At 39.3% G+C, this 109,803-nt stretch carries 124 protein-coding genes, 2 pseudogenes and 2 other annotated features; of the genes and pseudogenes, 15 read left to right on the top strand and 111 right to left on the bottom strand.

What is annotated here, in order from left to right; genetic code table 11:
* Window positions 1-189 precede the first annotated feature (189 nt).
* Window positions 190-840: a hypothetical protein gene (locus V4T18_RS10690; RefSeq protein ID WP_332649212.1), complete on the top strand. Its 651-nt coding sequence runs from the start codon at window positions 190-192 to the stop codon at window positions 838-840.
* 173 nt (window positions 841-1,013) lie between these two features.
* Here the strand turns inward: V4T18_RS10690 and V4T18_RS10685 are convergent, their stop codons facing one another.
* Window positions 1,014-1,688 (bottom strand): KinB-signaling pathway activation protein, encoded by a 675-nt coding sequence (locus V4T18_RS10685; RefSeq protein WP_332649210.1) that lies wholly within the window; start codon window positions 1,686-1,688, stop codon window positions 1,014-1,016.
* A 149-nt stretch (window positions 1,689-1,837) separates the two neighbouring features.
* Between V4T18_RS10685 and gerD the strand changes: the two genes are divergently transcribed.
* Entirely contained in the window at window positions 1,838-2,425 is a 588-nt protein-coding gene (gene gerD / locus V4T18_RS10680; RefSeq protein WP_332649208.1) for a spore germination lipoprotein GerD, read from the top strand.
* Window positions 2,426-2,495: 70 nt separating this feature from the next.
* Here gerD and V4T18_RS10675 read toward each other — a convergent pair whose 3' ends face one another.
* The 5 genes from V4T18_RS10675 to V4T18_RS10655 form a co-directional block, all read right to left on the bottom strand.
* Window positions 2,496-3,554 (bottom strand): P-loop NTPase, encoded by a 1,059-nt coding sequence (locus tag V4T18_RS10675; protein WP_332649206.1) that lies wholly within the window; start codon window positions 3,552-3,554, stop codon window positions 2,496-2,498.
* Between the two features lie 74 nt (window positions 3,555-3,628).
* The gene (locus V4T18_RS10670; protein ID WP_332649203.1) at window positions 3,629-4,342 is read right to left on the bottom strand and encodes an N-acetylmuramoyl-L-alanine amidase; all 714 of its coding nucleotides are present in this window, start codon (window positions 4,340-4,342) and stop codon (window positions 3,629-3,631) included.
* Between the two features lie 60 nt (window positions 4,343-4,402).
* Window positions 4,403-6,217, bottom strand: a complete 1,815-nt coding sequence (locus V4T18_RS10665) for an ABC transporter ATP-binding protein (protein ID WP_442916926.1) — start codon at window positions 6,215-6,217, stop codon at window positions 4,403-4,405.
* Complete coding sequence (locus tag V4T18_RS10660; RefSeq protein WP_332649202.1) at window positions 6,210-7,949, bottom strand: ABC transporter ATP-binding protein; 1,740 nt, start codon at window positions 7,947-7,949, stop codon at window positions 6,210-6,212. Before V4T18_RS10660 ends, V4T18_RS10665 begins: the two co-directional genes overlap by 8 nt.
* Before the next feature lie 22 nt (window positions 7,950-7,971).
* The gene (locus tag V4T18_RS10655) at window positions 7,972-8,217 is read right to left on the bottom strand and encodes a 2-keto-3-deoxygluconate kinase (protein ID WP_332649200.1); all 246 of its coding nucleotides are present in this window, start codon (window positions 8,215-8,217) and stop codon (window positions 7,972-7,974) included.
* Window positions 8,218-8,410: 193 nt separating this feature from the next.
* Here V4T18_RS10655 and V4T18_RS10650 point away from each other — a divergent pair, with 193 nt between their 5' ends.
* Window positions 8,411-9,232 (top strand): methyl-accepting chemotaxis protein, encoded by an 822-nt coding sequence (locus V4T18_RS10650; RefSeq protein WP_332649198.1) that lies wholly within the window; start codon window positions 8,411-8,413, stop codon window positions 9,230-9,232.
* A gap of 209 nt (window positions 9,233-9,441) precedes the next feature.
* Here the strand turns inward: V4T18_RS10650 and rpsI are convergent, their stop codons facing one another.
* The 43 genes and pseudogenes from rpsI to V4T18_RS10435 all read right to left on the bottom strand — a co-directional run bounded on the left by rpsI (window position 9,442) and on the right by V4T18_RS10435 (window position 36,240).
* Window positions 9,442-9,834 carry a 30S ribosomal protein S9 gene (rpsI, locus tag V4T18_RS10645; RefSeq protein ID WP_332649195.1) on the bottom strand — a complete coding sequence of 131 codons (393 nt, stop codon included), beginning with the start codon at window positions 9,832-9,834 and terminating at the stop codon, window positions 9,442-9,444.
* 25 nt (window positions 9,835-9,859) lie between these two features.
* On the bottom strand, window positions 9,860-10,297 hold the full coding sequence (gene rplM, locus V4T18_RS10640; RefSeq protein WP_332649193.1) for a 50S ribosomal protein L13: 438 nt from the start codon (window positions 10,295-10,297) through the stop codon (window positions 9,860-9,862).
* A 224-nt stretch (window positions 10,298-10,521) separates the two neighbouring features.
* A complete protein-coding gene (gene truA / locus V4T18_RS10635) occupies window positions 10,522-11,262 on the bottom strand; it encodes a tRNA pseudouridine(38-40) synthase TruA (protein WP_332649192.1) in 741 nt (246 codons plus the stop codon).
* 9 nt (window positions 11,263-11,271) lie between these two features.
* On the bottom strand, window positions 11,272-12,069 hold the full coding sequence (locus tag V4T18_RS10630; protein WP_332649191.1) for an energy-coupling factor transporter transmembrane component T family protein: 798 nt from the start codon (window positions 12,067-12,069) through the stop codon (window positions 11,272-11,274).
* Window positions 12,066-12,935, bottom strand: coding sequence for an energy-coupling factor ABC transporter ATP-binding protein (locus tag V4T18_RS10625; RefSeq protein WP_332649190.1), 870 nt, complete (start codon window positions 12,933-12,935; stop codon window positions 12,066-12,068). The genes V4T18_RS10630 and V4T18_RS10625 overlap by 4 nt, the downstream gene beginning before the upstream one ends.
* Window positions 12,911-13,756 carry an energy-coupling factor ABC transporter ATP-binding protein gene (locus V4T18_RS10620; RefSeq protein ID WP_332649189.1) on the bottom strand — a complete coding sequence of 282 codons (846 nt, stop codon included), beginning with the start codon at window positions 13,754-13,756 and terminating at the stop codon, window positions 12,911-12,913. Before V4T18_RS10620 ends, V4T18_RS10625 begins: the two co-directional genes overlap by 25 nt.
* A 563-nt stretch (window positions 13,757-14,319) precedes the next feature.
* Complete coding sequence (gene rplQ, locus V4T18_RS10615) at window positions 14,320-14,700, bottom strand: 50S ribosomal protein L17 (protein WP_332649187.1); 381 nt, start codon at window positions 14,698-14,700, stop codon at window positions 14,320-14,322.
* A 53-nt stretch (window positions 14,701-14,753) separates the two neighbouring features.
* A complete protein-coding gene (locus V4T18_RS10610) occupies window positions 14,754-15,698 on the bottom strand; it encodes a DNA-directed RNA polymerase subunit alpha (protein ID WP_042478667.1) in 945 nt (314 codons plus the stop codon).
* A 142-nt stretch (window positions 15,699-15,840) separates the two neighbouring features.
* Window positions 15,841-16,230 (bottom strand): 30S ribosomal protein S11, encoded by a 390-nt coding sequence (gene rpsK / locus V4T18_RS10605; RefSeq protein WP_332649184.1) that lies wholly within the window; start codon window positions 16,228-16,230, stop codon window positions 15,841-15,843.
* Between the two features lie 26 nt (window positions 16,231-16,256).
* Window positions 16,257-16,622 (bottom strand): 30S ribosomal protein S13, encoded by a 366-nt coding sequence (gene rpsM, locus V4T18_RS10600; protein ID WP_332649183.1) that lies wholly within the window; start codon window positions 16,620-16,622, stop codon window positions 16,257-16,259.
* A 24-nt stretch (window positions 16,623-16,646) separates the two neighbouring features.
* Window positions 16,647-16,760, bottom strand: a complete 114-nt coding sequence (gene rpmJ / locus V4T18_RS10595) for a 50S ribosomal protein L36 (RefSeq protein ID WP_000868344.1) — start codon at window positions 16,758-16,760, stop codon at window positions 16,647-16,649.
* 37 nt (window positions 16,761-16,797) lie between these two features.
* Window positions 16,798-17,016: a translation initiation factor IF-1 gene (gene infA, locus V4T18_RS10590; protein ID WP_016429904.1), complete on the bottom strand. Its 219-nt coding sequence runs from the start codon at window positions 17,014-17,016 to the stop codon at window positions 16,798-16,800.
* A gap of 59 nt (window positions 17,017-17,075) precedes the next feature.
* Window positions 17,076-17,180: pseudogene (locus V4T18_RS10585) on the bottom strand (type I methionyl aminopeptidase); the annotation flags it as partial.
* Window positions 17,181-17,452: 272 nt separating this feature from the next.
* A complete protein-coding gene (locus V4T18_RS10580) occupies window positions 17,453-18,106 on the bottom strand; it encodes an adenylate kinase (RefSeq protein ID WP_332649181.1) in 654 nt (217 codons plus the stop codon).
* A 79-nt stretch (window positions 18,107-18,185) separates the two neighbouring features.
* A complete protein-coding gene (gene secY / locus V4T18_RS10575; RefSeq protein ID WP_332649180.1) occupies window positions 18,186-19,481 on the bottom strand; it encodes a preprotein translocase subunit SecY in 1,296 nt (431 codons plus the stop codon).
* Window positions 19,481-19,921 (bottom strand): 50S ribosomal protein L15, encoded by a 441-nt coding sequence (gene rplO, locus V4T18_RS10570; RefSeq protein ID WP_332649178.1) that lies wholly within the window; start codon window positions 19,919-19,921, stop codon window positions 19,481-19,483. The genes secY and rplO overlap by 1 nt, the downstream gene beginning before the upstream one ends.
* Before the next feature lie 33 nt (window positions 19,922-19,954).
* Entirely contained in the window at window positions 19,955-20,137 is a 183-nt protein-coding gene (rpmD, locus tag V4T18_RS10565; protein ID WP_332649215.1) for a 50S ribosomal protein L30, read from the bottom strand.
* Window positions 20,138-20,148: 11 nt separating this feature from the next.
* The gene (gene rpsE / locus V4T18_RS10560; RefSeq protein WP_099425582.1) at window positions 20,149-20,649 is read right to left on the bottom strand and encodes a 30S ribosomal protein S5; all 501 of its coding nucleotides are present in this window, start codon (window positions 20,647-20,649) and stop codon (window positions 20,149-20,151) included.
* Between the two features lie 21 nt (window positions 20,650-20,670).
* The gene (gene rplR, locus V4T18_RS10555; protein WP_332649170.1) at window positions 20,671-21,030 is read right to left on the bottom strand and encodes a 50S ribosomal protein L18; all 360 of its coding nucleotides are present in this window, start codon (window positions 21,028-21,030) and stop codon (window positions 20,671-20,673) included.
* Window positions 21,031-21,063: 33 nt separating this feature from the next.
* The gene (rplF, locus tag V4T18_RS10550; protein WP_332649168.1) at window positions 21,064-21,603 is read right to left on the bottom strand and encodes a 50S ribosomal protein L6; all 540 of its coding nucleotides are present in this window, start codon (window positions 21,601-21,603) and stop codon (window positions 21,064-21,066) included.
* A 31-nt stretch (window positions 21,604-21,634) separates the two neighbouring features.
* Window positions 21,635-22,033, bottom strand: coding sequence for a 30S ribosomal protein S8 (gene rpsH / locus V4T18_RS10545; RefSeq protein WP_293924216.1), 399 nt, complete (start codon window positions 22,031-22,033; stop codon window positions 21,635-21,637).
* A 30-nt stretch (window positions 22,034-22,063) separates the two neighbouring features.
* Window positions 22,064-22,249 (bottom strand): type Z 30S ribosomal protein S14, encoded by a 186-nt coding sequence (locus V4T18_RS10540; protein WP_004233656.1) that lies wholly within the window; start codon window positions 22,247-22,249, stop codon window positions 22,064-22,066.
* Window positions 22,250-22,270: 21 nt separating this feature from the next.
* Window positions 22,271-22,810, bottom strand: a complete 540-nt coding sequence (rplE, locus tag V4T18_RS10535; protein ID WP_332649166.1) for a 50S ribosomal protein L5 — start codon at window positions 22,808-22,810, stop codon at window positions 22,271-22,273.
* 28 nt (window positions 22,811-22,838) lie between these two features.
* Window positions 22,839-23,147 (bottom strand): 50S ribosomal protein L24, encoded by a 309-nt coding sequence (rplX, locus tag V4T18_RS10530; RefSeq protein ID WP_332649165.1) that lies wholly within the window; start codon window positions 23,145-23,147, stop codon window positions 22,839-22,841.
* A 37-nt stretch (window positions 23,148-23,184) separates the two neighbouring features.
* A complete protein-coding gene (gene rplN / locus V4T18_RS10525) occupies window positions 23,185-23,553 on the bottom strand; it encodes a 50S ribosomal protein L14 (protein WP_036151943.1) in 369 nt (122 codons plus the stop codon).
* A 44-nt stretch (window positions 23,554-23,597) separates the two neighbouring features.
* Entirely contained in the window at window positions 23,598-23,861 is a 264-nt protein-coding gene (rpsQ, locus tag V4T18_RS10520) for a 30S ribosomal protein S17 (RefSeq protein WP_004233648.1), read from the bottom strand.
* A 24-nt stretch (window positions 23,862-23,885) separates the two neighbouring features.
* Window positions 23,886-24,083: a 50S ribosomal protein L29 gene (gene rpmC, locus V4T18_RS10515; RefSeq protein ID WP_042478642.1), complete on the bottom strand. Its 198-nt coding sequence runs from the start codon at window positions 24,081-24,083 to the stop codon at window positions 23,886-23,888.
* Entirely contained in the window at window positions 24,073-24,507 is a 435-nt protein-coding gene (gene rplP, locus V4T18_RS10510) for a 50S ribosomal protein L16 (RefSeq protein WP_332649164.1), read from the bottom strand. The genes rpmC and rplP overlap by 11 nt, the downstream gene beginning before the upstream one ends.
* A gap of 2 nt (window positions 24,508-24,509) precedes the next feature.
* The gene (gene rpsC / locus V4T18_RS10505; protein WP_332649163.1) at window positions 24,510-25,166 is read right to left on the bottom strand and encodes a 30S ribosomal protein S3; all 657 of its coding nucleotides are present in this window, start codon (window positions 25,164-25,166) and stop codon (window positions 24,510-24,512) included.
* Between the two features lie 3 nt (window positions 25,167-25,169).
* On the bottom strand, window positions 25,170-25,514 hold the full coding sequence (gene rplV / locus V4T18_RS10500) for a 50S ribosomal protein L22 (RefSeq protein WP_332649162.1): 345 nt from the start codon (window positions 25,512-25,514) through the stop codon (window positions 25,170-25,172).
* 22 nt (window positions 25,515-25,536) lie between these two features.
* Window positions 25,537-25,815, bottom strand: a complete 279-nt coding sequence (gene rpsS / locus V4T18_RS10495) for a 30S ribosomal protein S19 (RefSeq protein WP_004233637.1) — start codon at window positions 25,813-25,815, stop codon at window positions 25,537-25,539.
* A 60-nt stretch (window positions 25,816-25,875) separates the two neighbouring features.
* Window positions 25,876-26,706, bottom strand: coding sequence for a 50S ribosomal protein L2 (gene rplB, locus V4T18_RS10490; protein ID WP_332649161.1), 831 nt, complete (start codon window positions 26,704-26,706; stop codon window positions 25,876-25,878).
* 45 nt (window positions 26,707-26,751) lie between these two features.
* A complete protein-coding gene (gene rplW / locus V4T18_RS10485; RefSeq protein ID WP_332649160.1) occupies window positions 26,752-27,036 on the bottom strand; it encodes a 50S ribosomal protein L23 in 285 nt (94 codons plus the stop codon).
* Window positions 27,036-27,659, bottom strand: coding sequence for a 50S ribosomal protein L4 (gene rplD / locus V4T18_RS10480; protein WP_332649159.1), 624 nt, complete (start codon window positions 27,657-27,659; stop codon window positions 27,036-27,038). The genes rplW and rplD overlap by 1 nt, the downstream gene beginning before the upstream one ends.
* Before the next feature lie 26 nt (window positions 27,660-27,685).
* Window positions 27,686-28,315: a 50S ribosomal protein L3 gene (rplC, locus tag V4T18_RS10475; protein ID WP_332649158.1), complete on the bottom strand. Its 630-nt coding sequence runs from the start codon at window positions 28,313-28,315 to the stop codon at window positions 27,686-27,688.
* 48 nt (window positions 28,316-28,363) lie between these two features.
* A complete protein-coding gene (gene rpsJ, locus V4T18_RS10470; protein ID WP_004233624.1) occupies window positions 28,364-28,672 on the bottom strand; it encodes a 30S ribosomal protein S10 in 309 nt (102 codons plus the stop codon).
* Window positions 28,673-29,080: 408 nt separating this feature from the next.
* Complete coding sequence (locus V4T18_RS10465) at window positions 29,081-29,827, bottom strand: amino acid ABC transporter ATP-binding protein (protein ID WP_332649157.1); 747 nt, start codon at window positions 29,825-29,827, stop codon at window positions 29,081-29,083.
* 14 nt (window positions 29,828-29,841) lie between these two features.
* Complete coding sequence (locus V4T18_RS10460; protein ID WP_332649156.1) at window positions 29,842-30,495, bottom strand: amino acid ABC transporter permease; 654 nt, start codon at window positions 30,493-30,495, stop codon at window positions 29,842-29,844.
* A 75-nt stretch (window positions 30,496-30,570) separates the two neighbouring features.
* A complete protein-coding gene (locus V4T18_RS10455; RefSeq protein ID WP_332649155.1) occupies window positions 30,571-31,362 on the bottom strand; it encodes an amino acid ABC transporter substrate-binding protein in 792 nt (263 codons plus the stop codon).
* Window positions 31,363-31,736: 374 nt separating this feature from the next.
* On the bottom strand, window positions 31,737-33,719 hold the full coding sequence (locus tag V4T18_RS10450) for an ABC transporter permease (protein WP_332649154.1): 1,983 nt from the start codon (window positions 33,717-33,719) through the stop codon (window positions 31,737-31,739).
* The gene (locus V4T18_RS10445) at window positions 33,709-34,470 is read right to left on the bottom strand and encodes an ABC transporter ATP-binding protein (RefSeq protein ID WP_332649153.1); all 762 of its coding nucleotides are present in this window, start codon (window positions 34,468-34,470) and stop codon (window positions 33,709-33,711) included. The genes V4T18_RS10450 and V4T18_RS10445 overlap by 11 nt, the downstream gene beginning before the upstream one ends.
* Before the next feature lie 103 nt (window positions 34,471-34,573).
* Window positions 34,574-35,566, bottom strand: coding sequence for a sensor histidine kinase (locus V4T18_RS10440; protein ID WP_332649152.1), 993 nt, complete (start codon window positions 35,564-35,566; stop codon window positions 34,574-34,576).
* Window positions 35,563-36,240, bottom strand: a complete 678-nt coding sequence (locus V4T18_RS10435) for a response regulator transcription factor (protein ID WP_332649151.1) — start codon at window positions 36,238-36,240, stop codon at window positions 35,563-35,565. Before V4T18_RS10435 ends, V4T18_RS10440 begins: the two co-directional genes overlap by 4 nt.
* Window positions 36,241-36,484: 244 nt before the next feature.
* Between V4T18_RS10435 and V4T18_RS10430 the strand changes: the two genes are divergently transcribed.
* Entirely contained in the window at window positions 36,485-37,372 is an 888-nt protein-coding gene (locus V4T18_RS10430; protein ID WP_332649150.1) for a LysR family transcriptional regulator, read from the top strand.
* 54 nt (window positions 37,373-37,426) lie between these two features.
* Here the strand turns inward: V4T18_RS10430 and V4T18_RS10425 are convergent, their stop codons facing one another.
* From V4T18_RS10425 to V4T18_RS10265, 33 genes are all read right to left on the bottom strand, one after another.
* Entirely contained in the window at window positions 37,427-39,613 is a 2,187-nt protein-coding gene (locus tag V4T18_RS10425) for a malate synthase G (RefSeq protein ID WP_332649149.1), read from the bottom strand.
* A gap of 209 nt (window positions 39,614-39,822) precedes the next feature.
* A complete protein-coding gene (gene tuf, locus V4T18_RS10420; RefSeq protein ID WP_332649147.1) occupies window positions 39,823-41,010 on the bottom strand; it encodes an elongation factor Tu in 1,188 nt (395 codons plus the stop codon).
* A 129-nt stretch (window positions 41,011-41,139) separates the two neighbouring features.
* Window positions 41,140-43,218, bottom strand: a complete 2,079-nt coding sequence (gene fusA / locus V4T18_RS10415) for an elongation factor G (RefSeq protein ID WP_332649146.1) — start codon at window positions 43,216-43,218, stop codon at window positions 41,140-41,142.
* 77 nt (window positions 43,219-43,295) lie between these two features.
* Window positions 43,296-43,766 carry a 30S ribosomal protein S7 gene (rpsG, locus tag V4T18_RS10410; RefSeq protein ID WP_332649144.1) on the bottom strand — a complete coding sequence of 157 codons (471 nt, stop codon included), beginning with the start codon at window positions 43,764-43,766 and terminating at the stop codon, window positions 43,296-43,298.
* A 41-nt stretch (window positions 43,767-43,807) separates the two neighbouring features.
* The gene (gene rpsL, locus V4T18_RS10405) at window positions 43,808-44,227 is read right to left on the bottom strand and encodes a 30S ribosomal protein S12 (protein ID WP_332649143.1); all 420 of its coding nucleotides are present in this window, start codon (window positions 44,225-44,227) and stop codon (window positions 43,808-43,810) included.
* Between the two features lie 97 nt (window positions 44,228-44,324).
* Window positions 44,325-44,576: a ribosomal L7Ae/L30e/S12e/Gadd45 family protein gene (locus V4T18_RS10400; RefSeq protein WP_332649142.1), complete on the bottom strand. Its 252-nt coding sequence runs from the start codon at window positions 44,574-44,576 to the stop codon at window positions 44,325-44,327.
* A 133-nt stretch (window positions 44,577-44,709) separates the two neighbouring features.
* On the bottom strand, window positions 44,710-48,399 hold the full coding sequence (gene rpoC / locus V4T18_RS10395; protein WP_332649141.1) for a DNA-directed RNA polymerase subunit beta': 3,690 nt from the start codon (window positions 48,397-48,399) through the stop codon (window positions 44,710-44,712).
* Window positions 48,400-48,568: 169 nt separating this feature from the next.
* Window positions 48,569-52,132 carry a DNA-directed RNA polymerase subunit beta gene (gene rpoB / locus V4T18_RS10390; RefSeq protein WP_332649140.1) on the bottom strand — a complete coding sequence of 1,188 codons (3,564 nt, stop codon included), beginning with the start codon at window positions 52,130-52,132 and terminating at the stop codon, window positions 48,569-48,571.
* A 244-nt stretch (window positions 52,133-52,376) separates the two neighbouring features.
* Complete coding sequence (locus V4T18_RS10385; RefSeq protein ID WP_332649139.1) at window positions 52,377-52,976, bottom strand: class I SAM-dependent methyltransferase; 600 nt, start codon at window positions 52,974-52,976, stop codon at window positions 52,377-52,379.
* Between the two features lie 130 nt (window positions 52,977-53,106).
* Window positions 53,107-53,469, bottom strand: coding sequence for a 50S ribosomal protein L7/L12 (rplL, locus tag V4T18_RS10380; protein WP_332649138.1), 363 nt, complete (start codon window positions 53,467-53,469; stop codon window positions 53,107-53,109).
* 76 nt (window positions 53,470-53,545) lie between these two features.
* On the bottom strand, window positions 53,546-54,046 hold the full coding sequence (rplJ, locus tag V4T18_RS10375; protein ID WP_332649137.1) for a 50S ribosomal protein L10: 501 nt from the start codon (window positions 54,044-54,046) through the stop codon (window positions 53,546-53,548).
* 35 nt (window positions 54,047-54,081) lie between these two features.
* Window positions 54,082-54,225 (bottom strand) — a sequence feature (ribosomal protein L10 leader region).
* 54 nt (window positions 54,226-54,279) lie between these two features.
* A complete protein-coding gene (gene rplA / locus V4T18_RS10370; protein WP_332649136.1) occupies window positions 54,280-54,978 on the bottom strand; it encodes a 50S ribosomal protein L1 in 699 nt (232 codons plus the stop codon).
* 125 nt (window positions 54,979-55,103) lie between these two features.
* On the bottom strand, window positions 55,104-55,529 hold the full coding sequence (gene rplK, locus V4T18_RS10365) for a 50S ribosomal protein L11 (protein ID WP_042478596.1): 426 nt from the start codon (window positions 55,527-55,529) through the stop codon (window positions 55,104-55,106).
* Window positions 55,530-55,722: 193 nt separating this feature from the next.
* A complete protein-coding gene (gene nusG, locus V4T18_RS10360; protein WP_332649135.1) occupies window positions 55,723-56,262 on the bottom strand; it encodes a transcription termination/antitermination protein NusG in 540 nt (179 codons plus the stop codon).
* A 124-nt stretch (window positions 56,263-56,386) separates the two neighbouring features.
* Entirely contained in the window at window positions 56,387-56,572 is a 186-nt protein-coding gene (gene secE / locus V4T18_RS10355; protein ID WP_332649134.1) for a preprotein translocase subunit SecE, read from the bottom strand.
* Window positions 56,573-56,613: 41 nt separating this feature from the next.
* A complete protein-coding gene (gene rpmG / locus V4T18_RS10350) occupies window positions 56,614-56,760 on the bottom strand; it encodes a 50S ribosomal protein L33 (RefSeq protein WP_332649133.1) in 147 nt (48 codons plus the stop codon).
* Window positions 56,761-56,839: 79 nt separating this feature from the next.
* Window positions 56,840-57,487, bottom strand: coding sequence for an RNA polymerase sporulation sigma factor SigH (gene sigH / locus V4T18_RS10345; RefSeq protein ID WP_332649132.1), 648 nt, complete (start codon window positions 57,485-57,487; stop codon window positions 56,840-56,842).
* Window positions 57,488-57,557: 70 nt separating this feature from the next.
* Window positions 57,558-58,070 carry an NYN domain-containing protein gene (locus V4T18_RS10340; RefSeq protein ID WP_332649131.1) on the bottom strand — a complete coding sequence of 171 codons (513 nt, stop codon included), beginning with the start codon at window positions 58,068-58,070 and terminating at the stop codon, window positions 57,558-57,560.
* 6 nt (window positions 58,071-58,076) lie between these two features.
* Window positions 58,077-58,835 carry a 23S rRNA (guanosine(2251)-2'-O)-methyltransferase RlmB gene (gene rlmB, locus V4T18_RS10335; protein WP_332649130.1) on the bottom strand — a complete coding sequence of 253 codons (759 nt, stop codon included), beginning with the start codon at window positions 58,833-58,835 and terminating at the stop codon, window positions 58,077-58,079.
* Window positions 58,836-59,252 carry a Mini-ribonuclease 3 gene (locus V4T18_RS10330; protein ID WP_332649129.1) on the bottom strand — a complete coding sequence of 139 codons (417 nt, stop codon included), beginning with the start codon at window positions 59,250-59,252 and terminating at the stop codon, window positions 58,836-58,838.
* Window positions 59,253-59,256: 4 nt separating this feature from the next.
* Complete coding sequence (gene cysS / locus V4T18_RS10325) at window positions 59,257-60,657, bottom strand: cysteine--tRNA ligase (protein ID WP_332649128.1); 1,401 nt, start codon at window positions 60,655-60,657, stop codon at window positions 59,257-59,259.
* Window positions 60,658-60,775: 118 nt separating this feature from the next.
* Window positions 60,776-60,993 (bottom strand) — a binding site (T-box leader).
* A 57-nt stretch (window positions 60,994-61,050) separates the two neighbouring features.
* Window positions 61,051-62,511 (bottom strand): glutamate--tRNA ligase, encoded by a 1,461-nt coding sequence (gene gltX / locus V4T18_RS10320; RefSeq protein ID WP_332649127.1) that lies wholly within the window; start codon window positions 62,509-62,511, stop codon window positions 61,051-61,053.
* A gap of 132 nt (window positions 62,512-62,643) precedes the next feature.
* Entirely contained in the window at window positions 62,644-63,120 is a 477-nt protein-coding gene (gene ispF, locus V4T18_RS10315) for a 2-C-methyl-D-erythritol 2,4-cyclodiphosphate synthase (protein ID WP_332649214.1), read from the bottom strand.
* Window positions 63,121-63,244: 124 nt separating this feature from the next.
* Window positions 63,245-64,186, bottom strand: coding sequence for a serine O-acetyltransferase EpsC (gene epsC, locus V4T18_RS10310; RefSeq protein WP_332649126.1), 942 nt, complete (start codon window positions 64,184-64,186; stop codon window positions 63,245-63,247).
* Between the two features lie 264 nt (window positions 64,187-64,450).
* Window positions 64,451-65,134 (bottom strand): 2-C-methyl-D-erythritol 4-phosphate cytidylyltransferase, encoded by a 684-nt coding sequence (ispD, locus tag V4T18_RS10305; protein WP_332649125.1) that lies wholly within the window; start codon window positions 65,132-65,134, stop codon window positions 64,451-64,453.
* A 17-nt stretch (window positions 65,135-65,151) separates the two neighbouring features.
* Complete coding sequence (locus V4T18_RS10300; protein WP_332649124.1) at window positions 65,152-66,234, bottom strand: PIN/TRAM domain-containing protein; 1,083 nt, start codon at window positions 66,232-66,234, stop codon at window positions 65,152-65,154.
* 278 nt (window positions 66,235-66,512) lie between these two features.
* Window positions 66,513-67,889 (bottom strand): DNA repair protein RadA, encoded by a 1,377-nt coding sequence (gene radA / locus V4T18_RS10295; protein ID WP_332649123.1) that lies wholly within the window; start codon window positions 67,887-67,889, stop codon window positions 66,513-66,515.
* Window positions 67,890-68,054: 165 nt separating this feature from the next.
* A complete protein-coding gene (locus V4T18_RS10290; RefSeq protein WP_332649122.1) occupies window positions 68,055-70,496 on the bottom strand; it encodes an ATP-dependent Clp protease ATP-binding subunit in 2,442 nt (813 codons plus the stop codon).
* A complete protein-coding gene (locus V4T18_RS10285; RefSeq protein ID WP_332649121.1) occupies window positions 70,486-71,595 on the bottom strand; it encodes a protein arginine kinase in 1,110 nt (369 codons plus the stop codon). Before V4T18_RS10285 ends, V4T18_RS10290 begins: the two co-directional genes overlap by 11 nt.
* Window positions 71,592-72,137 (bottom strand): UvrB/UvrC motif-containing protein, encoded by a 546-nt coding sequence (locus V4T18_RS10280; RefSeq protein ID WP_332649120.1) that lies wholly within the window; start codon window positions 72,135-72,137, stop codon window positions 71,592-71,594. The genes V4T18_RS10285 and V4T18_RS10280 overlap by 4 nt, the downstream gene beginning before the upstream one ends.
* Entirely contained in the window at window positions 72,134-72,613 is a 480-nt protein-coding gene (locus V4T18_RS10275) for a CtsR family transcriptional regulator (RefSeq protein ID WP_332649119.1), read from the bottom strand. The genes V4T18_RS10280 and V4T18_RS10275 overlap by 4 nt, the downstream gene beginning before the upstream one ends.
* Before the next feature lie 162 nt (window positions 72,614-72,775).
* Window positions 72,776-73,081, bottom strand: a complete 306-nt coding sequence (locus V4T18_RS10270; protein ID WP_332649118.1) for a DUF4870 domain-containing protein — start codon at window positions 73,079-73,081, stop codon at window positions 72,776-72,778.
* A gap of 91 nt (window positions 73,082-73,172) precedes the next feature.
* Window positions 73,173-73,388 carry an acyltransferase gene (locus V4T18_RS10265; RefSeq protein ID WP_332649117.1) on the bottom strand — a complete coding sequence of 72 codons (216 nt, stop codon included), beginning with the start codon at window positions 73,386-73,388 and terminating at the stop codon, window positions 73,173-73,175.
* A 200-nt stretch (window positions 73,389-73,588) separates the two neighbouring features.
* Here V4T18_RS10265 and V4T18_RS10260 point away from each other — a divergent pair, with 200 nt between their 5' ends.
* Window positions 73,589-74,914, top strand: a complete 1,326-nt coding sequence (locus V4T18_RS10260) for a globin-coupled sensor protein (RefSeq protein WP_332649115.1) — start codon at window positions 73,589-73,591, stop codon at window positions 74,912-74,914.
* Between the two features lie 49 nt (window positions 74,915-74,963).
* On the opposite strand, the gene V4T18_RS10255 is transcribed toward V4T18_RS10260, so the two are convergent.
* From V4T18_RS10255 to adh, 5 genes are all read right to left on the bottom strand, one after another.
* Window positions 74,964-75,440 (bottom strand): acyl-CoA thioesterase, encoded by a 477-nt coding sequence (locus V4T18_RS10255; RefSeq protein ID WP_332649114.1) that lies wholly within the window; start codon window positions 75,438-75,440, stop codon window positions 74,964-74,966.
* A 96-nt stretch (window positions 75,441-75,536) separates the two neighbouring features.
* Window positions 75,537-76,967 carry an aldehyde dehydrogenase family protein gene (locus V4T18_RS10250; protein WP_332649113.1) on the bottom strand — a complete coding sequence of 477 codons (1,431 nt, stop codon included), beginning with the start codon at window positions 76,965-76,967 and terminating at the stop codon, window positions 75,537-75,539.
* Between the two features lie 65 nt (window positions 76,968-77,032).
* On the bottom strand, window positions 77,033-78,007 hold the full coding sequence (locus tag V4T18_RS10245) for a DUF4003 family protein (RefSeq protein ID WP_332649112.1): 975 nt from the start codon (window positions 78,005-78,007) through the stop codon (window positions 77,033-77,035).
* Window positions 78,008-78,118: 111 nt separating this feature from the next.
* Window positions 78,119-78,472 carry a DUF779 domain-containing protein gene (locus tag V4T18_RS10240; RefSeq protein ID WP_332649111.1) on the bottom strand — a complete coding sequence of 118 codons (354 nt, stop codon included), beginning with the start codon at window positions 78,470-78,472 and terminating at the stop codon, window positions 78,119-78,121.
* 18 nt (window positions 78,473-78,490) lie between these two features.
* Entirely contained in the window at window positions 78,491-80,011 is a 1,521-nt protein-coding gene (gene adh, locus V4T18_RS10235) for an aldehyde dehydrogenase (protein WP_332649110.1), read from the bottom strand.
* 461 nt (window positions 80,012-80,472) lie between these two features.
* On the opposite strand from adh, the gene rluF reads away from it, so the two are divergent.
* Both rluF and V4T18_RS10225 read left to right on the top strand, forming a co-directional pair.
* Complete coding sequence (gene rluF, locus V4T18_RS10230) at window positions 80,473-81,171, top strand: 23S rRNA pseudouridine(2604) synthase RluF (protein WP_332649109.1); 699 nt, start codon at window positions 80,473-80,475, stop codon at window positions 81,169-81,171.
* A 25-nt stretch (window positions 81,172-81,196) separates the two neighbouring features.
* Window positions 81,197-81,916 (top strand): DUF6904 family protein, encoded by a 720-nt coding sequence (locus tag V4T18_RS10225; RefSeq protein WP_332649108.1) that lies wholly within the window; start codon window positions 81,197-81,199, stop codon window positions 81,914-81,916.
* 75 nt (window positions 81,917-81,991) lie between these two features.
* On the opposite strand, the gene V4T18_RS10220 is transcribed toward V4T18_RS10225, so the two are convergent.
* From V4T18_RS10220 to V4T18_RS10180, 9 genes are all read right to left on the bottom strand, one after another.
* Entirely contained in the window at window positions 81,992-82,489 is a 498-nt protein-coding gene (locus V4T18_RS10220; protein ID WP_332649107.1) for a cupin domain-containing protein, read from the bottom strand.
* A gap of 60 nt (window positions 82,490-82,549) precedes the next feature.
* On the bottom strand, window positions 82,550-83,257 hold the full coding sequence (locus V4T18_RS10215; RefSeq protein WP_332649106.1) for an ABC transporter ATP-binding protein: 708 nt from the start codon (window positions 83,255-83,257) through the stop codon (window positions 82,550-82,552).
* Between the two features lies 1 nt (window position 83,258).
* On the bottom strand, window positions 83,259-84,032 hold the full coding sequence (locus V4T18_RS10210) for an ABC transporter ATP-binding protein (RefSeq protein ID WP_332649105.1): 774 nt from the start codon (window positions 84,030-84,032) through the stop codon (window positions 83,259-83,261).
* The gene (locus V4T18_RS10205) at window positions 84,029-84,967 is read right to left on the bottom strand and encodes a branched-chain amino acid ABC transporter permease (RefSeq protein ID WP_332649104.1); all 939 of its coding nucleotides are present in this window, start codon (window positions 84,965-84,967) and stop codon (window positions 84,029-84,031) included. Before V4T18_RS10205 ends, V4T18_RS10210 begins: the two co-directional genes overlap by 4 nt.
* Before the next feature lie 9 nt (window positions 84,968-84,976).
* Window positions 84,977-85,852: a branched-chain amino acid ABC transporter permease gene (locus V4T18_RS10200; protein ID WP_332649103.1), complete on the bottom strand. Its 876-nt coding sequence runs from the start codon at window positions 85,850-85,852 to the stop codon at window positions 84,977-84,979.
* A gap of 103 nt (window positions 85,853-85,955) precedes the next feature.
* Window positions 85,956-87,146 (bottom strand): ABC transporter substrate-binding protein, encoded by a 1,191-nt coding sequence (locus V4T18_RS10195; RefSeq protein WP_332649102.1) that lies wholly within the window; start codon window positions 87,144-87,146, stop codon window positions 85,956-85,958.
* A 135-nt stretch (window positions 87,147-87,281) separates the two neighbouring features.
* The gene (locus tag V4T18_RS10190) at window positions 87,282-87,884 is read right to left on the bottom strand and encodes a class I SAM-dependent methyltransferase (RefSeq protein ID WP_332649101.1); all 603 of its coding nucleotides are present in this window, start codon (window positions 87,882-87,884) and stop codon (window positions 87,282-87,284) included.
* A 146-nt stretch (window positions 87,885-88,030) separates the two neighbouring features.
* Window positions 88,031-88,477 (bottom strand): CoxG family protein, encoded by a 447-nt coding sequence (locus V4T18_RS10185; RefSeq protein ID WP_332649100.1) that lies wholly within the window; start codon window positions 88,475-88,477, stop codon window positions 88,031-88,033.
* Between the two features lie 125 nt (window positions 88,478-88,602).
* A complete protein-coding gene (locus V4T18_RS10180; RefSeq protein WP_332649099.1) occupies window positions 88,603-89,487 on the bottom strand; it encodes a LysR family transcriptional regulator in 885 nt (294 codons plus the stop codon).
* A gap of 123 nt (window positions 89,488-89,610) precedes the next feature.
* On the opposite strand from V4T18_RS10180, the gene V4T18_RS10175 reads away from it, so the two are divergent.
* Window positions 89,611-90,801 (top strand): coenzyme F420-0:L-glutamate ligase, encoded by a 1,191-nt coding sequence (locus tag V4T18_RS10175; RefSeq protein WP_332649098.1) that lies wholly within the window; start codon window positions 89,611-89,613, stop codon window positions 90,799-90,801.
* Between the two features lie 497 nt (window positions 90,802-91,298).
* Here V4T18_RS10175 and V4T18_RS10170 read toward each other — a convergent pair whose 3' ends face one another.
* Complete coding sequence (locus V4T18_RS10170) at window positions 91,299-91,721, bottom strand: VOC family protein (protein WP_332649096.1); 423 nt, start codon at window positions 91,719-91,721, stop codon at window positions 91,299-91,301.
* Window positions 91,722-91,842: 121 nt separating this feature from the next.
* Window positions 91,843-92,463 (bottom strand): DUF3298 and DUF4163 domain-containing protein, encoded by a 621-nt coding sequence (locus tag V4T18_RS10165; RefSeq protein WP_332649095.1) that lies wholly within the window; start codon window positions 92,461-92,463, stop codon window positions 91,843-91,845.
* Between the two features lie 256 nt (window positions 92,464-92,719).
* On the opposite strand from V4T18_RS10165, the gene V4T18_RS10160 reads away from it, so the two are divergent.
* Both V4T18_RS10160 and V4T18_RS10155 read left to right on the top strand, forming a co-directional pair.
* Window positions 92,720-93,097: a hypothetical protein gene (locus tag V4T18_RS10160; RefSeq protein WP_332649094.1), complete on the top strand. Its 378-nt coding sequence runs from the start codon at window positions 92,720-92,722 to the stop codon at window positions 93,095-93,097.
* A 100-nt stretch (window positions 93,098-93,197) separates the two neighbouring features.
* Window positions 93,198-93,686: a hypothetical protein gene (locus V4T18_RS10155; RefSeq protein WP_332649093.1), complete on the top strand. Its 489-nt coding sequence runs from the start codon at window positions 93,198-93,200 to the stop codon at window positions 93,684-93,686.
* A 57-nt stretch (window positions 93,687-93,743) separates the two neighbouring features.
* Here the strand turns inward: V4T18_RS10155 and V4T18_RS10150 are convergent, their stop codons facing one another.
* On the bottom strand, window positions 93,744-94,166 hold the full coding sequence (locus V4T18_RS10150; protein ID WP_332649092.1) for a ferritin-like domain-containing protein: 423 nt from the start codon (window positions 94,164-94,166) through the stop codon (window positions 93,744-93,746).
* 146 nt (window positions 94,167-94,312) lie between these two features.
* Between V4T18_RS10150 and V4T18_RS10145 the strand changes: the two genes are divergently transcribed.
* Window positions 94,313-94,975, top strand: a complete 663-nt coding sequence (locus V4T18_RS10145; RefSeq protein ID WP_332649091.1) for a hypothetical protein — start codon at window positions 94,313-94,315, stop codon at window positions 94,973-94,975.
* 116 nt (window positions 94,976-95,091) lie between these two features.
* Here the strand turns inward: V4T18_RS10145 and safA are convergent, their stop codons facing one another.
* Both safA and V4T18_RS10135 read right to left on the bottom strand, forming a co-directional pair.
* Window positions 95,092-95,700: a SafA/ExsA family spore coat assembly protein gene (gene safA / locus V4T18_RS10140; RefSeq protein WP_332649213.1), complete on the bottom strand. Its 609-nt coding sequence runs from the start codon at window positions 95,698-95,700 to the stop codon at window positions 95,092-95,094.
* Window positions 95,701-95,974: 274 nt separating this feature from the next.
* Window positions 95,975-96,889, bottom strand: coding sequence for a sensor domain-containing diguanylate cyclase (locus tag V4T18_RS10135; RefSeq protein WP_332649090.1), 915 nt, complete (start codon window positions 96,887-96,889; stop codon window positions 95,975-95,977).
* 227 nt (window positions 96,890-97,116) lie between these two features.
* Here V4T18_RS10135 and pgeF point away from each other — a divergent pair, with 227 nt between their 5' ends.
* A complete protein-coding gene (gene pgeF / locus V4T18_RS10130; protein WP_332649089.1) occupies window positions 97,117-97,878 on the top strand; it encodes a peptidoglycan editing factor PgeF in 762 nt (253 codons plus the stop codon).
* Between the two features lie 61 nt (window positions 97,879-97,939).
* Here the strand turns inward: pgeF and V4T18_RS10125 are convergent, their stop codons facing one another.
* Window positions 97,940-98,920, bottom strand: a complete 981-nt coding sequence (locus V4T18_RS10125) for a sensor domain-containing diguanylate cyclase (protein WP_332649088.1) — start codon at window positions 98,918-98,920, stop codon at window positions 97,940-97,942.
* Window positions 98,921-98,964: 44 nt separating this feature from the next.
* Window positions 98,965-99,761 (bottom strand): annotated as a pseudogene (locus V4T18_RS10120) (alpha/beta fold hydrolase).
* 814 nt (window positions 99,762-100,575) lie between these two features.
* Here V4T18_RS10120 and V4T18_RS10115 point away from each other — a divergent pair.
* Window positions 100,576-101,058 carry a hypothetical protein gene (locus tag V4T18_RS10115; protein ID WP_332649087.1) on the top strand — a complete coding sequence of 161 codons (483 nt, stop codon included), beginning with the start codon at window positions 100,576-100,578 and terminating at the stop codon, window positions 101,056-101,058.
* 152 nt (window positions 101,059-101,210) lie between these two features.
* Here V4T18_RS10115 and V4T18_RS10110 read toward each other — a convergent pair whose 3' ends face one another.
* The 6 genes from V4T18_RS10110 to V4T18_RS10085 all read right to left on the bottom strand — a co-directional run bounded on the left by V4T18_RS10110 (window position 101,211) and on the right by V4T18_RS10085 (window position 106,299).
* Window positions 101,211-101,432, bottom strand: a complete 222-nt coding sequence (locus V4T18_RS10110) for a DUF1540 domain-containing protein (protein WP_332649086.1) — start codon at window positions 101,430-101,432, stop codon at window positions 101,211-101,213.
* A gap of 159 nt (window positions 101,433-101,591) precedes the next feature.
* Window positions 101,592-102,896 (bottom strand): sensor histidine kinase, encoded by a 1,305-nt coding sequence (locus V4T18_RS10105; RefSeq protein WP_332649085.1) that lies wholly within the window; start codon window positions 102,894-102,896, stop codon window positions 101,592-101,594.
* Between the two features lie 259 nt (window positions 102,897-103,155).
* Window positions 103,156-103,434, bottom strand: coding sequence for a hypothetical protein (locus tag V4T18_RS10100; protein ID WP_332649084.1), 279 nt, complete (start codon window positions 103,432-103,434; stop codon window positions 103,156-103,158).
* 180 nt (window positions 103,435-103,614) lie between these two features.
* Window positions 103,615-103,938 carry a hypothetical protein gene (locus V4T18_RS10095; RefSeq protein ID WP_332649083.1) on the bottom strand — a complete coding sequence of 108 codons (324 nt, stop codon included), beginning with the start codon at window positions 103,936-103,938 and terminating at the stop codon, window positions 103,615-103,617.
* 253 nt (window positions 103,939-104,191) lie between these two features.
* Window positions 104,192-105,454, bottom strand: a complete 1,263-nt coding sequence (locus V4T18_RS10090; protein ID WP_332649082.1) for an MFS transporter — start codon at window positions 105,452-105,454, stop codon at window positions 104,192-104,194.
* A gap of 89 nt (window positions 105,455-105,543) precedes the next feature.
* Window positions 105,544-106,299, bottom strand: a complete 756-nt coding sequence (locus V4T18_RS10085; RefSeq protein ID WP_332649081.1) for an SDR family NAD(P)-dependent oxidoreductase — start codon at window positions 106,297-106,299, stop codon at window positions 105,544-105,546.
* A 366-nt stretch (window positions 106,300-106,665) separates the two neighbouring features.
* On the opposite strand from V4T18_RS10085, the gene V4T18_RS10080 reads away from it, so the two are divergent.
* Complete coding sequence (locus V4T18_RS10080; protein WP_442916928.1) at window positions 106,666-106,977, top strand: winged helix-turn-helix transcriptional regulator; 312 nt, start codon at window positions 106,666-106,668, stop codon at window positions 106,975-106,977.
* Between the two features lie 332 nt (window positions 106,978-107,309).
* Here V4T18_RS10080 and V4T18_RS18345 read toward each other — a convergent pair whose 3' ends face one another.
* Together V4T18_RS18345 and V4T18_RS10075 are read right to left on the bottom strand one after the other, a co-directional pair.
* Window positions 107,310-107,519 carry an EamA family transporter gene (locus tag V4T18_RS18345; RefSeq protein WP_442916927.1) on the bottom strand — a complete coding sequence of 70 codons (210 nt, stop codon included), beginning with the start codon at window positions 107,517-107,519 and terminating at the stop codon, window positions 107,310-107,312.
* 262 nt (window positions 107,520-107,781) lie between these two features.
* Entirely contained in the window at window positions 107,782-107,988 is a 207-nt protein-coding gene (locus tag V4T18_RS10075; protein ID WP_332649079.1) for a TM2 domain-containing protein, read from the bottom strand.
* Between the two features lie 380 nt (window positions 107,989-108,368).
* On the opposite strand from V4T18_RS10075, the gene V4T18_RS10070 reads away from it, so the two are divergent.
* The gene (locus tag V4T18_RS10070) at window positions 108,369-109,559 is read left to right on the top strand and encodes an MFS transporter (protein WP_332649078.1); all 1,191 of its coding nucleotides are present in this window, start codon (window positions 108,369-108,371) and stop codon (window positions 109,557-109,559) included.
* Window positions 109,560-109,803 lie beyond the last annotated feature (244 nt).

Raw genomic sequence — 109,803 nt, 5'->3', positions numbered from 1 at the left:
ATGAAACTTTATTGTTAACGTTTTGCTTGTTCAGTTTTCAAGGTTCATTTTGTTTCGTTGTCGCGTCATCTCTTGGCGACTCACTTATAATAACATCGTCTAATCATAGAAGTCAACACTATTTCATAAGTTTTTTTTGAGAAAGTATATTTTTTTCATGCATTCTATCAAAAAAGGAGTATGTTAATTATGCGAAAAGTGTTGATATTACTAGGTTTCTTTTTACTTTGCATTAGCTTTTATTTTTCAATGAAAAGCGATACATTGCCGGTTTTTTTAATGACGGACGAACCTAATGTCGTGTCTAAAGGGAATTATGGATTAGTTTTTGTAGCAGAGGTTAGTTTTACACATGATGGCTTTGAAGAATGGATCCCTTCAAGTTCTAGTAGTTCTACTTTGTTTTTACTACATCCAGATTATATTGAACGCTCTGAAAAGGTAATTGCTTCGTTAAAGAAAAATGGACGAGTTACTAGTTTATTAGGACGGTCCCTCGAAGAATATGAAAATATTGATATATTAAAAAAAGATATTAAAATTTATGAGCAGCATTTTGGTTCGAAGCCCCTTTGGTTTATGACAAGGGATTATATGTATAATGAGGAGATTAAACAATACCTTTTTTCTCAGCAAATTAACATGCTCTCTCCTTCTACACAACTAAATGTAAATGAACTTCCGGCTTCTTTGCCTGAGGGTTCAATCGTCTCATTACCACTTCATAAACAGTCTGCAGTAAATTTTGAGAGCATTACTACTTTCCTTACGCAACATCAATTTATTTCTATAGAAGAAAGTCTCTTTGGTTACTCTCTTAAATCAAAACGGTTTCCATAAAGCACATGTTTAGCCTCGACAGCTGCTTGCAGACCCAAATCGTAAGCATCCTTTCCTCTTTCGACCGAGGGGCTGGACGCTGGAGCTAGACACTGCTCAAACTCCAAAAAATTTTCTCTTTCTTATACTGTAAAATAAAAACCGCCCTGAAATGTTGAGCAGGGCGGTTACATTTATGTTTGTTGCGCAGCTTGCTTTCGTGCTTTGCGACGCTCTTCTAGTTTTTGACGGTCTACTTCTGATTTTGCATTATACTTTGGCAAGATTAATAATTGATATGCATTAACCGAAACAAGTGGGAATAATAGTAGTGCAACATATGTGTTGATATTTTCATCTCGGCCCATAAGTGCGATAATCCACTCTAAAGATGTAACAAAAATCATAAAGAAAACAGCAGGAATGAATACATGCTTTTTCCCAGTCATTTTAACTTTTTGAACAGCTGTTGCGATGGCCGCGCCGATTAAAAACAACATTAACCCGATATAAAATAGCCAATCGCCAGTAGATTTAGCATCTGGTGCAAATCGGAAAATAATCAAATCAACAAGAACAATGACAATCAGTAGCATTTGTACCCAGTTCCACAGTGTGAGGGATTTAAAAACACCCACGCCAATTTGATGAAGCGTTAAATACGCAAAGAACCCTGCCTGCGCAATAACACTCATCGTAAAACCTAATAAAATCATCCAAGCGAATGCTGCAATAAATTCGCCAAATTCGCCCGCAGATAAATATGGTTGGAAGAAATCCCAACGAATAAATAGGCTAGCCACTGCTGTGACACCGCCACCTACTAACATTGACATTATAAAAAATTTAAACCAATTCCGTATTGTCACAACAAAATGTCCTCCGTATTTTCAATATCCTTTACTCATTTTAGCAATCGTTAGATAAAAAAGCTAATACAGATGTAGTCGTATACATATTATGCGCATAATTGTGAACAATAATTGAAAGAACATGTTAGCGAAAGGATGGAGGAAACATGTATCGGCTTTTACTCTGTATTTGTTTCACGGTATTTATGGTTGGCTGTACTGAGGATAAATCCGCAACACTTTCATATGAAGAGGTTAAAAAAATTATGGTCGATTCCATTCAAACGGAGGAAGGAAAAAAAGCAATTCGGCAGCTTCTTGAAGACCCCTCATTCCGTGAGCTATTGGTACTTGAGCATGATGAAGTACAAACGGCAATGAAAGACACATTGCTATCAAAAGAGGCAGAGGATTTTTGGAAAAAGACGTTTGAGGACCCTAAATTTAAAGAAACTCTTGCTAAAAGTATGCAAAAACAGCAAGAGGATATTATGAAAAAATTGCTAAAGGATGCGGGTTATCAGGAAGATTTAATTAAGTTTTTTGATCAACCTGAAATGCAAAAGCAAATAGAATCGCTATTAAAAGGCAAGGAGCTACGTAAACAGATGGAAGAGGTCGTGATGGAGACAATCGAAAATCCACTGTTGCAAACAAAGTGGCAGGAGCTGATTAAAAAGAGTGGAGAGGCTTCTACTAAAAGCGAAGACGAAAAATCAAAAGATTCAGGTGAGGATAAAGGTAGTTCACAATAAAGGATTACTAGCCCTCCCTTAATCAAAAAGGGAGCTACCTCATTCAAAAACTGAGATAGCTCCTTACATTTTATTTTGTTAATTTCTCGATAATTTTGCTTGCCATATCTAAATATAGTTGTCCCGTTGGATGATCCTCCCCATAAATCGACGGAGCAAAATCCTCTTCTGTCCAATCAGGTTGTCCTAATGGAATTTGTCCTAATAATTCTGTACGTAATTCCTCAGCTAGCTTCGGACCGCCGCCTTGGCCAAACACATACTCTCGTTCGCCTGTTGTTTTTGATTCGAACCAAGCCATGTTCTCCACAACACCTAAAATATCGTGATTCGTTTGAAGTGCCATTGCTCCCGCGCGCGCTGCAACAAATGCCGCCGTTGGATGTGGGGTTGTAACGACCACTTCTTTTGATGACGGAAGCATTTGGTGAATATCTAACGCTACGTCCCCTGTGCCTGGTGGTAAGTCTAATAATAAATAATCCAGCTCGCCCCAGTCGACATCGCGGAAGAATTGATCAAGAACTTTACCAAGCATTGGTCCACGCCATACAATCGGTGCATTATTTTCAACAAAGAAGCCCATTGAAATCACTTTTACACCCATACGCTCTACAGGGTAAATTCGATCTTCCTTCACTACAGGCATTTCCTGAATACCCATCATATCCGGCACACTAAATCCGTAAATATCTGCATCAATTAAACCTACCTTTTTTCCAAGGCGCGATAACGCTACGGCCATATTTACTGATACAGTTGATTTCCCTACACCACCCTTACCAGAGGCGATTGAAATAAATTGCACGCTTGATAGGGGTGATAAAATATCTTGCGCTTCTGATTCTGTAGCTTGCCCACGGAATGAATCCAGCACTTCTTGTGAAAGCTCTTCAAAGCGAATTCCTACTGAAGCTGCTCCGTTTTCTTTTAAAAGCTCGACGATTTTCATTTGTAAGGTCATTTGCTCAGGTGTATTCGTTTTTGCAATTGCCACTTTTACACTGACATGTTGCTTTTCTTCTTTTATCGAAATATCTACGATTCCGTTCGTTTGTTCTAGTGTTTTATGTAAAAATGGATCCTGTAATTGCCCTAACAGTTCACGGACCTGTTGTTCATTCATCAAATCAAACACTCCCCCAATTTCTATTTCTACTTTTAGTATATCACACACTGTAGTTCCTAGTCGTTCCCTTTGCTTTATTCAAATTGTTGGTCAAAATAGTCTTCCACACCTCGTGCTATTGCATTCGCCATCTTTTCTTGATACGTACTATCCATTAATAACTCGCGCTCTTCATCATTGCTTAAAAAGCCTGTCTCAACTAATACAGCCGGCACCTCTGCCTTTTTTAGCAAATAAATACGTTCAATCGCTAAAGCTTCTCTATCGGTATTTTCAAGATCATCCCTAATAGCTTGTTGAACGGATTTTGCTAATAGCTCGCTTTGCGGATCTCCCTGTTTATGATAAAACACTTGGGCACCGCGCCACTTACTGTTAGGAATTGCATTCGCATGAACGGTAATAAATAAGTCTGGCTTTGCATCCTTTAAAATCGATTGGCGTAAAAATATATCCTGCTTTTTTCGCTCTCGTAATGATGCAAATTCCTCGCTCGGTGCATGCTCGCTAATGACATCCCCTTCCGTTGAACGCGTCAAAGTAACTTCCGCACCAAGTCGTTTGAGTTGTCGCGCAAGCTTTTTCGTTATTTCGAGTGTAATATCTTTTTCTATTACCTCTCCTTTTGAAGCGCCACCATCTATACCGCCATGTCCTGCATCCAGTACAATCTTCACGCCACCTAAAGGCTCTGGCAAGAAAAAACGACGATCCGATGCACTCGTTTCATAAACAACGATGATCATGCAGGCAAATAAAATGACAATTAGTGCTAGCCAGCGTCTCACATGTCCCACCACCTTTGGCTTACTATACGCTTGAAATGGTGGGAGTATGCATGTACACGTTTATGCTTCAGCCTCTAAATTATTTTGCAGAGTAGAGTAAAAACCGTTCTTTGCTAATAATTGCTCATGATTGCCCTGCTCTAAAATAAGGCCGTCCTTAACAACAATAATCTTATCTGCATTTTCAATTGTTTTTAGACGATGTGCAATAACAAAGCTAGTACGTCCCTTCATTAAGTTATTCAAGCCTTTTTGAATATGCACCTCTGTCATCGTATCAACACTTGAAGTCGCTTCATCTAAGATTAATATATCTGGATTTTCTAAAATTGCACGTGCAATTGCAATTAATTGACGCTGCCCCTGACTTAAATTCATGCCACCAGATGTCAGCAGTGTTTCATATTGCTGTGGTAAATATTTTATAAAATTATGGGCATAAGCAATTTTAGCTGCCTCTTCTACTTCTGCATCCGTAGCATCTAGCTTTCCAAAACGAATATTTTCACGGACAGTACCCGAAAATAAATACGTATCCTGCAGTACAACACCTACATGATCGCGCACATTTTCCATTTTATAATCTGTAATATTCCTGCCGTCGAGAAAAATCGCACCACTCGTTGCGTCGTAAAAGCGTGTTAGTAGCCCAATAATTGTCGTTTTGCCTGAGCCTGTTGGACCGACAATGGCAACGGTTTCCCCGGCCTGTGCTTTAAAATCAATACCACGTAGAACAGGCTTCCCTTCCTCATAGGCAAACTGAACCCGTTCAAAGACGACATCCCCATTAAAACGTGATTTTACTGCCGCCTCTTGCTTATCTAGAATTTCCTCTCGTTCGTCCAAAATTTCAAACACCCGCTCTGAGCCAGCAATTGCTGATTGAAATGTATTGAGTAGGTTTGAAAGTTGGTTAATTGGACGGAAAAATTGGCGAGTGTACGTAACAAAAGCTGCGATAATTCCAATTGTCACATAACCTCCAACTGCCATGAGCGCACCTGCACCAATAACAAGGCCCAGCCCTAAGTTATTCATAAAGTTATTTATTGGGCCCATAAAGCCGGAAATGATATCCGCGCGCATAGCAGATGTACGTAGTCTTTCATTCGCTTCTGTAAACTGGGCTAACGTCTGCTTTTCCTTGCCAAATAGCGTTGTCACATCTGAATTGGAAATCGTTTCTTCAATATAACCGTTTAGCTGCCCTAAATCTCGCTGCCTTGCTACAAAATTAACACTGCTTCGTTTAATAATTTGCTTTGTCGTCCAGACGATTAACGGAATAATCGTTAATGTAACAAAAGCGAGCGTCCAATTTAAATAGAACAAGGCAATTGCTGTACCAATTATCGTTAATAAGGACGACACAATTTGAATGACACTTTGAGATAAAGCGGCGTTTAGATTATCGATATCGTTTGTCATACGACTCATTAAATCGCCCTGCTGACGCTTATCAAAAAATGATAGCGGTAAAGACTGAAGCTTTTCGAATAGCTCTTGCCGTAGGGTCTGAATCGTCTTTTGAGATACACGAATCATTACAAAGGTTTGAAGCCAAGTGAGGATGGCTGATACTATAAAGATTACCGCTAGTAGGAGCGACATCCGAACTGCACCATCGAGATCTCGCTGAATAATATAATCATCAATAATGATTCCGATGAGCAATGGCCCTAGTAAACTTAGTAGCGAACCAGCTACTACAAAAATAACGGCACTAACCATCCCTAACTTTTGCTGACGTAAGTAGCCCCAAATTCGGAGGAGCGTTTCTTTTTGGTTTTTCGGTTTTACAGCGGGTCCGTTAAAGTGTCCGCCGGGATGTCTCATCGGTAGTGGCGGTCCCCCTCCTGGTGGTTTATTCATTTAACGTCCCTCCTTTTTCAGCCTGTGTTTGTACAATTTGCTGATATAGCTCACTCGTTTTTAGTAATTCTTCATGTGTACCTGCAGCCACAATCATTCCGTCATCCAATACAAGAATTTGATCCGCGTGACGAATGGAAGAGATTTTAGAGGCTACGATGATTTTCGTGGACTCGGTAAATTGAGTTTGAATCGCCCGTTGAATATTCTTTTCCGAAATGCTATCTACAGCACTTGTGACATCATCTAATATTAGAATGGCCGGCTTTCGAATAAATGCACGAGCCATTGCAAGTCGTTGCTTTTGTCCGCCAGATAAATTCGTTGCCCCCTGTGTTAATCGATGGGCTGTACCTGCTGGGAGCTTGTCTACAAATTCAGATGCACAGGCAGCCCGTAAGCTTTCCTCAACTTGGATGTCCGTTGCCTGTTGGTCTCCGTAGCGTATATTTTCAGCAATTGTTTTTGAAAATAACGTTGCTTTTTGAGGAGAGAATCCGATTGATTCTCGTAAGAGCTGAATATCGTACTGCTGCAATGGAATACCATCAATTGTAACGCTCCCCTCGTCTGCATCAAATAATCTCGGAATCATTTTCACAAGTGTAGATTTTCCACTACCGGTCATTCCGATAATTCCCACCGTTTGTCCTGCACGGGCTGTAAAGGAAATGTTTTTCAGTACAGGTTCTGTGTCCTTATTATAGGAAAACGTAACATTGTCAAAGGACACGTCACCTTCTATTTCTTGTTGAACTGGCTGCACTGGATTTTTTACTTCAGTCGTTGCTTCCAGTACATGAACGATACGCTCAGCACTCGGCATTGCACGAGCGAGCTGCACAAGTACCATAGACGAGCTCATTAAACCGTTCATCACCATCATTAAGTAATTAATAAATGCTAAAATAACACCAACCTGAATAGAACCGTTATCGACCTTTATTGCCCCGAGCCAAAGCGCTGCAATGATCCCCATATTTACGACAAACATCGTTAGAGGCATGAGTATACCGATAATTTGATCAGCGGTAATATTTCGCTTCATCAGCTGTGTATTGGCATCGGCGAATCCTTCAATTTGGTGTTTTTTTCGGTTATACGCCTTAATGACACGGATTCCAGCCAAGTTCTCTTGCACCTTTGTATTTACTATGTCTACAACCTTTTGCACTTTGTGAAATAGCTTCCCTGAAATCATCGTAAAGAAGTACACACTAACTGCTAAAATCGGCACAACAAAAAGTAAGATCGAAAATAGCTCGCGAGCTGTAATAAATACGAAGATAACTGCGCCGATAAATAGCATCGGTCCTCGTACAAATATTTTCAACAGCATCGTTAATGCCCGTTGTAGCATTTCTACATCGCTCGTTAAATTTGTGATCAGCTTGCCCAGCGTAAATTTATCCTTACTGCTATTCGAAAAATATGTAATCGTTTCATATAAATCATGGCGAATATCTGTTGCAAAGTTAACTGCCGCACGTGATGCATAAATAGAACAGCCGACGCCACCGATCAGTCCTAGTATGGCGGCACCAATCATAAGCGCGAACATTTTCAATATATAAGGTGTATTATCTTTTGCAATCCCTTCATCAATAATATGCTGCAGGATCGTTGGTTGAATTAAGTCCATGCCCACCTCTACTAGCATCATGAGTGGTGCAAGGATAGCGAATGCCATGTACGGCTTTAAATACTTTGTTAATTTTAGTACAGCCTGCATAGGTATACGAGCCTCTCTTTCTCTATTCTTGCTCCTGCCTTTCAGTTAATTCATCTAAGCCAAATACAACTTTGAAGTCATTCATGATTGCTTCCGTTGCCTTTAGCTCACCTGCAATAACAGGTTGAATCGACTGTAACTCTGGAGCTTCAAGCTGTTTCTTTAAAGTATCACGTTTTGTTACAAGCTGCTGATAAAACATAAGTGCTCTTCCACGCCTAAACGTCTGTGCACCTCCGCGCCCTCTTTCACATTTTTCTTTGCGCATACTCTCACCTCTTTGAATACAATTGTATACAAAGGCATACTATTGTACAATCCTGCTGCTCATTAGACCTTTCGAAATATTATTGAATATTTAAAACTACTTTTTATGTTTTTCGAGAATTATTTGGTATATATTAGAATTAAGAGTCTATTCTTTATTTTTGAGAGGATAAATCTAGAAATGGGGGAGCACGATGAATAATAAACTAAAATCAGTTATTGAAGCTATTGATTTTTATCAAGCTACTTATCCCGAGGATGCTTGTGTGCTAATTTTCGATACAGAGAAAGTAGCTGCGTACAAGCCTGGAAAAATGGTTGATTTAAAAATTAAGGTCGGGGAAACCATTGAAGCACATAAAAATACAACAAGCGTACGCGCCATGAGAGGCGGAAAATCCCTAAGAGAGGAACGAGGCCCTGAATTGTTCGGCTTTTCTTACGTTGCCTCTGCATGCCCTATTTTTGATGAGGGGAAGATTGTTGGAGTAGTAACCGGTGTAATCTCTAATGATCGCTTACATAATATGCGTAGTGTGGCGACGGAGCTTTCTAGCGCCGTTCAAGAAATGTCTGCTACTACGGACGAGTTGGCACATGCAAGTACTGATGTGTCAAAAAGTATAGAGGATTTATCAAAATTAACCGAAACATTAGATAATGATATTGGACAAATTAATTCGATTGTCAACGCAGTAAAGGATATTGCCACGAAGTCGAAAATTTTAGGCTTAAATGCATCCATCGAGGCAGCTCGTTCAGGTGTTCATGGAAAAGGCTTTGCAGTCGTAGCAAATGAAATTCAAAAAATGGCGGGGGACAGTACTGCAAGCGCTGATAGCATTGCAAAGGAACTGGATAACATAAAAAAATCCATCGGGTATGTCAATGAATCGACAACACAAATCTCCGCATTTACACAGCAATATACAGCAAGTATGCACGCTATGAATAGCTCCTACACGAATATGAACCGTATTGGGAATCAATTACTAGAGCTAAGCGAGATTGACTAATGGCTTGGGAGAACCTCTTCATAATGGAGGGGGCTAACCCCTGTGGATTGCTTTATTTGACGAAATAATACATCCTCCTCGCCCAAAAATAAATTATCAAAAGAAGACAGGCCTATCTTGTCTTCTTTTTCTCTTTTTAAAAATAAAAAACTCTCTCCCACAAAAGTGAGAGAGAGCTGTTGTCTCGAAATGATTGTGTAATCCGTAGATTAACGTTTTGAGAACTGAGGTGCACGACGAGCGCCGCGTAGACCTGGTTTTTTACGCTCTTTCATACGAGCGTCACGAGTTAATAGACCCGCCGCTTTAAGAGCTGGACGGAAATCTGGGTCAACTTGTAATAATGCACGTGCGATACCGTGACGGATTGCACCAGCTTGACCAGTGAAACCACCACCGTTAACGTTAACGTGGATATCGTAGCTACCTAGAGTTTCAGTTGCTACTAATGGTTGTTTAATTACTTCACGTAATGTTGCGAATGGTACATAATCTTCAACATCGCGTTTGTTGATAACAATTTTGCCTTCGCCTGGTACTAAACGTACGCGAGCTACTGAGCTTTTACGGCGACCTGTGCCGATATATTGAACTTGTGCCAAGGTAATATCCTCCTATTAATTTAAATTATCCACGAAGCTCGTATGCTTCTGGTTTTTGTGCTGCGTGTGGGTGCTCTGCTCCAGCGTAAACATTAAGTTTACCGAACATTTTGCGACCTAAAGAGTTTTTAGGAAGCATCCCTTTTACTGCTAACTCGATCATTTGAGTTGGGTATTTCTCTTTCATTTCGCCAGCTGTACGTTGTTTTAAACCGCCAGAGAATTGAGTGTGACGGTAGTAAATTTTACCTTCTAATTTATTACCTGTTAACTCGATTTTGTCAGCATTGATGATGATTACGTGATCACCAGTGTCAACGTTTGGTGTGAAAGTTGGTTTATGTTTACCGCGTAAAATTGCAGCTACTTCAGAAGCTAAACGTCCAAGAGTTTGGCCTTCTGCGTCAACTACTAACCATTTACGCTCTACTTCGTGGCCTTTAGCCATGAATGTTGTACGCATGTATATGTCCTCCTAATCGATTCGATTACCGTTATTTTTCATTAGTCTACACTATAAGTTTCGGGGCTTATTTGTGGTGGTAATGAAAATACCATACATCATCATATAACGTATCCTATTTAAAGTCAAGAGATTTAATTGAACACCTGGAGATGTTGTTAACCCTTGTAGCATTGGACGTTCCCTATTATTCAGACTAAAAATCTATCGAAACGCCCGATTATTTAATAAAAAACTTTTTCTAAATATAAGCCATGTGGTGGTGCTGTTTTACCAGCATTGGCACGATCCTGTCTAGCAATAGTACCGGCTAGCGCTGTTGCTTGTCGTTTACCAATGCCGACCTCCCAAAGTGTACCGGCAATAATACGAACCATATTATACAAAAAACCGTTGCCCTCAATTATCATATGGAGCTCCTCGCCACGCCATTCAAGCGCTAAGGAATGCACGGTGCGGACCTTATCAACCACACTCGTGTTAGCCGCGCAAAAACAAGAAAAATCATGTGTACCAATAATCAACTCCGCTGCCTCACGCATTGCTTCAACATCTGGCTTTATACCATTCGTTTCTACGGAATAAAAGCGGCGAAATGGACTTTGGATGGTTTCGCAGCTCCAAATATAACGATATCGTTTTCCACTGACGCTATAGCGTGCATGAAAATCAGTCGATACTTCTTCAACCGTAAGCACGCGAATATCACGTGGCAATTGTACATTTAAAGCTTTCATATATTTATCAGGCGGAACCGAGAGCGGTGTATCAAAATGAATCACTTGTCCTGTTGCATGAACCTTTGCATCTGTTCGTCCACTTGCTGTTACACTTACCTTTTCGCCCTTATGCATCACCGACAGCACTTTCTCTAGCTCAAGCTGCACAGTTCGCTCACCAGGCTGTACCTGATAGCCAGAAAATAGTGTCCCGTCATAGCTAATTGTCGCCTTTAAACGTTTCATAGTTCTCTCCTACTTGCGGAAATAAAATAATAATGCTGTTACCCCTGCTAGTATAACTAAGCTGAGCGTATCCTGCATATCCCATTTTAGCTTACGATAGCGCGTGCGTCCTTCTCCACCACGATAGCCACGAACCTCCATGGCTGTCGCTAAATCCTCTGCACGTTTAAATGCACTTACAAATAACGGAACAAGTAGAGGGACAACTGCCTTTAATCGATCTTTTAGCGGTCCAGCACTTAAATCAGAGCCTCGAGCCATTTGCGCCTTCATGATCTTATCCGTCTCGTCCATTAGGGTTGGAATAAAGCGAAGTGAAATAGACATCATCAGCGCCAATTCATGGACCGGTAGCTTTAATTTCTTTAATGGGTTTAATAATACTTCAATCCCATCCGTAATCGAAATAGGTGACGTAGTTAATGTTAGAACAGACGTCATAAAGACAAGCACAAGGAAACGTACCGATATAAAGATACCCTGCTTTAAGCCTTCCTCATAAATCTTTAAAAATCCAAGATCAAGTATTATATCCCCTTCACGTGTAAAGATAATATGAAGCAGGAATGTAAAAATCATTAGTATAATGACCGGCTTTAGCCCGTTAATTAAGAAGTATAGACGAATACGCGATATAAAAACCACAAATAGCGTAAACGCTAAAAGTAGAGCATACGTAGCGGCATTATTCGCTAAAAAGACTACAATTATAAACGCAAATACAAAAATAAGTTTTGAACGGGGATCTAGCATATGCACAAATGAGTCCCCTGGAATATAGCGGCCAAAAATCATTTTCTCCATCATTGGTCAGCACGCTCCTTTACGACGCGTGCGATTTCTGCTGCTAGTTCTTCCTCAGTGAGGCAAACCTTTGCTAGTCTGACATCCATCACTCTCTCGATTTTACGTTGGAATCGTACAACCCGCGGTAGCTCTAAACGATATTGCTGTAGAGTTTCCGCATCTGCAAATAGCTCTCGTGGTGCACCGGTTAACACACATTTGCCCTCGTGCATAATTGCCACGTGATCTGCATAACGTGCGGCATCCTCCATACTATGCGTTACAAGAATAGTCGTCAGCCCACGCTCCTTATGCAATTTATAAAACATATCCATAATTTCCTGCTGTCCTCTAGGATCTAGCCCTGCAGTTGGCTCGTCTAATACAATCACTTCAGGCTGCATCGCCAATACTCCCGCAATTGCAACACGGCGCATCTGCCCTCCTGATAAATCGAACGGTGATTTTTCAAGCACGTTCTCAGGTAACCCAACAAGCTGGATTAATTGTCGTGCTCGTACTTCTGCCTCTGCTTCAGTGACACCGAAGTTCATCGGACCAAACATAATATCCTTTAACACAGTCTCTTCAAATAACTGATGCTCAGGGAATTGGAATACGATACCGACCTTTTGACGAATCGGCTTTAGTTCCTTCGCCTTCTTGCCCGCCTCAATAATACGCTCCCCAATTTGGACAGTACCACTAGAAGGTTTTAACAGTCCATTAAAGTGCTGTAGGATTGTTGATTTGCCCGATCCTGTATGACCAATTATCGCTTGGTAGGACCCTTGTGAAATTGCTAAATTCACGTCAAATAAAGCGTGTTTTTCAAACGGCGTTCCTTTTGAATACGCATAGCCTACTTGTTGAAGTTTGATGTCCATAAGTCATTCACCAGCTCTTCTTCTGTCATATGTTGCCCTACTAGTTGTACACCCTGTCCCTGTAAGAGCTTCGTCATTTTCATCGCAAACGGTAAATCAAGCCCAAGGTCAGCTAATTTGTCGCCTAGCGCGAAAATTTCAGTCGGCGTACCTTGAGCGAACTTTTTTCCGTCGTTCATAAATAGAATTCGATCCGCTAAAATTGCCTCTTCTAAATCATGCGTAATCGATAGTACCGTTAAACCTATTTTCTCACGCAATGCTTGAACCGTTTGTAGAACTTCCTCTCGTCCCTGCGGATCAAGCATCGATGTTGCTTCATCTAATATTAAAATCTTCGGATGCATAGCTAATGCCCCAGCAATGGCTACACGCTGCTTTTGACCACCAGATAAATGGTGGGGCTCATGATTTAAAAAGCTCTCCATCTTAACTTTCGCTAGTGAATCATGCACACGCGCGACCATTTCTTCATGAGGTACGCCATTATTTTCAAGGGAAAACGCTACATCGTCCTGCACCGTTGCCCCAACAAATTGATTATCTGGATTTTGAAAGACCATTCCAATATTCGAACGAATGTCCCATAAATTTTGATCTGTTAATACTTCCCGCATAATACGGACCTCTCCTCCATGCGGAAATAATAACCCACTCATTAGCTTGGCAAGTGTCGATTTACCTGATCCATTATGGCCAACGATGGCTATCCATTCACCTTCATTAACAGCGAATGTGACATCTTCAACTGCATTTCGTGCACTCGGAACGTCTGGTGTATACGAAAATGTTACATTGTTAAAAGATAATATCTCTGTCATGTTACTCCGCTCCTCACTCTCTGCTCTACTAATAAAACTACACTGTTTTCTAAATGAACGCTACCTTTTCAGGTTAAAATGACATTCACATATATAAAAATAAAGCACGTTGCAATAGCCTTACGCTAGAAACGTACTTTATGTTTGTATATGTATAGGCAATCTGGCTATCTATTCCAAATTTAATAGAATAAAAAAGCGCGCACCTCATTCAGAGAAATGCGCTTATCACTACATTAGGTGAGTGTAACGGCTGCTCATTTCCGTTCACTCGAATATGAATGAGGTGCGAGAGCTAGACGAGACGCCGTACAGATTGCACTCGCTCATCATAACGCTCAGCTTAATTATTGTCGTATAAATCGTTAAAGTGCTAAAACGCTCGTTCGCACGCGACAAGCGCTGGAAACTCCTTACAAGCATGCATGCATGCGTAGGAGGGAGTTGAAGCGACCTCGAGCGTGCAGCGTTTGAGCCTAGATATAAATCGTTAAAATTTTATGAAAAAGAGGGATGCCGCTCAACAGGTGAACAAGGCACCCCTCAAACACGCTAAGTTAGGATTAAACTAATTCAATCACAACTACAGGTGCGCCGTCTCCACGACGAGGACCTACTTTAAGGATACGAGTGTAACCACCTTGACGTTCTGTATAACGTGGTGCAACATCATCAAATAGCTTTTGAAGTGCAAATGACGTTGTTTCGTTACCTTCTTCGTCAGTAGTAGTAACTAACTCACGACGGATGAATGCAGCCGCTTGACGACGAGCATGTAAATCTCCGCGTTTACCTAAAGTAATCATTTTTTCAACAGCTTTACGAACTTCCTTCGCGCGAGCTTCAGTAGTTTCGATGCGCTCGTTGATGATTAAGTCAGTAGCTAAGTCACGTAACATCGCTTTACGTTGAGAACTTGTACGACCAAGTTTTCTGTAACCCATGGATGTTTCCCTCCTTTAAAAAATATCTGATCTAGCTTTAATATAATATTCGCTTAGTCTTCTTTTCGTAATCCTAAACCAAGCTCTTCTAACTTCGCTTTTACCTCTTCTAGAGACTTACGACCAAGGTTACGTACTTTCATCATGTCATCTTCTGACTTGTTAGCTAGCTCAAGTACCGTATTGATACCTGCACGCTTTAAGCAGTTGTAAGAACGAACAGAAAGGTCTAGTTCTTCGATAGTCATCTCTAAAACTTTTTCCTTTTGATCTTCTTCTTTTTCTACCATGATTTCAGCAGTTTGCGCTTCGTTCGTCATGCCTACGAAGATGTTTAAGTGCTCGGTTAAAATTTTCGCTCCAAGCGAAATCGCCTCTTTTGGACCGATGCTGCCATCTGTCCACACATCAAGTGATAACTTATCGTAGTCAGAATTTTGTCCAACGCGAGTGTTCTCCACTTGGAAATTGACGCGTGAAACTGGAGTGTAAATAGAGTCGATCGGGATCACGCCGATAGGAAGATCCTCACGTTTGTTTTGATCAGCAGGAGTGTAACCACGGCCTCGCTGTGCGTACATACGCATACGTAAATGACCGTTTTTAGCGATTGTTGCAATATATAGATCTGGATTTAAAATTTCAACGTCGCTGTCATGTGTAATGTCAGCAGCTGTAACTGTTCCATCTCCCTTAACATCAATCTCAATGACCTTTTCTTCGTCAGAGTAGATTTTTAAAGCTAACTTTTTCACGTTTAAGATGATTGAAGCAACATCTTCTACAACGCCTTCTACAGTAGAGAATTCGTGTAATACGCCATCAATTTGAATTGATGTTACAGCAGCTCCTGGTAATGAAGACAGAAGGATACGACGTAAAGAATTACCCAAAGTGTTTCCATATCCGCGTTCAAGCGGTTCTACAACAAACTTGCCATACTTGGCATCTTCGCTGATCTCCACTGTTTCAATCTTTGGTTTTTCAATTTCGATCATTCAATTTACCCTCCTTCAAAACATCGAATGTATAGGTTCATACCATCATAGTTGTCGATCTTAGATTGACCGTTAAAAATTGCACAAGACTTTTGCACAAAAGAAATGATGTACTCGGAAGTAAACTACCGAGTTGCACCCACTACACGCGACGACGTTTTGGTGGACGGCAACCGTTATGTGGAACTGGAGTAACGTCTTTAATAGCAGTTACTTCTAAACCAGCAGCTTGAAGTGCACGAATTGCAGCTTCACGACCAGCACCAGGACCTTTAACAGTTACTTCCAACGTTTTCAGACCATGTTCAAGGGATGTTTTTGCAGCAGTTTCAGCAGCCATTTGAGCAGCAAATGGAGTCGATTTACGTGAACCACGGAAACCAAGAGCACCTGCGCTTGACCATGATACTGCGTTACCTTGCATATCTGTGATCGTTACGATTGTATTGTTAAATGTAGAACGGATGTGTGCAATACCAGCTTCGATATTCTTTTTCACACGACGTTTACGAGTTTGTTGTTTACGAGCCATGTTAAGAAGGAACCTCCTTTACTTAATTATTTTTTCTTGTTCGCTACAGTTTTACGAGGACCTTTACGCGTACGAGCGTTGTTCTTCGTATTTTGTCCACGAACTGGTAAACCACGACGGTGACGGATACCACGGAATGAAGCGATTTCCATTAAACGTTTGATGTTTAAAGAAATCTCACGGCGTAAATCACCTTCAGTTTTGTATGAATCTAATTGTTCACGGATTTGGTTTAATTGATCTTCTGATAAGTCGCGTACGCGGACATTTTCGTCAATGCCTGCAGCAGCTAATACTTTTTGAGAAGTAGTTTTACCAATACCGTAGATGTAAGTTAATGAAATTACCACGCGTTTGTCGCGAGGAATGTCAACACCAGCAATACGTGCCATGTACGTTGTGCACCTCCTTGTTTATTAACCTTGTTTTTGTTTGTGTTTAGGATTTTCACAGATTACCATTACTTTACCGCGTCGGCGAATTACTTTACATTTTTCGCAGATCGGTTTCACAGATGGTCTCACTTTCATCTAACCTAACCTCCTTAATAGTCCGGAGTGCAAAAGATTATTTAAAACGGTATGTGATGCGACCGCGAGTTAAATCATAAGGAGATAACTCGATAGTAACCTTATCTCCAGGTAGGATACGGATAAAGTGCATACGAATCTTTCCAGAAACGTGTGCGAGTATAGTATGCCCATTTTCTAATTCTACCTTAAACATCGCGTTTGGCAAAGTCTCAACAACTGTTCCTTCGACTTCAATTACATCGTCTTTCGCCATCAGCCATTCTCTCCCTTCTATATGCAATTTCTGATTCATAGTGAATCAAAGCAACTGTTTTCTTCCAATAGATAGAAGCAACTCGTTTCAACATATGTTTGGATTGTATGAGAGATGTTAGAAAGACGCTCGTCTGGTTTCGCTTCACACAATCCACGGAATAAGCCAATCCCATTTAGATAGTCATATTCCTTATGTTAACACGATAGCCGGAATGTCTTAGTGAGAGATTCATACCCACCCGTTTACACAGATGCTTCCACGAAACCCATTATACCTTTTTTCCGAAGTGTCATCACACAAATAGTGCTCAATTTCGTACGAATAGTATATACCGGGCACAATATGCTTTTGCAACTCTCAAAAAAAATTATGTTTCGTTGTTGCCTCCGCACGACCTCCCGCGGAAGCATTATACTAGCGCCCGGGTCGGGTATCAGCTGCGGATGCCCTGTAAAAGAGCGTCAAGATCAGCAAATACTTTATTAATATCTTGCTGTCCATCAATATTTGTTAATACACCTTTTGCTTCATAAAAATCAAGTAAAGGCTGTGCTTGATTCATATTTACTTCCAGACGGTTCGTTACAGTTTCAGGATTGTCGTCCTCACGTGTGTAAAGCTCTCCGCCATCTTTATCACATTTTCCTTCCTCAGCAGGAGGATTGAAAATTAAGTGGTAAGAAGCGCCACAAGTTTTACAAATACGACGGCCACTTAAACGTGCTACTAATTCATCTTTTTCTACTTGGATATTGATTGTATGCTCAATCGCACGGCCTAACTCTTCAAGGATGCCATCTAAAGCTTCAGCTTGAGGAACTGTACGCGGGAATCCATCTAGTAAGAATCCTTTTTCGCAGTCTTTTTGGCTAAGTCGTTCACCAACGATACCAATCGTCACTTCATCCGGAACTAATGCCCCTTGATCCATGAACGATTTCGCCTGTAAACCTAATTCTGTGCCATCTTTAATCGCAGCACGGAACATATCGCCTGTAGAAATATGAGGGATATCGTACTTCTCAACAATTTTGTCTGCCTGTGTACCTTTACCAGCACCAGGTAAACCCATTAAAACGATATTCATACGTAATTTCTCCCCCTGACAAAACTTATCTATTTATAGAGCTGGCTCAAGGAAACAAACCGTTTCCTCAAAACCAACATTATTTCATAAAGCCCTTATAGTGACGTTTGACAAGTTGCGATTCTAATTGTTTCATTGTCTCTAACGCAACACCTACTACGATAATTAAACTTGTTCCCCCAATTTGAGCCGAAGCTGGTAGGTTCATAAATTTAATGAATAGGATTGGCATTACAGAAATAACAACAAGGAAGATTGCCCCTACGAAAGTTAAACGGTATAGAACTTTTGTTAAATAAGTTTGCGTATCATTACCAGGACGAATACCTGGAATGTATGCACCTTGTTTTTTCAAGTTGTCAGCCACATTTTCCGGATTCACTTGAATGAATGCATAGAAATATGTGAATGCAATAATCAAAATAACATAAAGTGTCATACCAATAGGCTGCGTTTGCTGCAGATTATTAGTAATCCAAGTCGTTACACTATTTTGACCAAAGAATGTAGCCAGTGTTTGTGGCGTTACGATAAACGCTACTGCGAAGATTACCGGAATAACCCCTGCAGCATTTACTTTTAACGGTAAGTGCGTTTGTTGTCCACCTACAGCCTGACCACGACCAGCAACCCGTTTAGCATATTGAATTGGAATTTTACGAAGTGCTTGTTGCACGTATATAACACCAACCACAACAGCTAGAAGCACTAAAACTAGTAGTGCCATAATGGCGATGTTAATGAATAACTGATCACCAGCACCTTCAAATTTTTGTGCAAAGATTTGGTTTACTACATTTGGAATCGCAGCGACGATACCAGCAAAGATAATAATAGAAATACCATTACCTACGCCATGTGCAGTAATTTGCTCAGATAACCAAAGTAAGAAAGCAGTACCAGCCGTAAGCACGACTGAAATCGTTAAGTACGATGCAATACTAGTATCTGTAATCAATGATCCGCCGTAAAACTGGTTAAACCCGTAAGACATTGCGAAAGATTGAATAAAGCCTAATATGATTGTGAAATAACGCGTGAATTGAGCCAACTTACGTCGACCAACTTCACCTTGCTTTGCCCACTCCGCAAATTTCGGTACAACGTCCATTTGCAGTAACTGAACAATGATTGAGGCTGTGATGTACGGCATAATTCCCATCGCAAAGATAGAGAAATTTGCAAGAGCACCACCGCCAAACGTATTAAGGAAACCTATTAAGTTAAACTCATCAGCTGCCTTTAATACATTTGCGTCAACGTTTGGTACCGGGATGAATGTCCCGATACGAAAAACGATTAACATTAAAAGAGTGAATATGATTTTATTTCTTATATCTCGAACGCGCATAAAGTTAGAGATCGTCTGAAACATTAAATCACCTCAGTTGTTCCGCCAGCATTCTCAATTGCTTCTTTAGCTGAAGCAGAGAATTTATGAGCTTTAACAGTAAGCTTTTTCGTTACAGTTCCATGACCTAGAACTTTGATTCCAGCTTTTTCGTTGCTCACAACACCAGTTTCTAATAATAATGCAGGTGTTACTTCTGCACCATCTTCGAAACGGTTAAGTGCGTCAAGGTTAACGATAGCGTATTCTTTACGGTTAATGTTCGTAAAGCCACGTTTAGGTAAACGACGGAAAAGTGGGTTTTGACCCCCTTCAAATCCTGGACGAACGCCGCCGCCAGAACGAGCGTTTTGACCTTTATGACCTTTACCTGCAGTTTTACCGTTACCAGAACCGATACCACGACCAACACGGTTACGTTGTTTACGAGATCCTTCTGCTGGTTTTAACTCATGAAGTTTCATATGGGTGGCACCTCCTTGTTCAATGATATGAAATTAGATTTCTTTTACAGTAACTAAGTGAGCTACTTTTGTTAACATACCGCGAATAGCTGCGTTGTCAGCTTGTTCAACAGTTTGGTTAGTTTTACGTAAGCCAAGTGCTTCAACAGTTTTACGTTGTCCCGGTTTAGAACCGATCACAGATTTAGTAAGGGTGATTTGTAATTTAGCCATTATAATTCCCCCCCTTATCCTAATAACTCTTCCACTGATTTACCGCGAAGTTTTGCAACGTCCTCTGCGCGTTTTAATTCAGTTAAACCTGCAACAGTTGCACGCACCATGTTGATTGGTGTGTTTGAACCTAGAGATTTTGAAAGAATATCAGTAATACCAGCAAGTTCTAGTACTGCACGTACTGGACCACCAGCGATAACTCCTGTACCAGGAGCAGCAGGTTTAATTAAGATTGAACCTGCACCGAAGCGACCTTGCACTAAGTGTGGAGTAGTTCCACCTACGCGTGGTACTTCGATTAAGTTTTTCTTCGCGTCTTCAACAGCTTTGCGGATTGCATCTGGAACCTCTTGTGCTTTACCAGTACCAAAACCTACATGACCGTTTTTATCTCCAACTACAACTAATGCAGTGAAGCGGAAGCGACGACCACCTTTAACAACTTTAGCAACACGGTTAATAGTAACTACGCGTTCTTCAAGTTCTAGTTTGTTTGCGTCAATGCGACTCATGAAGTATGTCCCTCCTTCTTATTAAAATTCTAAGCCGTTTTCACGTGCAGCTTCAGCTAAAGCTTTTACACGTCCATGATATAAGTAACCACCACGGTCAAATACCACAGTAGTAATATTTTTTTCAACAGCGCGTTTTGCGATGATTTCACCGATTTTAGCAGCTGCTTCTACGTTTGAACCAGCACCCTCGAATTCTTTTTCTTGAGTGTTAGCTGAAACTAAAGTTACGCCAGCTACGTCATCGATTAGTTGAGCATAGATGTTCTTGTTTGAACGGAATACGTTTAAACGAGGACGTAATGCAGTACCAGAAATCTTAGCGCGAACACGCCCATGACGTTTCTTACGAACTTGATTTTTATCTTGTTTCGTAATCATAGAGGTCACTCCTTTCTAATGCTTTATGCAGCATTATTTACCTGTTTTACCTTCTTTACGACGTACGAATTCGCCTTCATAACGAATACCTTTACCTTTGTACGGCTCTGGTGGACGAACGTCACGAATGTTAGATGCTAAAGCACCTACGCGTTCTTTAGAAATACCTTTGATGATGATTTTAGTGTTCGAAGGAACTTCGATCTCTAAACCTTCTTCTGGTGTGAACTCTACTGGATGAGAGTAACCAACGTTCAGTACAAGCTTTTTACCTTGTAATTGTGCACGGTAACCTACACCGATAAGTTCTAGAGCACGAGAGAAACCTTCAGAAACACCAGTAACCATGTTAGCTAATAACGCACGAGTTGTACCGTGGTTTGTGCGGTGTTCTTTTGAATCAGAAGGACGAACAACAGAAACGATGTTGCCTTCTTGCTCAATTTTCATATCTTTATGGAATTGACGAGTTAATTCGCCTTTAGGACCTTTAACAGTTACTGTGTTGTCTTCAGCGACAGCCACAGTTACGTTAGCAGGCACCTCGATAAGTTTTTTACCTACGCGAGACATTTAGTTGCACCTCCATTCTTTCTATTGCTAATTACCAAACGTATGCTAAGATTTCTCCGCCAACTTGTTTAGCGCGAGCTTCTTTGTCAGTTAATAAACCTTGTGAAGTTGATACTAAAGCGATACCAAGACCGTTTAATACTTTTGGTACTTCGTTAGTTTTAGCGTATACGCGTAAACCTGGTTTAGAGATACGTTTTAAACCAGTGATAACACGCTCGTTATCTTTACCGTATTTTAAGAAGATACGGATGATACCTTGCTTGTTGTCCTCTACGTACTCTACGTCACGAACGAAACCTTCACGCTTTAAAATTTCAGCGATGTCTTTCTTTAAGTTAGAAGCTGGAACCTCTAACTTCTCGTGACGAACCATGTTCGCGTTACGGATGCGAGTAAGCATATCTGCAATCGGATCAGTCATTGTCATGAAAATTTACCTCCTTCCCAAATTAGGGGATTACCAGCTGGCTTTTTTAACGCCAGGAATTTGTCCCTTATATGCAAGTTCACGGAAACAAATACGGCAAAGTTTAAATTTGCGATATACTGAATGTGGACGACCACAGCGTTCACAACGTGTATATTCTTGCACTTTAAACTTTTGCTTACGTTGTTGTTTAACGATCATTGATTTTTTAGCCACGTTTTCGCCCTCCTTGTTTTATTACTTTTGGAACGGCATACCGAATTGTGTCAATAACTCGCGAGCTTCTTCATCAGAATTCGCAGTCGTTACGATCACGATGTCCATACCGCGTACTTTCGAAACTTTATCGTAATCGATTTCAGGGAAAATTAATTGTTCTTTAACACCTAGTGTGTAGTTACCGCGACCATCGAATGCTTTTTTAGAAACACCACGGAAGTCACGTACACGTGGAAGTGCGATAGCGATTAATTTGTCCAAGAATTCATACATACGCTCACCGCGTAATGTAACTTTAGCACCGATAGGCATACCTTCACGTAGACGGAAACCTGCGATCGATTTTTTAGCTTTAGTTACAACTGGCTTTTGACCAGTGATAATTGTTAATTCTTCTACAGCAGCATCTAATGCTTTTGAGTTTTGAACAGCGTCACCAACACCCATGTTGATTACGATTTTCTCCACTTTTGGCAATTGCATAACTGATTTATATCCAAACTTGCTCATAAGAGCAGGTGAAACTTCATTTAAATATTTTGCTTTTAGGCGGCTCATGTTTGTACCTCCCTTCTAATTTTACTTATTAGTCGATTACTACACCTGATTTTTTTGCAACACGAACTTTTTTGCCGTTTTCGATTTTGTAACCTACACGAGTCGGCTCGCCAGATTTAGGATCGATTAGCATTACGTTCGAAACGTGGATTGCAGCTTCTTTGCTAACAATCCCACCTTGTGGGTTTAACTGGTTAGGCTTAACGTGTTTCTTCACGATGTTTACACCTTCAACAAGAACGCGGTCTTGTTTTGGGAAAGCAGCTAAGATAACGCCTTCTTTGCCTTTATCTTTACCAGTAATTACTTTTACCTTGTCGCCCTTTTTAACATGCATTGTGTGTCGCACCTCCTTGATTGGTACTGTCATGAAATTAAAGAACTTCTGGAGCTAGAGAAACGATCTTCATGAAGCTACTATCACGTAATTCACGTGCAACAGGTCCGAAAATACGAGTTCCGCGTGGTGACTTATCGTCTTTGATGATTACGCATGCGTTTTCGTCAAATTTAATATAAGTACCGTCTTTACGACGAACACCTGATTTTGTGCGAACGATAACAGCCTTAACAACGTCACCTTTCTTGACAACGCCACCTGGTGTTGCTTTCTTAACTGTACAAACGACGATATCGCCGATGTTAGCAGTTTTACGTCCAGAACCACCAAGCACTTTAATTGTTAATACTTCACGTGCACCTGAGTTGTCAGCAACTTTCATACGACTTTCTTGTTGGATCACTTAGGTTACCTCCCTTCGGAAATTGGTATGTTCCGAAATAGTTATTAGATAATAACCGCTTTTTCTACAACTTCCACTAGGCGGAAACGTTTAGTAGCTGATAGCGGGCGAGTTTCCATGATACGTACAATATCACCGATTTTCGCTGTGTTTAACTCATCATGAGCTTTGAACTTTTTAGAGTACTTTACACGCTTACCGTATAATTTGTGTTTCTTATATGTTTCAACAAGAACTGTAACAGTTTTGTCCATTTTGTCAGAAACAACACGGCCAGTGTAAACTTTGCGTTGGTTACGCTCAGTCATGCCTGAAAACCTCCTTTATATCAGTTATTGTGCACTGATTTCTCTTTCACGAATCACAGTTTTCATACGCGCAATCGCTTTACGAACTTCGCGGATGCGAGCTGTGTTTTCTAATTGACCAGTCGCCAATTGGAAGCGAAGGTTGAAAAGCTCTTCTTTCAGTGATTTCACTTTTAATTCAATTTCAGAAGTGGCAAGGTCACGGATTTCATTAGCTTTCATTAGATTCACCACCAGTTTCTTGACGTTTTACGATCTTACATTTAACAGGAAGTTTGTGTGATGCTAAACGAAGTGCTTCACGTGCGATCTCTTCAGATACACCAGCAATTTCGAACATTACTTTTCCTGGTTTAACTACTGCTACCCAGCCTTCTGGAGAACCTTTACCAGAACCCATGCGGACTTCTAGAGGCTTTTTCGTGTAAGGCTTGTGCGGGAAGATTTTAATCCAAACTTTACCGCCACGTTTCATGTAACGTGTCATAGCGATACGGGCAGACTCGATTTGACGGTTCGTAATCCATGATGCAGTTTGAGCTTGTAAGCCCCACTCACCGAAAACTACTTCTTTACCGCCTTTCGCTTCGCCACGCATGTTACCACGGTGTTCACGACGATATTTTACGCGTTTAGGTAATAACATTATTATTTGCCTCCTTCCACAGAGTTCTTCTTAGTTGGAAGGACTTCACCACGGTAGATCCATACTTTAACACCTAACTTACCGTAAGTAGTGTCAGCTTCAGCGTGTGCATAATCAATGTCAGCACGTAAAGTATGAAGTGGAACAGTTCCTTCGCTATAGTGTTCAGCACGCGCGATATCAGCGCCACCTAAACGACCAGATACTTGTGTTTTAATACCTTTTGCACCAGCGCGAATTGTGCGTTGGATTGCTTGTTTTTGAGCACGGCGGAATGATACGCGGTTCTCAAGTTGACGAGCGATGTTTTCAGCTACTAAACGAGCGTCAAGATCAGCACGTTTGATTTCAACGATGTTGATGTGTACACGCTTACCAGTTAATTCGCTTAGGTACTTACGTAAGTTTTCAACTTCCGTACCGCCTTTACCGATAACCATACCTGGTTTCGCAGTGTGAATTGTGATATTTACGCGGTTTGCAGCGCGCTCGATTTCTACTTTAGATACAGATGCATCTTTAAGTTTAGTTTCGATATATTTACGAACTTTGATGTCTTCGTGTAGTAAAGTCGCGTAGTCTTTCTCAGCGTACCATTTTGACTCCCAGTCACGAATAATACCAACACGTAGTCCTATTGGATGTACTTTTTGACCCACGGATTAACCCTCCTTCTTCTCAGATACCACGATAGTGATGTGGCTTGTGCGTTTGTTAATTGCGCTTGCGCGTCCTTGTGCACGTGGACGGAAACGTTTTAATGTTGGACCTTCGTCAACAAAAACTTCAGATACAACTAAGTTATTTACATCTAACTCATAGTTGTGCTCAGCGTTTGCAACTGCAGATTTTAATACTTTCTCAACGACTGGAGACGCCGCTTTTGGAGTATGACGTAAAATTGCAACTGCTTCACCGATTTGCTTACCTCGGATTAAGTCTACTACTAGACGTACTTTACGAGGAGCGATACGAACTGTACGAGCGATAGCTTTAGCTTGTGTCATTAGGATTTACCTCCTCTCAAAATTAGCGTCTTGTTTTCTTGTCATCTGCACCGTGACCTTTGTAAGTACGTGTCGGTGCGAACTCACCTAGTTTGTGACCTACCATATCTTCTGTCACGTATACAGGAACGTGTTTACGTCCATCGTATACTGCGATTGTTAAACCGATGAAGTTCGGGAAGATAGTAGAACGGCGAGACCAAGTTTTAATAACTTGTTTTTTCTCAGAAGCCTCTTGTGCTTCCACCTTTTTCATAAGGTGATCATCAACAAAAGGTCCTTTTTTCAAGCTGCGACCCATTTAGGAACCTCCCTCCGTGATTCCACCACGGCTCTCGATACGAACCGTAGTCTAACCACTTTATTTTTTACGTCCACGAATAATAAACTTAGAAGTTTTATTTTTCTTTTTGCGTGTTTTGTAACCAAGAGCTGGTTTGCCCCATGGTGTCATTGGAGATTTACGTCCGATTGGAGAACGTCCTTCACCACCACCGTGTGGGTGATCGTTAGGGTTCATTACAGAACCACGAACAGTTGGGCGTTTACCTAACCAACGAGAACGACCTGCTTTACCGATGTTGATAAGTTCGTGTTGCTCGTTACCAACTTGACCGATTGTAGCACGGCAAGTAGCTAAAATTAAGCGAACTTCACCAGATTGAAGACGAACGATTACATACTTACCTTCACGACCAAGTACTTGCGCAGAAGTACCAGCTGAACGTACTAATTGTCCACCTTTACCAGGTTTTAACTCGATGTTGTGTACTGTAGTACCCATTGGAATGTTTGCTAATGGTAATGCGTTACCTACTTTAATATCTGCCTCTGGACCTGAAACGATTGTTTGACCTACTTCAAGACCTTTCGGAGCTAGGATATAACGCTTTTCACCGTCAGCGTAGTTAATTAATGCGATATTCGCAGAGCGGTTTGGATCATATTCAATAGTAGCAACGCGTCCTGGAATGCCGTCTTTAAGACGTTTGAAGTCGATTACGCGGTATTGCTTCTTATGACCACCACCGTGATGACGAACAGTAATTTTACCTTGGTTGTTACGACCAGCTTTGCGTTTAATTGGCGCTAATAATGACTTTTCAGGCTTATTAGTTGTGATTTCAGCAAAGTCAGATGACGTCATGTTACGACGACCATTTGAGGTTGGTTTATACTTTTTAATCGCCATGTGTTTTCCCTCCTTTTATATTGTACAATCTAATCTCTATAGGGATTAGACTTCGAATAATTCGATTTCTTTTGAATCAGCAGTTAATTTAACGATTGCTTTACGACGTTTGTTTGTGTAACCGCCGAATTTACCAACACGTTTGAATTTACCTTTGTAGTTCATGATGTTTACTTTCTCAACTTGAACGCCAAAGATTTCTTCTACTGCATCTTTAACTTGAGTTTTGTTAGCGCGAGTGTCTACTTCGAAAGTATACTTTTTCTCTGCCATAATTTCAGAAGAACGCTCAGTAATGACCGGACGTTTGATGATATCACGTGCTTCCATTATCCAAGCACCTCCTCAACTTTTTCTACTGCAGCTTTTGTAAATACAACTTTTTCGTGACCTAAAAGATCAAGAACGTTGATTCCAGCAGCTGTTAAAACTGTAACACCAGGGATGTTACGAGCTGATAATGCTACGTTTTCGTTTAACTCAGCAGTTACGAAAAGCGCTTTTTTGTTGATTTCTAATGCTTTTAAGATAGCAGCGAAATCTTTTGTTTTTGGTGCATCTAAAGTTAATGCATCAAGAACTACGAAGTTTTGTTCTACAACTTTAGCTGATAAAGCTGATTTAAGAGCTAAGCGACGAACTTTCTTCGGTAATTTGTAAGAGTAGCTACGTGGAGTTGGACCGAATACGATACCACCACCGCGCCATTGTGGAGAGCGGATCGAACCTTGACGAGCACGACCAGTTCCTTTTTGACGCCATGGCTTACGACCACCACCAGCAACTTCAGAACGGTTTTTTACTTTATGGTTACCTTGACGTAGTGAAGCGCGTTGTGCGATTACTGCATCAAATAAAACAGCTTCGTTTGGCTCGATTCCGAAGATCGCATCGTTTAATTCGATTTCGCCAACTGAAGCACCTGTTTGACTAAGTACAGATACCTTTGTCATTCCTGTGTCCTCCTTTCTTAAGAGAATTATTTAGATTTTACTGCAGTTTTAACTGCAACAAGAGCTTTTTTAGAACCAGGAACATTACCTTTAACTAGTAATAAGTTGCGTTCTGCATCAACCTTAACGATTTCAAGGTTTTGGATTGTTACAACATTACCACCCATTTGACCAGGTAATTTCTTTTGTTTGAATACGCGGTTTGGAGCAACAGGACCCATTGAACCAACGCGACGGTGGTAGCGAGAACCGTGAGACATAGGACCACGAGATTGTCCGTGACGCTTGATAGCACCTTGGAAACCTTTACCCTTAGTTACACCTGTTACATCAACTACATCGCCTTCCGCGAAAATTTCTACTTTGACTTCTTGACCAACTTCGTATTCTGCCACGTTTACGTTGCGGAATTCACGAATGAAGCGCTTAGGAGCCGTATTTGCTTTTGCTACGTGACCTTGTTCTGGTTTGTTAGAAAGCTTAACGCGCTTGTCTTCGAAACCAACTTGGATTGCTTCGTAGCCGTCTGTCTCAGCAGTTTTCTTTTGAAGAACTACGTTTGGAGCAGCTTCGATTACTGTTACTGGGATTAAATCTCCGTTCTCAGCGAAAACTTGAGTCATGCCGATTTTTCTACCTAAGATTCCTTTAGCCATTTGTCACACCTCCTGTAAGTTTTGAAAAAAATATATTTGTTTTTACCATTAAAGTTTGATTTCGATATCAACGCCAGATGGTAAGTCAAGTTTCATTAACGCATCAACAGTTTGTGGTGTTGGGTTAACGATATCGATTAAACGTTTATGCGTACGCATTTCGAATTGTTCACGAGAATCTTTGTACTTGTGAACAGCACGTAAGATTGTGTACACAGACTTCTCAGTTGGAAGTGGAATCGGACCTGACACACTTGCACCTGAACGTTTAGCAGTTTCCACAATTTTCTCAGCAGACTGATCTAAAATACGGTGATCATACGCTTTTAAACGGATACGAATCTTTTGTTTTGCCATAATTTTCCCTCCTTCTCGCCTATTTTCTAGACATTCTCCACGAAAATTTCCCACACACTCGCCATGGCAAAGCGGCCGGGTGTGTCGGCAACCTCTCGCTTCATCGCAGTCAAAGACCAACATTCAACATTATATACAATAAAAAAGAAGTTCGCAAGTATTTTAGCAAAATTCTTTTCATAAGTTTATAATGTTGTTTCTTTATATGCTTTCGCTCTTTTTGAGCCGTTTTCTAGTATATAAGAGACCGCGGGTGAAAGCAACCCAAAAAGCCGTATTTATACAAAATAACTTGTATAAATGAATTTCTTCCTATTAATATGTGTACTTTTATAGTTAGTTGAATTTTCACTCAATTCAAATCAGTAAAAATACCGATAACACGTTTACTGCGTTATCGGCACTCTATTATTTATAATTCTTCTTTAAAAACTCTTGAGTACGAGCTTGCTGTGGGTTATTGAAGATTTGCTCCGGTGTCCCTGCCTCTAAAATTTCTCCACCATCCATAAATACAACTTTATTTGCCACCTCACGAGCAAAGCCCATTTCATGTGTGACAACGATCATCGTCATATGCTCTTCCGCTAAATCCTTCATTACCTTTAAAACTTCGCCTGTAAGCTCTGGATCAAGCGCTGAGGTAGGTTCATCAAATAATAGAATTTGAGGATTCATCATTAAGGCACGAGCAATCGCCACTCGTTGCTTCTGCCCGCCCGATAAATTAGATGGGTAAACATTAGCCTTATCTGATAATCCGACCTTGGCTAGAAGCTCATCTGCATTTTTCTTCGTTTCAGCAGCAGATAACTTTTTTACTAGCTTTGGTGATATCGCTAAGTTATCACGTACACTTAAATGAGGGAATAAATTAAAATGCTGAAACACCATTCCCATTTTTGCTGTGATAGCTTTAATGTCCTGCGCCTTTGCATAGACACCATCCCTCACTAAGTAATGATCATCAATTTTTACAGAACCGCCATTAATCTCTTCTAAATGCACAAGACTACGTAGCATAGTACTTTTTCCCGAACCAGAAGGACCAATGATGGCGATTACATCATTTTTTTCTACATTAAATGAAATGCTCTTTAACACTTCCAACGAACCGAATGATTTTTTCAAGTTTTCAATTTCAATTAAAGCCATATAAGAATCCTCCGTTATTCATACTTGAAGCGTCGCTCTAAATATTTAAGGAATACTGTTAATACTAATGTAATTAATAAATAAATCGCTCCCGCTACAAAGAATGGTACAATCGTGAAGTCACGGTTTACAACAGTTTGTGCATAATGCAGTAATTCTGGTACAGCTACCGCATATAAAAGTGCTGTATCCTTTACTAAATTTATCGATTCATTTGATAATGTCGGTAATGCAATTCGGAACATTTGTGGCAAAATAATACGCGTTGTTGTTTGAAACTTGTTTAACCCTAACACTTGTGCTGCCTCATATTGCCCCTTATCAATCGCTAATAAGCCACCACGGAAAATTTCTGAGAAGTATGCAGCATAATTTAAAACGAAACCGATACACGCCGCTGTAAAACGGTCAAGCACTAGATATTCTCCAATCCCAGGAATCATCGGTAAACCGTATACAATTAATAATAATTGTAGTAATAACGGTGTGCCGCGCATCACATAAATGTAGACATGTGCTAACCACGAAAGCGGCTTGAATTTACTTTTTACTGCTAATGTTAATAGGAAGCCTAACGGAATCGAAAGGACTATCACAATAATGAATAATAATATGGTTACCTTCGCTCCATCGAGCATTGGCAACAACATCGACATGAAGTTATCCATGGTGTACCTCCTAAACAAAGTAAGAGTCTCCCCAATCGGAAACTCTTCCTTCACCCTACTCTATATATAAGTTAATTAGTTTAATACTTTATTTTCACCGAACCATTTTTCTGAAATTTCAGCAGCTTTACCGTTTTCATTCAACTTGTCTAAAGCAGCTTGTAATTTCTCAAGTAGCTCTTCGTTACCCTTTTTTACACCTATTCCGTATTCTTCAGGTGCTAGAGATTCTTCTAAAATTTTGAATGTACCTTCTTCTAATGCACTGTAGTAATTTGCTACAACTTCATCAATTACAACCGCATCAATACGACCTGTTTTTAAGTCTGTTAAAGCTAGTACATTGTCTGCAAATTCAGCTACAGAGCCGACTTCTTTCGATACTGGGTTAGCGTTTAATGCATCTAATGCTGATGATAGAGCTTGAACACCTACGTTTTTGCCCGCTAAGTCAGAGATGTTAGTTAACTTTGAATCCTCTAAAGTAATCACTACTTGTGAGTTCGCTAAATATGGTTCTGTGAATAATACCTTTTCTTTACGATCTTCTGTAATTGTATAGCCATTCCAAATTAAGTCGATACGACCTGAGATTAACTCAGACTCTTTTGTTTTCCAATCGATTGGTTGGAACTTAACTTCCATGCCCATTTCCTCTGCAACCGCACGCGCATAATCAATATCAAAGCCTACGATTTCATTTTTATCATCACGGAAGCCCATAGGAGCAAATTTATCATCAATACCGATTATTAATGTATTTTCTGAATCCTCTCCAGCCGATGAACCTTTGTCATCAGAAGAACCACAAGCTGCTAATACAATTGAAACTATCGCTAGTAAAAAGAATGCAAAATACTTTTTCATAATGTTTCTCCTCATTAAAAATTTATTTTATCTAAAAACTTTCGTCTACTAAATCACTAATGTGTCAAAGGTATCACTTTCAGATATTGTTTGTCAATATACTAATAATAGAAGTAGATAGTAAATAAACACTTATATACTATAAACGAGCTTGCAATTGATAGAAAATCGACGAATTAACGAGTTGAATCAACTACTTTAACAATCTTTAGCATTAAAAGAGATAAGATGACATTTTTATTAATAATTTTAAAAATGGTACAAATCGCGCTTTTCAGCCTCATCCATTTCACCTGAAAAACTAACTTTATTATTTTCATATAAAAAACGAGAAACAGCATAAGCCGTTTCTCGCGTACAAAAGTTATTCTATTTTATAAAGCTCTCTTGATTATTTTTTTATAGTAGCCAATGGATAACAGCATAAAGACGATGTACATCCCGACATATAGAAGCATTGTTACAATTAGCGGTGTTACAAGCTCAGAGCCGAATAAAAACCAACCCGATTTTACGGCAAAATAACTATGGAGTAACCCTATCAGTAGTGGTACACCGAAGTTAAAGGCCTGCTTTGCATAAATACCGCGCATAATTTCCTGCTGCGTAAAGCCAATTTTTCGTAGAATCGTATACGATGGTAGCTCCTCATCTGCCTCTGACATTTGCTTAAAGTATAAAATACTACCTGTTGCCAGTAAAAAGGCTAAGCCTAGGAAAGCAGTTGTAAAGATGATAACACCGAAGCTGCGAAGCGTGTTCTTTAGGGCTTGCTCTTGTGAAAGCAGCTTCGGCCCCTCACTGAGTTCACTTAATAAATTTGCTCCACTTTCTTTATATAGAATTTCTGTACGGTCTCTATCCGATTCGTCTTTTAAGAATACAGACGTTTGCTTTGACCATTCAATATCTGATGCTAGAGTTTCCTCCTCTTCTTTGTCTTCCAAAAATGTATCATACAATTCATCTTTTACAATTAATATTAATGCACCACCATAAGTAATTCTTGAAGCAAGAATGTTATCTTCCCGAATCTCCTTAATAAACACAGTATGTTCGAGTGAATTCTGTTGTATATTGATTTCCTTATGTTTTTCGATTTGTATAAACTGTGATAGGAACCCTGTATAGCTTGTAATAATTGCTTCATTACCTTCAAGCTTTAAATTCGGATCTATTTGTTGATATTCAGATAACGATATTAGGTGAACAACCGCTTCTAGGTCTGTTATTAAATCGTCAGTTGTCCCGTTAGTCATTAAGTCCGCTATATTTACATCAGCTGTAGCTACATTAAATTCTTTTTTATCATAAGCGATACCTTCTTGCTCAAGGGCCTCTAAAAAGGCAGTTCCCTTGTCATCCACAAATATATAATCTGCTGGCACGTCTCTCTCTGCACCGCTCTCGGAAGAGTAATATGAAATATAAGAAAGTGTCGTAATCGCAAGTGACACAGCCGTTAGTACCGTGATCAATGTTAACGACTTCGCATTGCCTTTCATACGGTGCATAATCGGTGTTACGGCAAGTACATCCACTGGGCGTAAATGTCCATTCTTCTTAAGGCGCACTAAATTCATTACAAAAGACACCGAGAAGCGAAACACAAGGAATGTACCACCAATAGTTGTTACCAAAATGATAATCATGTTTTGAAATAAGTTACTACCTGTTTCAAGGCTAAATAACTCTGTCGAAGCATAATAGCCATACACGATTAAACCGATCCCAATCGCACCAACAGTCATCTGTACTGGGCTAAAGCGCTTTACACGCTCATCGGCTTGCTTTGATGCTGTAAACAATGATAATAATGACACACGGCGAATCATAAAGGTCATTTGGATTAAAATGACGACTAACAAGATGCCAAAGATCAGTCCTGTTTGGGTAATGGCCTCCGCGCTAAATGTCATGCTAACGACCGCATCATAATCGAGAACCTTTAATAAAATCATTGCAAATACTCGAGAGCTTAAAAAGCCAATACCCATTCCGATGATGACGGCACCAACGAATAGCAGCATATTTTCTAACGCTACTAATCGTACAATTAATCCTTTCGTCATCCCGATGAGCTGATATAAACCGATTTCCTTACTTCGTCGTTTCATAAATAAATGATTCGCATACAGTACGAAAAATGTCACAATGAAATACAGTAAATACGATGCCGCCTCAAATCCAGCCGTAGCAGTACCGCTATCGTTTGTTGCTTTTAAAACAGAATCATTATATTGCAAGGTAATAAATGAAAAATACAGTGTCACACTAAAAATTAATGCAAAAAAGTATAAGTAGTAATGCTTTATATTCTTTTGCATACTGCGCAGGACGAGCTGACTAAGCGTCATAGCCGTCACCACCTAGCACACTTTGCGTATTTAATATTTGCTGGAAGAAATCATTTCGCGACTTGTCCCCTTTATATAATTCTGTATAAATTTGTCCGTCCCTTAAAAACAGTACACGACCACAGAAGCTTGCTGCTACGGCATCGTGTGTAACCATCATAATCGTTGCCTGCTTCTCTTTATTAATTTTCTCTAAATTTGCTAGTAAAGCTGTAGCCGATTTCGAATCAAGCGCCCCCGTCGGCTCGTCCGCAAAAATTATTGAAGGGTTTGAAATCAACGCACGTGCCGCTGAAGTTCGCTGCTTTTGTCCACCTGAAATTTCATTTGGATATTTCCCTATAATATCCTCAATCCCAAGTATCCTCACAAGCTCCTTAAATCGAGCTTCTGCTGCTGCCTTTGGAATTTTACTAATCGATAATGGCAGTAATATATTTTCCTTCACCGTTAATGTATCGAGAAGATTGTAATCTTGGAATATAAAGCCTAGCTGCTCGCGACGGAAGTTTGCCAGCTCCTTTTCCTTCATGCCCTGTAATTGCTTTCCGTTGATTTCTACTAGTCCCTCTGAAACCGAATCAATCGAGCATAATACATTTAATAGCGTCGTTTTCCCAGACCCTGACGATCCCATAATGCCGACGAACTCACCTTTATTAACCTCTAAATCAATCCCTTTTAATACTTCCTGCTGTAATGCACGTTTACCGTACGTTTTACGTATTTTCCGGGCAATTAAAATTGACATCTCTCTCATTCCTTTGCTTATCTTGTTGCTTCTATTGTATCGTGTTCAGCCATGCGGTTCGTTCGTTTTGCATGACAAATAAAAACGGTACATGACATTTTCGTCACATACCGTAAGATTTATTATATTCATTTTCATTAGGAAACTGAATGATTACCGTAGTTCCGACCCCAACCTGTGATTGAATCGTTAGACGAATTCCGAGCTTCTCTGCAGATTGCTTTGCTAAATATAGCCCCATACCTGTTGCAGCCATCGTTTCTCGACCAATTGTTCCTGTATAGGATTTTTGGAAAACACGTGGTAAATCTTCCGCAGCAATCCCACAGCCAAAATCCTGTACATGAAGACAAATATGTCCTTGCGCATCCTGTTCCGTAAATATTCGTATTTCAGTATTCGATTTACTATATTTCACGGCATTCGTAAATATTTGACGAAAAATAAAGGCAAGCCATTTTGAATCCGTAATGACTGCTTCCTCTAATCCCTCTACCTCAATGCCAATCCCTTTTTCCAAGCACCAGGAACGAAGCTCAAGGATTTCTTTATGAATAATCGGCTGTAATACGAGCTTTTCTAACCGGTTATCTTTTTCAATTGTCGATAATCGTGTTGCATGGAGCTGCTGATCAAGTAAGAGGTGGATACGGAGCCACTCATTTTCCATTCGCTCTTTTAATGCATGGGGCTCTATTCTATCTGCCATCAGCTTCATCGCCGTCATCGGAGATTTCATTTCATGTACCCAAGCAAGAATTTCATCGTGTCGTTCCAATGCTACAAGCTTTTGCTCCTTTATTTGCTGCTCCAATTCATCCATACTATTTCTCATATGCTGTAATAAATGTTGCTGAAATGGCGAAACGTCATTATCCTCTAATCCTCCGCTACAGGAGGCGCGCAGTTGCTTAGATTCCTTACCATATCGCCAAATCAAAAACACAATAAGCAATAGCGTGTTAATAATATTAATATAACGAATCGATATACTCGAAAACCCGTCATCCAAAAGGAATAAAATATTCATCCACCCTTGCAAAACGATGAAAAAGCCAAGCCATGCACGTTTCTCCTTTAAAAACAATAGGATCATCGTGTCACCGCCATATAACCAAGCCCTTTTTTCGTAACAATAACACCACTTAACCCAATCTCCTCTAATCTTTGGCGCAGGCGATTCACATTCACAGTTAAAGTATTATCATTCACGAATCGCTCATCATCCCAGAGCCTTCGCATTAATTCATCTCTCGATACAATTTGATCGATACTCCCTAATAAAATACGTAAAATATACAACTCATTTTTTGTTAGCTCAATATGTAAATCCTCATATTGCACAGCGCCTCTATCATAATCAATAACAGCACCGTTCCAGCGTATAATATTTAATGGCTGCTCGGTATAATCATATGTTCTTCTTAAGACAGCCTGCACTTTTGCAAGGAGCACATCCATATGAAAAGGCTTTTGTACAAAATCATCAGCGCCCATTTGCATAGCCATCACCATGTCCATTGGGTGATCTCGAGAGGACAAAAATATAACGGGTACTTTAGATATCGCCCGGATTTCACGACACCAGTGAAAGCCGTCGTACGCTGGAAGCTGAATATCTAATATTACGAGCTGTGGCTTTTGCTCGATAAAATCATCCATCACCTTTTCGAAGCTCGTCGGTTTCACTACCTCCATCGACCATTGTGCAAAACGTTCCTGAATCACATCGAAAATAGATGTGTCATCTTCTACTATCAATATTTTCATGGGCATACTCGATCCTTTCGGCAATACTATACATTATTTCCCTGTACGTCTTTTTTTTATTATACACTACTGTAAATTCATTCAAATTATCTATGTAAGATCGATTCCATTCTCATAATAAAGAGCTAATCTTTGTTGTTTTGCCTTTTCATACTCTCCTAAACGATTCTTATGTATAATAAATACAATCACTACTATTATATGACATTATCATGGCTTGTCGTTTCGGAAAGGAGCTGCTTTTTTGGACATTCGCCAAATTGAATATTTTTCAGAAGTCGCTAAACATTTGAGCTTTACAAAGGCGGCCTCTACATTACACGTATCGCAGCCTTCTATTAGTAAAGCGATTCAAAACTTAGAAGCTGAGCTCGGTGTCCCACTATTTTATCGTTCATCGAAAAAGTTAGAACTAACAGATGCTGGACAAGCAGTATTGATTAATGCACAGCATGTATTAGAGGCATTTAAAAATTTACGTTCCGAGTTAACCGATTTGATGGAACTGAAAAAGGGACAAATCCGAATAGGGATTCCACCTATCGTTGGGTCAGCGTTTTTTTCTAAACTCGTTAGTCAATACAAAGATAAGTATCCGTATATCGAAATAATTTTAACAGAAGTAGGAACAAAAAAAATTCGGCAAGGCGTTGCAGCCGGCGAATTGGATATAGGGATTATTTGTAATTTATGTGTTGATAATAACTCATTAGAAGCAATAGGTATACTAAAGGATCCATTAATGCTAATTGTTCACCAGGACCATCCACTTGCTACACATTCTTTTGTGAATTTATCTCAATTAGAAAAGGAATCCTTTATTATTTATCGAAACGATTTTACGCTATATGATCGGATTATTGAGGAATGCTCTAAAAATGGTTTTTTTCCTTCGATTGCCTGTGAAACATCACAAAAGGACTTAATTATTGAAATGGTAGCTGCTAAGCTTGGCATTGCACTGCTACCTAAAAAAATCTGTGAGAAAATTCAAGACGATACTATCAAGGCTATTCCATTTAATGAGGATAGTATATTTTTAGAATTAGGCATGACGTGGAAAAAAAATAAATATTTATCTTATGCAGTAAGAGAGTTTATCGCACTCGCACATGAGTTTATTCCCCAATAGAAGACAAAGAGGCTATCTTTATCATGATAGCCTCTTTACTTATTTATTGTTATCTTATTTTGCTCCTACAGCATTACCGTATTTCACTTTTGCTTCTAGACGTTTTTTGTGTAAGATTGGCTCAGTGTAACCGCTTGGCTGCTCATAGCCTTTGAATACTAATTCACACGCTGCTTGGAATGCTACTGAATCATTATAATTCGGTGCCATTGGACGGTAGAACGGATCATCCGCATTTTGCTCATCCACAACTTTAGCCATACGCTGCATCGTTTCTACCACTTGTTCTTCTGTACAAATGCCATGGTGTAACCAGTTTGCAACGTGCTGGCTTGAGATACGAAGCGTCGCACGGTCTTCCATTAAACCAATATCGTTAATATCAGGAACCTTTGAGCACCCTACACCATGCTCTACCCAGCGGACAACATATCCTAGAATACCTTGAGCATTATTATCAAGCTCCTGCTGAACTTCCTCTGCACTCCAATCCGTTGTTGGAGATACCGGCAATTGAAGGATAGCATCTTGGAAATCATCAGATGTAGAAATACCTCTCTGTACTTCCTTTACATCTACTTGGTGGTAGTGTGTAGCGTGTAATGTAGCTGCTGTTGGTGATGGTACCCAAGCAGTATTGGCACCAGCCTGTGGGTGACCAATTTTTTGCTTTAGCATTTCAGCCATTAGATCTGGCATTGCCCACATTCCTTTACCAATTTGCGCACGCCCCTGTAAACCAGCATCTAAACCAACTACTACATTTGATTTTTCATATGCTGTTAACCACGTCGATGTTTTCATTTCACCTTTACGGATCATTGGACCAGCTTCCATTGATGTATGGATTTCATCACCTGTACGATCTAAGAATCCTGTGTTGATGAATACTACGCGGTCCTTTACTTCCTTAATACACGCTTTTAAGTTTAGTGATGTACGACGTTCCTCGTCCATAACGCCAATTTTTAATGTGAAGCGCTCTAAGCCTAATAGATCCTCAACTCGACCAAATAATTTATTGGCAAATGCAACCTCTTCCGAACCGTGCATTTTTGGCTTTACAATATAAACAGACCCTTTTTGTGAGTTTTTATATTGGCCATCACTTAATAGCTCATGTTTCGCTATTAAACTTGTAATAACACCATCCAAAATCCCCTCTGGCACTTCTTGACCTTCATTATTTAGTACGGCAGGATTTGTCATTAAATGACCTACATTACGTACAAACATTAATGAACGACCCGATAGAGTAACCGTTTCACCAGTTACACCTGTATACGTGCGATCTGGATTTAGTGTACGTGTCATTGTTTTCGAGCCTTTCTCGAATGTAGCTACTAAGTCACCCTTCATTAAGCCTAACCAGTTACTATATACTTCCACTTTATCTTCCGCATCTACAGCTGCAACAGAATCCTCACAGTCCATAATCGTCGTAATGGCCGACTCTAGTACAACATCCTTTACACCCGCAGCATCATCTTTCCCAATCGGATGCTGGCGATCAACTTGAATTTCAATATGGATACCGTTATTTTTTAATAAAATAGCTGTAGGTTCCTCAGCATTACCTTGGTAACCTACTAATTTTTCTTCGTCAGTAAGACCTACCTCTTGACCGTTATCTAGTGCAGCAACTAATTTACCAGCTACAATTGTGTATTTCACTACAGCTGTATGTGAAGCACCGTTTAACGGTACCGCTTGATCTAATAAGTTTTTAGCATAAGCGATAACCTTCTCACCACGAACTGGATTATAGCCTTTGCCTGCTCCGGCACCATCTTCATCGCTAATTGCATCTGTACCATATAACGCATCATAAAGACTACCCCAACGTGCATTTGCTGCATTAATCGCATAACGTGCATTGTTTACTGGCACTACTAGCTGAGGTCCTGCTTGAATCGCAATAGCTTCATCTACATTTTCAGTTGAAACCTTAAATGACTCTACTTTCGGTTCAAGATAGCCAATTTCTTGCAAAAATGACTTGTATGCTGCAAAATCAAAGTTTGATTTATTATCCTTATGCCAATTGTTAATCGCCTCTTGTAGCTCATCACGACGTGCCAAAAGTGCTTTATTTTCAGGTTCTAAATCATGAATTAGTTCATCAAATCCAGCCCAAAATTGTTCCTGCTCCACACCACTCCCAGGAAGTGCTTGTGCATTAATAAAATCAAAAAGAATAGAACTTACTTGAAGGTTACCCACTTTAATATAATTTGACATGAACATTATCCCCCTATAACGTACTAAATCATTCAAGAAAGAAAAGTATTCTCAATCCCTTCCTTATAACCCATTATAATATTATAGAGATCCATTAATGAAATACATATTTCGAATATTCATTATTCATTTTATCTATAATGATACAAAATAAAAAAAATCCTGTGAGCGTCCCCACAGGATTTTTAAGAATTTAGCCTAAGCTAAAATTATTTTTGGATAGAAGCAACTACGCCAGCGCCTACAGTACGGCCACCCTCACGGATAGAGAATTTAGTACCTTCTTCAAGAGCGATTGGAGCGATTAATTCTACAGTCATTTCGATGTTATCGCCAGGCATTACCATTTCAACGCCTTCTGGTAACATACAAATACCAGTTACGTCAGTTGTACGGAAGTAGAACTGAGGACGGTAGTTAGAGAAGAATGGAGTATGACGGCCACCCTCTTCTTTTGATAAAACGTAAACTTCAGCTTTGAAGTTTGTGTGTGGAGTAATTGAGCCTGGTTTAGCTAATACTTGACCACGTTGGATATCTTCACGAGCTACACCACGAAGTAAAGCACCGATGTTGTCTCCAGCTTCAGCGTAGTCTAATAATTTACGGAACATTTCTACACCAGTTACAGTTGTAGTTTTTGCTTCTTCTTCAATACCGATAATTTCTACAACGTCACCAACTTTAACTTGACCACGTTCAACACGGCCAGTTGCTACTGTACCACGACCAGTGATAGAGAATACGTCCTCTACTGGCATCATGAATGGTTTGTCAGTTTGACGTTCTGGAGTTGGGATGTAAGAATCTACAGCGTCCATTAATTCGATGATTTTTTCTTCCCATTCTGCTTCACCTTCAAGAGCTTTAAGAGCAGAACCTTTGATTACAGGGATATCGTCGCCTGGGAACTCATATTCAGATAGTAGGTCACGGATTTCCATTTCTACTAATTCTAATAATTCTTCGTCGTCAACCATATCACATTTGTTCATGAATACTACTAAGTAAGGAACACCTACTTGACGAGATAAAAGGATGTGCTCACGAGTTTGTGGCATTGGGCCGTCAGCAGCAGATACTACTAAGATACCGCCGTCCATTTGAGCAGCACCAGTGATCATGTTTTTAACATAGTCAGCGTGTCCTGGGCAGTCAACGTGTGCATAGTGACGAGTTTCAGTTTCATATTCTACGTGAGAAGTATTGATTGTGATACCGCGCTCTTTTTCTTCTGGTGCGTTATCTACGTCAGCATATGACTTAGCTTCTCCACCTAATTTTTTTGAAAGAACTGTTGCGATTGCAGCAGTTAAAGTAGTTTTACCATGGTCAACGTGTCCGATTGTACCAACGTTAGCATGCGTTTTCGAACGGTCAAATTTTTCTTTAGCCATTAGAGAAAGCCTCCTAAATATGTGTTTTAATTTTTTTATGTTATAATTGCACGGCAAGAAAGGGCCCTTCCTTGCCATGTCAATCATAGCTTACAAGTTATTTATACTTGATACAAGATGAAAATTCAATTATTCACCTTTATTTTTTTTGATGATTTCTTCAGCAATTGATTTTGGTACTTCTTCATAATGATCGAATACCATTGAGAATGTACCGCGACCTTGTGTTGCTGAACGTAAAGTTGTTGCATATCCGAACATTTCAGATAGTGGAACCATTGCGCGTACTACTTGAGAGTTACCACGTGCTTCCATACCCTCAACGCGTCCGCGACGAGCAGTAATGTTACCCATGATATCACCAAGGTACTCTTCTGGAATTACAACTTCTACTTTCATCATTGGTTCTAAAAGAACTGGATTACATTTCTTCGCAGCTTCTTTAAGAGCCATAGATGCAGCAATTTTGAACGCCATCTCATTCGAGTCAACGTCATGGTAAGAACCGAATACTAACTTCGCTTTAATGTCGATTAGTGGGTAACCAGCAATTACACCGCGGTCAAGAGAGTCACGAAGACCCGCTTCAACAGCCGGAATATATTCACGTGGTACTACACCACCAACGATAGCGTTTTCGAATTCGAAACCAGCACCCTCTTCGTTTGGAGAGAACTCAATCGTTACGTCACCGTATTGTCCACGACCACCCGATTGACGAGTGAATTTACCTTGAACTTTAGCTTCGCTACGGAATGTTTCACGGTAAGATACCATTGGCGCACCAACGTTAGCTTCTACTTTAAACTCACGTCTCATACGGTCAACTAGGATATCTAAGTGAAGCTCACCCATACCAGAGATAATTGTTTGACCAGTTTCAGTGTCAGTGTGAGCACGGAAAGTTGGATCTTCTTCTTGCAATTTAGCTAATGCTTGACCCATTTTGTCTTGGTCAGCTTTTGATTTAGGCTCTACAGATAAAGAGATAACTGGCTCTGGGAATTCCATAGACTCAAGGATAACAAGATTTTTCTCGTCACAAAGAGTGTCACCAGTAGTAGTGTCTTTAAGACCTACAGCAGCAGCAATATCCCCTGCGAATACTTTAGAGATTTCTTCACGGCTGTTCGCGTGCATTTGTAGGATACGACCTACACGCTCACGTTTACCTTTAGAAGAGTTTTGTACGTATGAACCTGAATCTAATGTTCCAGAGTACACACGGAAGAAAGTTAATTTACCAACGAACGGGTCAGTCATAACTTTAAACGCAAGAGCTGAGAATGGCTCCTCGTCTGAAGAATGACGCTCGATTTCTTCGTCGCCATCAACAGAAGTACCTTTAATAGATGGTACGTCAGTTGGTGCTGGAAGGTAATCTACAGCTGCGTCAAGCATTTTACGAACACCTTTGTGTTTGAATGCTGTACCGCAAAGTACAGGGTAGAATTCTACCGCGATAGTCGCTTTACGAATAGCTGCTTTAAGCTCTTCTTTAGTAATTTCTTCGCCTTCTAAATATTTCTCCATAAGATCTTCATCAACACTTGCAACTGCATCGATTAATTTCTCACGGTATTCTTCAGCTTGCTCTTTATATTCTTCTGGAATTTCTTCTACAGTAAGAGCAGTACCTTCGTCGTTACCATAGAATGTAACGTTCATTTCTATTAAGTCAATAATACCACGGAACTCATCTTCAGCACCGATTGGTAGTTGGATTGGGTGAGCGTTTGCTTGTAAACGCTCATGTAGAGTATTTACAGAATATAAGAAGTCAGCACCCATTTTATCCATTTTGTTGATGAATACGATACGTGGTACGCCGTAAGTTGTTGCTTGACGCCATACTGTTTCAGTTTGAGGCTCAACACCTGATTGAGCATCAAGTACTGTTACTGCACCGTCAAGTACACGTAAAGAACGTTCTACTTCTACTGTGAAGTCTACGTGACCTGGAGTATCGATGATGTTAATACGGTTACCTGCCCACTGAGCTGTTGTTGCAGCAGAAGTGATCGTAATACCACGTTCTTGCTCTTGCTCCATCCAGTCCATTTGAGCTCCACCATCGTGAGTTTCACCGATTTTGTGAATCTTACCAGTGTAATAAAGGATACGCTCAGTTGTTGTTGTTTTACCAGCATCAATGTGAGCCATAATCCCAATATTACGAGTATTCTCTAAAGAGAATTCGCGTTTCATAGGAAATTTCTCCTTCCATATTGGGTTAAAACTATTAAGTAAAATCTATGCTCTAGCAAGCTAGAGCGTAGATAAAATTACCAGCGGTAGTGAGCGAATGCTTTGTTCGCTTCTGCCATTTTGTGCATATCTTCGCGTTTCTTAACTGAAGCACCCGTGTTGTTAGATGCATCTAAGATTTCATTAGCTAAACGCTCTTCCATCGTTTTTTCACCACGAAGACGAGAGTAGTTAACTAAGTAACGAAGACCTAAAGTTGTACGGCGTTCTGGGCGTACTTCAACCGGTACTTGGTAGTTAGAACCACCAACACGACGAGCGCGTACTTCTAGAACTGGCATTACGTTGTTTAATGCCGCTTCGAATACTTCTAGAGGATCTTGACCTGAACGTTCTTTAACAAGTTCGAACGCACCGTATAAAATCTTTTGAGAAGTACCTTTTTTACCGTCAATCATCATTTTATTAACTAAACGAGTTACTAATTTTGAATTATAAATTGGATCTGGTAACACGTCACGTTTGGAAACAGGACCTTTACGAGGCATGTGTTTTCCTCCTTTCAGATGAGTATCTATTTGAGTTTAAATTATTTTTTTTCTTTAGGGCGTTTTGTTCCGTATAGAGAACGTGATTGCATACGACCGTTAACACCAGCAGTATCAAGTGCACCACGTACGATATGGTAACGAACACCCGGTAAGTCTTTTACACGACCGCCACGGATAAGAACAACACTGTGCTCTTGTAAGTTGTGGCCTTCACCTGGGATATACGCTGTAACCTCGATTTGGTTAGTTAAACGTACACGAGCGTATTTACGTAACGCTGAGTTAGGTTTTTTAGGCGTCATAGTACCTACACGAGTACAAACACCACGTTTTTGTGGAGATTTAACATCAGTTAAAGATTTTTTAAATGAGTTATATCCTTTGTTTAACGCTGGTGAGTTTGATTTCGTGCTTTTAGATTTACGAGGCTTACGTACCAATTGGTTAATTGTAGGCATCGATTTTTCCTCCCTTCATTGATTCCTTGTAATACCACACATCCAGGTGGTTCATTTTTTGGGTAAAAACAAAGTCTTTGTGTACTTTACACAAAAACTACATCGCAGTAATCGCAACAACCGCAGCTCCAACATGTATGCCGCAAGCTTTTCCAAGTTCTTTTTTTGACTCCACGAGACGAACTGGTACACCGATTTCTTTCGCGAGAAGAATGGCCGGATCGGTTACCCCACTGTCTGCATCAAGTGCGACAAAAAGCTCTGTAACTTGTCCAGCACGCATCGCTTTCACTGCTTGCTTTGTACCTATGATTGTTTTACTAGCCTGTTTCACTTGATCATAAGACATTTTCATATCCTCCGAAGTACAGACAGTTAACTATCAACCTTCAATATATTATCATTACCAATTTACACTGTCAACTAATATCTATAAAAATCCCGGTGAGAGCTAGCCCTCACCCGGAAATTGACCTTAAAGCTTATTCAGCTGAAGTTAATTCTTCCTCTGTATCAAGTACATCTTGCTCAATACGAATTTGACGGTAACGTTGCATACCAGTACCTGCCGGAACAAGTTTACCGATAATTACATTTTCCTTCAGACCAAGTAATTCATCACGCTTACCTTTAATTGCAGCATCCGTTAATACACGAGTTGTTTCTTGGAATGATGCAGCAGATAAGAACGACTCTGTTTCAAGAGATGCTTTTGTAATACCAAGGATGACAGGGCGACAAGTTGCAGGATTTTTGCCAGTTAGAACTGCATCTGCATTTGCTTCTGAGAATTGGTGGATATCTAATAATGAACCTGGTAATAAGTCTGTATCCCCAGCTTCAATTACGCGCACTTTACGAATCATTTGGCGAACCATTACTTCAATGTGCTTATCTCCAATTTCTACCCCTTGCATACGGTATACTTTTTGTACTTCTTTTAACAGATATTCTTGAACTGTTGACACGTCTTTAACTTTTAATAATTGCTTTGGATCGATAGAACCTTCTGTAAGGATTTGTCCAGGTTTAATTTCATCACCTAATTGAACTTTTAAACGCGCGTTATAAGGCGCTTGATATTTACGAGTTTCTACGTCACCTTGAATCGTTATTTCTTTTAGACCTTCACGGATTTCATCGATTTCTGAAACTGTACCTGAGATTTCTGAAATAACTGCTTGCCCTTTCGGATTACGTGCCTCAAAAATCTCTTGGATACGTGGAAGACCTTGTGTAATATCGTTACCGGCAACCCCACCTGTATGGAATGTACGCATCGTTAACTGCGTACCTGGCTCACCGATAGATTGAGCAGCAATAATACCTACTGCTTCGCCAACCTCTACCTCTTCACCTGTTGCTAGGTTCATACCATAACATTTTTTACATACACCATGCTTTGTATTACATGTGAATGCAGAACGGATCGTCACTTCTTCGATACCTGCTTCATCAATCGTACGAGCAACATCTTGTGTAATTAATCCGTCACGCTCTAAAATGACAGCGCCTGTTTCTGGATGGAAAATTGTTTTCTTCGTGTAACGACCTACGATACGCTCTTCTAGCATTTCAATAATCTCGTTACCTTCCATTAGAGCCCCAATCAGTAAACCGCGATCCGTACCACAGTCGTCTTCACGAACGATTACGTCCTGCGCAACATCTACTAGACGACGAGTTAAATAACCTGAATCGGCAGTTTTAAGTGCAGTATCGGCAAGACCTTTACGCGCACCGTGTGTAGAGATGAAGTACTCTAATACTGTTAAACCTTCACGGAATGAAGATTTGATTGGAAGTTCGATAATTCGTCCAGCCGGGTTGGCCATCAGACCACGCATACCAGCTAGCTGAGTAAAGTTCGATGCGTTACCACGGGCACCAGAGTCAGACATCATGAAGATTGGGTTCGTATTTTGTAGAGAGTCCATTAGCTTACCTTGGATTTCATCCTTAGCTGCAGACCAACTAGAAATAACACGATCATAACGCTCTTCTTCTGTAATTAAACCACGTTTAAATTGCTTCGTAACTTTATCTACTTTTGCTTGCGCTTCTTGTAGAATTTCACCTTTATTCGGTAATACCTCGATATCTGATACACCTACTGTAATACCAGCACGAGTTGAATATTTAAAGCCTAAGTCCTTCATGCGATCAAGCATTTTAGACGTTTCTGTAATATGGAATCGTTTAAATACTTCTGCAATAACATTTCCTAAGAACTTTTTACGGAATGGTGGAACAACCGGCATTGAAGCGAAGTATTTTTGTAATACTGCTTTACGTTGTACCTCCACTTTTTCTGTTTGGGAAAGAGTGGCATAGCCTTCAGATGCTTCCACTTCTTTTAGTAGCTCTTCGTCAATTGTTAGTTTCGCAAAGTACTTCTCAGGTGTTTTTTGTTCTAAATTCACATCTGTTGGTTCGTTGATGTAAGGGAATGATTCAGGAAGAATCTCGTTGAAAATTACCTTACCTACAGTTGTTAATAAGAACATTCCGTTTTGCTCTTCTGTAAACGTTGGATTGTTTAAAGAAGAGGCTTGAATCGCAATGCGCGTGTGTAAATGTACATGGCCAGTTTGGTATGCAATTAACACTTCGTTTGGTCCGTAGAAGATAGAACCTTCTCCACGAGCACCTTCACGCTCAAGCGTTAGATAATAGTTACCTAATACCATATCCTGAGATGGTGTTACTACTGGTTTACCATCTTTCGGGTTTAGAATGTTCTGAGCTGCTAGCATAAGTAAACGAGCTTCTGCTTGCGCTTCTGCTGATAAAGGAACGTGAACCGCCATTTGGTCACCATCAAAGTCAGCGTTATAAGCTGTACATACTAATGGGTGAAGACGAATTGCACGACCTTCTACTAATGTCGGCTCAAACGCTTGAATACCAAGACGGTGAAGCGTCGGTGCACGGTTAAGTAATACCGGATGCTCACGAATAACGTCTTCTAAAACATCCCATACTTCGTTGTGCATACGCTCAATTTTGCGTTTTGCACTCTTAATGTTATGAGCTAGGCCACGTTCTACTAATTCTTTCATTACGAAAGGCTTAAATAGCTCGATTGCCATCTCTTTTGGAAGACCACATTGGTACATTTTTAAGTTTGGACCTACTACGATAACCGAACGACCAGAGTAGTCTACACGTTTACCTAGTAAGTTTTGACGGAAACGACCTTGTTTCCCTTTCAACATGTGTGAAAGTGATTTTAACGGACGGTTACCCGGACCTGTAACAGGACGACCGCGACGACCGTTGTCAATTAAAGCATCGACCGCTTCTTGTAACATACGTTTTTCGTTTTGTACGATGATGCTTGGAGCACCTAAATCTAATAAACGTTTTAAACGGTTATTACGGTTAATAACACGACGGTATAAATCATTTAAGTCAGAAGTTGCGAAACGACCACCATCTAATTGCACCATTGGACGAAGCTCTGGCGGAATAACTGGAAGTACGTCTAAAATCATCCACTCTGGTTTGTTGCCTGAGTTACGGAATGATTCTACTACTTCAAGGCGCTTAATCGCACGAGTACGACGTTGACCTTGTGCAGTTTTCAGTTCTTCTTTTAACATGACCGTTTCTTCTTCAAGATCAATTTTCTCAAGAAGCTTTTTAATTGCTTCCGCACCCATTGCTGCTTCAAAAGTAGCACCAAATTTTTCGCGATAAGCACGATATTCCTTTTCAGAAAGAAGCTGTTTGTTCTCTAAATTTGTACCAGCAGGATCAATTACTACGTATGATGCGAAGTAAATTACCTCTTCCAGTGCACGTGGAGACATATCTAAAATAAGACCCATTCGGCTAGGAATACCTTTGAAGTACCAAATATGAGATACAGGAGCAGCTAATTCGATGTGCCCCATACGCTCACGGCGAACTTTTGCGCGTGTAACTTCTACTCCACAACGATCACAAACTACACCTTTATAGCGCACACGTTTGTATTTACCACAATGACATTCCCAGTCTTTTGTTGGTCCGAAAATGCGTTCGCAGAATAGACCATCTTTTTCTGGCTTTAATGTACGGTAGTTAATTGTTTCCGGTTTTTTTACTTCACCATATGACCAAGAGCGAATCTTGTCAGGAGAAGCTAAACCAATTTTCATATATTCAAATTCATTAACGTCTATCAAGGAGCCTACCTCCCTTTAGTATAAGTCCTTTAATGACTTTTCCGTAGCTCAACATTCATCGCAAAAAAAGTTTAAACTTTATAGATTAAACTTTTTCTACTAAAAATTACGTTTAAATTCTTATAAAAAAACGGGCAGGGCAATTTCCTGCCCGTTTTCGTTTCAAAGGTTACTCAAAAGACTCTACTGCGTCTTCTTCTGAGTTAACTGGTGCAATGTTTAATGCATCTGCTGGTTGAAGATCTTCTTCTTCATCAAGATCACGAAGCTCTACTTCTTCATCATTAATCGTCAGCATTTTAACATCCATACCTAAAGACTGAAGCTCTTTAATTAATACTTTGAATGATTCTGGAACACCTGGTTCTGGAACACTTTCACCTTTTACGATGGCTTCGTATGTTTTCACACGACCTACAACATCATCGGATTTTACAGTTAAAATCTCTTGAAGTGTATAAGCAGCACCATAGGCTTCAAGTGCCCATACCTCCATCTCACCGAAGCGCTGACCACCGAATTGTGCTTTACCACCAAGCGGTTGTTGCGTTACTAATGAGTATGGTCCAGTTGAACGTGCATGAAGCTTATCATCAACCATGTGAGCAAGTTTAATCATATACATGACACCAACAGATACACGGTTATCAAATGGCTCACCTGAACGTCCATCATAAAGAATTGTCTTACCATCACGGTTCATACCAGATTCTTCCATTGTATCCCAAACATCTTCTTCGTTTGCGCCATCAAATACTGGTGTAGCCATGTACTCGCCTAAATAACGAGCAGCCATACCTAAGTGAAGCTCTAAAACTTGTCCGATGTTCATACGAGAAGGTACCCCAAGTGGGTTTAACATAATGTCAACTGGTGTGCCATCTGGCATATATGGCATATCTTCTTCTGGTAAGATACGCGAGATAACCCCTTTGTTACCATGTCGTCCGGCCATTTTGTCCCCAACGCGGATTTTACGTTTTTGAACAATGTAAGCACGAACTAATTGGTTAACACCTGGTGGTAATTCATCGCCATCTTCACGGTTGAATACTTTTACATCGAGAACGATACCACCTGCACCGTGTGGAACGCGTAATGAAGTATCACGTACTTCACGTGCCTTCTCACCAAAGATTGCATGTAATAAACGTTCTTCAGCTGTTAATTCTGTAACCCCTTTTGGCGTTACTTTACCGACTAAGATATCACCGTCACGTACTTCCGCACCGATACGGATGATTCCGCGTTCGTCTAAGTTACGAAGCGCATCTTCCCCTACGTTTGGAATGTCACGCGTAATTTCTTCAGGTCCTAACTTTGTATCACGAGACTCAGATTCATATTCTTCAATATGAACAGAAGTATATACATCGTCTTTTACAAGGCGCTCACTCATAATAACTGCATCCTCGTAGTTGAAGCCGTCCCATGTCATGAACGCAACAAGTACGTTTCGACCAAGTGCTAATTCGCCGCTCTCCATAGAAGGACCATCAGCTAAAATATCACGTGGTTTTACACGATCGCCAACTTTTACGATTGGACGTTGGTTATATGAAGTACCTTGGTTTGAACGAATAAACTTTTGTAATTTATATTTCGTTAAATCGCCTTTAACCTCTTTACCATCTACTACTTCGATACGACGGACGTGGATTGAACGCGCTTCAACATGCTCAACAATACCATCAAACTTCGCAACGACTGCAGCACCAGAATCACGGGCGTCAACGTGCTCCATACCTGTACCTACAAATGGTGCTTCAGGATTTAATAATGGAACCGCTTGACGTTGCATGTTTGCTCCCATTAATGCACGGTTAGAGTCATCATTTTCTAGGAACGGAATACATGCTGTTGCAGCTGATACGACTTGCTTCGGAGATACGTCCATGTAGTCAATTACTTCACGCTTGAATACTGTGTTGTCGCCTCGGAAACGACCTACAACCTCTTCATTAGCAAATGAACGGTCTTCATTTAACACTGAGTTCGCTTGCGCTACTACATAGTTATCTTCTTCGTCAGCAGTTAAGTAATCGATTTGCTCTGTTACTTGACTCGTTTCAGGATCAACTCGACGATATGGCGTTTCAATGAAGCCAAATTTGTTTACTTTGGCAAACGATGAAAGTGAGTTAATTAGCCCGATGTTCGGTCCCTCAGGCGTTTCGATCGGACACATACGACCGTAGTGAGAATAGTGAACGTCACGTACTTCCATACCAGCACGCTCACGTGTTAAACCACCTGGTCCTAATGCAGATAGACGACGCTTATGCGTTAATTCCGCTAACGGGTTTGTTTGGTCCATGAACTGCGATAACTGTGAGCTACCAAAGAACTCTTTAATTGACGCAATAACCGGACGGATATTAATTAACTGCTGTGGTACGATGGCAGCTGTGTCGTTAATAGACATACGCTCACGTACTACACGCTCCATACGAGATAAACCGATACGGAATTGGTTTTGCAGAAGCTCACCAACAGAACGTAAACGACGATTACCTAAATGGTCGATATCATCCGTATTCCCAACACCATATAACAGATTGAAGAAGTATGATACAGAAGATAGTACATCAGCTGGTGTAATATTTTTCACTTCTTCGTCAATATACGCATTAGAAATTACATTGATTTCTTTTTGCGCTTCGTCATTTGGTGCATAGATTTTAATTGATTGAATTGTAATATCGTCCTCAAGTACACCACCTACTTGAGATAAAGTACGGAAACCAATACCTTTCTCTAAATAAGGGATTAATTTATCAAGTGTACGGCGGTCGATTAACGCACCTTTTTCAACTAAAATTTCGCCTGTTTCAGGATCCGCTAAAGTTTCTGCAATCGTTTGGTTGAATAAACGATTTTTAATGTGCAGCTTTTTATTCATTTTATAACGACCTACATTCGCTAAATCATAGCGTTTTGCATCGAAGAAACGTGAATATAATAAGCTTTTCGCACTTTCAACTGTCGGCGGCTCGCCTGGACGTAAACGCTCGTAGATTTCTAGAAGCGCTTTTTCAGTGCTTTCTGTATTATCCTTTTCAAGCGTATTACGTAAATACTCATTGTCACCGATAATATCGATGATTTCTTGATCGGAACCAAAACCTAAGGCACGTAAAAGAACAGTTACTGGTAGTTTACGTGTACGATCGATACGTACATATACAACATCCTTTGCATCTGTTTCATACTCAAGCCAAGCACCACGGTTTGGAATAACTGTAGCACCGAAGCCTTTTTTGCCGTTTTTGTCCGTTTTATCATGGAAGTAAACACTTGGAGAACGAACTAACTGTGAAACGATAACGCGCTCGGCACCGTTAATAATAAACGTACCTGTTTCTGTCATTAATGGGAAATCACCCATAAATACATCTTGCTCTTTTACTTCATCTGTTTCTTTGTTGTGTAAACGCACTTTTACGCGTAATGGCGCAGCATAAGTTACGTCACGTTCTTTACACTCATCGACATCATATTTAGGATCACCTAATGTATAGTCGACGAACTCAAGTGAAAGATTACCTGTAAAATCTTCGATTGGAGAAATGTCGTGGAACATTTCGCGCAATCCTTCTTCAAGGAACCACTCATAAGATGCTGTTTGAATCTCAATTAAATTCGGAAGCTCTAGCACCTCATTAATACGCGCAAAACTTCTACGCTGGCGGTGTTGTCCGTACTGAACTAGTTGACCTGTCAACTCATTCACCCCTCAATAAAGCGATAATAGGTCTTTGCAAAATCATCCAAATAGTGTATGATTTCGAAAGACAAAAAGAAAACGAGACGCAGGTTTGATCTCATTTTCGGTTAAACTAAACTTATTTTTGAGCAGTCTACCCTTAAAACCTACTTTTTAATACAAAAGGGCACACTTCTTCAAAATAATAATTTTGCATTTTATTATGTTATCATACTCAATTTGTCAAGTCAATCTTTTCACAGAAGGTTAGTTATTTTCTTGCACGGATAATCCAATACCCTTTTTTCTTTTCAACAACATCAACCTCTGAAAACTTTTCCTCTAAATGACTTACCGTCGATGGTGCACCTTGCTTTTTTTGAATGACAACCCATAGTTCGCCACCTTCTACTAGCTTTCCAAACGAATCATCATAGAATTTAAAAATCGTTTCTTTACCAGCACGGATTGGTGGGTTCGTCAAAATTGCAGCAGCTTTTATATCTCCTACAGCAGCAAGCCCATCACTTTCAAAAATACGTACATTTTGAACCCCGTTTACTTGCGCATTTTTCACAGCAAGCGCAATAGCACGTGTATTAATATCTACCATGTGCACAAAACGCTCCTGATTTGCTTTAGCAATCGATAACCCAATCGGTCCGTAGCCGCAGCCCACATCAAGTATATCACCTTCTACTTTTGGCATTTCAAAAGCATCGATTAATACACGGGATCCAAAATCTACTTCGCTTTTACTAAATACTCCTGCATCCGTTTCGAATAAAAAAGAGGATCCGAGTAAAGTAAATTTCCATTGGCGTGGTTTACTTTCCGTTTGAGGCTTATTTGAATAATAATGTTCAGACATAATACACGCCTCCAATCTATATGGGTGATCACATTGTCATTGTGCTACTGAAATCCAAATTTAAAACCTCTTATAAAGAAGAAAAGCCCGTCATATTGACGAGCTTTCCGTATTTATAGAGTCAGTAAAATTACTTAACTTCTACAGTTGCGCCAACTTCTTCAAGTTTAGCTTTGATTTCTTCAGCCTCATCTTTAGAAGCGCCTTCTTTAAGAGCTTTAGGAGCGTTATCTACTACTTCTTTAGCTTCTTTTAAGCCAAGACCAGTGATTTCGCGTACCACTTTGATTACTTTGATTTTTTCTGCACCAGCAGATGCTAATACTACGTCAAACTCAGTTTTTTCTTCAGCAGCGCCTGCAGCACCACCAGCAACTACAGCTACAGGAGCAGCTGCTGTTACACCGAATTCTTCTTCGATTGCTTTTACTAAATCGTTTAACTCAAGAACTGTCATAGCTTTGATAGCTTCTAAGATTTGCTCTTTGTTCATTTTAATTTCCTCCTATGGAATGTTATTTTATTGTTTTTAGGCCGCTAAGCCGTTTGGTGAAGTTTTGGGGCGAAAATTATGCGCCTTGCTCTTCTTTTTGTTCTGCAACAGCTTTTGTTGCAAGTGCGAAGTTGCGCACTGGAGCTTGAAGTACAGATAAAAGCATAGATAGTAGACCTTCGCGTGATGGAAGTTCTGCAAGAGCTTTAACGTCTTCAACAGATGCAAAAGTACCTTCGATGATACCAGCTTTAATTTCTAACGCTTCGTTTTTCTTAGCGAATTCGTTAATAATTTTTGCTGGAGCTACTACGTCTTCATTTGAGAACGCAACAGCATTTGGACCAGTTAAGAATTCGTTGATAGCTTCAACACCAGCGATTTCAGCTGCACGACGAGTTAAAGTGTTTTTATAAACTTTGAACTCAACACCAGCTTCACGAAGTTGTTTACGTAATTCTGTAACTTGAGCAACGTTTAAACCGCGGTAGTCAACTACTACTACAGATGCAGCAGCAGAGAATTTATCAGCGATTTCTTGTACTTGAACTTGTTTAGTTTCAATTGCTTTGCTCATCTTGATGACACCTCCTATTAGAATGAGTCATTTATACCGACAAAAGAAAAGCCTCTATATCAAGTAGACATAGAGGCTGAAAGTCATCATCTTAAAAAGAATCCGAATTCCGATGTCCTCGGTAGGATCATTAAGTGACAAGTCACTCCTACTGTCTACGGTACAAATGGATGATTCACAACAGCAACCATCTTACCAAGTAAGCGGAGTGTTGTCAACTGAATTAATTAATATTATTTAACAACAACAGCAGAAGCGTCAACTTTAACAGCTGGGCCCATTGTAGTTGTAATATTTACAGACTTCATGTAAGTACCTTTCGCTGCAGCAGGTTTAGCTTTTTGCACTACATCGAATACTGTTAAGAAGTTTTCTACTAATTTTTCTGTCTCGAAAGAAACTTTACCGATTGGAGCGTGGATGATACCAGCTTTGTCAGCACGGTATTCTACTTTACCAGCTTTGATTTCTTCGATAGCTTTTGTTACGTCAAAAGTAACTGTACCAGTTTTAGGGTTTGGCATTAAACCTTTAGGTCCTAATACACGACCAAGTTTACCAACTTCACCCATCATATCTGGAGTTGCAACGATTACATCGAAGTCGAACCAACCTTGTTGGATCTTTTGGATGTACTCTGCATCGCCAACATAGTCAGCACCAGCAGCTTCTGCTTCTTTAAGTTTTTCACCTTTAGCGAAAACTAATACACGTTGAGTTTTACCAGTACCGTTTGGAAGCACTACTGCACCACGGATTTGTTGGTCGTTTTTACGAGTATCGATTCCTAATTTGAAAGCTACTTCTACAGTTGCATCGAAGTTTACTGTGCTTGTTTTTTGAGCAAGAGCGATTGCTTCTGCTGCTTCATATAATTTAGCGCGGTCTACTAACTTAACCGCCTCTTGAAGTTTTTTACCTTTTTTAGCCATTGTTAATTTCCTCCTTGATTGTGGTTATAGCGGAATGAACCTCCCACGAATAAAGGTTGCGCAGCTCTAAAAAGAGCGCAGCAACCTTCCAAAAACAAATGCATCATCAAGTCTTGAAGATGGGATTAGTCTTCGATAACAATACCCATGCTTCGTGCAGTACCTTCAACCATTAACATAGCAGCTTCAACTGAAGCAGCGTTAAGGTCAGGCATTTTTTGTTCAGCGATTTCGCGAACTTTATCACGTTTAACCGTTGCAACTTTTTTACGGTTTGGTTCACCAGATCCAGATTGGATACCAGCAGCTACTTTAAGTAGAACTGCAGCCGGTGGAGTTTTCGTAATAAAAGTGAATGAACGATCTTCGAATACTGAAATCTCAACCGGAATGATTAGACCAGCTTGATCAGCAGTACGAGCGTTGAATTCCTTACAGAATCCCATGATGTTAACACCTGCTTGACCTAGTGCAGGACCAACCGGTGGAGCTGGATTAGCTTTACCAGCAGGAATTTGAAGTTTTACAACTTTAATAACTTTTTTAGCCACGAGACACACCTCCTTAAGTCCGTGATGTGGTAATTGGGTTGCCCCTCCCACTCAATATCTGTCTGTCGGCTTGAATCCGATAACATTAAAAATAAATTATCATAGACAGACTGAAATTTTTTGACAGTCTGACTATGAAATGATAACACCTTTAAGCTTTATACGCAAGTACAAAAAATTATTACAATAGAATCTATATTTTTCGAATCTGCTCGAAGTCAAGTTCCATCTTCGTTTCTCGACCAAACATATCGACACTAACTTTAATTTTACCTTTTTCGATATCGATCTCTTCCACTTTACCTTGGAAGTGTGCAAACGGCCCTTCAAGCACCTCTACCACTTCACCTACTGTTACAGCTATTTCACCAATCGCGCGCTCATTCATACCCATTTGAGCAAGCAGACGATCTGCTTCTTCAGGAAGTAATGGTGTTGGTTTCGCACCGCCACCTGACGAACCGATGAACCCTGTTACCCCTGGTGTATTACGTACTACATACCAAGAATCATCTGTCATAATTAATTCTACTAAAACATACCCAGGGAATACTTTACGCATTACTGTACGTTTTTTTCCGTCCTCTTTTACATCGATTTCCTCTTGTTCAGGGACGATTACACGGAAGATTTTATCTTGCATCCCCATCGTTTCTACACGTTTTTCTAGGTTTGCTTTTACGCGGTTTTCATAACCTGAATACGTATGAACTACATACCAATTTTTCTCCATAGCTCTTTGGACTACTCGTCCGTCCCTCCTTTATTCACTAATGTTTACAATACATTTTATTAAACAAATGAAAAAACCCGTTGTTGGGCGTTTACGGGCTATTTCACAAATATGCTATTACGTTTTATAGTTCTAGGAACCAACGAAGTGCCTCTGAAATACCTAAGTCTACTACTAAAAAGTAAAGTGCAAAGAGAATTACGGTTACTACTACTACAAATGTATACTTCGTTAACTCTTTACTTTTCGGCCAGCTTGTTTTACGCATTTCTGAGCCGACTTCGCTAAAAAAGTTTGTAATCTTGCTCATTCTAGCCTAACCTCCGAAAGAATCGATTCTCAATTTTTAATCTATAACGTTTGCTTATGCATAGTATGCTCATTACAATGCGAACAAAACTTCTTTAACTCTAGACGAACTGTAGCACCCGATTTTGCTGGTACTGTATAGTTTCTCGAGCCGCATTTTTCACAGCTTAAAACGACTTTCTTTGCCATTAAAATCACCTATTTCGGCATTTTGTCTTTTCAAGACTAACACCTAATATTCATACTGTCAACAAGCGTACCACCGCTACTACGGCATTTCGCCAATTTCTAAATGCCGTTCTAGTTTTCTCTTTACACGCTGCAGGGCGTTATCAATAGACTTCACATGACGATTTAATAACTCCGAAATCTCGTTATAGGATCGCCCCTCTAAATACAGTGCTAAAACTTGCTGTTCCAGCTCACTCAACACTTCACTCATTTTTCCCTCTAAACGACTATACTCTTCTCTATTAATCATTAAATTTTCAGGGTCATCTGATAGAGGACTAATAATGACATCCATCAATGTGCGCTCAGATTCCTCATCATAGATTGGTTTGTCGAGTGAAACATATGAATTTAGCGGAATATGTTTTTGACGAGTAGCCGTTTTGATAGCCGTAATGATTTGACGTGTAATGCAAAGCTCGGCAAACGCCCGAAAAGAAGCGAGCTTGTCCCATTTGAAGTCACGAATGGCCTTATATAAACCGATCATTCCTTCTTGGATAATATCTTCCTTATCTGCCCCTATTAAAAAATACGAGCGTGCCTTCGCTTTGACAAACAAGCGGTATTTCGTAATTAAATAATCTAACGCATCTACATTGCCTAAATGAACCTGTTCAACAAGCTCTTCATCTGAATATCTTTCAAAATGCTGTATAACTTGTAATTTCTCGCTTTTAAGCAATGTCCTCACCTCAGTTATGCCACAATTCTTAGGAATAGTATAATGTAATTGGAAAATAACGGTCAACAATCTATTTTAACCCTCTTCTCCATTTTTCAAACATTAACTCAACATCTTTCGTGAGCGGAATGCGTGATGCAGGCTTTTCACTTCGAGCCGATTTGACTTTTGACGATATTTTGGCTTGAATAATTTTCATTTCAATTTCGAGTTCTTTTGCTGACTTTCGTAACGCGCCTTGTCCAAATACTACGCTTTGTTCAGTCATATCGGAGGTAGCTACATGAATTTGTATCTTTCTCCCTCTTAATTCATTCGTTAATTTTTCGATTCGTTCATCTGCAGTTTCATTTTTTCGAGTATAAATAACTTCTACTGCATGTTGAACGTACAATTGTTCCGTGCCTGGAACTAAATGTGCATCAAATACGACAATTACACGCCACCCCATCGCGGCTTTATATTCAGCCATAAGCTCGATTAACCTGTCTCGGGCATCCTCGAAGTTTTGGTCACGAAGCGGCCTTAGCTCAGCCCAGGCACCAATCATATTGTAGCCATCTACAAGCAAAATATTTTGCATGTTATTTTAGCCATTCATTTCTTGGCGCTTGCGATACACTTCATACATTAACAGTGCAGCAGCAACCGAGGCATTTAACGAAGTGACATGACCGACCATTGGTAGATGATAAAGGAAATCGCATTTATCCTTGAGAAGACGACTCATCCCTTTTCCTTCACTGCCGATGATAATAGCCAGTGGCAGTGTAGCATCCATTTTCCGATAATCAGCTGAACCTTTCGCGTCTGTACCCGCAATCCAAACACCACGGTCCTTTAGTTCGTCGACCGTTTGCGCTAGATTTGTTACTCGCACAACCGGTACATGCTCTATAGCTCCCGTTGAAGCCTTTGCTACAACAGCTGTTAAGCCTACCGCGCGACGCTTTGGAATAATTATACCATGTACACCAATCGCATCTGCTGTTCGCATAATTGAGCCTAAATTATGAGGATCCTCTAATTCATCTAACACGAGGAAAAACGGATCTTCATTTTTCGCTTTTGCCGCAGCGAATATATCGTCCAGCTCTGCATATTGATATGCAGCAACAGAAGCGACAATCCCTTGATGATTAGCATCTGAGAGCTGATCCACCTTTTTCTTTGGTACGAATTGCACGAGTACACCACGCTCGCGGGCTAAATCTAATAATTCATTAATTCCCGCCTTTTTAACTCCTTCTGCAATCCATAGTTTATTCATTTCACGGCCTGAACGAAGCGCTTCTAATACCGGATTTTTTCCTGCGATCATTTCTCCATTGTGCTGTTGGTCCGCCATTTATGACACTCCTTTCGACTGTTCGATTATTTCTATTGCATAATCTATTATTGTATATACTCTGTCTAATTGGCCGGATAAATAAAGACTACCTAATACCGCTTCAAAGCCTGAGCTATTGCGATATGTTTGTACATCTGTATTTTTCGGTACTGTTCCTGATTTCGCGTTACGTCCACGTCGAAATACAGCCAACTCTTCTTCTGTTAAAAAATCCTCATCCATGAAACGGTGCATGATCATAGATTGCGCCTTCGCCGATACATATTTCGTTGCTTCGCGATGTAATGTATTCGGTTTAACACGCCCCGATAACAGGAGATGCTCGCGAACCTTTTGTTCAAGAACAGCATCCCCCATGTAAGCTAGGGCTAGGGCGTTTAATTGCTTTACGTCTTCGATACGAAGTTTTGCCATTAGATTATCCTCGTTTCCAGCGCGTACCTTGACGAGTATCTTCCAAAACGATATTCATGCTCAGTAAACTGTCTCGAATTTCATCAGAGCGTGCAAAATCACGGTTTTTTCGTGCCGCATTACGCTCTTCGATTAATGCCTCGATCTCCTCATCCAATAATTCCTCTTCAACAGAAAAGGCAATTCCAAGGACCTTTCCTATTGTATCAAAGGTTTCAATAATCTCTTGAAGTACACCCTCTTCTGTATTACTCTCATTGAGATATGTGTTCGCAATACGTGCCAGCTCAAATAGGGCAGAGATTGCATTGGCAGTATTGAAGTCATCATTCATTGCTTCTTCAAATTGAACCTTTACTTCTGCAATTTTAGCTAACCATTCATCGCTAGCCTCACCAAGCCCCGCCGTTGTATTTAAGCGATGCTGTACATTCCCATAGGCTGTTCGCAATCGCTCTAGACCCGCTTGTGCCGATTGAACTAAATCCTGTGCAAAGTTAATCGGGTGGCGATAATGAACAGATAGCATAAAGAAGCGTAGGACTTGAGGATCGATTTGTTTACGAATATCGTTTACTAGCACAAAATTCCCCAGTGATTTGGACATTTTTTCATTATCGATATTAATATACCCGTTATGCATCCAATAACGCGCAAATGTTTTATTTGTATGTGCTTCAGATTGCGCAATTTCATTTTCATGGTGTGGGAACGTTAAATCCTGCCCACCAGCATGAATATCAATTGTATCACCTAAATGCTCGCGTGCCATTACAGAACACTCAATATGCCAGCCTGGTCGACCATTACCCCAAGGACTCTCCCAGAAGATTTCTCCCGGTTTTGCTGCCTTCCATAGGGCAAAATCGAGCGGATCTTCCTTTTTCTCACCTGCTTCAATACGGGCACCGACTTTTAAATCGTCAATTGATTGGTGACTTAGCTTGCCATAGCCTTCAAATTTACGTGTACGATAATACACATCTCCCTGGGATTCGTATGCAAACCCTTTCTCAATAAGCACACCAATAAATTCGACAATATCATCCATATGATCTGTTACACGAGGATGAACATCTGCTTTTTTGCACCCTAATGCCGTAATATCATCGAAATACGCTGCGATAAAGCGCTCTGTTACGTCAAATACTTCCTCACCTAATTCATTAGCCACTTTAATAATTTTGTCATCTACATCTGTAAAATTTGATACAAATTTCACTTCATAGCCAACATACTGAAAATAACGACGTACTGTATCGTACACAATGACCGGACGTGAGTTACCGATATGAATGTAGTTGTAAACAGTTGGTCCACATACATACATTTTTACTTTTCCCTCTTCTAAAGGGACAAATGCTTCTTTTTGTCTTGTTAACGAGTTAAATATTTGAATACTCATATTTCATTACTCCTTTTATCATTATGCCATTATTTTTACATTTAAACGAAATTGCCAAGAAAACTATTCATACTTTTCCAACAAAAAAAGCGCCTCTATCATCCCCATTAGGTTAGATGACAGAGACGCAATTTCCGCGCGGTCCCACTCTGAATTGAAGGCAAGCACCTTCCACTTTACTGTCCGGTAACGAGGACTACTCGACTTGCCTACTTCCATTTCAGCAAAGTACTCAAAGGTGCATTTCCACATCCTCCGCTCAGACTACTTTCAGCCGGTGATAGTCCTCTCTTTAGGGCATAGGGATTGTGTACTTCTCCTTTTCAACGCGATACGATTATTTATAAATGTATATTAATTGTACATAAGTTTTTTGAAAAATCAATATTTTTGTTAATTAGCGTATTTTTCTACTCGTGCAATCGCTTTTTCTTTCCCAATTAATGCAATAGCATTTGGTAGCTCAGGACCATGTGTTTGTCCAGTTGTCACAACACGAATTGGCATGAACAAGCCTTTTCCTTTTGCACCCGTTTCCTTTTGCACAGCTTTTACGGCCGCTTTAATTGAATCCGCATCGAATGTTTCTAACGCTTCTAGCTGTGCCTTAAAAGAAGCCATTACTGCCGGTACTGTTTCACCCGCAAGGACTTCCTTTGCCTCTTCATCATATGCAAGGTCATCCTTGAAGAATAGGCTAGAAAGTTCAACGATTTCTGCACCGTAGCTCATTTGGTCATGGTAAAGACCGATTAAATCGGCTGCCCAAGCCGCTTGCTCCTCTGATAGCTCTTCCGGAAGTAAGCCCGCTTTTTGTAGATGAGGTAAAGCTAACGCCACTACCTCTTCACGAGATAACTTTTTAATATATTGGTTATTCATCCATGTAAGCTTTGTTTTATCGAACATCGACGGCGACTTCGATAGACGCTTCTCGTCGAATAATTTAACAAGCTCATCATGAGAGAAAATTTCTTCTTCCCCTTCAGGAGACCAGCCAAGTAACGCGAAGAAGTTAAACATTGCTTCAGGCAAGTATCCTAAATCTTTATATTGCGCCACGAATTGAATAATTGATTCATCACGCTTCGATAATTTCTTACGATCTTCATTGACGATTAACGTCATATGACCGTACTCAGGATATTCCCAACTAAATGCATCAAAAATCATCATTTGCTTTGGCGTGTTCGATAAATGCTCTTCTCCACGGAATACATGTGTAATATCCATAAAGTGATCATCTAGTACAACAGCGTAGTTATACGTCGGGATTCCGTTTGCTTTCACTAGCACCCAGTCACCGATATCCTTCGACTCGAATGTTACCTCACCACGCACTAAGTCCGTAAATTTGTATGTAACACCCGCCGGTACGCGCATTCGAATTGTATAAGGAACACCTGCTGCTTCTTTTGCAGCAACCTCATCTGCTGTTAAGTTACGGCATGTACCATCATACGTAGGAGCCGCTACACCTGCTGCCTTTTGTTTTTCACGAGATGCTTCTAATTCCTCTGATGTACAGAAGCATTTATATGCTAGGCCACGCTCAAGTAGCTCTTCTGCATGCTTCTTATAAATATCTAGGCGCTCCATTTGGCGATACGGTGCATAAGGTCCGCCGATATCAATCGACTCATCCGGAATAATTCCTAACCAGCGTAAATTATCTAATTGAGATGCTTCGCCGCCCTCTACATTACGCTCAATATCTGTATCCTCAATACGAACGATAAATTTACCGTTGTTATGTTTTGCATATAAGTAGTTAAATAACGCTGTGCGCGCTCCACCGATGTGTAAAAAGCCCGTTGGAGATGGCGCATAACGAACACGAACTTCCTTTGTCATGTTAATTTGCCTCCTCAATTGTATGTCTGAAAATGTTTTCGACCATGTATTTTGACTTTGTTCATTTTACCACTGTGCCCTACTAAATAAAAGTAGCGCACGCCGAATTTCTCCAGGCGACGCGCTCACTTGTTATTTTTTGATTAGTAAAATCGTCGCAAGTGAAGCGATACCTTCCTCGCGTCCTGTGAAGCCTAACTTTTCAGTCGTTGTTGCCTTCACATTCACTTGTGATGGATCCGCGTTTAACAATTCGGCAATACGATTTTTTATCGGCTCTATATAAGGTGCCATTTTAGGGCGCTGCGCAATGATCGTTGCATCTACATTTCCTAGCACATAGCCTTTGTCCTCAACTATTTTCCAAATGTATGAAAGTAATTTGGCGGAGTCTGCATCCTTCCACTCAGGATCTGTATCAGGAAAGTGACGACCAATATCCCCTTCTCCAATTGCACCAAGTGCTGCATCAGTAATTGTGTGCAGAAGTACATCTGCATCTGAATGACCTAACAGTCCTCGATCATGTGGAATCTCAATACCACCTAAAATAAGTTTACGTCCTTCTGCGAATGCATGCACGTCATAGCCTTGTCCTACTCGAAACATGTTCATCTTTCCTTTACCATTATATTTAGATAGTTCTAGTATAGCCTTCTTTTTATAGAATAACAAAGGGCGTACAAAAGAAAGACACCCTCTCCGCTTTTACAAAAAGGATGCCCGTTACAAATCAGATTTGAAAGTCTATATTTTTAATTTGGCTATTGCTAATCGTAGGTGATGGCTGTGAATTATACACTCTCGAATATGGTGGGACTGAATGCGTCAGCCAAATATTACTTCCTAACACCGAATCATGGCCAATTCTCGTTTCTCCACCTAGAATCGTTGCACCAGCATAAATGACTGCATTGTCCCCAATATCCGGGTGACGTTTAATTCCTTTAATCGGATTTCCGTTAGAATCCAGCGGGAAGCTTAGAGCACCAAGCGTTACACCTTGATAAATTTTTACGTTATTCCCAATCGTACATGTTTCACCAATTACAACACCTGTTCCATGATCGATAAAGAACGATTCACCAATCGATGCCCCTGGATGAATATCGATACCTGTTAATTGATGTGCATACTCCGACATAATACGTGGGATAATTTGCACATCTAATTTATATAACTCATGTGCAATACGATGAATACAAACAGCTGTAATGGACGGATAGCTTAACAAAATTTCCTCTGTTGAAATGGCCGCCGGATCACCGTTATAGGCAGCTTGAATGTCCGTTTGAATGATGTGGCGGATTGTCGGAAATTTATTAATAAGTGTCATGACCGTGGCATCCGCTTTTTCTCGACATGCTTTACAATCATCTTCCTCGTGCTCATTGTAATGACTGTCAAACAATACTTTCTCGATAATATCACGTAAATCTAATGCGGCTCTTCTTAATTTCCCACTTACTTCAACATTTACTCTCAATTCATTGCTCGGGTTTTTATCATAAATACCTGGGAATAGCGCTTCATGAAAGCTATGTAGAATTTCATAAATCGCATCTCTACCAGCAAACCCAATTGAATTTTGAATATCAAAGTTTTGTTTATTTATTTCGTTTAGGGAATTTGCGATATTCGGAATTTCATTATTTAACCATTCGTTTAGTTTCATAGCGTTTGCTCCCCCCAAAAATTTATTGTCAGTCTTTAAATTTCGAATTATCCATATCATTATAGTTATGATTAAGCGTACAAAATAAATAAACGGTTTGCAAGACCTCTGTTTATAAAGGAATCTCTTGAGAGTCCAACCCTTCTAAAAGGGATTGGATTTCCAACGAAACATTCGCTCTCCTATTATAGCTCAGACAAATAACGGATTTTCCCAAACAAAAATCCCACTAGCTTCATTCATCTAATGAGATTATCGGTCCTGCTATGATTTTCGACTCGCTAAAATAGCTTCACCGAAAATTAAATCTTCCTTTGTCGTCATTTTCACATTTTCGTAGCTACTCTCAACGATATGCACTTCATGCCCAAGACGTTCAACTAGCATCGCCTCATCTGTCCCGAGAAAACCTACCTTTTCAGCTACATCTTCGGCCTCTGCTAATAAATCAAAACGAAAAGCTTGTGGCGTTTGAATCATCCATAAGCTTTCACGATCAACCGTTTCCGTAATGACTCCATCGCGCACCTTTTTCATCGTATCCTTCGCACGTACCCCTGCAATAGCTGCACCTTTAACAAATGCCGTCGAGGCAAGACGTTCGATAATTCCATGCGTAATAAATGGACGAGCCGCATCATGTACTAGCACGATATTTACATTGCTCATTTCTTTAATACAGGAGTGCACAGAATGCTGTCGCTCTTCACCACCAGCTGGCAGACCCTTTACTTTTGTGATGTTGTACTGAGCTAACAAGGCTTCGATAAATAAACGCTCCTCAGGCTTTACGGCCAGCCAAATGCCAGTACAATTGACATCCGCTTCAAACACGTTCAATGTATGAATTAAAATCGGCTTTTCGGCAAGCTGTAAAAATAATTTATTTTGTCCGGCACCCATCCGCTTTCCACTACCTGCTGCAGGCAATACTACCTCATACTCCACATTTCCACTTCCTACTCTTATGCAGTTTCTTCCTTTGGCTTCGCGAAAATCATTCGCCCCGCAGAAGTTTGCAGCACACTCGTTACTGTAACGGTAATTGCCTGGCCAATATAGCTTCGACCACCCTCTACAACAATCATCGTTCCATCATCTAAATACGCAACACCTTGATTATGCTCTTTGCCGTCTTTAATCACGACGACCTGCATATCCTCACCCGGAATAACAACAGGTTTAACAGCATTCGCTAAGTCATTAATATTTAATACTTGAACTTGATGCAGTTCACATACTTTATTTAAGTTAAAATCATTCGTTAATATTTGCGCGTCCATTTTTTTCGCCAGACGAACTAGCTTTAAATCGACCTCACCCACATCTTCAAAATCATCATCTACAATTAGTACTTTGGATTGTCGTTCGTCTTGAAGCCGTTTTAAAATATCGAGGCCACGTCGTCCACGTGTACGCTTTAATGTATCCGATGAATCTGCAATATGCTGAAGCTCCGTTAGAACGAATTGAGCTACAACTAACGTCCCCTCCACGAAACCTGTCTCAGAAATATCTGCTATACGTCCATCAATGATCACGCTTGTATCTAGCAGCTTATACATCGGCTTTCCATCTTGAGATGCATCTGTAGCTCGCTTCTTATTTGGATTACCTGATTTCGTAAAAATTTGAAGAAGCTCATCCCGTTTACTAAAGCCGAGACGAAATCCTAAATAACCTAGAACAATTGAAAACATAATCGGCAGTATATCGGTAATAACCGGTAACTGAATCCTTTCAACAGCAAATCCAATCAAAAACGCTACACTCAATCCGACAATTAAACCAAGTGTACCGAATAGTAGATCTCCTGCTGGCAAGCGAAACAATACCTCTTCCATCCACGTAATAAGACGCACACAATAATCCGACAAAACAAAGGATAATATAAATAATAAAGATGCCCCTATCGCTACTGAAATATAAGGATTGTTGAGCCACGGATTAGATGATAAATGAATAAGTTCGTATAATGGCGGTAAGAAAATGAGACCTAACGCTCCTCCAATAAATAGGAATGCAACTTGAATTACCTTTTTCAACATATTTTCACCTCCTTCCTTTTATTATACATAGTTGTCCGTTTCATAGCGATGCAAAACATCTAGCTTTTTTACTAAAAACATTTACGTATACACCCTTAGACACCAACGAGAAGTCTAAAGTTCCCTAACGAGCGAAAAAATATTAAAAACCACATTTTAATCATTGAGGTAGAGCATTTTAAAACAGCCTTATGGGGATTTATTTTCACAATTATCGCCCTTCAATAACAAAGAAGGAGAATCAAAAAGTTTTACCTTTTCGATACTCCTTCTTTATTCTATAAATCGTTAAAGCATGCACGTAAGCTATCAGCAATCGTTTCCACACCGACGACTTGAATACCTTCTGGGAAATCCCAGCCACCCAAATTCGATGCCGGAATAAATGCCCGTCGGAAACCAAGCTTTGCGGCTTCTTGTACTCGCTGCTCAATACGGCTTACACGTCGTACCTCACCCGTCAATCCCACCTCACCGATAAAGCAATCTGTTGCACGGACAGCTTGGTCTTTAAAGCTCGATACAATGGATGTTAAGACGGCTAAATCTATGGCTGGTTCATCTAGCTTCACACCACCAGCTACTTTAATATAGGCATCCTGAGCCTGCAGTAGCATACCCATTCTTTTTTCAAGCACTGCCATTAGTAGCTGTACACGATTTTGGTCTACTCCTGTTGACATACGCTTCGGATAGTTAAAGCTTGTCGGCGTGACGAGAGATTGAATTTCTACTAGAATCGGACGTGTCCCTTCCATTGATGCCACAATGGTTGAGCCTGCAGCACCTTGTGAGCGCTCCTGTAAAAAAAGCTCGGATGGATTTAACACTTCCTTTAATCCACCTTGTAGCATTTCAAATATTGCAATCTCATTTGTTGAGCCAAAGCGGTTCTTTTGGCTACGCAAGATACGGTGATTATGATGACGCTCCCCTTCAAAATAAAGCACCGTATCTACCATATGCTCTAGAAGACGGGGACCTGCAATTTGACCTTCCTTCGTAACGTGTCCAACAAGGAATATAGCGATGTTTTTCGTCTTCGCAATGCGCATTAGCTCGGCGGTACATTCACGCACTTGCGACACACTTCCAGGAGCACTTGTTACCTCCGGATGATGCACTGTCTGAATCGAATCGACAATTACAAATTTCGGTTGTACCTCTTCTATCGTTTGATGTAAAAACTCTAAATTCGTTTCTGAGTAAATATAAAGCTCGGCTGATTTCACGCCTAATCGTTCTGCTCGTAGCTTTGTTTGCCGAACCGATTCCTCCCCGGAAATATACAGCACTCGGTGACCTCGATTTGAAAGTAACGCAGACACTTGCAATAATAACGTTGATTTTCCGATACCTGGATCGCCGCCAATGAGAACAAGGGAGCCTGCCACAATTCCGCCGCCGAGTACTCGGTTTAACTCATTCATTTCCGTAACAATTCGTGCTTCTTCCATCGTTTCTACGTTTATAAGTGGTGTAGCCTTTTGCGTCGATGATGTTGAATGCTGAAATGCACCGCGCGGACCTTTAGATACGATTTCTACTTCCTCAACCATCGTGTTCCAGTTGCCGCAGCCCGGACATCGCCCCATCCATTTTGCAGACTCATAGCCGCAACTATTACACATAAACTTTGTTTTCTTTTTCGCCATGAAAGCCTCCTAGGGTTTTATTTCTATTATATCAAAATGAAGGGGCGCTTTATATGAGTCGATTTCCACCTAGCAAACCTAAATATATTGTTCCTCAATAAAGAAAAGCCGTCCGAAAAACGAGTAATTCACTCACTTTACGGAAGGCTTTTGCATGCTAAACGATTACGCCTCTACAGCTTTTTCTTTTCCACGAATTTTAAAATCACCGTCAACATAATCAAAGATTACGACTTGACCTGTTAGAACGTTCCCTTTTAATAGCTCTTCTGATAAACGATCTTCTACATGCTTTTGTAATGCACGACGGATCGGGCGCGCACCATATTGCGGATCGTATCCTTCCTCAGCAATTTTCTCAAGCGCTGCATCTGTAAGCTCTAGCTCGATATCTTGCTCCTTTAGACGTTTTGTTAAAGCATTTGCCATGAATGACACAATTTCTTTCAATTGCTCTTTTTCTAAAGAATGGAACACAATCATCTCATCGATACGGTTTAAAAACTCTGGGCGGAAGGCTTTTTTCAGCTCTTCTAGCATTGTGCTCTTCATATCTTTATATTTCGAATCAGGATCACCTAAGTTGAAGCCAACATTTTTCTTGAATTTCAACGCGTCTACCCCTACGTTAGAGGTCATAATGACAACGGTATTACGGAAGTCCACAACGCGCCCCTTGGAATCTGTCAGGCGGCCATCATCTAATACTTGTAGTAAAATGTTGAATACATCTGGGTGTGCCTTTTCAATCTCGTCTAGTAAGACAACAGAATACGGTTTGCGACGTACTTTTTCTGTTAATTGGCCACCTTCATCAAACCCTACATAGCCTGGAGGAGCCCCGACTAAACGAGATGTTGAGTGCTTCTCCATATACTCAGACATATCAATTCGAATCATTGCATCCTCATCACCAAACATCACTTCTGCAAGCGCACGAGCAAGCTCTGTTTTACCTACACCGGTTGGCCCTAGGAAGATGAATGAACCTATTGGACGTTTAGGGTCCTTTAACCCAGCGCGAGCTCGACGTATTGCACGGGAAATGGCTTCTACCGCTTCACTTTGACCTACAACCCGTTTATGCAGCTCATCCTCAAGATTTAACAGCTTCGCTGATTCCTCTTGTGCAATTTTAGATACAGGGATTCCCGTCCACATCGATACAACCGCTGCAATATCCTCAACTGTAACTTCCGATTCTTCCTTCCCTTGCTTTTCTTTCCACTCTTTTTTCGTCTGCTCTAGCTCTTCTTTAATCTTTTGTTCTGTATCCCGAAGTGCCGCCGCTTTTTCAAATTCTTGGCTTTGTACCGCGCCATTTTTATCAGAGCGAACATTTTCTAATTTATTTTCAAGCTCTTTTAGATTTGGCGGAACTGTGAATGAACGCAAGCGAACTTTTGAGCCAGCTTCATCCATTAAATCTATCGCTTTATCTGGTAAGAAACGATCCGAAATATAACGGTCTGATAATTTGGCCGCTGCATCTAGTGCCGCATCCGTAATTTTCACACGATGATGTGCCTCATAACGATCTCGTAAGCCCTTCATAATTTGAATCGTTTCATCAATTGTTGGCTCATCCACTTGAATTGGTTGGAAGCGACGCTCTAATGCCGCATCTTTCTCGATGTATTTGCGGTACTCATCTAATGTTGTGGCACCGATACACTGCAACTCACCGCGGGCTAGTGACGGCTTCAAAATATTGGATGCATCAATAGCACCTTCCGCTCCACCTGCACCGATTAATGTATGAAGCTCATCAATGAATAAAATAATATTGCCTGCTTGACGAATCTCATCCATCACTTTTTTCAGACGATCCTCAAATTCACCACGATATTTCGTTCCGGCAACTACCGTCCCCATATCCAATGTCATAACGCGCTTATCACGTAAAATTTCAGGTACCTCATTATTAACAATTTGCTGAGCTAGGCCTTCTGCGATTGCCGTTTTACCAACACCAGGCTCCCCGATTAATACCGGATTGTTTTTCGTACGGCGTGATAGCACTTCAACTACACGCATAATTTCCTTTGAACGGCCAATAACAGGATCTAATGAGCCTTCACGGGCAACAGCTGTTAAATCGCGGGCTAGGCTATCTAACGTAGGTGTATTGACTGCTTGGCTTTGTTGCGCCCCTGCTGCATTCGCATCGTTATTCCCTAACAGTAACAGCACTTGCTGACGCGCCTTATTTAAGCTAACACCTGTATTCGCTAATACGCGGGCTGCAACCCCTTCGCCTTCACGAATAAGTGCCAGTAAAATGTGCTCTGTGCCGATATAAGAATGGCCTAGCTTACGAGATTCATCTACTGAAAGCTCAATCACCTTTTTCGCACGTGGCGTATAGTGCACGATCGGCCCTACATTTTCCTTCCCTTTGCCAACAAGCTCTTCAATTCCTGATTCAATCATTTGCGGGCTAATGTCAATAGCCTCCAAAGCCTTCGCTGCGATACCGCCACCCTCGCGAATTAGCCCTAATAAAATATGCTCTGTACCTATTGACTCGTGCTTCCAACGAATCGCTTCCTCTTGAGCTAATTGTAAAACCTTTTGTGCACGCTGAGTGAATCGATTAAACATCATAAGAATCCTCTCCCTTTTCCCTTGTCATAGGTTCATTTCGATTTTGCATTCTCAATTTCTCTTGTAATAATTTTGCGCGGAAGATATCACGTTCTTCCGGCCGTAATTCTGTATTTGCATATTGCTGTATAAAGCCTGGCTGTAAAAGTAACATACATTCATTAAGCTGAGCTATCGATAGATGTTGAATAATTTCCAGGTCCACTGCTAATCGAACATTCGATAAGCATGTGGCTGCCTCCTCACTCGATAACACCCGTGCATACAGCAATGTTCCTAGCGAACGATATAATCTATCCTCAAGTGTAACTGGAGCACGAGCAAATAATTGCTGACGAGCTTTTCGTTCCTTTTGAATAATTTGCTCTACGACGGTTTGTAGCTCATCTAAAATTTCTCGTTCTGATTTTCCTAGTGTGATTTGGTTTGAGATTTGATAGATATTCCCTAGATTCTCACTACCCTCACCGTAAAACCCTCGTACAACCATTCCTAACCTAGCCATCATTTGAATTAATACATTCATTTGCTTAGACATTGTCAGTGCTGGCAGGTGCATCATAACGGAAGCGCGCAAACCAGTTCCAACATTGGTAGGACAGCTTGTTAAATATCCGAACTGTTCATCATATGCATACGCTAACTGCTTTGATAAGTAACGATCTACCCGTTTTGCTTTTTCATACGTTTCAATTAACCTCGTACCGGGTGATAAGCATTGTATTCGAATATGATCCTCCTCATTAACCATTACACTAATTGCCTCATTCTCTGTTAAAAACACAGACGCGGTTTTTTCGTGCTTCGCTAAGTTTGGACTAATTAAATGCTTTTCAACTAAGACTTGACGCTGGAGAGCCGACATTTCTTTCATTGAAAAATAAGAGAAATGAGTATCGTTATTGTCAATACTTAGTAACACTTTCATGACTGCCTCATCCACTTGCTTTGCATCTTCTTCAGAAAAACTAATAGGGAAGAGGATTCCATTTAAGTTACGAGCAAATCGGATCCTCGTACTCATTACTATATCTGCATTTTCTCCCGATGCTTCAATCCAAGATGGCGTCGTATTTTTCAAAAAGTGTTCGATATTCATGGTGCATCTACACCTCCAACATTTAGCTTACGCTCGATTGAACGCACTTCATCGCGAAGCTTTGCTGCTTCCTCAAAGCGCTCCTCTGCAACCGCTCGCTGCATTTGCTGGCGTATTTGATCAATTATCTGCTGCAATTGTGCTATTTGCTTTACTTCAACTTGTTCGTTCCCAACATGCTTCACATCTGCTTGAAGGCGCTTTAAGACAGGCGGTAGCTGCTCCCTAAATGTGTCGTAACATATGGCACAGCCAAATTTACCAACCTTAAGAAATTGCCTAAATGTAAATCCACAGGACGGGCATGCATTCTTTTTTTTCGTCTGCTGTACTTCCTCCTGCGATTTATTTTTCCATGCTGGCATACCGAACCAGTTAGACATGAGCTGATGGATAGAGACTGGCTCCTCCTGTAAATCAAAATGGAATGGGTGAAATTGTGATGCACACTCCTCACAATAATGGCGTTCTAGTTTAGTACCATTTTGTATTTGTGTAACGGTCACTGTTGCATGTCTTTGCTTGCAATGCTCACAAATCATGGCTGCTCACCCCTTTTTTCAAACTTTAATGTAAGTAGCATCGCTTTTAGTATAAGTGCCCGCAGCTCGTCTCTTACTGGCAAGGGGAGTTGAAGCGTCGAACGATCAATGGCTGCTAGCATTAGCTTCGCCTCCCTTTTCGTGATGATTTCCTCATCAATTAACCGATAGACGATATGCTCTGCTGTCGTTTGTGGAATGCTCACTCTAATTTGATTTAGCATTTCATCAAACAAAGCCTGCTGTGAATGCATCTCAACCCTCAAAATGCGGATATATCCCCCACCGCCGCGCTTACTTTCAACTAAGTAGCCACGCTCTGCTGTAAATCTAGTATTAATAACATAATTTATTTGTGATGGTACACATTGAAATTTATCCGCCAGCTCGCTTCGTTTAATTTCAATATGCCCTTGCCCTTGTAATTCGATAATTTGTTTTAAATAACCTTCAATGATGTCAGAGATATTTCTCAATTTATACCTCACCCCAGTTCAACTACTGACTTTGACTATCTTTGACTATATTATACAGAACGAAAAAAACGAAAAGCAATTAAAAAGCCCATATACTTTATTAAGAAAGGAAATAAAAAAATCGGCAAAATCTCTTTTAAGATTTTACCGATTTTACAAAAATTATACCCATCGTCCTACAATTGGGTAGTTCCAAGGTGTTTCATTAATTGCTTTAATAATACCGATGATAGGAACAACAATACCCATGATGGAGAAAATCATTAAAAATGGAATGCCAATTAGCACAATGATTAATGCCGCCGAAATCGCGACTAACAACCACATAACTCCTTGGAATAACAGGGCTTGGATAGATAACCTCTTTACTTCTTCTTCTGTAGAGATTAAGAAAATAAATAGTGGCACTAACAAAGGAGCAAAAAAAGCACTTGCATGCAGGATTACCTTCAACCATTTAGATTCCATTTATATCAATCCTTTTTATTAATTTATTTATAGTACATATACGGTTAGCTTATGAAAAAGTTTCAAAATAAAAGCCACCATTGTCTGGTGACTAGTATGGACCACGATCTTCTGGTCGATCCTCATCAGGCTGAGGGAATAGAAAATACGAAATAATCGCTGTGAAAATGGTTGCACTCACTAGAATTAAAAACTTATGTAGTGAAGGTACATCAGGAAATCGATTAAATAACATCATTGTAGATGTTACAGCTACCACAATTGTTAAAGGAATCACATATTTTAAACGCTTTTTATAAAACTTCATCGTTAACTCCCTTTGCTTTGAAATAATAGTCAAACCACTTTCATTTTACCGATTATATAAATAAAAAACAAATAGTAGCATATCTGTGTTATTTATGACAAAATATCAAAAGGGAAATTACAAATTTTCTACAAAATAGGTCCATAATTGCATAGAAAACTATAAAATAGGTAGTAGGTATTTATATTTGTATAGAAGAAATGGAGAATGCAATGATTAACTGGTTTACTAAATCAAGCACAACGACAAACGGCAGCTTTTTTGAAACAGAAAAATACATCCAACAAGTTAAGCTAGATGTTACCGATCCTGAAGTAACCAAGCAAATTCAATTATTACATCTTACAGCTACTGATTTAGCTATTCTTAAACAATTACAGCCATTAACCAAAGACACCATTCCCAAGATGGTTGATCAATTTTACGAGGCGATTAGTCAATGTAATAACTTAATGGCCATTATTCAAAGAACTTCACGTATCGATAAGTTAAAGATTACATTGAACAAGCACCTTCAAGATATATTTAACTGTACAATTGATCGTGCATATATTGAAGAACGTAAAGCTATTGCCCATGCACACGTTCGCATCGGACTTCGCTCTAAATGGTATTTAGCGTCGTTTCAATCGCTGATGACGACGTTTATTAACTTTGTCAATGAACTTAAGCTATCTACTAAGGATGCCACTTTAGCGATAAATGCTTTTTCTAAAATCATTAACCTCGAACAGCAATTAGTTATCGAGGCATATGAAAATGAGGAGGAGCGTATTCGCATACAGGCCGAAAATGTCAAACACACTTTAGTCAATACCATCCAAGGCACAGCACATGAGCTTAATGCAATTAGTGCTGAAACAACGGCATCTCTCCAAGCAATTGCCTTACAAACAGATGAGATTGCTGCAGCCACACACCAGGGGCTTGACTTTGTTGCTGAAACTGAAAGTAAATCGAATGTTGGTAAGGAGCATCTAGGTAAACAAACTCAACTAATGAGAGCCATCCTAGATCGTGTGGATGAATTAGAATCGTCGATGTCTGAATTAAGTGTTTCATCCCAAAAAATATCCGACATTGTCGGACTCGTCACAAGCATTGCAGATCAAACAAATTTACTTGCCTTGAATGCATCAATTGAAGCAGCACGTGCGGGTGAACACGGAAAAGGATTTGCAGTTGTGGCAGATGAGGTTCGCAAATTAGCGGAGGAAACAAAAAATGCGGTTCACAACGTCTCCCTACTGATTAAAGAAACTGAAAGTAATATTACGCAGATGGCTAGCTCCGTTAACAGCGTGGATTCACAAGTACAGGTGAGCGTTGAAACGCAACAAGAACTAACCTCTTCATTTAATTCCATTGCAGAGGCCGTATCGGGTATTCGGGAGCAATATATAAGCACTTCGGAGGATATTGATACCATTTCAAATTTAATTACAGAATTAACACATGGGGCAAAACAAGTTTCATCCTCCTCAGATTCTTTAATAGAGGTTGTCGATGAATTAACAAAAGAATAAAAAACTGGTCGTACAGGGCAGCAGGAATAGCCTTGTACGACCTATAAAATTAATGCGATAATTCTCGCTTCATTTTACGATATTCACGACGCATTGGGCCTGTTTCAAAAAGGCGACGTTCCCTATCTGTTTCAGGATAAATCCCCGGAATCTCACGAGGTTTTCCACTTTCATCAATAGCTACCATTGTAACAAAGGATTCCGTTGTTAAACGCTCTGTTCCTGTTTTAACATCCCGACATACGACGCGAACATATACTTCCATTGAGGTACGGCCGGTACACGTTACAATAGACTCTAGCTCCAATACATCTCCGGCAAAGGCTGATGAGACAAAATCTACTGAATCAATAGAGGCCGTCACTACCTCTCCTTGCGAATGCTTCATCGCAGCTAATGCGGCAATTTCATCTATATACCATAGCACTTGTCCACCAAAGATGGATTTATGATGATTCGTTTGAGACGGTAAAATTAATCGCGTTTGGTGTGTGCGTGAAAAGCTCATTGGCACGGTATTCCCCATTGTTTAGCACTCCCTAAAAGATGATACATTTACTGTATCACCTTAAAAACCTTCATTTCAAATCTTTCACTGAAATAAGCAAAACCATTGCAAACTTCATGAGAATATTGTTTTAATCGTAATAAATTTTAAATCGGTCATTTCATCAATTGCGTATTGAATACCTTCTTTTCCATAACCACTCATTTTCACGCCTCCATAAGGCATATTATCTGTACGGAACGTAGGGATATCGTTAATAACAATTGCTCCCGCTTCTACTAACTCCGCCGCCTTCATGGCATCTGTTAACACATTTGTATAAATTCCAGCGTTCAGCCCTAGCTCCGATGCATTCACGAGCTCGATTGCCTCATCTAGTGTTTCATACGGAATTATAGAAACGATTGGTGCAAATGTTTCTTCACAAACAACCTTCATATCCGCGCGAACATTTGTCATGACAGTAGGTGAGCATGTTCTATCCGTAAATTCAGCCCCCGTAGCTACAACTGCGCCTTGTGCTTTCGCTTCTTCAATCCATGCTTTTATACGTGCCACCTCATTCGGATGAATCATAGCACTTACATCTGTTGCAGGATGAAGTGGATCTCCTATTTGGAGCTTTTTTGCTTGCTCAACAAAAGCAGCTGTGAACTTATTATAAATCGATTTTTGTACATAAATACGCTGAAGAGAAATACAAACCTGTCCTGCAAAGCCAAAAGCACCTCCAACGGCGCGAGCAACAATCTTTTCAATTGGTGTCGATGGCTCCACAATAAGCGCTGCATTGGAGCCTAGCTCTAGTGTAATTTTACGTAGGCCGACCTTTTCCTTTAGCTTTAAGCCGACAGCACCACTTCCTGTAAACGTTACTTTTTTTACGAGTGGATGCGTGACAAGCATATCACTTAGCTCACTACCTGAGCCTGTTACAATTTGCAGAACACCAGCTGGCAAGCCTGCTTCTTTAAAGATTTCTGCCATAGCTAATGCACTCAGTGGTGTTTGTGTTGCAGGCTTTAACACCACACTATTGCCAACCGCAAAAGCCGGACCAAGTTTGTGTGCAACTAAATTGAACGGAAAATTAAATGGTGTTATTGCCGATACTACGCCTAGCGGTACACGTTTTGTGTAGCCAATCCGATCTGTTACACCCGGTGCAGCATCCATCGGTACCGTCTCACCCGTCGACCCCTTAGCAGCTTCTGCTGAAAATTGATACGTTGCAATTGTTCGATCGAGCTCTATTAATCCAGCGGAAATCGGCTTTGCTGCCTCATGGGCTAGTATCTCTGCAAGCTCCTGTTTACGAGCACGCATAATATCTACTACTTTATATAAAATTTCTGCCCGATCGTATGCTGTTGTCCCTTTAAATGTTTGAAAAGCCTGATGTGCACCTATTATTGCCCGCTCCACATCCGACTTATTAGCCTTGGCTACTTTTGCAAGGATTTCCCCTGAAAAAGGCGATTGTAGATCGTACGTATTCTCTGTACTTTCCCATTGTCCGTTAATCCATAACCGGGTTTCCTTCATTATTAATTGCACCTCCAACAATGTTCACTACGTAAACTGTAATGTTTATTGAAATGGTAGCGCATCTACAAATTAAAATCCACGTTAAATATCTCACCGATTCCATTAGAAATAGCCGATGGGAAGCAAACAAAAAATTCACTAAACTCGAGAAGCTCCTGCCATCTACTATATTTGCTAACATCGATGACTTCTTGTACCGCCCCATAATCCTTTACTAGCTTTTGAATTGCAACGACTAACGCTAACTCCTCTACACCCTTAAACATTTTTAATGAAGTTAATCCCTTATGTAAATCAATAATATTCTCGATAAACTGTGTATCGGTCGCTGTTAACGCTAAAATCCCGATAAACGGATAATGTAGTTTTTTCACTTTGACGTCTCGTTGCTCTAGCTCATCCTTTAGCTTCGCCACATATAACGCAAACTGTTCTTCATACTGTGCGCTATACAACGTCATAAGCTGTGTTAAGGATTGCAACGTATCGCCCATTTTAAAGTCTAATTCTTTTAGTCGAATATAGTATTCATGCATCGTTTTCGCCCGTATATGTACATCATCTTCATTTCCAGCTGTTAGCAAAATAGCATAAGGAAAATCACTTTTCGTCGTTAAAATCGGGTGGTGCTTATTCATCGCTCTATGTAATGCCAATGCCCGTACTGCATGGGCCGTATCCTCTACAAATAACGCGCTCACCACTCGGTACGGGGAACGAGCAAATTTGCATTCTTGTAGGAGTGCATCATTCTTTTTAAGCCTTAAAATTTCCTCCTCTACATTCCCGTTTAATAATAAGTGAGCAGCCAGCTTTAATTGCATTCCCGCTTGGCCTCCAAATGTACGGAAAATACTCAAAAATGATTCGCCTTGCTCAATTCTATCAACAACTTCTTGATGACGAACTCCACTGTACACAGCCCCAGCAAACGTATATTGCGCTGCCATGGAAACGACTACACGTAGGTCCGGAGCGCCTCCTGTATAATTAAAAACTTTCCTATAGTTCAATTCTAGTTGACGTATAAAGTCCACATACATTTCCACCACTCCTTTCCATTAAATACGTTTTACCCCATCTTAACGTTTCATCTGAAAATAAAAAAACTTTGCGCCATACGAACTTGGCGCAAAGGTATAACGTTCTTATGAAAGCTCGGCTAATTCCTCTTTCGTAAAAGCACGCGATCTTGTTAAAAATCGCTTACCTTCTACTCCTTCTAAGGAAAACATGCCGCCTCTTCCGTCCACTACATCAATGATAAGCTGCGTATGCTTCCAATAGTCAAATTGATTCTTATGCATATAAAACGGACATTCACCAATTTCACCCAGTAATACATCCTGTGTTCCTATAAGAAGGTCGCCCTGCTCATAGCACATTGGCGATGATCCATCACAGCAGCCCCCAGATTGGTGAAACATAATCGCGCCGTGCCGTTCCTTTAGTAACTCGATTAATGCCAGTGCAGCTTCCGTCGCAATGACTCGCTGTAGCACACGAGCACCTCCTATCGTTTAGAAGAACCCTAGCTTATTTGGATTGTAGCTCACTAATAAGTTTTTCGTTTGTTGATAATGACTTAACATCATCTTATGATTTTCTCGGCCTACACCTGACATTTTGTAGCCGCCAAATGCAGCATGTGCTGGGTATTGGTGATAGCAGTTTGTCCACACACGCCCAGCTTGAATCTCACGTCCAAAGCGATACGCCGTATTAATATCACGTGTCCAAATACCAGAGCCTAGGCCGTATAATGTATCATTTGCAATTTCCAGAGCCTCTTCCTTCGTTTTAAACGTAGTTACAGCAACAACTGGTCCAAAAATCTCTTCTTGGAAAATACGCATTTTATTATTTCCTTTAAATACTGTAGGCTTAATATAGAAACCGTTTGTAAAATCGCCCTCTAGCTCATTACGATCGCCACCGATTAACACTTCTGCGCCTTCCTGTTTTCCTATATCCAAATAAGATAGAATTTTCTCCATCTGCTCTGAGGATGCTTGAGCACCCATCATCGTATTCGGATCTAGTGGATTTCCTGTTTGAATCGCCTCTACTCGCTGTAAAACACGCTCCATAAATTTATCGTAAATAGATTCCTGAATAAGCGCACGGGATGGACAAGTACATACTTCACCTTGATTTAGTGCAAACAGAACAAAACCTTCTACAGCTTTATCTAAAAATTCATCGTCTTGATCCATAATATCTTCAAAGAAAATATTTGGTGATTTCCCACCTAACTCTAGTGTAACTGGAATAAGGTTTTGAGATGCATATTGCATAATTAAACGGCCTGTTGTTGTTTCACCAGTGAAGGCAATCTTACCAATACGCTGACTTTGCGCAAGGGGCTTCCCTGCCTCTAAGCCGAAACCATTTACAATATTGAGTACACCCGGAGGTAATAAATCTTCAATTAATTCTACTAACACCATGATTGAAACTGGCGTTTGTTCCGCTGGTTTTAGCACAACACAGTTTCCTGCAGCCAGTGCTGGTGCTAGCTTCCAAACGGCCATCAGTAAAGGGAAGTTCCACGGGATGATTTGTCCCACAACACCAATCGGCTCATGGAAATGGTATGCCACTGTATCATTATCAATTTGACTCAGGTTTCCTTCTTGAGCACGGATTGCACCTGCAAAATAGCGGAAGTGATCGATTGCCAGTGGTAAATCAGCATTTAATGTTTCACGTACAGCTTTACCGTTGTCCCAAGTTTCCGCCACAGCTAACACTTCTAAGTTTTCCTCTATGCGATTAGCAATCTTTAATAAAATATTGCTTCGCTCAGTAGCTGATGTTGCACCCCAGGCATCCTTCGCTTCATGTGCTGCATCTAATGCTAGTTCGATATCTTCTTCCGTAGAGCGTGCTGCTTGTGTAAATACTTTTCCAGTGACGGGTGAAATATTATCAAAATATTGCCCTTTTACCGGTGGTGTCCATTTACCTCCGATATAGTTGTCGTAACGTTCCTTGAAATTTACAACTGCGCCTTCTGTGTTTGGAAATGCATAAACCATTGAAAATTCTCCCCTTTACATTTTTATTCCATACCTTTTTCTGAACACATCTGGCAATCAACACAAATGTGTAAGAAAAAGGTATTACAACCATAATATTATCAGAAAACAGAAACATTATCGATACAAAACTATCTTTTTTCTGAATTTATAGAATTCAATGAATCTAGTTATTATAGAAACTCTAAATTGTATTGATATTTTTTATGATGATGAATATGCCTGGTATTTCATTATTATGTTTATTATCTAATAGAGGTTTATATGACAATGAAAAATAACACTATTTAGGTTTTTAACCCACCCTATCAACTTATGCTTTATACATGTTCAATTATGCGAAGAGTTAGGGCATTTTCAGAACATATTGGTTAAAATTTATTAGTAATTTACAAGGTCTACTTCTTTTAACAGTGGTCCATCATGTATACTGAAACTATTGTTAAAGAAGGTGAAAAAATATGCGTATAAATAAATTTTTAAGTGAGGCTGGCATCGTATCGCGAAGAGGTGCAGATAAATGGATTGAGGATGGCCATGTGACGATTAACGGTGTGCTAGCTACTGTAGGTAGTAAAGTAACAGAGGGCGACTCGGTTTGTGTAGATGGCAAGCCTGTTCAAAAAGAGGAGCAGCTTGTGTATATTGCACTGAATAAACCGGTCGGCATTACGAGTACAACGGAACGTCATATTAAAGGAAATGTTGTGGACTTTGTCAATCATCCGCTACGTATTTTTCATATTGGCCGACTTGATAAAGATTCTGAAGGACTGTTACTGCTGACGAATGATGGTGATATCGTCAATGAGATACTACGGGCGGAACACCATCATGAGAAGGAATATGTTGTACAAGTCGATAAACCTATTACCGAGACATTCCTACGAAACATGGCAGCTGGCGTTGAAATATTAGATACAAAAACACTACCATGCCGAGTTGAAAAGGTATCCAATACCGTATTCAAAATTATTTTAGAGCAGGGACTGAATCGCCAAATTCGCCGCATGTGTTCAGCACTAGGCTATTCTGTACGTCGGCTTCAACGTATTCGTATAATGAATATTCACTTAGGCAATTTAAAGGTTGGACAATGGCGAGATTTAACTGAAAAAGAACGATCAGAGCTATTTCAATTACTACACTATAAACAGTAGCATTCATTAAAGGGGATGAGTTTGTATGCTGACAGTTGAACCTACCGAACTTTTAACAGGCGCTCGTATTAGCGGCGACTACTGGGACATTGATGAGCTTTTAACCGCCATTTATCAAGTAACAGGAGATGAAAATCGATATTACGACTTCCAGGGAGCACGCAATCGAATTCTAGGCGTATGTTTAGAATTACGGCATGCGATGAAGGGGGAGCGTAATGTCGAGTTCATTACGAACGGTATACATAAAGGTCTTGAAATTGAGAAAAAAATAATTGCACCACAAAAAAATGTTTACTTCTCAGTTGAAGTTCTACTACCAGAGTTAATTTTTACGGCCATTGCTTTAAATGATTTTATTCGCTTGCATCAGGAAATGATCGATAATTCAGATTGGAATATTAGTATTGCCGTCATTAGACGTTTTCAAGCATTGATCGCTGATAGTTTAAAAGAATTAATTGATGAGGAGCATTATAACGTCTTCATTCAAATGCTGCACTCCAAGCAACCTGCGTATTTCCGCTATGCTACACAGTACGTAGATGTCCTTAATCTGGAGTATCTTGCGCTGTCAAAAGAGGAGCGTGAAAGTCATATTGCTGCTTTCGCCATCCGCTTATTAATTGAAGATGAAAATTATGCGGCATTAAAAGATCAGCTCCTTAGTGCAGCCAAAGTAACAAAAAATTCATTGCATGAACTTGAAATCACTCTTAAATATCCTGAAACGATTGATTGGTAAGAAAAGTACAAGCGGCCCTGTTTTCTTAGAAACAACAGCCCTATCTCTGAAATTCCTCAAAGATAGGGCTGTTTTTTAGTCTAATATTTCATATGCCATTTTACGAATGACTGCTTCGTGCTGTGGATACTGAGCAATCAATTCTTCCTGTGTAAACAATTCAAAATCCGCATAATCAAAGCCAGGTGAAACCATACAGCCTACTAAGCTGAATGTATGTGCTTCATCAACTGATGAACCAAAAATAGCATTTTTCGGTACAACGATTTGCGGAGCTTCGCCATTTTCAATATTTAAACCAAGCTTTTTCGCTTCATATGTGCCATCCTCGTAAATAATATGCACAGTGAGCGGGCTACCTGCATGATAGTACCAAAGCTCATCCGATTTTAAACGGTGCAAATGCGAGATATCTTGTGAACGAAGTAAAAAATAGATGCTCGTATAACCCGGTCGCGCGCCTTGTGCTGTTTCCACCTGTTCTTCGCCTGTAAACGTGGAAGCATAGTAGCCACCTTCCTTATGAGCAATTAAGTTTAAGTTCTCAATATAGTATTGTGCTGAAAATTTCATGATGTCCACTCCTTTATACTACACAATAACAAAATACGCCCCGCCTGAAAATAAGATTGATTACAAACCACCTAAATAAGCAGCTCGTACCTCTTCACTTTCCTGTAATTCTTTAGCTGTACCCGACAATACGATATTCCCTGTTTCTAGTACATACGCTCGATCCGCTACAGATAAAGCCATATTGGCATTTTGCTCTACTAGCAGTACCGTTACACCTTCTTTATTAACGGTTTCGATAATATTAAAAATGTTTTTTACCATTAATGGTGCTAAACCCATTGACGGCTCATCCATTAAAATAAGCTTTGGCTTTGCCATGAGTGCACGCCCCATTGCCAACATTTGCTGTTCTCCACCTGATAACGTACCGGAGATTTGCTTCCTACGCTCGTGCAGACGTGGAAATAATTCATACACATGAGCCATATCCTTTTTTATACCATCCCGATCCTTACGTAAGTAGGCGCCAAGATCTAAATTCTCTTCTACCGTCATATTAGCAAAAACACGACGCCCTTCCGGAACATGGGAAATACCTACTTTCACAATAGATTGTGCCGGCTTTCCATCAATGGCTGCTCCTAAATATTCAATAGAGCCCCGCTTTGGCTTCAGCAGACCTGACAATGTTTTCAATAATGTACTTTTCCCTGCACCATTTGCTCCGATTAAAGTAACAATCTCACCTTCATTTACCTCTAAGGAGATGCCACGCAATGCTTGAATATTGCCATAATATACATCGATATCATTTACCTTTAGCATATTATTCCGTAACCTCCTCACCTAAATACGCTTCGATGACAACCGGATTCGAACGAATTTCTTCTGGTGTACCCTCTGCAATTAATTGTCCATGATCTAGCACGTAGATTCGCTCACAAATCCCCATTACTAAATGCATATCATGCTCGATTAATAGAATGGTCAATCCAAACTCCTTACGAATGAATGCAATTAATTCCATTAAAGCTTGTGTCTCCTGTGGGTTCATCCCAGCTGCCGGTTCATCTAACAACAATAGCTGTGGACCCGCAGCAAGTGCACGTGCAATTTCTAATCGACGTTGCATTCCGTAAGGCAAATTTTTCGCTAGCTCATCCTTGTAGCCATCTAACTCAAAAATTTTTAGAAATTCTAATGATTCCTTTTCCATCTTTTCCTCACCAGAGAAATGCTTTGGTAAGCGGAAAATGGAGGATAATATGTTATGGTTGGCTAAAGAATGATTTGCTACTTTTACATTATCTAGCACCGACAGCTCTTTAAATAGACGAATATTTTGAAACGTACGACTGATTCCACCGCGCGTTACCTTATACGGATCTAATCCTGCAATCGATTTTCCATTAAATATAATCGATCCTTCTGTAGGTGCATAAACACCCGTTAGCATATTGAACGTGGTCGTTTTCCCCGCGCCATTCGGACCAATTAGACCAATTAATTCGCCTTTATTTATATATATATCAACCTTTTGAACAGCCTTTAGCCCACCGAATGTAATACCTAAATTTTCGACCTGAAGAAGTGTACTCATATCTTCGTACCTCCTTTTTTACCAAACTTCAAATAATCTGTGATTTCTTTTGTTCCCATTAACCCTTTAGGACGATAGAGCATCACAAGGATTAAAACTAACGAATAAATGATCATCCGTGTTTCTGAGAATTCCTGTAAATAATTCGATACAAGTGTTAAGAAAATTGCGGCAATTACAGATCCAGATAAACTACCTAGCCCACCAAGTACAACAAAAATTAAAATATCAAAAGACTTTAAGAAGTTGAAGGTTGTTGGTAGTAAAATATAGAAATTATGTGCGTAAATTGCGCCTGCCACCCCTGCAAATAAGGAACCAATTACGAACGCAGCTACTTTATAGTACGTCGTGTTAATCCCCATTGCATCTGCAGCAATTTCATCCTCACGTATAGAAATACACGCTCTACCGTGGCGGGATTTCGTAAAATTCGCAATGACTAAAATAGTGATAACTACACAAAGGAATGCATATGTCCAAGTGGATTGGTGTGTAACCTGCATCCCTGACGCGCCACCCACATAATCCATGTTTAAGAAGAAAATACGAATAATTTCTGCAAAACCGAGTGTTGCGATTGCTAAATAGTCGCCCTTTAAACGTAGCGTTGGAATTCCAACAAGTAACCCTACTAAAGCTGCTACAACTGCACCAATAATAATTGCCGTAACAAACGGCAACTCAAACTTCATCGTACAAATCCCTGAAACATAAGCACCAACCGCTAAGAAGCCTGCATGTCCAATCGAGAACTGACCGGTAACACCGATAATTAAATGCAAACTGACAGCTAGCATTATATTAATACACATCGTAATTAATAAATTTTGATACGTATAATTAATCGTACCTGTATTAATTAAAACTTGCACGACGGCATAGATTACTAGCGCTAAGATTATATAGCCCCAAAAAACTTTAGACTTCTTCATGTCGCCCACCTACACTTTCTCACGAGTATTTTTACCAAAAATACCCGCTGGTCGTAAAATTAAAATTAAAATCAATATTACGAAGGCTGCTGCATCTCGCCATAAGGAATAGCCAAGGGCACTAACAACTGTTTCCACTACGCCAAGGATCATTCCGCCAACCATTGCACCTGGAATGCTTCCAATACCACCAAGTACTGCTGCAACGAATGCCTTCAAGCCAGGTAAGATACCCATTAATGGTTCAATTCGATTGTAATATATCCCAAAAATTACACCTGCCGCTCCTGCTAAGGCTGAACCGATTGCAAATGTTGCCGAAATTGTATTATCAACGTTAATCCCCATTAAACGTGCCGCATCTGCATCGTGAGATACCGCCCGCATCGCCTTCCCGATTTTTGTTTTATGAACAATAAATTGCAGAATAACCATTAAGATGATTGAAATCACTAAAACTAAAATCGCCTTCGTACTAATTTGTACACCGAAAACATCAAATGATTTTATTTTAAAAACCTCTGGATATGCCTCTGTCGAAGCACCACGGAAGAAAATCACTGTGTATTCTATTAACAACGAAACCCCAATAGCTGTAATTAAAGCCGCAATTCGTGTTGCATTCCGAAGACGCTTATACGCAACCCTTTCAATAATGACTCCAATGACTGCACAAAGCACCATAGCTAATAATAGAGCTGGTATAAAATGCATTTCCCAACGGACAATTGCAAAAAATCCGATGAAGGCACCTAGCATAAATACATCCCCATGGGCGAAGTTAATAAGCTTAATAATTCCGTAAACCATCGTATAGCCAAGAGCGATTAGCGCATAGATACTTCCAACTGAAATACCGTTCACAAGCTGCTGTAACCATTCCATAAAAATTCACTCCCCTATTTTACTTCTTTTAACTAGTGTAAAAAAGTATTCCTAAAAACGGGAAAAAGGAGGGCATGATTCACCCCTCCTTTTCATTCATCGATTAAGGATTTACTTTAGAGTTGAACTCTTGTTTGCCATCTACAAATTCTAAAACTGTTGCAGATTTTACTGGATTATGATTTTTATCAACTGTGAATGTACCTGTAACTAAGCTTAAATCTTTTGTTGCTGCTAAAGCTTTTTGAATTGCTTCACCCGTAATATCACCATCTACACGCTCAATAGCATCTTTTAAGAAGTAAATAGAGTCATACCCTAATGCATGGAATGCGTTTGGTGCTTCGCCATATTCCTTCTCAAATGAGCCTACGAAATCTTGAATTTTTTGGTCTGGATCAGCTGACGAGTAGTGATTTGTAATAAATGTATTGTTTAATGCATCTGCTCCAGCTAATGTTACTAATTTTGGTGAATCCCAGCCATCAGCTCCCATTAAAGGAACATCTATACCGATTTCTCGCGCTTGCTTAACAATTAAGCCAACTTCCTCATAGTATCCTGGAATAAATACAAAGTCGGGATTTTCTCCCTTAATATTCGTTAATGTAGAATTGAAATCAACGTCTTTAGCTACATACGCCTCTTCAATGACTACCTTGCCACCATTTTTTTCGATTTGCTCTTTAAATGCTGCCGCTAACCCTTTTGCATAGTCAGATGAACTATCCGCATAGATGGCTACATTTTTTGCTTTCAGTGTTTCCGTAGCAAAGTTGGCCGCAACAATTCCTTGGAATGGATCGATGAAGCATGTACGGAATGCATAATCATTAACCTTCCCGTCCTTATCCACTGTAATGTTTTCAGCTGTACCTGAACCTGTTACGATCGGCACCTTCTGTTGGTTCGCAATTTGTACCGTTGCATTTGTATTACCAGAAGTCGCTGGAGCTAACATCGCAACTACCTTTTCTTGTTCAGCTAGACGTAAAGCGACTGATGTTGCCTCACCACTATCTGATTTATTATCAACAGCAACATAATTAATTTTCTTTCCGTCAATACCGCCTGCATCGTTAATCTCTTTAATTGCTAACTTCGCTCCATCATTAATAGATGAACCATACGTTGCTACTTGTCCAGATAGTTCAAGGTTCCCCCCGATTTTAATTTCGCCCCCGCCATCTGAAGAGCTTCCTTTGTCATCTGAACCACATCCTGCTAACACCCCTGTTATTAATGCGGAAGCTAAAAAGATTGAACCAAACTTTTTCATTTTTGCATGCTTCATAAACATACCATCCCCCAAATTCAACTTTTTAAAATATTAGATATTTCTGATAATTATACAAAATATAATTCTATTTAACAACAAATATTTAAATATTCTAAATTTATAATTTTATTTGGCAATAAAGCAATCCGTTTAGTATTTTAAAGTAAACACACAGATTCGTTCGTATAAATTTTGATGGCCAGCTAGCCTTACCTCCTTCAATAAATCAAAGGCTGTTTCATTTAGTAAATACGACATATATTCTGGTGAGGGATAATAAAAGAGTAAATGTATTTCCCTCGGATGCTGCTCATATGACAAATAAATATTGTTAAGCACTCTTTGAAAAATTTGTACGGAAAACGGATTAAAAAAGAAAAATACATTATCCTCTTTTTGTACCTCATACTTTTCAGCAAGCATATTTAAAAAGGTAATGGGAATCGAACGTTTCCTAGCCCCCTGTAAATACAACGTACGATTGTTCTCCGCCTCAAGAAAAAACTTCGGATCCATTTCAATACCGACTGTAGGAATCTCAAATTTATGATGAATATAAATAGGGACCCTTCCTTTACCACTCCCAAAATCAATTATTTTTGCTTGTGTTGGTAATTCATACTGCTCAAAAAGCTGCTCCAGCGCCTCATATGGCGTCGGTTCATAGCGATGATAATGTGTGGATTTCGGATATCCAAACTGAAATCCTGCTGTTTGAATATTTAATAGCCGCTCAAATTGCTTTTCATTCATACTTTTCCTCTTTTCTTAATCAATCCGAAGCTTTCGATAACCATCTTACTTAAGACAATATGATAGAATTCGTTGAAATATTGATAAACTACTTTATACCATAAAAAAGACAATCCGAATAATTCAGATTGCCTCCTAAACTTTAATTATACCACTGCACTCTCTACCCGCTGCGACATTGATTTTACTAGCGCCTCAACTGTTTGAGGAACAAATTTTTCTAGCACCGGATTAATCATGGAAGCCAAAAAACCACCAGCTTTCATCGTGAGCTCACCGTTAAGCTTATATTGGTAATCCCCATCTTTTACCATTTCAAAATAGCCACTTCCGTTAATATTGTCAGATAGCCCTTCTAAATTAAAGCTGATCTTTTGGTTTTCGAATGTTTCCTTGACGTTCAACTGTAGTTTTACAGCTTTTTCAATAATACCGAAATCCCCTTTAAACACCCAGATCATTTCTTCTGCAGTTTTTATCTCATGGTGTAAATAACCTGGAATTAACGTAGCCCAAGCCTCTTTATTTTCAATAAAACCCCATAATACCTCTTCATTTACTCTAACAATTTCTGTATGAACACTGCTCGCCATTAATAGCACCCCTTAAAAATGAATGATAATTCAACTTTAGCAAAACAGTACCTAATTTACAATTTTTATTCACAACCGAGAAAATATTAACAAATTAAAGGTAGAGCGTTTCACAATATGAACCGTTAGCTATGGTCCATTAGTTCAACAAATTTCTTCGTAGCTCTCGAAAGTGGCACGGATTGCAAATAACAAATACCAATACTCCTTTTCGGAATCGGTTCCTCTAGCTGAATTTCATGTACAATGCCTTTTTGTAAATAATCCGTTGAAAACTCCTTTGTCACACAAGCAATTCCTAAATTAATTTTTGCAAATTCGAGGAGCAAGTCATGTGAACCGAGCTCAAATTCTGGCGAGATCGGATAGCCCCTTTCTGTTAAATAGCTTTCTACATAATTTCGCGAATTTGCGTTTTTTTCTAAAAAAATGAGGGGCATTTTCATCAAAAATTCTAGACTTATCGGATGACGTGTCATATTAGCATATTTTTCTCCGCACACAAAAATATCCTGTACATCCTTACAGGGCAAGACGTGTAGCTGCTCATCGTGCACAGGTAAATTACATATGCCCACATCCGCCTCACCAGCTTTTATAAAAGCTACAATTTGACTTGTTGTTCCATTTAACACCTTTAGTTTTATGCTTGGATATTTTGTATAAAAAGCTTCTAAATATGGCAGTAAGAAATAGCGTGATATTGTATCTCCAACGCCAATACGTAGCTCCCCTGTCGTTAAATTTTGAAATTCTAGAATTTTTTCTTCCCCGACCTCTAAGATTCCAAGAGCAGACTTTACGTAATCATGTAATAGTTTCCCTTCATTTGTCAGAGTCACTCCCTTTGGCGTACGATAAAACAAATGAGTACCGAGCTCTTTTTCAAGCTGCATAATCGCCTGACTAATTGCAGGTTGTGTCATATATAGTGCTTTTGCCGCATCAGAAAAGCTATTATTTTGACAAACGATATTGAAAATACGGTATAAATCTAATTTACCTATCATATAAGCTCTCCTTATATATGCTATTAAAAATATTAACTTTACTTATACCATGTAACAAAGGTATATTACAACTTGTGTTTATTCATAATTAATTAATTGATATAGATTAGAGGAGCGATTATTTTGGAACGTGTAGTAGGTACAGTAGTAAGAGGACTTCGTGGGCCGATCATTAATGAAGGTGACAACATCGAACAAATCGTTGTTGATACAGTATTAAATGCTGCAAAAATAGAAGGTTATACTATTGAAGATCGTGACATCGTAACAATTACAGAATCTGTTGTGGCGCGTGCACAAGGTAACTATGCAACAATTGATCATATCGCCCAAGATGTAGCTGCAAAATTTGGCGATGATACAGTTGGTGTTATTTTCCCAATTCTTTCTCGAAATCGTTTTGCAAACTGCTTACGTGGGATTGCAAAAGGCGTTAAAAAAGTAGTGTTAATGCTAAGCTACCCGTCTGATGAAGTGGGTAATCACTTAGTAGATATTGATGAACTTGACGTAAAAGGCGTTAACCCATGGACAGATACGTTATCAGAGGCTGAATTCCGTGCGCATTTTGGCTATAAAAAACATACATTTACAGGTGTAGATTATATCGAATATTATAAAGAATTAATTGAAGCTGAAGGGGCTGCATGTGAAGTTATCTTCTCTAACAACCCAAAAACAATTTTAGACTATACAAAGAGTGTTTTAGCTTGTGATATTCATTCACGTTTCCGTACAAAACGTATTTTAGAAAATAACGGAGCGGAAAAAGTGTACAGCTTAGACAACATTTTATCCTCTTCGATTAACGGCTCTGGCTATAACGAAGCTTATGGTTTACTTGGTTCAAATAAAGCAACAGAGGAAAGTGTAAAGCTATTCCCTCACACATGCCAGCCAATCGTCGATAACATTCAAGAAAAAATTAAAGAGGCAACAGGGAAAACAGTAGAAGTAATGGTCTACGGTGATGGTGCATTTAAAGATCCTGTAGGGAAAATTTGGGAGCTAGCAGATCCTGTTGTATCTCCTGCATATACTGCTGGTCTTGATGGTACACCTAATGAAGTGAAATTAAAGTATTTAGCTGACAATAACTTTGCTGACCTACGTGGAGACGAGCTAAAATCAGCAATTTCTGACTACATTAAAAATAAAGAGGAAGACCTTGTTGGGGCAATGGAAGCTCAAGGGACGACACCTCGTAAATTAACAGACTTAATCGGATCACTTTCAGATTTAACTTCTGGATCTGGTGATAAAGGGACGCCGATGATTTATATCCAAGGCTACTTTGACAACTACACAAAATAATTTTTTAAGCGGCTGGGACAAAACCCGAAAACACCATTTTTCTCAATGAGAAAAATGGTGTTTTCTTAGTATGGAGAAATTTGATTTCCGTTCCGGGGACGCTTTCCGGGGGCACGGCCTGAGCCTGTAGTCTCAGGCGTCGTGCGACTGTCGCTATGCTTTCGTCGCAATAAACATTGCTGTTCCCCCAGGAAGCTCTGCTCCTGCCGCTACGCTTACGTCGCACAAAATATTGCTCTGTAGCGAAAGGCGCAGCCGACAGCTACTCTCGCCCCTTCTCTACAATCAATTTATGAAGTAGCAAATTCTTAATATAGGTGTTCCTTGATTTCTATAAAATCTTTACTTATGTCCCAGCCTCTTCATTATTTTCGAATCAAGGCAATGGTTTTCCTTTTTTTAAGAGACTAATTTATTTTTCCTTACTTCGATAGGCCTTTGCAAGATGCCCCTATTATATTTATATTTCGCAGGGTGAATCTTATAGCTAATATTACTTATGATTGGGTTGCTTCATAATTAAATTGCCATTCTACACCGAACTTATCCGTTAAACTGCCGTAGCATTTACTCCAAAACGTTTCCTGCAGCTCCATCCTAACAGTTCCACCTTCTTTTAGTGCATCGAAGGACTTTCGTATACGCCCTTCGTCACCTGTAACAACAGCAAGTGCCAAGTTATTACCAACAGTAAAAGGTGCGCCCGGGAAGTTATCAGAGAACAGCACATCGCCCCCTAAAATATTCATACGTGCATGCATCACTAAGTCTTTTGCTTCCTCTGGCAGCACATACTCTGAACTTTGTGGTATTTCTCCAAAAGTCATAATTTGTGGCTTATCAGCTCCAAAGGCTTCTGCATAAAACTCTATTGCCTCTTTACAATTTCCGTTAAATACTAGATACATATGAATCCCCATTACACACACACTCCTATTCTGTTTGAAATTAAAAGTAACAACCTCTTCACAAGTAGAGTACCCTATCTAACTTAAAAGGAATCCTGATTTATAAAATTTTGTTGTCACTTCAGAATAGGCATTAATTATTAGTCGCTAGCCGACCAAGAGGACCACTTTCATCAATAATATCCTGCAAATCATAGACCGATATCGGGAACATCGGGAAACCGTACACATACGGTGTAATCTCATATAACTGAAAGTAAATAACAATGGTTTTATCAGCCAGATAAAAGTCCTGATCGGGTTTTATTAATGTAAAAGGACTAATAAGCTGTATATCACGATCCTTAATTTGCTCATGAATGATGGCTGAAATTTTTCCAATATAATCACTATCTGGCTTAAACAAATCCTGTAGCGTACAAATCCGCTCTTGTTGCATATCGAATGTTAATGATTTAATGTACGTCATTCCATGGGCAGCATGATAATGATACGTATAATTCGATTGGGATAAGCTTAACACTTGCCGTTGATTATTTTTAATTTCATAAAGTCCAAGCATTTCTTCGACTGCTGTAGGCATATTCCCTATTTGCTCTTTCATCAGCCTCTTTGCTTGCTCGACAATGGCGTGATTTATTTCCATTTGCCATCGCATATTAGACAAACTGAATACTTGAGGATACAAAACCGTTTTTTTCGGTCCCTGCTTCATGAAAAGCGTTGTTATACTTACTGGCAGCATGTGAAACATAGATATGCGCCCCCTACTGTTTTATTTTATTGTATTCATTTGGAAATAGTTTGTGTTCGATTGGGTATTTGTCAAAATTCCATAGGCTAATTCCTATGACGAGGGATAGATTTTCACATAAATTAGTACGGACTACTAATGAAAGAAGGTATGCATCCTGTATCACGATCATTTTAATCATTTTGATGAAAGTAACGAGGCCGCGCAGTTCGCACAGAACTTCCCTCCATTTTTTGAGGGACCAGGCAGTTTCCCAATGGGGCCTCCGCCATTTGGAGGACCGGGTTCGCCTCCGATGGGTCCACCACCATTTGGAGGACCAGGTTCACCTCCAATGGGCCCTCCGCCGTTTGGAGGACCGGGTTCACCTCCGCCAAGTGGAGGCGGTCAGCCAATGCCAATGGGACCACCACCCTCCTTTTCTCCAGCAATGCCAGGGTGGCAAAGTGGCTCAGAGGGCATAAGACGTTGTATTTACCGTAACACCTATATTTGGCTTCGAAATGGAAAAAGCTTCTGGTTCTTCCCGACATTTGTTTCTAGAAATATGGTTATAGGATTCCGCTGGAGACGTTTTGGCTGGACATACAGCACAATTCATAGAAATAATATTCTATCTTTCCAATGCTTCTAGTATAATTCCTGCTACAGAGAGTGAGATGTTCGACTAAAAATCTCACTCTTTTTATTGGTTAACAAACGTGTTAATTAGAAAAATATAAGGAGGGATGAATATGGTGAATTTTAAATGGTTTAGCGGCATGATCACGGGGATAAGTGACTTTAATACAGGGCAAGGAGACAACGGCTGTTATAAATTATTTTCCGTTCAAAATAGAGTCGGTGAGATGGTCAACTTTGTTATTTCCCCTACTACGTATGTACTTGATCAAGTTATGCTAACAGTTGGCGATAGGGTAACTGGGTATTATGACGGTGATGCACCTGTACCTCTAATTTATCCACCACAGTACCGGGCACTCATTATGACTAAAAATAATCCTATGCTAAATGTAAAAGTAGACTTTTTTAATAATCAACTCATCAGTAGTGACGGAGGGCTTAAATTAAACCTTTCTCCACAAACACAAATTGTCCTACCGAACGGGCAAGCATTTACTAACCCTATTACCAACCGGAATTTAATGGTGCTGTATGGACCTACTACTAGAAGTATTCCGGCTCAAACAACGCCATATAAAATTATCGTTTGGTGTAGCTAATTGAAAACGCCATATGCCGGTTCAATTCGGCTATGGCGTTTTTATGCTTATTTATGCTTATTTATGAATCATAAAATATAAAAACCAAACAGCATGCTTTTGCTCATCCATCGCTGCCCGTTCAAACAAGGTCATAATATACGGATCATTCGTATTCCTAGCAACCTTATAATAAAAATTAACTGTTTCTTGTTCATCAATAAAAGCTGCATTAGCACCACTTCGAAATTGTTGTGGAAAAGGCTCTGTAATTTGAGGATACAGCTGCTTTCCAGTAAGGCTCATATAGACGTATAAAAAATGCTGATAATGCTGTATTTCATCTTCCCTAATCTCTAAGATTCTTTTTCTTGTCGTCTCATCTGGTGCAATGTTTGCAAGATGCTCATAAAAACCAATAGCATGATATTCACCATTAATCGCTTTTGTTAGCTCATGAATTATATATTCATTAGCTTCTGGTTGCATAATATTATCCACTTTGTACTATACATCCTTTTTCACAATGTATGAAATAAGGCACTTAAGTGTTCCATCCTTCTTCGGTTTAGTTGGCATATTTACCCTCTCTGCAACATATCATTAATTCGTCTTATTTTTTCATCATGTGATAGGGGGAATTGGATTTGAAATTTTCATACGCTTTTGCCGAAATGGATAATTATTTAAATCAGCATTTATATACACTCACTTGCCATGACATGTTCGAACTAAAAAATGATTTTTATAAAAGCGTCGAATTATTATGTGGTAGTACTGACAATCTAACGGGCATTACAGAGCTGTTAATTTATCGTTTTATGTATCATGCCCTGAACATGACAAATCCAATTATTAATAAATCTGTTCAAAACGGGGATATTCATTTGCTGAATGGTCACCGCTATAACGGAATAAACGGGAGATATCAGGTGCCTGATATTGTTATCGAACAAAATGCAGAAATAAAATACGTGATTTCAATTAAAAATATGTTGTCCTTTACTACACCAACAAAGCACGAAAAAATAAGTTCATTAGTTAAGGAGCTTACGTTTCAAAACGGCCGATTTACGTCTGCCATTCAAGATATATTTAGAATTGAAAATATTCGGCATGGCTTACATAGTCACTTTAATTCCTTAACGATTGTTTTCTCGAAGGCGCCACAGAAATTAGAGCAAGCAAATAAACTAATTGAACAAACATTCGATTGGCATAAATTTTTAATTCTCGAAGACAATAATCGCCCCCTTTTAACCGAAATTATTAATCACCTCCACTTAAATTTAAATAATTCTTTCGTTTAATTAAAAAAGCGCAAACGCCCGAGGGAACAGACCTCGAGCATGCAGCACAATGCCTAGACACTCTTTAAAAAAGTTCCTTGTCGGTCTCTACCAACAAGGAACTTTCATCATTTCGATTATTTTTTAATAAACATTTGTGTCCAGTAGTGACCATCTGCTACATAGCCTACACCAATATGTGTGAAGTCCTTACTTAAAATATTCGCTTTATGCCCTTCACTGTTCATCCATGCCTTTACAACCTCTGCCGCAGATTTTTGACCTTTTGCAATATTTTCTCCTGCTGATTTGTAGTTAATTCCATAGCTTTTCATCATATCAAATGGTGAACCAAATGTTGGACTTGTATGGCTAAAATAGTTTTTAGCACGCATATCCTCAGACTTGTGCTCTGCTACTCTTGCAAGCTCCCAATCACTTTTTAGAGCAGGTAGCCCCACCTTTGCACGTTCTACATTAACTAGTTGAACAACCTCTTGTTCTACATTTGCTTGTTCTTGAGTCGGTATGTTAATTTTTTGCCCCGGATAAATAAGGTTCGGGTTGGCCAAACTTGGATTGGCGTTGATTAATTCTTGTACACCCGTTTGAGTCTTTACCGCAATTTTCCAAAGGGAATCTCCTGATTGAACTGTATATGAATTAGCCGCAAGAGCGGAAATAGGTAATAATAAAGATAGAGATAATACTGAAGCAGTTGCTAGTTTTCCTACTTTTTTAAACATGAAATCAATCCTTCCTGTTTGTTGTACCTCCATCATAAATAGTTTCATAGCCTAATTCATCACTAAATATATGGATGCATTTTTACAGAATCATTACAGGAGGAAAGATAGAATAATAGAATCCTAACAACACGGGATTTCTTCGAGTATACTTAGTAATCCTTTTGCAATGTACTTGTAACAGGAAAACATTACATATAAAATCCGTTGCAATTTACCCGCAATACTTAGCTAACTCTAGTTGAATTACTATAATTTTCATGAATAGTAGGCCTCAGTTTCCTGAACATGAAGACTTCTTCTGATTTTTCTTCTTATACATTTCATTATCTGCACTCATAAATAAGGGATCCATTTGTTGAATGGAACTCTCACTATACGCATAGCCAATCGACATGCATATTTGGAATTCTCTATTAGACTTATTATAAATTTGCACTTCTTTATAGATACTATTAAGTATGACCTCTATTTTACCTGGAGATAGGTGTAAAAAAAGTAGAGCAAACTCATCACCACCAATACGTGCAACATCCGCTTGCTGCCCCACAGTTTGCTTAATAAGCCGCGCACTTTCTTGTATATATACATCTCCCATTTTATGTCCTTGCGTATCATTGATTTGCTTTACATTATCTAAATCACAAATTGCAATGGCAACAGGTGCATCTACCTCTAAATTATAATAATCAAATTGACTTTCAAAATAATCTCGATTATACAAATCAGTTAAACGATCATGTGTAGCCCTATATTCAAGCTTTTGTTGTAGCTCTATTTTACCTTCCACATTCCGGTAAATTCCTTGCAGTGCAACAATCTTCCCATTTTCATATACGGGTGACACATATTCCTCAAACCATATGTAGCGCCCATCCTGATGCCTCAAGCGTAATAGAATCGGCTTGCTATAATCTATCTCACCGCGTGTTTTTTTTATGAATGTTCCATGGTCATCAGGGTGTACAATTTCAAAAACTAAATTAGGATTATTCAAATGCTGCCTCATTGTATCAGGTCCAAATATATGATCAATGACTGGGCTCAAATAACGATATTGCCCGATAGGTTGCATATCAAAATAATACAAAATATCTCCTTTAGCATTTTCTGCAATGTGCAATAGAGGCAGCAAATGCTTTAGCTGCTTTTTTAAATGGCGATTAGCTAGTAATAAATACGTACTCATTCCAATAAGTACAACAAAACATACTCCCCCCAAAAACTCCATAAAAATAATTCCTCTCTTACATCGATATAAACTATATTCTAATTATTATATATAATCCTATAATTTTCTATAAATTATTATATATACTATAATATTTTGTAGAAACGATCGGTTATCCAATAAATTACAGTGAACTATAGTATACATCCATCATACAGTTCGGTATATTTACATAAGGTGATACTATGAAAACTAACTTATATTTAAATAATGAGACGCTTGTTGCTGGCATTACGTTAAGGGACGCTTCTGAGCTTGAATGCAATAATATGGCGCTTCATGCTGCAGCCAATTCGAATAATGTTTTAAAAAACCTAGAGAAGTTAGCCCGCTCTGTGCAATGTTCCCTCGATGATTTTGTCTGTGCAAATCAGACACATAGCGCAAATTTTCATCGAGTAACACTTGCTGATAAAGGTCGCGGTGCAACTCAACTAGATACGGCAATTAAGGATACAGATGCGCTGTATACGTATGAGCCAAATATCCTACTATGTTCCTTTACAGCTGATTGTGTCCCAGTTACTTTTTATAATGAAAAGGCTGGACTTATTGGTGTCATTCATTCTGGCTGGCAAGGTACAGTGAAAGAGATTACGTTAAAGCTTTTCACGCATTTAATTCAAACCGAGAATTGTCAGCCTCAGAATTTTACAATTCATATCGGTACTGCACTCAGCCAGCAAAAGTTTGAGGTGGATGAGGATGTGTATGTAAAATTTAAAGCACTTGGCTATGCTGAAGATTTTATGTATTTTAATGAAGAAACTTCAAAATATCATATTGATAATAGACGAACAGTGAAAAAACAATGTGAGCTTGCTGGAATCCCTTCTGATTGCATTACGATTGATCCTACATGTACCTTTTTAAATGAGGATGGTTTTTCTTACCGTCAAAATAAAAAGGCGGGGAGGCATTTAAGCTTTATTATGCGGAAAGGCTGATTTTTAGTTGGCAAAATAAAACCTCACTTACTTTTATTATATTCCAAGTAAGTGAGGCTATTTATTTTAACTGGTAGTAGTGTGTAGCGCGATTTCTGCCATTTTCTTTGGAGGCATATAGCGCATCGTCGGCATTTTTTATAATTGTGGCTGCTGTATCCTCTTCGTTAAATGTAGCAACACCTACACTCACTGTTAAGGTACCTGAGCCTTCCCAAGCTTCCCTTTCGACAGCTTGATTTAAATTTTGTGAAATTGCTAGTGCTTCCTTGGCATCCGTATTTGGTAAAATAACCGTAAACTCCTCGCCCCCAAAACGTGCTACAACATCCTCTGGGCGTGCGTGATTTTGTAGTATTGTCGCCAACTTCACCAGAACAAAATCACCCATTTGATGACCATACGTATCATTTACTTTTTTGAAATGATCTATATCTATAATCATTAATGAGAAGGGCTTTCCTTCATTTTTGAATAAAGCCATTTGCTCTTCTAGCTTCTCCTGGAAATAACGTCTATTGTTGATCCCAGTAAGCGTATCTGTATTCGACATTTCAATTAAGCTAGAATTTATAGCCATTAGCTCTGTTTGGTTCTTTTCTATCTCCTGATAAATTTGCTCTAATTTAGCAAGTGTTTGATTTTTTTCTAAATAGGCTTGCTCTATCTGACGTTTAGCTGAACGTAACTCCATTTCATAATTAATTCGATTTTTCATTTGAACTAAAATGCAATCAATTACTTCGACTCCATCTAGAATAAAACGCCTTGCATTCATTAAATAGGGGATGGAGTTTCCATTTACATCTCTAAAATGAATATACAATTCATCTACTTGATCCTCTAAATTAATACTAGGATAAAAATAAGAGTGGAAAATGAGTTTATTCGGCATCGTTAATAGCCATTCAAAATGCTGCCCTACTAAATGCTGTTGCTCATAGCCCATCCAGTCAAGAAAAGTATCGTTTACCTCTGTAATGAAGCCATCATGATTAATTGAAACAAAGCCACATGGTGCTTTTATTAAACGCTCCTCCATGTCCATTCCCTTCTTTAATTTACCTATTAATGTGAGTACATTTACTACTGTAAGTAATCCTTAATAATCGTAGCCGTTTCCTCAGGCTGACTAATATGCGGATAATGTCCTTTTGCATGAATTGTTTGTAGTGTACTATTTTTAATTTGCGTATGTAAGTATTCGCCTACCTGTACTGGCACAATGCTATCATTAGAGCACTGAATAATTAGAGTAGAACCGTGACATAGGATAACTTCGCTCGAGTATCTGTAAAGAATGTGACTTCTGCAAACTCTCTCGCTATAACGGCATTTGTTGAAACAAAGCTTTTCTCAAGCTCCTGTGTCAGCTTAGGGTGCTCAATCTCATCCAAAGCAATTGGAGCCATATAGCTTGCCCATCCAGCAAAATTCATTTCCATCATATCTAATAACTCCATAATGTCACCTTTTTCAAAGCCACCCATATAGCCATCCTCATCATTTATATAGCATGGTGACGGACCTATCATAATGAGCCTATTGAAATACTCTGGATGTTTAATAGATGCTTCCATTCCAATCATTGCACTAATAGAATGCCCCACAAACAGTATATTTGTTAAGCTTAACTCTTCAATAATATCTATTACATCTTGGACATAGCCTTGCAACGAGCTATATTTCTGAGATTGGTATGCAGTAACATCCGAATTACCCGATCCTACATAATCGAATAAAACTAATCGATAGTTATCTTCAAATGCTGAGGTAATAAATCGCCACATGTTTTGATCACAACCAAATCCATGTGCAAAAACAATAGTTTGATCTCCTTGCCCGATTACCTTAACATTATTCCGTTCTAACACATTATTCATTAAAATGTCTCCCTTAAGCTATATAATTAAGAATTAGTATGTAAATGAATCAATTTCATAAATAGTTATTTTTCATAAAAAGACGACCACTATTTCGATTGAAGCGGAAAATGGCGAGTGTAGCTGATGGCATTCGCATTTCGCCCTTTCCTACAGAGCAATGTTTTTCTGCACTGGAAGTGAAGCGGCAGATGCAAAGGTTCCTTCGAGATGAGCTTGAGTTGAAGATCCCTCCGCCAAGCATTTATGAGTTGAGGAAGTTGAGGCCAAGCCAATGCTATAGTTTGTGCTACTATTTTTTTGTAGCAGTGAGCAAAAGCCGCGCATCCGCCCGCAACAGAATATGCGGTAGAGTACAAACTTTGGTGAAGAGCCCAAAAACATAATAAGCAGTACCGAAGAGATTGAGCATGGCTAATAGGATTGGAAAATTGGCCAGTATTCACCTTGAAAGGCGAGTACTATTCTTGATCCGTTTCACATTGGCTAGTCTATTTGTAATTTCGGCTAGTATTTTGAAAAATGTGGCTAGTAACCTTGGACTCTATTAGAAAAGCTCATCACGGTCCAAAATAAGGCTGATGATATATTTTGTTATGCAGAAATGCTTTTTGTTTTTATGCTTTGACAAACGTTTATTATTTATTTAATAAACATTGTTTGTATGAAATATAAACTTGTCTAAAATTCAAAGTAAAAACATTTCCTATTATATCATATTTTTACACTATCCTTTAAGAGCATAGGTGTTTAACTATAGCCTTTTAAGAATCGTTTCATACACTACTTTATATTTGAAAAAAGGAGCGATTGAATGGTTAATTTTCCAGGCGGGTTTCCAGGAGGTGGGCCTGGTGGATTTCCAGGTGGGTTCCCTGGTGGCAGACCCGGTGGTTTTCCGGGTGGGTTCCCTGGCGGTGGGCCCGGTGGATTCCCAGGTGGGTTCCCTGGCGGTGGGCCGGGTGGATTCCCAGGTGGGTTCCCTGGCGGTGGGCCGGGCAGCAATCAAGGTGGGCAGGTAAATCCTCCGCCACCTTCTCAACAAATGATTGCTAGGTACCAGTATTTAAATCAAAACCCTGCGCAGGCTCAAAGTATGTTACAACCTCAAGGGGTAACAACTTATGCAGTAGGCTGCGATGGTAGATGGACTATTGTTTTACTACGGAATGGGCAGCTACTTTTAATGTATGTTATTTCAGCAAACGTAAGTGGCAATACAACAGGTATTATTTGGCCTAACTTTACCTTTGCATCTTTCCCATCATCCGCGATACTAGCATACTCTTGTAATTAACTATAGAAATACAGCTTGAGACGGAACCGACAAGGATGATGGCATGTTGATGCAATTATCGTAGGAGAAATATTTATTAATGGTTAGAGGGGGTGTTCTGAAAGTAATTCCTTTCAGAACACCCCCCCTTCTCTTTTTACATAACCAAATTATTAACGACGATCTGCTTTAGAGATGAATGTTTTACAGCACGTATCTGAAGAATCGCTCGCCTGTTTCGAACTAATCTGTAAATCAAAATCAGAAGCAAACTCTGTATAATTGTTTTTAGGGTGATAATCCATATCTACTTGAATCTGCTCAGCTCCACAAATATTTCCCTTCGTATGGAAAATACAATTTGATACAGTACAGTTCACCTCTACAGTTGGCATAATTCTCCTCCTCTTAAATTTGGTATGTTATGAAAAATACCGATAAGGTTTCGCCTCATCGATATTCTTCATCTTGTATTTTGTCCATTTCTACATTATTTTATAAAAACAATTTTCCAATACACTAAATTTTTTTCCTATAATCTAAAAGTTAGCTTCTTATAATGGAATCCTGACAATAGCTGTTGTTACATTTTCCCTCGATTTGATCGAAATCGTTCCGTGATATTTATTCACAACTTCCTTTACGATAAATAAACCTTGTCCTCTTATTTTTCCGTTTACTGATTCTTTTGTAGAGTAACCTTGCTTAAAGACATATTCTGTTTGTAAAATTTTTTGACCGGTATTTGTTATTTCGAATCTATAATGTGTATCCTCTGCTATACAACTAATTGTTATTTTGCGTTCATTTTCAGGTAAATCATTCGCTGCTTCAATTGCATTATCTATCAGATTAGATAATATTTTGATTAAATCTGTTGTTTTTATTTTATCGAACGAATTATCCGATATCGTAAAATCCATATTAATTTGATGATTTTTTGCTGCTAGCTTCTTCGTTTGCAATAGTATGGATAGGCTTGGGTGATCCACATTGATTTTTATTGCCTCAATTGCCTCAACCTCTTTCGACAAGGATAATAGGTATTGTTGGGCTAGATCTATTTCATCTAATTGAAGAAATCCATGTATCACTTGAATATGATTTGTGAAATCATGCCTTAAAGAAGATACAGAAGTGATTAATGTATTTATTTGGGCTTGGTATGTATCCTCTGTATCCCCTACTTCCTTTGCTACTTCTTTTTGGTACCATCTTTGTAACAGTAAAAACGATCCGATGACAATGAAAATAAACACACCATTGAATACAAACATAAAGAAATTATTCTCTAGCACTTCTGCTTTAATATCGTTCAGGGTATGAATGCTAATATCAATCGCTAAATAACCAATCACTTTGTTTAATTCATCTTTAATAGGTACTCCTACTGTCACATATGTACCATTAACAGGATCTTTAATAACACCTGTTACAAATGTTTTCCCATCATAAGCTCTTTTCACTTGCTCTTCTGGTACTGTACAAACTTCCCCAATAATATAGCCATCCTCTACCTCATTGGGTAAACCGATTATTAATAATGTAGAAACTTTAGGGTTATCAATTTCAATTGTATACAAGTATAATGCACCCAGTTTTTCTCTTGCATCATTTAAATAACTTCGAATTTCCCAATAATATTCATTTTTCACTGTTGGATTTTTTAAATACTTTTTATAAGTATCAATATCAATCGCTGCCGAAATTGATTTTGCTGCTTCAAGATTTTGATTAGCAATTGTTTCTTCCACCGTTTCTTTCATTTTGACATATGATGTGTAAACATTAACTGTTGTGAATAAAACTAATAAGACGGTAGATAATACAATGATTAATTTTAGTTTACGTTTTTTCATAAAAACTTGTACTTCCCTATCTCTTTAAATTCAAAAAACTTCCCTAACAACTATAGTACTATACTACAATAAATTTTAAAAACTAACTTCGTATTCATAAAGATTGATATTGTAAAAAAGAAAGATAAAAGCTGCTAACGGGGATGCCCTTAATACTACTCTAGGATAGTATTAATAGGCTTTATGTAGTTGATAATTTTTTTGATTTCGGTGCTCTAAAAAAAAACCCCGTAAAGTTCTACAGGGTTAATAGAAAATTTTATCTATCCTCTACTACATCTTGCGTCTCATTCAATTGCTGCTTTAACCTTTCTAAATGGGCTCTATTTTGCTCCACTGTATCCATATGCTCATTTTGCTGTTCTGCATTCAAAAGTGCGTTTTCTGCATGGGCTATAGAATTGAAAGCATGCTCAACTGCAATTTCCTCCGGATGTGACATCGCCTGCTTCACCGAACGCTCAGCTTTTTGGACAGAGTTACTTAACAACGTGCTTGGGTGATCCTGTTTCCAACTTGTATCTGAGTGCTTAGCCAATTATTCATCTTCCCTTCAATTAAAAATTTGTAGCTAATTTTTAGTATTGTGCGCTGATCAAAAAATATGCGTGAATTTAAACTAATATTAGCTGCTGGGAAAATGATGGCGATACGATAATTCAAAAGGCACATCAACCTATTGTTAGTGATGTGCATATAGAAAATTATTAAGGATACGCTATCGGAACATACTCATTATTGCACCGATTTGTCTCACCATATTAATTCCACTTGTGATAGTTCCTGCATGACCCATGATCGTATTGAACGTATCTGGTAGCCTTCCAAATCTAGAAAGCTGAGCCTGTTGATACGGGTTATAATATGGCTGCATTTGGTTACCATAAAACTGATTCGAAAAGTAATAAGGATTCATTGATCCTTCATATTGATTAGGGTAATATAGGGGATTTTCTGCTATTCTATATGCAGTAGGCGGTATAAAATTTTGTGGATATACAGGTAATGTTCCACTTCTAAAGTCTGATGGGTAAAATTGCACGTCAATTCACCTCCCAACATGGATAATGTTCAAAATAGTATATGTATATAATTACTGCTACCTTAGACGTTTGAAGAAAATCAGGAATATTATTCACCTAGCTTTATTAAACTTAAAAAAATTAACCATGAATTAATAAAGCCGATTTTCTAAGTATCTAGAAAATCGGCTTTACCTTTTTATCTTAATAGAAATTCAATTTTTTCGTAGGATTAACTCTTATTTTAAAAGGAAACTGTCTGCAAAAACGGCATTATTCCCACATGCCTGCTTTTTCTAATTTCTTTTTACCTTTAAATGCTGCTATTACTAATAGTGCATTTAAAATTAACATGAAGGCTAGTGCATACAGTACAAATGTATAGCTACCAGTGAATTCGTAAATGAATCCGTATCCAGGTAACGCAATAATACCGGCAACCGCTAAACCAATTGCTGCAGTAGAATAAATTTGACTGTAATCCTTTTTACCAAATAAAGCAGTTGTTAATAGTGGACCTAGTGTACCTAGAGATGCCACAACAAAACCAAAAATACCAATCGCTACCGTAAATAATGTTGGGTTTTCAGGAACCATTAGGAAAATACCAACCGGTACTAAGCCTAGTAGCATCGCAAAGATGGCTGTATTTTTAGCACCAATCTTATCACTTAATACACCAAACGATAGGGCACCAATTAAGACACCAATTTGCATTGCACCTAGGGCACTACCCGCAAACTTAATATCATAACCAACACCCATTGCGAACGGCGCAATATGTTGGCTAAAGCTTGCGATGGATGTAATGATGAAGAAGAACGACAATAATGCAAAAAATGCGCTCGATTTTTTTGCTACTGAAGCTGCTACACCAGTTAATGCTTCTTGTTGTTGTGCATTTTCATTAGTATTCACTTCATCCATACCTAATGGCTGTAAACCTTTTTGTTGTGGAGCCATTCGAATGACTAATAGGACAATCGGAATAATAACCGCTGTTACACCTAAACCTAAAGCAATATACGTAAATCTCCAACCTTCTGAAGCAATTAAGTTACCGGCAAACGGTTGAATAATAGCACCAAATACACCACCGATTGCTACCATAATCCCGATTGCTAAACCGTTGTGTTTTTTAAACCAGTTGTTGATTAGAACAGGACCAGCCATTTGTGTAATAAAAATCGAACCAACCGCCATCGGAATTGAGAATAAGTACCAGCCCCACACAGAGCTCATAAAGCCGAACATAGCGAACGAACCAGCCATTAAAACAACTGAAACGATTAAAATTAATCGTATATCATATTTTGCCATTAACTTACCGGCAATCGGTAAGAAAATCATTGTAACAATAGAGGCAATACTAAAGTATAGCGTTAAGCTACCCATACCAATACCTAAGTCCTCAGTAACAGGAGTTAGGAATAATCCACCCGCAGTGGAAATACCATTTTTACCCACACCGACTATAATCGATACAGCAATTAATAACCACCAAGCATAGTGGATTTTTTTCTTTTGTTTAGTCATGATGTTATCCTCATCTTCTAGTTTATTTAGTATTCATCTAGTATGAACGAATCAATATTACTTTATAATCGATTCACAAAGTATAATTATTAGCGTAGTTTAATTGAGCCACCATCGACCATGATCGTTTGCCCAGTAATGTAAGCAGAATCTTCGCTTGCTAGGAACACTGCCACACGCCCGATATCTTCCTCAATTTCCCCTAATCTTCTTAATGGAATTTTAGCTAGCATCCCTTGGTAATACTCTGGATTTGCCTCTGCCCATTGCACCATACCTGGTGATTTCGCAATTGGCGAGATGATATTTACATTGATACCAAATGGACCAAATTCATTTGCTGCCACACGTGTAATGGCACGAATTGCTTCTTTTGCAGCCGCATAAGAACCTTGATTTACATCACCGTTAATCCCCGCACCAGATGCAAAATTAATAATATTTCCTTTTGATTCTTTTAAATACGGTAGTGCTGCTTGCATCATGTAGAATGTTGGATAGAATCCTGTATTAAACGATAAATCGAAATCTGCTTGTGTTGTTTCTGCAATAGATCCCATTCTTGATGCATGTGCATTGTTTACTAAAATATCAATCTTTCCAAATTTATCTGCAACTTCTTTGATGATAGACGCCAATTTTTCATGCTCTGCAAGATTGGCTTGAATAAAGATTGATTCCGGTTGATATTGTTGTAATTCCTTAATTGTTTCGTTTCCAAGCTCTGCATTTAAGTCCACAATAGCAACTGTCGCGCCTTCTTTTACAAAAGCAGTGGCCATGCCTTTACCAATACCACCTGCACCACCAGTAATGATGGCTACTTTACCATTCAGCTTTTTCATATGCTTGCTCCTTTTTTTAAAATAGTAATTATTTAAAAATAAAATTTATTCAACTTGTACAACTAATTTTTAGCTAAAAATAATAGTTTACTTTAGCCTTAACATTCTCACTAGATTTTGTTACAAAAAATAGTCAAACTATAGAATTTCCACTTCAAATCCGGCGCCAATACTTGAAACATAAGATTACTTATGCTACACAAGTAACTTTCAGTAACCATAATAACTTTATAAATATAGTGTGTCAATAATATGAACAATTTTATTTATTGTCTTTATATTCGAAAAATATAGTGCTACTATTTTTATATAGACGTTATGTTGTGAGTAATTTTTATATTTTAGGGGGGCTTACAGTTGACCGAGCTGCATCAAGAAGATGTAATTTGTAACGAAGTTGAACTTGCTTATGAAATTATAGGTAAAAAATGGGTTTGTTTAATTATTAGTTCATTGATGGATGTTCCTAAAAGATTTAGTGAAATAAATTGTCTTATTCCAGACTTGAGTAAACGGGTGCTAACAGAACGGTTGAAAGAACTCGAGGATTATGGGATTATTTTTCGAAACGTTATTACAGATCGGCCTATACGGTCGGAATACTCCTTAACTAGAAAAGGGCATGATTTAGGCGTTGCTCTTCAAACAGTGGAAGCTTGGGGGAAAAAGTGGCTATAAGTAGTTTAATTATCAAGTAATCGATAAGTATCCTTTGGCGTTTATACCCATTCATTTATGTATATTAAGCCGAGCTTTTCATTCAACCTAGTGTCTTCTTCATAATTTCTAAATCGGTCTCCCTATTTCATCATTAATCATGCATTTTTATTTTCCTTATATTTTAAAGTAATTTATTTTTCATCACTGGATGGGATTCTAAGAATCGAATATTTTTCAAAAAATTAACAATTGTCGAAGAGACTATTTAATTACTGGGGCAGAGACCGATTATTTTAGAACCATCTATGTTATTTGATATATTGCTATTCGCTCTTAATCTTTACTTTCTGTTAAATTTTAGTCATAACAATACCGATAATTGTGGAAAATATCCCCACGACTTGATATGCTTTTAGCCTCTCTTGATACAACCAACAGCTACGAAGAACAACAACTAAACAACTTAAGCTGACGATTGGGAATACAATAGCCACACCCGTATTAAGTGCAAAAAAGTAACTACTATTACAAAGGATAAATACTGTAAATATACCGCAAATTATATAGAATTATAAAAGAAGCGGATAAGTCCTCTGTTAATGACCTATCCGCCCCTTGTGCTGCAAAATATTCTACTACCAAGTTAATGATCTAGTGTCATAGGTAGCATCTACTTACTCCACCATTAAACAATTAAGAAGGGTAGACATTTAAAATAGTCTCCCTTCTTTTACCTACTTCTATAAAAACAACAAACTTATAAATTAAAGTTGTACGAGCCTGTCGTTTTACTTTTTCAAGCATTTACTTATTTATATTCAATTAAGATTTAATAAGATTACCATCTTTATCAGTGAATTTACCAACGATAATTATAATGAGGTCTATTATCGTCCAAATACCAAATCCACCTAAAGTTAAAAGCATTAAAATACCTGTACCGATTTTTCCAACATAAAAACGGTGAACACCTAGACCACCTAAAAAGAAGCAAAGTAATAATGTGGCTACGAAACTTTTTTCTGACATATAAATACCTCCGATAAAATTATAAATACTATATTATTAGTCCGTACTAAATAAGTATATTACAAAAAAAGTATTTTTCAATAAAATTTTACTGTTCCCTTTTGCTACATAATTAATGTTGTACTTCATAATAAGATCAATCCTTCAGAATAAGGTTATCAATACCGTATCTTAAATTAGTGGAAGCTTTGCATACTTTTTTAATCCCTCCTGCATCCGTAGTTTAAAATAGTCTCCTGCATCCTTGTCATTTCCCGTAATCCATTAACCTCTATTTGATTAAGGTGGGGTTTTTCTCGCAAAAATATTTTATGATATGATGTTTAAGTTGTATATCTACTATGTGACACATTTACATTCATCTAAGAAAAGAGGTTTTTATGCACTCTGCACAATTATCGAAGCGACCTTGGTTGCTTATCTTAACACTTACTTTATTAACATTTGTTCTAGGAACAAGCGAATTTGTTATTGTCGGAATCTTAACAGATATTTCTTCAAGCCTTCAGATAACCAATGCAAAAGCAGGCACACTCGTTTCTGCGTTTGCCATCACATTTGCCATCGCCACACCTTTAGTGATGTCAGCAACAGGTCATTTTCCAAAACGGAAATGGATATTATTTTTGATAGGGTCTTTCATCTTCCTGAATGCTTTGTGCGTAATTTCCACGAGCTACATCATGTTCCTTGCACTTCGGATACTGACAGCAATTGTAACAGGCGTATTAATCTCCCTAGCTATGATTGTTGCAAGTGAAACGATGCCGATTGAAAAACGCGGAATTGCTATTTCATTCGTTTTTGGTGGATTCACACTTGCAAATGTCGTTGGCGTTCCAATTGGTATTGTCATCGCCGAAAGGTACGGCTGGAATGCCACTTTCATCTTAACTACTATCCTAGGTGGCTTGGCGTTTTTAGCAGCTTATTCTGTCCTGCCAAATAAACTTAGCCAAGTACGCAGTTCGATACGGGACCAGTTTTCTTTATTGACCAGCCCAAGAATTTTGATGGCTTTTTTCATTCCTGCCCTCGGATTCGGCGCAACTTATACTGTCTTTACGTACCTAGTTCCTATCTTAAACGGAATGGATGCACCAGAAAATTCAATTAGTTTAATCTTATTTGGTTACGGATTTATCTCGATTTTCAGCAATATTCTCGCCGGTAAAATTGCCAGTCATAACGCAATCGGTCGCCTCCGCTTTGTTTTTCTCATTCAGGCAGCTGTTCTGATCACTTTATTTTGGACTACAAATCATTTTATTTTAGGACTAATAAACATTGGCTTCATGTCGTTAATGGCCATTCTCTTAACAACATCTACTCAGCTTTATTTAATAGACCTTGCCGAAATTTATCAGCCTAAAGCTACAGGACTCGCTGCTTCACTTATGCCAGTGGCAAGCAATGTAGGTATCGCTTTTGGTTCTGCATTAGGTGGGTTTGTATACCATCAAGGAATTTTGATGAATGTAGCATGGGTCGGTGGATTAGTTGCAGTCTGTGCAAGTCTTCTAACGTTCATTAGTTATCTATTAGACCAAAAACAAAAGTCATCAGCATAAAATGATGGCAATCATCTATCGATAGAATGTAATTTACAACAGCTATAGCAAATCAAACAGGCACATTCCCTTCATGCGAATGTGCCTGTTTTTAAAAAGAAGACTATGTGCTTCCTATAGGTAATCGAACATATGACTCCCGTTACTTATACTAACTCTAAAGCTATTTCCACCATCTTTGTAAATGACGTTTGTCTCTCTTCTTGTGTTGTTTGTTCATGTGTAATCATGTGGTCACTCACTG

It is taken from the genome of Lysinibacillus sp. 54212, assembly GCF_036662795.1.
Taxonomy (GTDB): Bacteria; Bacillota; Bacilli; order Bacillales_A; family Planococcaceae; genus Lysinibacillus_B.
This window is presented reverse-complemented; position numbering and strand designations above follow the sequence as displayed.

What these genes read in the sequence shown, in the direction of transcription:
- V4T18_RS10580 (WP_332649181.1), bottom strand. Translation starts at nt 18,106, where the DNA reads ATGAATATCGTTTTAATGGGTTTACCTGGTGCTGGTAAAGGTACACAG.
- V4T18_RS10220 (WP_332649107.1), bottom strand. Translation starts at nt 82,489, where the DNA reads ATGAAATTTTCAGCACAATACTATATTGAGAACTTAAACTTAATTGCT.
- V4T18_RS10465 (WP_332649157.1), bottom strand. Translation starts at nt 29,827, where the DNA reads ATGGCTTTAATTGAAATTGAAAACTTGAAAAAATCATTCGGTTCGTTG.
- V4T18_RS10160 (WP_332649094.1), top strand. Translation starts at nt 92,720, where the DNA reads ATGGGGCCTCCGCCATTTGGAGGACCGGGTTCGCCTCCGATGGGTCCA.
- V4T18_RS10385 (WP_332649139.1), bottom strand. Translation starts at nt 52,976, where the DNA reads ATGTCTGAACATTATTATTCAAATAAGCCTCAAACGGAAAGTAAACCA.
- V4T18_RS10630 (WP_332649191.1), bottom strand. Translation starts at nt 12,069, where the DNA reads ATGATGGAGAAAATGATTTTTGGCCGCTATATTCCAGGGGACTCATTT.
- V4T18_RS10610 (WP_042478667.1), bottom strand. Translation starts at nt 15,698, where the DNA reads ATGATCGAAATTGAAAAACCAAAGATTGAAACAGTGGAGATCAGCGAA.
- gltX (WP_332649127.1), bottom strand. Translation starts at nt 62,511, where the DNA reads ATGACAAAGGAAGTTCGTGTTCGTTATGCGCCATCTCCAACGGGCTTT.
- V4T18_RS10620 (WP_332649189.1), bottom strand. Translation starts at nt 13,756, where the DNA reads ATGACAGAGATATTATCTTTTAACAATGTAACATTTTCGTATACACCA.
- V4T18_RS10435 (WP_332649151.1), bottom strand. Translation starts at nt 36,240, where the DNA reads ATGAAAATATTGATAGTAGAAGATGACACATCTATTTTCGATGTGATT.
- V4T18_RS10250 (WP_332649113.1), bottom strand. Translation starts at nt 76,967, where the DNA reads ATGAAGGAAACCCGGTTATGGATTAACGGACAATGGGAAAGTACAGAG.
- rplO (WP_332649178.1), bottom strand. Translation starts at nt 19,921, where the DNA reads ATGAAACTTCATGAGTTAAAACCAGCAGAAGGATCTCGTAAACAACGT.
- V4T18_RS10085 (WP_332649081.1), bottom strand. Translation starts at nt 106,299, where the DNA reads ATGAAAAAGCTGAATGGTAAAGTAGCCATCATTACTGGTGGTGCAGGT.
- V4T18_RS10225 (WP_332649108.1), top strand. Translation starts at nt 81,197, where the DNA reads ATGCTGACAGTTGAACCTACCGAACTTTTAACAGGCGCTCGTATTAGC.
- V4T18_RS10460 (WP_332649156.1), bottom strand. Translation starts at nt 30,495, where the DNA reads ATGGATAACTTCATGTCGATGTTGTTGCCAATGCTCGATGGAGCGAAG.
- V4T18_RS10115 (WP_332649087.1), top strand. Translation starts at nt 100,576, where the DNA reads ATGGTTAATTTTCCAGGCGGGTTTCCAGGAGGTGGGCCTGGTGGATTT.
- rpmG (WP_332649133.1), bottom strand. Translation starts at nt 56,760, where the DNA reads ATGGCAAAGAAAGTCGTTTTAAGCTGTGAAAAATGCGGCTCGAGAAAC.
- V4T18_RS10210 (WP_332649105.1), bottom strand. Translation starts at nt 84,032, where the DNA reads ATGAGTACACTTCTTCAGGTCGAAAATTTAGGTATTACATTCGGTGGG.
- cysS (WP_332649128.1), bottom strand. Translation starts at nt 60,657, where the DNA reads ATGAGTATTCAAATATTTAACTCGTTAACAAGACAAAAAGAAGCATTT.
- rpsE (WP_099425582.1), bottom strand. Translation starts at nt 20,649, where the DNA reads ATGAGTCGCATTGACGCAAACAAACTAGAACTTGAAGAACGCGTAGTT.
- V4T18_RS10270 (WP_332649118.1), bottom strand. Translation starts at nt 73,081, where the DNA reads ATGGAATCTAAATGGTTGAAGGTAATCCTGCATGCAAGTGCTTTTTTT.
- V4T18_RS10215 (WP_332649106.1), bottom strand. Translation starts at nt 83,257, where the DNA reads ATGCTAAAGGTAAATGATATCGATGTATATTATGGCAATATTCAAGCA.
- rpsS (WP_004233637.1), bottom strand. Translation starts at nt 25,815, where the DNA reads ATGGGTCGCAGCTTGAAAAAAGGACCTTTTGTTGATGATCACCTTATG.
- rpsJ (WP_004233624.1), bottom strand. Translation starts at nt 28,672, where the DNA reads ATGGCAAAACAAAAGATTCGTATCCGTTTAAAAGCGTATGATCACCGT.
- nusG (WP_332649135.1), bottom strand. Translation starts at nt 56,262, where the DNA reads ATGGAGAAAAATTGGTATGTAGTTCATACGTATTCAGGTTATGAAAAC.
- V4T18_RS10425 (WP_332649149.1), bottom strand. Translation starts at nt 39,613, where the DNA reads ATGTCAAATTATATTAAAGTGGGTAACCTTCAAGTAAGTTCTATTCTT.
- rlmB (WP_332649130.1), bottom strand. Translation starts at nt 58,835, where the DNA reads ATGGCGGACCAACAGCACAATGGAGAAATGATCGCAGGAAAAAATCCG.
- rplR (WP_332649170.1), bottom strand. Translation starts at nt 21,030, where the DNA reads ATGATTACGAAACAAGATAAAAATCAAGTTCGTAAGAAACGTCATGGG.
- V4T18_RS10665 (WP_442916926.1), bottom strand. Translation starts at nt 6,217, where the DNA reads ATGAATAAACCACCAGGAGGGGGACCGCCACTACCGATGAGACATCCC.
- V4T18_RS10260 (WP_332649115.1), top strand. Translation starts at nt 73,589, where the DNA reads ATGGAGAATGCAATGATTAACTGGTTTACTAAATCAAGCACAACGACA.
- rpmJ (WP_000868344.1), bottom strand. Translation starts at nt 16,760, where the DNA reads ATGAAAGTGAGACCATCTGTGAAACCGATCTGCGAAAAATGTAAAGTA.
- V4T18_RS10660 (WP_332649202.1), bottom strand. Translation starts at nt 7,949, where the DNA reads ATGCAGGCTGTACTAAAATTAACAAAGTATTTAAAGCCGTACATGGCA.
- fusA (WP_332649146.1), bottom strand. Translation starts at nt 43,218, where the DNA reads ATGAAACGCGAATTCTCTTTAGAGAATACTCGTAATATTGGGATTATG.
- gerD (WP_332649208.1), top strand. Translation starts at nt 1,838, where the DNA reads ATGTATCGGCTTTTACTCTGTATTTGTTTCACGGTATTTATGGTTGGC.
- rpsG (WP_332649144.1), bottom strand. Translation starts at nt 43,766, where the DNA reads ATGCCTCGTAAAGGTCCTGTTTCCAAACGTGACGTGTTACCAGATCCA.
- V4T18_RS10180 (WP_332649099.1), bottom strand. Translation starts at nt 89,487, where the DNA reads ATGATAGGTAAATTAGATTTATACCGTATTTTCAATATCGTTTGTCAA.
- rplQ (WP_332649187.1), bottom strand. Translation starts at nt 14,700, where the DNA reads ATGGGTTACAGAAAACTTGGTCGTACAAGTTCTCAACGTAAAGCGATG.
- secE (WP_332649134.1), bottom strand. Translation starts at nt 56,572, where the DNA reads ATGAGCAAGATTACAAACTTTTTTAGCGAAGTCGGCTCAGAAATGCGT.
- V4T18_RS10340 (WP_332649131.1), bottom strand. Translation starts at nt 58,070, where the DNA reads ATGCAAAATATTTTGCTTGTAGATGGCTACAATATGATTGGTGCCTGG.
- V4T18_RS10265 (WP_332649117.1), bottom strand. Translation starts at nt 73,388, where the DNA reads ATGAAGTTTTATAAAAAGCGTTTAAAATATGTGATTCCTTTAACAATT.
- ispF (WP_332649214.1), bottom strand. Translation starts at nt 63,120, where the DNA reads ATGTTTCGAGTAGGACAAGGCTATGACGTGCATGCATTCGCAGAAGGA.
- V4T18_RS10650 (WP_332649198.1), top strand. Translation starts at nt 8,411, where the DNA reads ATGAATAATAAACTAAAATCAGTTATTGAAGCTATTGATTTTTATCAA.
- rplF (WP_332649168.1), bottom strand. Translation starts at nt 21,603, where the DNA reads ATGTCTCGCGTAGGTAAAAAACTTATCGAGGTGCCTGCTAACGTAACT.
- V4T18_RS10445 (WP_332649153.1), bottom strand. Translation starts at nt 34,470, where the DNA reads ATGTCAATTTTAATTGCCCGGAAAATACGTAAAACGTACGGTAAACGT.
- V4T18_RS10400 (WP_332649142.1), bottom strand. Translation starts at nt 44,576, where the DNA reads ATGTCTTATGATCAAGTGAAACAGGCTAGTAAAACAATCATAGGTACA.
- V4T18_RS10300 (WP_332649124.1), bottom strand. Translation starts at nt 66,234, where the DNA reads ATGTTGAAAAAGGTAATTCAAGTTGCATTCCTATTTATTGGAGGAGCG.
- V4T18_RS10690 (WP_332649212.1), top strand. Translation starts at nt 190, where the DNA reads ATGCGAAAAGTGTTGATATTACTAGGTTTCTTTTTACTTTGCATTAGC.
- rplA (WP_332649136.1), bottom strand. Translation starts at nt 54,978, where the DNA reads ATGGCTAAAAAAGGTAAAAAACTTCAAGAGGCGGTTAAGTTAGTAGAC.
- V4T18_RS10450 (WP_332649154.1), bottom strand. Translation starts at nt 33,719, where the DNA reads ATGACGCTTAGTCAGCTCGTCCTGCGCAGTATGCAAAAGAATATAAAG.
- rplE (WP_332649166.1), bottom strand. Translation starts at nt 22,810, where the DNA reads ATGAGCCGCCTAAAAGCAAAATATTTAAATGAAGTTTCACCTGCTCTT.
- V4T18_RS10655 (WP_332649200.1), bottom strand. Translation starts at nt 8,217, where the DNA reads ATGCGCAAAGAAAAATGTGAAAGAGGGCGCGGAGGTGCACAGACGTTT.
- rplV (WP_332649162.1), bottom strand. Translation starts at nt 25,514, where the DNA reads ATGACACAAGCTAAAGCTATCGCTCGTACAGTTCGTATCGCTCCTCGT.
- rplJ (WP_332649137.1), bottom strand. Translation starts at nt 54,046, where the DNA reads ATGAGCAAAGCAATTGAAACTAAACAAGTTCAAGTACAAGAAATCGCT.
- epsC (WP_332649126.1), bottom strand. Translation starts at nt 64,186, where the DNA reads ATGAAACTAAACGAATGGTTAAATAATGAAATTCCGAATATCGCAAAT.
- V4T18_RS10455 (WP_332649155.1), bottom strand. Translation starts at nt 31,362, where the DNA reads ATGAAAAAGTATTTTGCATTCTTTTTACTAGCGATAGTTTCAATTGTA.
- V4T18_RS10110 (WP_332649086.1), bottom strand. Translation starts at nt 101,432, where the DNA reads ATGCCAACTGTAGAGGTGAACTGTACTGTATCAAATTGTATTTTCCAT.
- secY (WP_332649180.1), bottom strand. Translation starts at nt 19,481, where the DNA reads ATGTTTCAGACGATCTCTAACTTTATGCGCGTTCGAGATATAAGAAAT.
- rplM (WP_332649193.1), bottom strand. Translation starts at nt 10,297, where the DNA reads ATGCGTACAACATTCATGGCTAAAGGCCACGAAGTAGAGCGTAAATGG.
- V4T18_RS10200 (WP_332649103.1), bottom strand. Translation starts at nt 85,852, where the DNA reads ATGGAATGGTTACAGCAGCTTGTGAACGGTATTTCAGTTGGAAGTATC.
- adh (WP_332649110.1), bottom strand. Translation starts at nt 80,011, where the DNA reads ATGGTTTATGCATTTCCAAACACAGAAGGCGCAGTTGTAAATTTCAAG.
- rplL (WP_332649138.1), bottom strand. Translation starts at nt 53,469, where the DNA reads ATGAACAAAGAGCAAATCTTAGAAGCTATCAAAGCTATGACAGTTCTT.
- tuf (WP_332649147.1), bottom strand. Translation starts at nt 41,010, where the DNA reads ATGGCTAAAGAAAAATTTGACCGTTCGAAAACGCATGCTAACGTTGGT.
- V4T18_RS10440 (WP_332649152.1), bottom strand. Translation starts at nt 35,566, where the DNA reads ATGATCCTATTGTTTTTAAAGGAGAAACGTGCATGGCTTGGCTTTTTC.
- rplX (WP_332649165.1), bottom strand. Translation starts at nt 23,147, where the DNA reads ATGCATGTTAAAAAGGGCGACAAGGTAAAAGTAATTACTGGTAAAGAT.
- V4T18_RS10155 (WP_332649093.1), top strand. Translation starts at nt 93,198, where the DNA reads ATGGTGAATTTTAAATGGTTTAGCGGCATGATCACGGGGATAAGTGAC.
- safA (WP_332649213.1), bottom strand. Translation starts at nt 95,700, where the DNA reads ATGTTTAAAAAAGTAGGAAAACTAGCAACTGCTTCAGTATTATCTCTA.
- V4T18_RS10290 (WP_332649122.1), bottom strand. Translation starts at nt 70,496, where the DNA reads ATGATGTTTAATCGATTCACTCAGCGTGCACAAAAGGTTTTACAATTA.
- truA (WP_332649192.1), bottom strand. Translation starts at nt 11,262, where the DNA reads ATGAAACGTTTAAAGGCGACAATTAGCTATGACGGGACACTATTTTCT.
- V4T18_RS10625 (WP_332649190.1), bottom strand. Translation starts at nt 12,935, where the DNA reads ATGGACATCAAACTTCAACAAGTAGGCTATGCGTATTCAAAAGGAACG.
- V4T18_RS10075 (WP_332649079.1), bottom strand. Translation starts at nt 107,988, where the DNA reads ATGTCAGAAAAAAGTTTCGTAGCCACATTATTACTTTGCTTCTTTTTA.
- infA (WP_016429904.1), bottom strand. Translation starts at nt 17,016, where the DNA reads ATGGCGAAAGACGATGTAATTGAAGTCGAAGGAACAGTTGTTGAGACT.
- V4T18_RS10195 (WP_332649102.1), bottom strand. Translation starts at nt 87,146, where the DNA reads ATGAAGCATGCAAAAATGAAAAAGTTTGGTTCAATCTTTTTAGCTTCC.
- V4T18_RS10285 (WP_332649121.1), bottom strand. Translation starts at nt 71,595, where the DNA reads ATGAATATCGAACACTTTTTGAAAAATACGACGCCATCTTGGATTGAA.
- rplB (WP_332649161.1), bottom strand. Translation starts at nt 26,706, where the DNA reads ATGGCGATTAAAAAGTATAAACCAACCTCAAATGGTCGTCGTAACATG.
- V4T18_RS10185 (WP_332649100.1), bottom strand. Translation starts at nt 88,477, where the DNA reads ATGGCGAGCAGTGTTCATACAGAAATTGTTAGAGTAAATGAAGAGGTA.
- V4T18_RS10105 (WP_332649085.1), bottom strand. Translation starts at nt 102,896, where the DNA reads ATGAAAAAACGTAAACTAAAATTAATCATTGTATTATCTACCGTCTTA.
- rpsL (WP_332649143.1), bottom strand. Translation starts at nt 44,227, where the DNA reads ATGCCTACAATTAACCAATTGGTACGTAAGCCTCGTAAATCTAAAAGC.
- radA (WP_332649123.1), bottom strand. Translation starts at nt 67,889, where the DNA reads ATGGCGAAAAAGAAAACAAAGTTTATGTGTAATAGTTGCGGCTATGAG.
- V4T18_RS10165 (WP_332649095.1), bottom strand. Translation starts at nt 92,463, where the DNA reads ATGTTTCACATGCTGCCAGTAAGTATAACAACGCTTTTCATGAAGCAG.
- rpsM (WP_332649183.1), bottom strand. Translation starts at nt 16,622, where the DNA reads ATGGCACGTATTGCTGGTGTTGACATTCCTCGCGACAAACGCGTGGTA.
- rpsH (WP_293924216.1), bottom strand. Translation starts at nt 22,033, where the DNA reads ATGACAATGACTGATCCGATTGCAGATATGCTTACTCGCATCCGTAAC.
- rluF (WP_332649109.1), top strand. Translation starts at nt 80,473, where the DNA reads ATGCGTATAAATAAATTTTTAAGTGAGGCTGGCATCGTATCGCGAAGA.
- V4T18_RS10125 (WP_332649088.1), bottom strand. Translation starts at nt 98,920, where the DNA reads ATGGAGGAGCGTTTAATAAAAGCACCATGTGGCTTTGTTTCAATTAAT.
- rplW (WP_332649160.1), bottom strand. Translation starts at nt 27,036, where the DNA reads ATGGAAGCACGTGATATCATCAAACGTCCGGTCATTACTGAGCGTTCT.
- V4T18_RS10190 (WP_332649101.1), bottom strand. Translation starts at nt 87,884, where the DNA reads ATGAATGAAAAGCAATTTGAGCGGCTATTAAATATTCAAACAGCAGGA.
- rplD (WP_332649159.1), bottom strand. Translation starts at nt 27,659, where the DNA reads ATGACAAAGGTATCTGTACTTAGTCAAACAGGTGCTTCAGTTGGCGAA.
- rpsK (WP_332649184.1), bottom strand. Translation starts at nt 16,230, where the DNA reads ATGGCTCGTAAACAACAAACTCGTAAACGTCGTGTGAAAAAGAATATC.
- V4T18_RS10280 (WP_332649120.1), bottom strand. Translation starts at nt 72,137, where the DNA reads ATGATTTGTGAGCATTGCAAGCAAAGACATGCAACAGTGACCGTTACA.
- pgeF (WP_332649089.1), top strand. Translation starts at nt 97,117, where the DNA reads ATGAAAACTAACTTATATTTAAATAATGAGACGCTTGTTGCTGGCATT.
- rpmC (WP_042478642.1), bottom strand. Translation starts at nt 24,083, where the DNA reads ATGAAAGCTAATGAAATCCGTGACCTTGCCACTTCTGAAATTGAATTA.
- rplP (WP_332649164.1), bottom strand. Translation starts at nt 24,507, where the DNA reads ATGTTATTACCTAAACGCGTAAAATATCGTCGTGAACACCGTGGTAAC.
- V4T18_RS10090 (WP_332649082.1), bottom strand. Translation starts at nt 105,454, where the DNA reads ATGACTAAACAAAAGAAAAAAATCCACTATGCTTGGTGGTTATTAATT.
- V4T18_RS10330 (WP_332649129.1), bottom strand. Translation starts at nt 59,252, where the DNA reads ATGGCAAAACTTCGTATCGAAGACGTAAAGCAATTAAACGCCCTAGCC.
- V4T18_RS10170 (WP_332649096.1), bottom strand. Translation starts at nt 91,721, where the DNA reads ATGGGGATTCATATGTATCTAGTATTTAACGGAAATTGTAAAGAGGCA.
- rpsQ (WP_004233648.1), bottom strand. Translation starts at nt 23,861, where the DNA reads ATGACTGAGCGTAACCAACGCAAAGTTTACACTGGCCGTGTTGTTTCT.
- V4T18_RS10135 (WP_332649090.1), bottom strand. Translation starts at nt 96,889, where the DNA reads ATGAGTACGTATTTATTACTAGCTAATCGCCATTTAAAAAAGCAGCTA.
- rplC (WP_332649158.1), bottom strand. Translation starts at nt 28,315, where the DNA reads ATGGCTAAAGGAATCTTAGGTAGAAAAATCGGCATGACTCAAGTTTTC.
- V4T18_RS10205 (WP_332649104.1), bottom strand. Translation starts at nt 84,967, where the DNA reads ATGAAGAAGTCTAAAGTTTTTTGGGGCTATATAATCTTAGCGCTAGTA.
- V4T18_RS10255 (WP_332649114.1), bottom strand. Translation starts at nt 75,440, where the DNA reads ATGGGGAATACCGTGCCAATGAGCTTTTCACGCACACACCAAACGCGA.
- V4T18_RS10070 (WP_332649078.1), top strand. Translation starts at nt 108,369, where the DNA reads ATGCACTCTGCACAATTATCGAAGCGACCTTGGTTGCTTATCTTAACA.